78 protein-coding genes (1 of these 78 running past the window's edge) are annotated in these 115343 nt (G+C 63.2%); 46 read left to right on the forward strand and 32 right to left on the reverse strand.

Annotated features, from left to right (window positions below):
- Positions 1–162: 162 nt before the first annotated feature.
- Entirely contained in the window at positions 163–1554 is a 1392-nt protein-coding gene (locus FS767_RS09745) for an aspartate aminotransferase family protein (RefSeq protein ID WP_058606009.1), read from the forward strand.
- Positions 1555–1593: 39 nt separating this feature from the next.
- On the opposite strand, the gene FS767_RS09750 is transcribed toward FS767_RS09745, so the two are convergent.
- Both FS767_RS09750 and FS767_RS09755 read right to left on the reverse strand, forming a co-directional pair.
- Positions 1594–2562, reverse strand: coding sequence for a siderophore-interacting protein (locus tag FS767_RS09750; protein ID WP_144965041.1), 969 nt, complete (start codon positions 2560–2562; stop codon positions 1594–1596).
- A 65-nt stretch (positions 2563–2627) separates the two neighbouring features.
- On the reverse strand, positions 2628–3749 hold the full coding sequence (locus FS767_RS09755; RefSeq protein WP_144965043.1) for a cupin-like domain-containing protein: 1122 nt from the start codon (positions 3747–3749) through the stop codon (positions 2628–2630).
- Between the two features lie 187 nt (positions 3750–3936).
- Between FS767_RS09755 and FS767_RS09760 the strand changes: the two genes are divergently transcribed.
- From FS767_RS09760 to FS767_RS09770, 3 genes are read left to right on the forward strand one after another with little or no spacing between them, the layout of a single operon-like run.
- Complete coding sequence (locus tag FS767_RS09760) at positions 3937–13587, forward strand: non-ribosomal peptide synthetase (RefSeq protein ID WP_144965045.1); 9651 nt, start codon at positions 3937–3939, stop codon at positions 13585–13587.
- Entirely contained in the window at positions 13587–31274 is a 17688-nt protein-coding gene (locus FS767_RS09765) for a non-ribosomal peptide synthase/polyketide synthase (protein ID WP_144965047.1), read from the forward strand. The genes FS767_RS09760 and FS767_RS09765 overlap by 1 nt, the downstream gene beginning before the upstream one ends.
- A gap of 36 nt (positions 31275–31310) precedes the next feature.
- Positions 31311–32273 (forward strand): alpha/beta hydrolase, encoded by a 963-nt coding sequence (locus tag FS767_RS09770; protein ID WP_144965049.1) that lies wholly within the window; start codon positions 31311–31313, stop codon positions 32271–32273.
- Positions 32274–32829: 556 nt separating this feature from the next.
- Here FS767_RS09770 and FS767_RS09775 read toward each other — a convergent pair.
- The 5 genes from FS767_RS09775 to FS767_RS09795 all read right to left on the reverse strand — a co-directional run bounded on the left by FS767_RS09775 (position 32830) and on the right by FS767_RS09795 (position 40657).
- On the reverse strand, positions 32830–35280 hold the full coding sequence (locus tag FS767_RS09775) for a TonB-dependent receptor (RefSeq protein WP_256674251.1): 2451 nt from the start codon (positions 35278–35280) through the stop codon (positions 32830–32832).
- Positions 35281–35390: 110 nt separating this feature from the next.
- On the reverse strand, positions 35391–37040 hold the full coding sequence (locus FS767_RS09780; protein WP_144965051.1) for a cyclic peptide export ABC transporter: 1650 nt from the start codon (positions 37038–37040) through the stop codon (positions 35391–35393).
- A gap of 27 nt (positions 37041–37067) precedes the next feature.
- Positions 37068–37970 (reverse strand): formylglycine-generating enzyme family protein, encoded by a 903-nt coding sequence (locus tag FS767_RS09785; RefSeq protein ID WP_144965053.1) that lies wholly within the window; start codon positions 37968–37970, stop codon positions 37068–37070.
- Positions 37971–38007: 37 nt separating this feature from the next.
- The gene (locus FS767_RS09790; RefSeq protein ID WP_144965055.1) at positions 38008–39294 is read right to left on the reverse strand and encodes an aminotransferase class V-fold PLP-dependent enzyme; all 1287 of its coding nucleotides are present in this window, start codon (positions 39292–39294) and stop codon (positions 38008–38010) included.
- A 16-nt stretch (positions 39295–39310) separates the two neighbouring features.
- On the reverse strand, positions 39311–40657 hold the full coding sequence (locus FS767_RS09795; protein WP_144965057.1) for a dipeptidase: 1347 nt from the start codon (positions 40655–40657) through the stop codon (positions 39311–39313).
- Between the two features lie 211 nt (positions 40658–40868).
- On the opposite strand from FS767_RS09795, the gene FS767_RS09800 reads away from it, so the two are divergent.
- On the forward strand, positions 40869–42497 hold the full coding sequence (locus FS767_RS09800) for a PvdJ/PvdD/PvdP-like protein (RefSeq protein WP_144965059.1): 1629 nt from the start codon (positions 40869–40871) through the stop codon (positions 42495–42497).
- 253 nt (positions 42498–42750) lie between these two features.
- Here the strand turns inward: FS767_RS09800 and FS767_RS09805 are convergent, their stop codons facing one another.
- From FS767_RS09805 to FS767_RS09815, 3 genes are read right to left on the reverse strand one after another with little or no spacing between them, the layout of a single operon-like run.
- A complete protein-coding gene (locus tag FS767_RS09805; RefSeq protein WP_144965061.1) occupies positions 42751–44166 on the reverse strand; it encodes an efflux transporter outer membrane subunit in 1416 nt (471 codons plus the stop codon).
- A gap of 3 nt (positions 44167–44169) precedes the next feature.
- Entirely contained in the window at positions 44170–46134 is a 1965-nt protein-coding gene (locus tag FS767_RS09810) for a MacB family efflux pump subunit (protein WP_144965063.1), read from the reverse strand.
- Positions 46135–47301: an efflux RND transporter periplasmic adaptor subunit gene (locus FS767_RS09815; protein ID WP_144965065.1), complete on the reverse strand. Its 1167-nt coding sequence runs from the start codon at positions 47299–47301 to the stop codon at positions 46135–46137. It lies immediately after the preceding gene.
- Positions 47302–47512: 211 nt separating this feature from the next.
- Between FS767_RS09815 and FS767_RS09820 the strand changes: the two genes are divergently transcribed.
- The 3 genes from FS767_RS09820 (at position 47513) to FS767_RS09830 (ending at position 50010) form a co-directional block, all read left to right on the forward strand.
- A complete protein-coding gene (locus FS767_RS09820) occupies positions 47513–47989 on the forward strand; it encodes a sigma-70 family RNA polymerase sigma factor (protein ID WP_144965067.1) in 477 nt (158 codons plus the stop codon).
- 153 nt (positions 47990–48142) lie between these two features.
- Entirely contained in the window at positions 48143–48616 is a 474-nt protein-coding gene (locus tag FS767_RS09825) for a histidine kinase (RefSeq protein ID WP_144965069.1), read from the forward strand.
- 74 nt (positions 48617–48690) lie between these two features.
- Positions 48691–50010 carry an MFS transporter gene (locus FS767_RS09830; RefSeq protein ID WP_144965070.1) on the forward strand — a complete coding sequence of 440 codons (1320 nt, stop codon included), beginning with the start codon at positions 48691–48693 and terminating at the stop codon, positions 50008–50010.
- A 99-nt stretch (positions 50011–50109) separates the two neighbouring features.
- Here FS767_RS09830 and FS767_RS09835 read toward each other — a convergent pair whose 3' ends face one another.
- Entirely contained in the window at positions 50110–51774 is a 1665-nt protein-coding gene (locus tag FS767_RS09835) for an electron transfer flavoprotein-ubiquinone oxidoreductase (RefSeq protein WP_144965072.1), read from the reverse strand.
- A gap of 585 nt (positions 51775–52359) precedes the next feature.
- On the opposite strand from FS767_RS09835, the gene FS767_RS09840 reads away from it, so the two are divergent.
- From FS767_RS09840 to FS767_RS09880, 9 genes are all read left to right on the forward strand, one after another.
- Entirely contained in the window at positions 52360–53109 is a 750-nt protein-coding gene (locus tag FS767_RS09840; protein ID WP_023533596.1) for an electron transfer flavoprotein subunit beta/FixA family protein, read from the forward strand.
- A complete protein-coding gene (locus tag FS767_RS09845; RefSeq protein ID WP_058602655.1) occupies positions 53110–54039 on the forward strand; it encodes an electron transfer flavoprotein subunit alpha/FixB family protein in 930 nt (309 codons plus the stop codon).
- Between the two features lie 74 nt (positions 54040–54113).
- Positions 54114–54935 carry an ABC transporter substrate-binding protein gene (locus tag FS767_RS09850; protein ID WP_058602656.1) on the forward strand — a complete coding sequence of 274 codons (822 nt, stop codon included), beginning with the start codon at positions 54114–54116 and terminating at the stop codon, positions 54933–54935.
- 9 nt (positions 54936–54944) lie between these two features.
- A complete protein-coding gene (locus FS767_RS09855) occupies positions 54945–55298 on the forward strand; it encodes a DUF4398 domain-containing protein (protein WP_144965074.1) in 354 nt (117 codons plus the stop codon).
- Positions 55298–56107 (forward strand): OmpA family protein, encoded by an 810-nt coding sequence (locus tag FS767_RS09860; RefSeq protein ID WP_100852658.1) that lies wholly within the window; start codon positions 55298–55300, stop codon positions 56105–56107. The genes FS767_RS09855 and FS767_RS09860 overlap by 1 nt, the downstream gene beginning before the upstream one ends.
- A 293-nt stretch (positions 56108–56400) precedes the next feature.
- Positions 56401–57843 (forward strand): PLP-dependent aminotransferase family protein, encoded by a 1443-nt coding sequence (locus FS767_RS09865; RefSeq protein WP_058602659.1) that lies wholly within the window; start codon positions 56401–56403, stop codon positions 57841–57843.
- A 64-nt stretch (positions 57844–57907) separates the two neighbouring features.
- On the forward strand, positions 57908–58372 hold the full coding sequence (locus FS767_RS09870) for a hypothetical protein (protein WP_144965076.1): 465 nt from the start codon (positions 57908–57910) through the stop codon (positions 58370–58372).
- 126 nt (positions 58373–58498) lie between these two features.
- Positions 58499–58753 carry a YkgJ family cysteine cluster protein gene (locus FS767_RS09875; RefSeq protein ID WP_144965203.1) on the forward strand — a complete coding sequence of 85 codons (255 nt, stop codon included), beginning with the start codon at positions 58499–58501 and terminating at the stop codon, positions 58751–58753.
- Between the two features lie 33 nt (positions 58754–58786).
- Positions 58787–59392 (forward strand): START domain-containing protein, encoded by a 606-nt coding sequence (locus tag FS767_RS09880; RefSeq protein ID WP_058602662.1) that lies wholly within the window; start codon positions 58787–58789, stop codon positions 59390–59392.
- A gap of 108 nt (positions 59393–59500) precedes the next feature.
- On the opposite strand, the gene gltA is transcribed toward FS767_RS09880, so the two are convergent.
- Positions 59501–60790, reverse strand: a complete 1290-nt coding sequence (gltA, locus tag FS767_RS09885; RefSeq protein ID WP_023533602.1) for a citrate synthase — start codon at positions 60788–60790, stop codon at positions 59501–59503.
- A 352-nt stretch (positions 60791–61142) separates the two neighbouring features.
- On the opposite strand from gltA, the gene sdhC reads away from it, so the two are divergent.
- The 11 genes from sdhC to FS767_RS09940 all read left to right on the forward strand — a co-directional run bounded on the left by sdhC (position 61143) and on the right by FS767_RS09940 (position 75179).
- Positions 61143–61529: a succinate dehydrogenase, cytochrome b556 subunit gene (gene sdhC / locus FS767_RS09890; protein WP_088523617.1), complete on the forward strand. Its 387-nt coding sequence runs from the start codon at positions 61143–61145 to the stop codon at positions 61527–61529.
- Complete coding sequence (sdhD, locus tag FS767_RS09895) at positions 61523–61891, forward strand: succinate dehydrogenase, hydrophobic membrane anchor protein (protein WP_023533603.1); 369 nt, start codon at positions 61523–61525, stop codon at positions 61889–61891. The genes sdhC and sdhD overlap by 7 nt, the downstream gene beginning before the upstream one ends.
- A 3-nt stretch (positions 61892–61894) precedes the next feature.
- The gene (sdhA, locus tag FS767_RS09900; protein WP_058602663.1) at positions 61895–63667 is read left to right on the forward strand and encodes a succinate dehydrogenase flavoprotein subunit; all 1773 of its coding nucleotides are present in this window, start codon (positions 61895–61897) and stop codon (positions 63665–63667) included.
- An 11-nt stretch (positions 63668–63678) separates the two neighbouring features.
- On the forward strand, positions 63679–64383 hold the full coding sequence (locus tag FS767_RS09905; RefSeq protein ID WP_023533615.1) for a succinate dehydrogenase iron-sulfur subunit: 705 nt from the start codon (positions 63679–63681) through the stop codon (positions 64381–64383).
- Between the two features lie 239 nt (positions 64384–64622).
- Positions 64623–67454 carry a 2-oxoglutarate dehydrogenase E1 component gene (locus FS767_RS09910; RefSeq protein ID WP_144965078.1) on the forward strand — a complete coding sequence of 944 codons (2832 nt, stop codon included), beginning with the start codon at positions 64623–64625 and terminating at the stop codon, positions 67452–67454.
- Positions 67455–67496: 42 nt separating this feature from the next.
- A complete protein-coding gene (odhB, locus tag FS767_RS09915; protein ID WP_144965080.1) occupies positions 67497–68717 on the forward strand; it encodes a 2-oxoglutarate dehydrogenase complex dihydrolipoyllysine-residue succinyltransferase in 1221 nt (406 codons plus the stop codon).
- Positions 68718–68811: 94 nt separating this feature from the next.
- Positions 68812–70248, forward strand: coding sequence for a dihydrolipoyl dehydrogenase (lpdA, locus tag FS767_RS09920; protein WP_144965082.1), 1437 nt, complete (start codon positions 68812–68814; stop codon positions 70246–70248).
- Positions 70249–70420: 172 nt separating this feature from the next.
- Entirely contained in the window at positions 70421–71587 is a 1167-nt protein-coding gene (gene sucC, locus FS767_RS09925; protein WP_023533614.1) for an ADP-forming succinate--CoA ligase subunit beta, read from the forward strand.
- Entirely contained in the window at positions 71587–72471 is an 885-nt protein-coding gene (gene sucD / locus FS767_RS09930; RefSeq protein ID WP_004376004.1) for a succinate--CoA ligase subunit alpha, read from the forward strand. The genes sucC and sucD overlap by 1 nt, the downstream gene beginning before the upstream one ends.
- 408 nt (positions 72472–72879) lie before the next feature.
- Positions 72880–74193: a branched-chain amino acid transport system II carrier protein gene (gene brnQ / locus FS767_RS09935; protein ID WP_144965084.1), complete on the forward strand. Its 1314-nt coding sequence runs from the start codon at positions 72880–72882 to the stop codon at positions 74191–74193.
- A gap of 236 nt (positions 74194–74429) precedes the next feature.
- Positions 74430–75179: a DUF599 domain-containing protein gene (locus tag FS767_RS09940; RefSeq protein ID WP_144965086.1), complete on the forward strand. Its 750-nt coding sequence runs from the start codon at positions 74430–74432 to the stop codon at positions 75177–75179.
- A 67-nt stretch (positions 75180–75246) separates the two neighbouring features.
- On the opposite strand, the gene FS767_RS09945 is transcribed toward FS767_RS09940, so the two are convergent.
- Positions 75247–75522: a hypothetical protein gene (locus tag FS767_RS09945; protein ID WP_023533594.1), complete on the reverse strand. Its 276-nt coding sequence runs from the start codon at positions 75520–75522 to the stop codon at positions 75247–75249.
- Positions 75523–75954: 432 nt separating this feature from the next.
- Between FS767_RS09945 and htpG the strand changes: the two genes are divergently transcribed.
- The 3 genes from htpG to FS767_RS09960 all read left to right on the forward strand — a co-directional run bounded on the left by htpG (position 75955) and on the right by FS767_RS09960 (position 79763).
- Complete coding sequence (gene htpG, locus FS767_RS09950) at positions 75955–77859, forward strand: molecular chaperone HtpG (RefSeq protein WP_058602670.1); 1905 nt, start codon at positions 75955–75957, stop codon at positions 77857–77859.
- Between the two features lie 65 nt (positions 77860–77924).
- Entirely contained in the window at positions 77925–78650 is a 726-nt protein-coding gene (locus tag FS767_RS09955; protein WP_144965088.1) for a dienelactone hydrolase family protein, read from the forward strand.
- 108 nt (positions 78651–78758) lie between these two features.
- Positions 78759–79763, forward strand: coding sequence for an amidohydrolase family protein (locus FS767_RS09960; RefSeq protein ID WP_144965090.1), 1005 nt, complete (start codon positions 78759–78761; stop codon positions 79761–79763).
- Positions 79764–79857: 94 nt separating this feature from the next.
- Here FS767_RS09960 and fabB read toward each other — a convergent pair whose 3' ends face one another.
- The 5 genes from fabB to FS767_RS09985 form a co-directional block, all read right to left on the reverse strand.
- A complete protein-coding gene (fabB, locus tag FS767_RS09965; protein WP_058639738.1) occupies positions 79858–81078 on the reverse strand; it encodes a beta-ketoacyl-ACP synthase I in 1221 nt (406 codons plus the stop codon).
- 11 nt (positions 81079–81089) lie between these two features.
- Positions 81090–81605: a 3-hydroxyacyl-[acyl-carrier-protein] dehydratase FabA gene (fabA, locus tag FS767_RS09970; RefSeq protein WP_144965092.1), complete on the reverse strand. Its 516-nt coding sequence runs from the start codon at positions 81603–81605 to the stop codon at positions 81090–81092.
- A 207-nt stretch (positions 81606–81812) separates the two neighbouring features.
- On the reverse strand, positions 81813–83744 hold the full coding sequence (locus FS767_RS09975; RefSeq protein ID WP_144965094.1) for an ATP-binding protein: 1932 nt from the start codon (positions 83742–83744) through the stop codon (positions 81813–81815).
- Positions 83741–84631: an ABC transporter substrate-binding protein gene (locus FS767_RS09980; protein ID WP_144965096.1), complete on the reverse strand. Its 891-nt coding sequence runs from the start codon at positions 84629–84631 to the stop codon at positions 83741–83743. The genes FS767_RS09975 and FS767_RS09980 overlap by 4 nt, the downstream gene beginning before the upstream one ends.
- Positions 84631–86745, reverse strand: coding sequence for a TonB-dependent siderophore receptor (locus tag FS767_RS09985; RefSeq protein ID WP_144965098.1), 2115 nt, complete (start codon positions 86743–86745; stop codon positions 84631–84633). The genes FS767_RS09980 and FS767_RS09985 overlap by 1 nt, the downstream gene beginning before the upstream one ends.
- A 201-nt stretch (positions 86746–86946) precedes the next feature.
- Between FS767_RS09985 and FS767_RS09990 the strand changes: the two genes are divergently transcribed.
- The 14 genes from FS767_RS09990 (at position 86947) to FS767_RS10055 (ending at position 100953) form a co-directional block, all read left to right on the forward strand.
- Positions 86947–87972 (forward strand): NAD(P)H-dependent glycerol-3-phosphate dehydrogenase, encoded by a 1026-nt coding sequence (locus FS767_RS09990; protein WP_058602677.1) that lies wholly within the window; start codon positions 86947–86949, stop codon positions 87970–87972.
- Positions 87973–88008: 36 nt separating this feature from the next.
- Positions 88009–88356: a DUF4389 domain-containing protein gene (locus tag FS767_RS09995; RefSeq protein WP_144965100.1), complete on the forward strand. Its 348-nt coding sequence runs from the start codon at positions 88009–88011 to the stop codon at positions 88354–88356.
- Positions 88353–88811, forward strand: coding sequence for a phosphohistidine phosphatase SixA (gene sixA, locus FS767_RS10000; protein ID WP_144965102.1), 459 nt, complete (start codon positions 88353–88355; stop codon positions 88809–88811). Before FS767_RS09995 ends, sixA begins: the two co-directional genes overlap by 4 nt.
- Positions 88812–88943: 132 nt before the next feature.
- Entirely contained in the window at positions 88944–89318 is a 375-nt protein-coding gene (locus FS767_RS10005; RefSeq protein WP_144965205.1) for a hypothetical protein, read from the forward strand.
- Positions 89319–89409: 91 nt separating this feature from the next.
- On the forward strand, positions 89410–90198 hold the full coding sequence (locus tag FS767_RS10010) for an alpha/beta fold hydrolase (protein ID WP_144965104.1): 789 nt from the start codon (positions 89410–89412) through the stop codon (positions 90196–90198).
- A complete protein-coding gene (locus FS767_RS10015) occupies positions 90195–91049 on the forward strand; it encodes an alpha/beta hydrolase (RefSeq protein ID WP_144965106.1) in 855 nt (284 codons plus the stop codon). Before FS767_RS10010 ends, FS767_RS10015 begins: the two co-directional genes overlap by 4 nt.
- Before the next feature lie 109 nt (positions 91050–91158).
- Entirely contained in the window at positions 91159–91953 is a 795-nt protein-coding gene (locus FS767_RS10020) for a DUF4892 domain-containing protein (protein ID WP_144965108.1), read from the forward strand.
- Between the two features lie 11 nt (positions 91954–91964).
- Positions 91965–93014: an AI-2E family transporter gene (locus FS767_RS10025; RefSeq protein WP_144965110.1), complete on the forward strand. Its 1050-nt coding sequence runs from the start codon at positions 91965–91967 to the stop codon at positions 93012–93014.
- Positions 93015–93148: 134 nt separating this feature from the next.
- Positions 93149–93238, forward strand: a complete 90-nt coding sequence (kdpF, locus tag FS767_RS10030; RefSeq protein ID WP_058639621.1) for a K(+)-transporting ATPase subunit F — start codon at positions 93149–93151, stop codon at positions 93236–93238.
- A gap of 10 nt (positions 93239–93248) precedes the next feature.
- Positions 93249–94943 carry a potassium-transporting ATPase subunit KdpA gene (gene kdpA / locus FS767_RS10035; protein ID WP_144965112.1) on the forward strand — a complete coding sequence of 565 codons (1695 nt, stop codon included), beginning with the start codon at positions 93249–93251 and terminating at the stop codon, positions 94941–94943.
- 9 nt (positions 94944–94952) lie between these two features.
- Positions 94953–97007 carry a potassium-transporting ATPase subunit KdpB gene (kdpB, locus tag FS767_RS10040; protein ID WP_144965114.1) on the forward strand — a complete coding sequence of 685 codons (2055 nt, stop codon included), beginning with the start codon at positions 94953–94955 and terminating at the stop codon, positions 97005–97007.
- Positions 97008–97017: 10 nt separating this feature from the next.
- Positions 97018–97584, forward strand: coding sequence for a potassium-transporting ATPase subunit KdpC (gene kdpC, locus FS767_RS10045; RefSeq protein ID WP_144965116.1), 567 nt, complete (start codon positions 97018–97020; stop codon positions 97582–97584).
- Positions 97585–97606: 22 nt separating this feature from the next.
- Positions 97607–100261, forward strand: a complete 2655-nt coding sequence (locus FS767_RS10050) for a sensor histidine kinase KdpD (RefSeq protein ID WP_144965118.1) — start codon at positions 97607–97609, stop codon at positions 100259–100261.
- Positions 100258–100953, forward strand: coding sequence for a response regulator (locus FS767_RS10055; protein WP_144965120.1), 696 nt, complete (start codon positions 100258–100260; stop codon positions 100951–100953). The genes FS767_RS10050 and FS767_RS10055 overlap by 4 nt, the downstream gene beginning before the upstream one ends.
- A 10-nt stretch (positions 100954–100963) precedes the next feature.
- On the opposite strand, the gene FS767_RS10060 is transcribed toward FS767_RS10055, so the two are convergent.
- The 5 genes from FS767_RS10060 to FS767_RS10080 form a co-directional block, all read right to left on the reverse strand.
- Positions 100964–101869, reverse strand: a complete 906-nt coding sequence (locus FS767_RS10060) for a LysR family transcriptional regulator (RefSeq protein ID WP_144965122.1) — start codon at positions 101867–101869, stop codon at positions 100964–100966.
- Positions 101870–102272: 403 nt separating this feature from the next.
- Positions 102273–102929: a hypothetical protein gene (locus tag FS767_RS10065; RefSeq protein ID WP_144965124.1), complete on the reverse strand. Its 657-nt coding sequence runs from the start codon at positions 102927–102929 to the stop codon at positions 102273–102275.
- Between the two features lie 5 nt (positions 102930–102934).
- A complete protein-coding gene (locus tag FS767_RS10070; RefSeq protein ID WP_144965126.1) occupies positions 102935–104032 on the reverse strand; it encodes a hypothetical protein in 1098 nt (365 codons plus the stop codon).
- Between the two features lie 5 nt (positions 104033–104037).
- Positions 104038–105186: a hypothetical protein gene (locus tag FS767_RS10075; RefSeq protein WP_144965128.1), complete on the reverse strand. Its 1149-nt coding sequence runs from the start codon at positions 105184–105186 to the stop codon at positions 104038–104040.
- On the reverse strand, positions 105183–107330 hold the full coding sequence (locus FS767_RS10080) for a hypothetical protein (RefSeq protein ID WP_144965130.1): 2148 nt from the start codon (positions 107328–107330) through the stop codon (positions 105183–105185). The genes FS767_RS10075 and FS767_RS10080 overlap by 4 nt, the downstream gene beginning before the upstream one ends.
- Here FS767_RS10080 and FS767_RS23045 point away from each other — a divergent pair.
- Complete coding sequence (locus FS767_RS23045; protein WP_218571729.1) at positions 107313–107477, forward strand: hypothetical protein; 165 nt, start codon at positions 107313–107315, stop codon at positions 107475–107477. The two genes, FS767_RS10080 and FS767_RS23045, sit on opposite strands and share 18 nt — an antisense overlap.
- On the opposite strand, the gene FS767_RS10085 is transcribed toward FS767_RS23045, so the two are convergent.
- The 9 genes from FS767_RS10085 to FS767_RS10125 form a co-directional block, all read right to left on the reverse strand.
- Entirely contained in the window at positions 107467–108174 is a 708-nt protein-coding gene (locus FS767_RS10085; RefSeq protein ID WP_144965132.1) for a hypothetical protein, read from the reverse strand. The genes FS767_RS23045 and FS767_RS10085 overlap by 11 nt on opposite strands.
- A 14-nt stretch (positions 108175–108188) precedes the next feature.
- Positions 108189–110690, reverse strand: coding sequence for a type VI secretion system Vgr family protein (locus tag FS767_RS10090; RefSeq protein WP_144965134.1), 2502 nt, complete (start codon positions 110688–110690; stop codon positions 108189–108191).
- Between the two features lie 93 nt (positions 110691–110783).
- Complete coding sequence (locus tag FS767_RS10095) at positions 110784–111299, reverse strand: Hcp family type VI secretion system effector (protein WP_144965136.1); 516 nt, start codon at positions 111297–111299, stop codon at positions 110784–110786.
- A gap of 312 nt (positions 111300–111611) precedes the next feature.
- On the reverse strand, positions 111612–112043 hold the full coding sequence (locus FS767_RS10100; protein ID WP_144965139.1) for a carbon storage regulator: 432 nt from the start codon (positions 112041–112043) through the stop codon (positions 111612–111614).
- A 44-nt stretch (positions 112044–112087) separates the two neighbouring features.
- A complete protein-coding gene (csrA, locus tag FS767_RS10105) occupies positions 112088–112285 on the reverse strand; it encodes a carbon storage regulator CsrA (protein WP_144965141.1) in 198 nt (65 codons plus the stop codon).
- Positions 112286–112399: 114 nt separating this feature from the next.
- A complete protein-coding gene (locus tag FS767_RS10110; RefSeq protein WP_144965143.1) occupies positions 112400–112657 on the reverse strand; it encodes a PAAR domain-containing protein in 258 nt (85 codons plus the stop codon).
- Positions 112658–112701: 44 nt separating this feature from the next.
- Entirely contained in the window at positions 112702–113622 is a 921-nt protein-coding gene (locus FS767_RS23335; RefSeq protein ID WP_144965145.1) for a PoNe immunity protein domain-containing protein, read from the reverse strand.
- Positions 113619–114671 carry a PoNe immunity protein domain-containing protein gene (locus FS767_RS10120; protein WP_256674253.1) on the reverse strand — a complete coding sequence of 351 codons (1053 nt, stop codon included), beginning with the start codon at positions 114669–114671 and terminating at the stop codon, positions 113619–113621. Before FS767_RS10120 ends, FS767_RS23335 begins: the two co-directional genes overlap by 4 nt.
- 5 nt (positions 114672–114676) lie before the next feature.
- Positions 114677–115343, reverse strand: the end of a protein-coding gene (locus FS767_RS10125; RefSeq protein WP_144965147.1) for a hypothetical protein. 971 nt of this gene lie beyond the right edge of the window; 667 of the gene's 1638 nt are visible here — the last part of the coding sequence; the start codon falls outside the window, past its right edge; it ends in the stop codon at positions 114677–114679.

Below are 115343 nucleotides of genomic sequence, written 5' to 3' on the forward strand. Positions count from 1 at the left end.
AGAGCAAGAGCAAGAGCAAGAGCAAGAGCAAGAGCAAGAGCAAGAGCAAGAGCAAGAGCAAGAGCAAGAGCAAGAGCCAAAGCAAGAGCCCCCTAAATCCTGCCCCCGGCCAAGCGTCTCTCAAGCGACTACCGCCCATTCGCTTGCTTGCGAGGATTCACCATGTCCACCGCTACCAGCCTTGCTCAGGTCCCACCGGCCACCACCCCGCACCCCCTATACGAATTCACCGATTCGCCGCTGCTGCACCGCCAGCAGCAACAGGAATCCAATGCCCGCAGCTACCCCCGCCGTATCCCGCTGGCCCTCAAGCGCGCCCGTGGCATTTATGTCGAGGACGTCGAAGGCCGCCAGTTCATCGATTGCCTGGCCGGTGCCGGTACGCTGGCGCTGGGCCACAACCACCCCGTGGTAGTCGAAGCCATCCAGCGCGTGCTGGCCGATGAACTCCCCCTGCACACCCTGGACCTGACCACCCCAGTCAAGGACCGCTTCGTCCAGGACCTGTTCGCCGTGCTGCCCGAAGCACTGCGCCGTGAAGCCAAGGTGCAGTTCTGTGGCCCGACCGGTACCGATGCGGTGGAGGCCGCGCTCAAGCTGGTGCGCAGCGCCACCGGCCGCAGCACGGTCCTGACCTTCCAGGGCGCCTACCACGGCATGAGCCAGGGGGCACTGAGCCTGATGGGTAGCCTGGGTCCCAAGCAGCCCCTGGGCGCATTGTTGGGCAGCGGCGTGCAGTTCATGCCATACCCCTACGACTACCGCTGCCCGTTCGGCCTGGGCGGCGAGGCGGGGGTGAAGGCCAACCTGCACTACCTGGAAAACCTGTTGCTCGACCCCGAAAGCGGGGTGCCGCTGCCAGCCGCGGTGATTCTGGAAGTGGTGCAGGGCGAAGGCGGCGTGATACCCGCCGACATCGAGTGGCTCAAGGGCGTACGGCGCATCACCGAGCAGGCGGGTGTTGCGCTGATCGTCGATGAAATCCAGAGCGGCTTCGCCCGGACCGGACGCATGTTCGCCTTCGAACACGCCGGTATCGTGCCAGACGTCGTGACCCTGTCCAAGGCCATCGGTGGCAGCCTGCCCCTGGCCGTGGTGGTCTACCGCGACTGGCTCGACACCTGGAAGCCAGGCGCCCATGCCGGCACCTTCCGCGGCAACCAGATGGCCATGGCCGCAGGGTCTGCCGTGCTCGAATACCTGGTCGAGCACCGCCTGGCCGACCATGCCGAGGCCATGGGTCAGCGCCTGCGCGGGCATTTGCAGCGCCTGCAGGCAGATTATCCGCAGTTGGGGGATATCCGTGGTCGGGGGTTGATGCTGGGCGTGGAATTGGTCGATCCGCAAGGCATGGCAGACGCCCAGGGGCACCCGCCGGCCAACCGCGAACTGGCCCCGCGCGTCCAGCGCGAGTGCCTCAAGCGAGGCCTGATCCTGGAACTTGGTGGCCGCCACGGGGCAGTGGTACGCTTCCTGCCGCCCTTGATCATCAGCGACGAGCAGGTCGACGAGGTCGCGCAACGCTTCGCCGCTGCCGTGGCCGCGGCGGTCTGAGTCCAGGCGGGGGCCGTGTGCCCCCGGCTATACCCCCTTTCAGTCCAGGGTTCTGCCTGCGCGCCAGTAGCCCATCAGGGTCAGCCATTGACGTGGCAACCCGCGCTCCTTGATCAAATGGCGACGGATGGCCATGACCGTGGCCGACTCGCCCGCCACCCAGGCGTGGAACACGCTGCAGGCGGTACTGGCCTGTTCCCACAGAATGCGCGTGTCGATATCGATATCCTCCAGCCTGGCCTTGGGCACTGCGTGCCCCTGGGGCAGTCGGGCCAGTTCACGCACGGCATGCAGCATGGCCTGGCCCTGCTCGCAGTTCAAAAGATCCCGTGGCAGCCAGTGCAGCTCAACGCCGCTGCCGTGACGCACATCCAGGCAGTCGGCCTGCAAGGGCACTTCGATGAACGCCTGCACCGCCAGGTCCGGTTGCGTCACGGCCAGGGCTTCGAGGATGCCGGCAATCGCTGGCAGCGCCGTTTCATCCCCGACCAGCAACACGTTGCGTACCCCTTGCGGCGGCTTCCACTCGTACCCACCAGGGTCTCCCGCATGGGCCAGGTTCGGTGCCAGCATCTGCAGGCGATCACCCGGCCGCGCTTGGGTAGCCCAGGCCGAGGCAGGGCCGTTGACACCGTGCAGGACGAAATCCACGTCCACCTCCAATGCCTCTGGGCGCAGCGCGCGCAAAGTGTAGGTACGCATCGGTGGGCGCTGTTCGGCAGCAAGCGCGCTGTGGGCGGCCTTCCAGTGCTGGTCGGCAGGCAGTTGCGCAAGGGAGCCATCGGGCGCCGGGAAGAACAGCTTCACCCGCTGGTCCGGTGCCAGGGTGGTCATCTGCGCCACGTCGGGGCCGGTGAACACCAGCCGGGTGAGCGAGGGGGTAAGGGTCAGGCGGCGGCTGAGCACCAGGTCGAACAGGCGGTAGGGCTGGGCCTGGCGCGTGGCGCCGCCAATCAGACGGCGCAGGCCTTGCTGGAGGGATTGGGTCATGCGGGCTGGGCTAGGCATGGGGCGTTCTCGTGCAGACGTCTTTGCTGAGAAACGAGCCGACGCCCAGGCAAATTAACCGCGCCTCACCAACCGCGACCGGAGTTCACCCAGAAGTTGACCGACAGCGAGGTGGACACCGACTCCACCTGGTGGAACCAACCCTCGGGCAAGAACAGCAGGTCGCCGGCTTGCAGCACCACACGCAGGAACGGCACATTGCGGGCGGCCGGGAACCGCTGGTAGTCGGCGGCATCTGGGTTGAAGTCGCAGCCGTCCAGGCCACCCTTGGGGCTGGTCGACCAGGTGCCCAGCGCCGGACGGTGATGCGGGGCGGCAAGGATGAACGACTTCTGCCCCCAGACCTGGGCGAACAGGTTGTCGGTGTCATCCCGGTGCAAGGGTGTGAGCGTGCCCTTGGGCCCAATCCAGATGCGCGGCGCGATGTAGCGCGAGCGCTCGAAGTAGTCGGGGAAGCGGATCAGCGCCAGGAGCTTTTCCGGGACGATGTTGTTGCCCATGTAGGCGGGGGTTTCACCCGGTTTGGCCGGCGTGTCCAGCGAGGCAATGAAGTCGGCCATGGAGGTGGAGCGAAAGTCGCGGTCGGTGGAGAAGGTTTTCTTCACGTAGTCGCCGTGGCGGGTGATGCCTTGCAGCTCGGCAAAGTGCGCGATGGACGCCTCGCGCCCCATGCTGAACAGCGGCCAGTCGTGCAGGGCATCGCTCACCACCACCGGCATGCCCAGCGGCAGGTACTCCCGGGCAAAACGCTCGGCTGACAGCTGCGCCCGCGGCAGGCGGGGTACCTCACGCAGCACAGGCTGCGCTGCCGATACCCGTTCGCTGATGCGAGCAGGCGTGGGGTAGCGTTGATTCATGGCCACCTTGCTGGCCGAAGTGCCTTGCCGCGCGCTGTTGATGATCTGCGGCAGCAGCGTGGCCAGGCCCATGTTGCCGGTGATCTTCAGCCGCGCACTGGCGAACAGTTCCTCGACATTGGCCGTGCCGCCCATGATCCCGAGAAAGTCGCGTTCGGCTACCTCGATGGTGACGTCCGGCGCGGCGTGGCGGCCAGCGCCGGTGCGGCTCTGCTCGCGCACCTCCGACCAGAATGCCCGGTCATGGGCGAAGACGAACTGGTAGACGCCCTCGATGCCCACGCCATGGGCGTTGGCGAACAGCCTGCTGAGAATGCTCTGAAGGTCCACGGTCAACCCCTGTCGATCTGTCGTTGTGCAGGGTTAACGAGCGATGCGAGCACCGATTTAACCGGTGCCTCGCCGGCATGCCTGCCGCCAGCCCCGTGACCGGCGCGGCTAATTTTCGCGCGTCTTCCTACGTCCCGTAGGGATAGCCGAGCCAACGCTCGATACCCAACTGTATGGAAGGTCGCAGATGAATGCCGATAAGTCCCTCAAGCTTGCCCGCCGTTTCATAGAGCTGCCAGTGGACAAGCGTCATCTGTTTCTGGATGGCCTGCGCGCCGAAGGCATCGACTTTTCCCAATTCCCCATCGCCGCCGACGTGCAGGTCCCGGACCGCGATGCACTGTCGTATGCTCAGCAGCGCATGTGGTTCCTCTGGCAGCTGGACCCGCGCAGCGGTGCCTACAACCTGCCCAGCGCCGTGCGCTTGAGCGGGCCTTTGAACGTGGCGGCGCTGGAGCAGGCCTTTGCTTGCCTGGTAGAGCGCCACCAGAGCCTGCGCACGGTGTTTGCCGAAGGCGCAGACGGCCAGGTCCGGCAGGTGGCTGCCAAACACCCGGTGCACGTTGCCAAGCACAGCCTGGTTGAATTGGACGCCGATGCCCAGGCGCGCCGTGTGCGCGAGCTGGCCGAACAAGAGGCGCTGCAACCCTTCGATCTGGCCGTGGGCCCCTTGATGCGCGTGAGCTTGCTGACGCTTGCGGCGCAGGAGCATGTGCTGCTGTTGACCCTGCACCACATCGTGTCCGATGGCTGGTCGATGAACGTGCTCATCGACGAGTTCGTCCAGGCCTACCAGGCTTTTGCCGCAGGCGTTGAACCCGCGCTGCCGGCCTTGCCTGTCCAGTACATGGACTACGCCCTGTGGCAACGCAAGTGGCTGGAGGCCGGTGAGCAGGCGCGGCAGTTGGACTACTGGCACGAGCAGTTGGGCGATGAGCAGCCGTTGCTGGAGCTTGCCACCGATTTTCCACGCCCGGCGGTGGCCAGCCAGCGCGGCCAGCGTCACGAGCTGGTCATCGATCCCGCCCTGGCGGAACAACTGCGGGCCCTGGCGCGCCAGCACAACGTGACCTTGTTCATGGTTTTGCTGGCAGCATTCAATGTGCTGTTGTACCGCCATACCGGCCAGACCGATCTGCGCATCGGCGTGCCCGTGGCCAACCGCAATCGGGCCGAGGTCGAAGGCTTGATCGGTCTGTTCGTCAACACCCAGGTGCTGCGCACCACCCTGCAAGGCCAGCAGTCGGTCGCCAGCCTGCTGGGCGCCGTGAAACAGACCGCCGCCGGTGCCCAGGCGCACCAGGACCTGCCCTTCGAGCAGTTGGTCGAGGCCCTGGACCTTGACCGCAGCCTGAGCCATAACCCGCTGTTCCAGGTGATGTACAACCACTTGCCGAACGTTGCCGATATCGAGGTGATGACGGTGGGCGAGGGGTTGGAGCTGCGCCCTCTGGAGGCGAGCAGCCGCCCCACGCCCTTCGACCTGACCCTCACCACCTTCGAGCGCGGTGGCCACCTGCATGCCTCGCTGACCTACGCCAGCGAGCTGTTCGAGCCGGCCACCATCGCGCGTATGGCCGGGCACTGGCTGCAGCTGCTGCAAGCGATGAGCGAGGATGCCGACCAGCCACTGGACCAACTGCCTTTGCTCGACTCCCATCAGACGGCGCTTTTGCACCAGCAGGCCACGGGCCCGCAGGCACCGGCAGCGCCGTCGGCATTGGAGATGTTCGAGGCCCAGGTGCAGCGCGTTCCCGATGCGCTGGCGCTGACATTCGCTGGGCAACGCCTGAGCTACGCCGAGTTGGATGCCCGCGCCAACGCGCTGGCCCTGCAACTGGTCGAGCTGGGCGTCGGTGCTCAGGTGTGCGTCGGCCTGGCCGCCGGGCGCTCGTTGGAAATGGTGATCGGCCTGCTGGCCGTGTGGAAAGCCGGGGCGGCCTATGTACCGTTGGACCCGGCATTCCCCGCCCAGCGGCTGGCCTACATGATCGAGGACAGCCGGGTCGGCGTGCTCCTGACCCAGCAGGCGCTGCAAGCCAGCCTGCCGCAGCTCGCCGGGGTGACGACCCTGTTGCTCGACCCCGCTCGCCCTGAAGTCAGTGCGCGGGGCCCACAGCGGCCAATCGACGCGGCCGAGCTGGCCTACGTCATCTACACCTCCGGTTCCACCGGCACCGCCAAGGGTGTGGCCGTCAGCCACGCCGCCCTGGGCAACTACCTGCAAGGTATTTTCCAGACCCTGCCGCTGCAGGGCGCCAGCAGCATGGCGGTGGTCTCCACCCTGGCGGCGGACCTGGGGCATACCGTGCTGTTCGGCGCATTGTGCTCCGGGCGCTCGCTGCACATCATCGAGCAGGACGTGGCCCTCGACCCGCAGCGCTTCGGCGCCTACATGCAGGGCCATGGCATCGACGTGCTGAAAATCGTGCCATCGCACCTGGAGGCGCTGCTGGGCGCTGACCAACCGCAACAGGTGCTGCCTGCCCGCTGCCTGGTGCTCGGTGGCGAGGCCTGTTCGCCTGCACTGATCGAACGCCTGCGCGCCCTGGGCCGCTGCGACATCATCAACCACTACGGCCCGACCGAAATCACCGTCGGCGTGCTGACCCAGAACCTCAGCGCGGCAGACAGCCCCATCGTGCTGGGCCGGCCATTGCCCAACACCAGCACCCAGGTGCTCGATGCCGGCCTGCAACGCCAGGCGCCGGGCAGCCACGGCGAGTTGTACATCGGTGGCGCCGGCCTTGCCCGTGGATACCAGAACCGCCCGGGCATGACCGCCGAACGCTTCGTGCCCGATCCCTTCGGCGCACCGGGTGCGCGCCTGTATCGCACAGGCGACCGGGTGCGTCGTCTGCCCTCGGGCGAGCTGGCGTTCCTTGGTCGTGTCGACCGCCAGGTCAAGCTGCGCGGCTACCGCATCGACCTGGATGAAGTGCTGATGGCCCTGCGTGCGGCGCCCCAGGTGCGCGACGCGGCCGTGCTGCTGGTGGGCGAAGCGGCCCATGCGCAACTGGTGGCCTATGTGGTCTATGCGGGCACTGACGCGCAGGCGCAACTGGAGGCCTGGCTGCAAGCGCGTCTGCCTGACTACATGCTGCCCAGCACCTACCAAGCCCTGGCCGTCATGCCCCTGACCGCCAACGGCAAGCTCGATACCCGCGCGCTGCCTCAGCCCACCCAGACGCGTGCCGCCGCTGCCCACGTGCCGCCTGTGACCGAGCGAGAACACGCCCTGGCGGGCATCTGGGAACAGGTGCTCAAGGTGCCGGCAGTAGGGCTTGGCGACAACTTCTTCAGCCTGGGGGGCCACTCGTTGCTGGCCGTGCAGATCGTCTCGCGGGTGCGCCGCCAACTGGGGCTCGACCTGCCGCTGCGGGCCATGTTCGACACGGCCAACCTGGGTGAGCTGGCCCAGGCGCTGGAGCACTGCGAGCGTTACCGCGAACAGACGGCCATTGCGGCACTGCCGCGCAGCGAGCGCCTGCCGGCGTCATTCGCCCAGCAGCGTCAATGGCTGTACTGGACCCTGCAGCCCCAGAGCACCGCCTACCACACCCCGCTGGCCGTGCGGCTGCAGGGCCAGCTTGATCGCCAGGCCTTGCAGCGGGCGATGGACACCTTGCTGGCACGGCACGAAGCCTTGCGCACCACGTTCCTCCAGGAGGATGGCCAGCTTTATCAGCAGGTGCAGCCGGCCGGGGCGGTGGACCTGCAATGGACGGCCTTGCCCAATGCCAGCCAACCCCAGCTGGAGCTTGCGGTGCGCGCTGAAATCACGCGCCTGTTCGACCTGCACCAGGGGCCCCTGATGCGGGTCAAGGTGATCGAGCGCGCAATGGATGAATGGGTGCTGGTGCTGACGCTGCACCACATCACCTCCGACGGCTGGTCCATGAGCCTGTTGGTGCACGAGTTCGTCGAGCTCTACAGCGCCTTCAATGCCGGCCATACGTGCGCCCTGCAACCGCTGGCGGTGCAGTACGCCGACTACGCCCACTGGCAGCGCCAGTGGCTGGCCCAAGGCGAGATGCAGCGCCAGCAGGCTTATTGGGTCGAACGCCTTGGGGGTGAACCGGTGGTGCTGTCGCTGCCGACCGATCACCCGCGCACGGCGCAGCTCAGCGACCGTGGCGGGCGCCTTGACCTGCGCCTGCCGCAGGACCTGGAGCGTCAGGTACGCGAGCTGGCCCAGGCCCAAGGCGTCACCTTGTTCCAGCTGTTCCTGGGTAGCTTCGCCTTGCTGTTGCAACGTTACAGCGGCCAGCAGGACTTGCGCATCGGGGTGCCGGTGAACAACCGCAACAGCCAGGAGCTGGAGGCGGTGGTCGGCTTTTTCGTCAACACCCTGGTCATGCGCTTGTGCCCGCAACCTGAGCAGTCGGCAGGCCATTGGCTGCAGACGGTCAAGGAGGTGACGTTGTCGGCCCAGGCCAACCAGGACCTGCCGTTCGACCGCCTGGTGGAAGTGCTCAACCCCCAGCGCGCGCTGAATCACAACCCGCTTTTCCAAGTGATGTACAACCACCTGAGCACGGTCGGCGCCACTGCCACTGGCACCAGCCTGCCGGGTTTGCAGGCCCGCGAACTGCAGCTTGACGGCGGCGGCGCGCAGTTCGAGTTGTCCCTTGAGACCCTGGAAACGCCGCAGGGCATCTCCCTGGCCCTGGTGTACGCCGCCGACCTGTTCGAAGCCGCCACCATCGAGCGTATGGCCGGCCACTGGCAAACCCTGCTGCGCGGCATGGTTGCCTGCCCTGCACAGGCCATAGGCGAGCTGCCGATGCTCGCTGCCAGTGAACAGCACGGCCTGCGCACCTGGAACCAGACCGCGCAGCGTTATCCCGACGAATACTGTGTCCACCGCCTGATCGAACAGCAGGCCCAGCGCAGCCCTGAGGCCACCGCCGTGGTATTCGGCGCACGTCAACTCACTTATCGCCAGCTCAACAACGCCGCCAATGGCCTAGCCCTGCAGTTGATCGAGCGTGGCGTCGGCCCGGACGTGCTGGTAGGCATCGCCGCCGAGCGTTCGCTGGAGCTGGTCATCGGCCTGCTGGCCATCCTCAAGGCCGGGGGTGCCTACCTGCCGCTGGACCCGGACTACCCAGAGGAGCGCCTGGCCTACATGATCGAGGACAGCCGCATGGCCTTGCTGCTGCATGCGCCAGGCCTGCGCCTGCCGGTGCCTGAAGGGCTGGCGACACTCGAACTGCCGGCCCCGCAGGCAGACCCGGCCCACGTACCGAACCCGCATGTCGACCTGGCGCCGGAGCACCTGGCCTACGTGATCTACACCTCCGGCTCCACCGGCAAGCCCAAGGGCGCCGGTAACCGCCATGTGGCCCTGGCCAACCGCCTGTACTGGATGCAGCAGGCCTATGAGCTGACCGCTGCTGACCGGGTGCTGCAAAAGACCCCATTCAGCTTCGACGTGTCGGTGTGGGAGTTCTTCTGGCCATTGATGACCGGCGCCCAACTGGTGGTGGCCGAGCCTGGTGCGCACCGCGACCCGGCGCAGCTGGTGGCGCTGATCGAGCAGCACGGCATCAGCACGCTGCACTTCGTGCCGTCGATGCTGCAGGTGTTTCTGCAATCGCCGGACCTGGACGGGTGCCACAGCCTGCGACGCATCCTGTGCAGCGGCGAGGCGCTGGCGCTCGATGCCCAGGCCCAGGTGCTTGCACGCCTGCCCAAGGCCGGCCTGTACAACCTGTACGGCCCAACCGAAGCCGCCATCGACGTCACCCACTGGACCTGCGTGGAGGAGGGCAGCGACAGCGTGCCCATCGGGCGCCCCATCGCCAACCTGCACACCTACGTGCTGGACTCGGCCCTGCAACCGGTGGTGCCGGGGGTGGCCGGTGAGCTGTACCTGGGTGGCGTAGGCCTGGCCCGTGGGTATCACCGCCGCCCGGCGCTGACCGCCGAGCGCTTCGTGGCAAGCCCTTTGGGTAATGGCGAGCGCTTGTACCGCACGGGTGACCTGGTGCGTTACCGCGCCAACGGCGTGCTGGAGTACCTCGGCCGCCTGGACCACCAGGTGAAGATCCGTGGCCAGCGCATCGAGCTGGGAGAAATCGAGGCGCGCCTGCTGGAGGTGGCCGGCGCGAGTGAAACCGTGGCCGTGGCCCGCCAGGATGCCCAGGGCCAGCACCTGGTCGGCTACGTGGCCGACGCGTGCGCGCCTGCTGATCTTGCCGCATGGCAAGCCCAGCTCAAGGCCCGGCTGGCCGAGACCTTGCCGGCCTACATGGTGCCTTCGCACCTGGTGTGGCTGCCGGCAATGCCCTTGAGCCCCAACGGCAAGCTGGACCGCAAGGCCTTGCCTGCGCCTGATCTGGATCAAGCCCGGCAGGCCTTCCAGGCACCGAGCACTGAGCTCGAGTGCACCGTTGCAGCCATCTGGCGCCAGGTGTTGCACCTGGACCAGGTAGGCATGGCCGATCACTTCTTCGACCTGGGCGGGCATTCGCTGCTCGCCACCCAGGTGATTTCGCGTGTTGCCCAGGTACTGGACCTGGAGGTGCCACTGGCGCTGCTGTTCGAACACAGCACCCTGCATGCCTTCACCCAGGCCGTGAGCGCCCTGCAAGGCCACCGCGTCGCGCCGATTGCCCCGGTGGACCGCAACCAGCCACTGCAGCTGTCGTTCGCCCAGGAGCGGCAGTGGTTCCTCTGGCAGCTGGAACCGCACAGCAGCGCCTATCACATCCCCATGGCCCTGCGCTTGCGAGGCGAGTTGGACCTGCAGGCGCTGGAAGACAGCTTTAACCTGCTGGTGCAGCGCCACGAAAGCCTGCGCACCACCTTCATCCAGGAGCAGGCCCAGGTTCGTCCGGTCATCCACGCCCACTGGCGTTTGCCTGTGCCGGTGCACTCCGTTGCGGGCCAAGAAGAGGAGGGCGCAGCGATTCAGGCCTTCCTCCAAGCCCAGACTGCCCAGCCCTTCGACTTGATCAATGGGCCGTTGCTGCGCATCGGTGTGCTGCAACTGGGGGCGCAGGACCATGTGCTGACCCTGGTCCAGCACCACATCGTTTCCGATGGCTGGTCGATGCAGGTGATGGTCGATGAATGGATGCAGAGCTATGCCAGCCTGACCAGCGGCGCGCAGCCCAACCTTGCGCCGCTGCCCGTCCAGTACCTGGATTACGCCCACTGGCAGCGCGACTGGCTGGCAGCCGGTGAACGCGAGCGTCAGCTGATGTACTGGCGTGAGCAGTTGGGCGATGAGCCGGTGGTACTGGAGCTGCCCACCGATCGCCCGCGTCCTGCGGTGCAGAGCTACCGCGGTGCCCGCCTGGGGCTGACCTTGGACACGCAGCTGGCCACGGGCCTGCAACAGCTGGCGCAACAGCACAACGTCACGCTGTTCATGCTGCTGCTGGCCTCGTTCCAGGCGCTGCTGCAGCGCTACAGCGGCCAGGACGACATCCGTGTCGGCGTGCCCGTCGCCAACCGCCACCGCCTGGAGACCGAGCGGCTGATCGGCTTCTTCGTCAATACCCAGGTCCTGCGTGCGCGCTTCGATGGGCAACTGACCGTAGAGGCGCTGTTGGAACAAGTGCGCCAGGCTGCGCTGGGCGCCCAGCAGCATCAGGACCTGCCGTTCGAGCAACTGGTCGAAGCCCTGCAGCCTGCACGCAGCCTGAGCCACAACCCGCTGTTCCAGGTGATGTTCACCCACCGCAACCTGCTCGACCAGCAGCTGGGTGATGGCTTCAAGGTACCGCAGCTCGATGTCCAGACCCTGAGCGGTGAACATCACAGTGCCCAGTTCGACCTGGCCCTGGACACCTTCGAGACACCCGACGGCCTGGGCGCGACCTGGACCTTCGCCACCGACCTGTTCGAAACCAGCACCCTCGAGCGCATGGCCAGCCATTGGCAAACCCTGCTGCGCGGCATGCTTGCCAGCCCCCAGGCGCGAGTGGCCGAGCTGCCCCTCATGGACGCAGGGCAGCTGGACACTGCGCGCACCTGGAACCAGACCGCGCAGCGTTACCCCGACGAATACTGTGTCCACCGCCTGATCGAGCAGCAGGCCCAGCGCAGCCCCGAGGCGAGCGCCGTGGTGTTCGGCCCACGTCAACTCACTTATCGCCAACTCAACAACGCCGCCAATGGCCTGGCCCTGCAGCTGATCGAGCGTGGCGTCGGCCCGGATGTGCTGGTAGGCATCGCCGCCGAGCGTTCGCTGGAGCTGGTCATCGGCCTGCTGGCCATCCTCAAGGCCGGGGGTGCCTACCTGCCGCTGGACCCGGACTACCCAGAGGAGCGCCTGGCCTACATGATCGAGGACAGCCGCATAGCCTTGCTGCTGCATGCGCCAGGCCTGCGCCTGCCGGTGCCTGAAGGGCTGGCGACACTCGAACTGCTGGCCCCGCAGGCAGACCCGGCCGACGTACCGAACCCGCACGTCGACCTGGCGCCGGAGCACCTGGCCTACGTGATCTACACCTCCGGTTCCACCGGCAAGCCCAAGGGCGCCGGTAACCGCCATGTGGCCCTGGCCAACCGCCTGTACTGGATGCAACAGGCCTATGAACTGACCGCCGCTGACCGGGTGTTGCAGAAGACCCCATTCAGCTTCGACGTGTCGGTGTGGGAGTTCTTCTGGCCGTTGATGACCGGCGCCCAACTGGTGGTGGCCGAGCCCGGCGCGCACCGCGACCCGGCGCAGCTGGTGGCGCTGATCGAGCAGCACGGCATCAGCACGCTGCACTTCGTGCCGTCGATGCTGCAGGTGTTTCTGCAATCGCCGGACCTGGACGGGTGCCACAGCCTGCGACGCATCCTGTGCAGTGGCGAGGCGCTGGCGCTCGATGCCCAGACCCAGGTGTTCGCACGCCTGCCCAAGGCCGGCCTGTACAACCTGTACGGCCCGACCGAAGCCGCCATCGACGTTACCCACTGGACCTGCGTGGAGGAGGGCAGCGACAGCGTGCCCATCGGGCGCCCCATCGCCAACCTGCACACCTACGTGCTGGACGCGGCCCTGCAACCGGTGGTGCCGGGGGTGGCCGGTGAGCTGTACCTGGGTGGCGTGGGCCTGGCCCGTGGGTATCACCGCCGCCCGGCGCTGACCGCCGAGCGCTTCGTGGCAAGCCCTTTGGGTAATGGCGAGCGCTTGTACCGCACAGGTGACCTGGTGCGTTACCGCGCCGACGGCGTGCTGGAGTACCTCGGCCGCCTGGACCACCAGGTGAAGATCCGTGGCCAGCGCATCGAGCTGGGTGAAATCGAGGCGCGCTTGCTGGAGGTGGCCGAAGTCCGGGAAGCGGTCGTGCTGGCTCAGCCTGGCGCCGCCGGCGCGCAACTGGTCGGCTACGTGCTGGTCGACGGTGCTGACTTGGAGCCCACTCGCCAGGCGCTGCTGCGCGAGCGCCTCAAGGCTCACCTCAAGGCCAACCTGCCCGGCTACATGGTCCCCGGCCAATGGCTGCTGCTGGAGCAGTGGCCGCTCAGCCCCAACGGCAAGCTGGACCGCAAGGCCTTGCCACTGCCCCAGGCAGCGCCACCACAACAGGGCTACGAAGCCCCGCAACGCCCGGTCGAGTGCCAACTGGCAGCGATCTGGCAGGACCTGCTCCAGCTCGACAAGGTCGGCTTGAACGACCACTTCTTCGACCTGGGCGGTCACTCCCTTCTCGTCGTGAGCCTGGTCTCACGCATTCAACTCGAGCTTGGTATGAAGGCAACTGCGCAATTGATTTTCCAATACCCCACCCTGGGCGAGCTGGCCCGCCAACTGGAGCACGAAGGCGGGGCGGTGGATGCCGCCACCCTCGACCAGCTCGAAAGCCTGCTCGACGAAATGGAGGCGGTGTAATGGATCACGCCAGCGCCCTGCGCATTGCCCAGCGTTTCATCGCCTTGCCCGTGGACAAGCGCCGCCAGTACCTGGCCAAGATGGCCGAACAAAAGGTCTCGCCCGGCAACCTGCCAATTCCTGTCATCCGCGAGCAGTTAAACAGCCTGCCGCTGTCCTTCGCCCAGGAGCGCCAGTGGTTCCTTTGGCAACTGGAGCCAGGCAGCAGCGCATCGCATATCCCTACCGCCTTGCGCCTGCGCGGTCACCTCGACACCCAGGCCTTGCAGCAGGCGTTCGATGCCCTGGTGGCACGCCACGAGACCCTGCGCACCACCTTCGTGATGAAGGACGAGCGGCCCCGCCAGCACGTGCATGGCTCACTGCCGATCGCGATCGAGCCGTTGCAGCTGCCGGCCACCCTGGCACCCGAGCATCAACACGCCCAAGTGCAGGCGTTGATCGAGCAGCAGATCGCCAGGCCCTTCGACCTCGAGCACGGCCCGCTGGTACGGCTGGGGCTGCTGAGGGTGGCTGACGATGAGCATGTGCTGGTGATGGTGCAGCACCACATCGTCTCCGATGGCTGGTCGATGCAGGTCATGGTCGATGAGCTGATGCAGCTGTACCTGGGCTTGGTCCACGGGCGGGCGGTCCAGCTGCCTGCGCTGCCCATTCAGTACGCCGACTATGCCATCTGGCAGCGTCGCTGGATGGAAGCCGGCGGCAGCGAGCAGCAACTGGCCTACTGGCGTGAGCAACTGGGCGCGCATCAACCGGTGCTCGAGTTGCCCACCGACCGTCCGCGCGCGGCCCAGCCAAGCCTGCGCGGCGCGCGTTTCGACTTGCCCATCGACAAGGCGCTGAGCGAAGCCTTGCAAGCCCTCGCGCAGCAGCAACAGGTCACGCTGTTCATGCTGTTGCTGGCGTCGTTCCAGGTGCTGCTGCACCGCTACACCGGCCAGACCGATATTCGCGTCGGGGTGCCCAACGCCAACCGCAACCGGGTCGAGACCGATCGCCTGCTGGGTTTCTTCGTCAACACCCAGGTGCTGCGCGCCGATGTGCAGGGGGCCTTGGCCTTCCCGGCGTTGCTGCAACAGGTCAAGCAGACGGTACTCGGTGCTCAGGCGCATCAGGACTTGCCGTTCGAGCAACTGGTCGAAGCCTTGCAGCCAGACCGCAGCCTGAGCCACAACCCGTTGTTCCAGGTGATGTACAACCATCAGCGCCAGGGCCGCGACCCACGTGCCCAGCAGGTGCCTGGCCTGGACATCGAAGGGCTGTTCTGGGAAAGCCACAGCGCTTCGTTCGACCTCACGCTGGACACCGTCGAGGGTGAAGACGGCCTGTGGGCGTCGCTGACCTATGCGTGCGACCTGTTCGATGCCGCCACCATCGAGCGCCTGGGGGGCCATTGGCTGACCCTGCTGCGCGGCCTCGTCGCCGATCCGTCGCGCTGCGTTGCTGCACTGCCGATGCTGGCCGTCGATGAGCATGAGCACCTGCACGCCGTGCGAAACGCCCCTGACCTGCGCCACGCCGACGGCCCGCTGGTGCACGAGCGCATTGCCCAGTGGGCTGCGCAAACCCCGCAGGCCACCGCCTTGCTGTTTGGCGAGCAGCGCATGAGCTTTGCCCAGCTCGATCAGCAGGCCAACCGCCTGGCCCATGCCCTGGTCACAGCAGGGGTGGGGCCGGAAGTGCTGGTCGGTATCGCCCTGGAGCGTGGCCTTGAGATGGTCGTGAGCCTGTTGGCGGTACTCAAGGCCGGCGGTGCCTATACGCCGCTCGACCCGCAATACCCCCGCGAGCGCCTGGCTTACCTGATGCAGGACAGCGGCATGGCCCTGCTGCTCAGCGACAGCGCGCTCCTGCAGCGCCTGCCGGTACCGGATGGCTTGGCAACCCTGGCCCTGGACCACATGGACCTGGCCGCGCAACCCTGCCACGCGCCGGCGAACGCCGCCCAGGCCGATAACCTGGCCTACGTCATCTACACCTCGGGCTCCACGGGCCTGCCCAAAGGGGTGGCAGTGGCCCATGGCCCCATCGCCATGCATTGCCGAGCCATTGGCGAGCGCTATGAAATGACGCCGGCCGACTGCGAACTGCACTTCATGTCGTTCGCCTTCGACGGTGCCCACGAGCGCTGGCTCACGCCCCTGACCCACGGGGCTTCGCTGCTCATCCGCGACCCGCAGCTGTGGACGCCGGAGCAAACCTATGCCGCCATGCATGCACATGGGGTGACGGTCGCTGCGTTCCCACCGGTCTACCTTCAGCAACTGGCCGAGCACGCCGAGCGCGATGGCAACCCACCGCCGATGCGGGTGTACTGCTTCGGCGGCGATGCGGTGTCCGAGGCCAGCTACGCCATGGCCCGGCGCGCACTGCGCCCGACCTATATCATCAATGGCTACGGCCCTACCGAAACCGTGGTCACCCCCCTGATCTGGAAAGCTGGCGAACAGGACAGCTGCGGTGCGGCCTATGCGCCCATTGGCGATCGCGTCGGCGAACGGCGCGCGTATGTGCTCGATGCCGACCTGAACCTGTTGCCCCTGGCCATCCCGGGGGAGTTGTACCTGGGCGGGCAGGGCTTGGCCCGTGGCTACCTCAAGCGCCCGGCGCTCACTGCCGAAAGGTTCGTACCGGACCCGTTCGGCAACGGTGCCCGGCTGTACCGCAGCGGTGATCGGGTGAGCCTGCGCAGCAGCGGCATCATCGACTACCTCGGGCGCATCGACCGCCAGGTCAAGGTGCGGGGTTTTCGTATCGAGCTGGGCGAGGTGGAAGCGCGCCTGCTGGCGGTGCCGGGCGTGCGCGAAGCGGTGGTGGTGGCCCAGGCCGGCCCGAGCGGCCAGCAACTGGTCGGCTACGTGGTGAGCGATGACGCGCCGCAATTGGCGTCCGATCATCAGGCCCAGGCTGAGCGCCGCGAATCGATCAAGCGCTGTTTGAAGGTGGACCTGCCCGACTACATGGTGCCCACGCACGTGCAGTTGCTCGAACGCATGCCCTTGACCCCCAACGGCAAGATCGACCGCCAGGCCCTGCCCGCAGTCGACCTTACCCAGCTGCAAGGCCAGCATGTGGCTGCCAGCAGCCCGCTCGAGCAGGCGCTGGTGCAGATCTGGCAGGCGGTGCTGAAGGTGCCTCAGGTGGGGGTGACCGACAATTTCTTCGAACTGGGCGGCGATTCGATCATCTCGATCCAGATGGTCAGCCGGGCCCGTCAGGCCGGCATCGTGCTCAGCCCCAAAGACCTGTTCCTGCACCAGACCGTGCAGGCCCTGGCCGGTGTGGCCCGTTTTGGCGAGGTCGCCCGCATCGATCAGGGCCCGGTCAGTGGCAGCTTGCCGCTGCTGGCCATCCAGCGCTGGTTCTTCGCCCAGGGCATTGCCGATGCGCACCACTGGAACCAGTCCGTGCTGCTGGCACCGACGCAGGCGTTGCAGCCACGTGCGCTGGAGGCGGCGTTGCAGGCGCTGGTGCTGCACCATGACGCCTTGCGCCTGCGCTTCGATGCCCAAGCCGGGCTCGCCTGGCACCGGGCACCGGCCCAGCAACAGAGCGCCGAGGAGCAGGCGCCTTTGCTGTGGCACGCCACGGTCGAGCGCGGCCAGGCCCTGACTGCGTTGTGCGAGCAGGCCCAGCGCAGCCTCGACCTGCACCAAGGGCCGCTGCTGCGAGCTGTGCTGGCGGAGTTGGACGATGGCAGTCAGCGGCTGTTGCTGGTGGTTCATCACCTGGTCGTGGACGGTGTGTCCTGGCGCATTCTGTTCGACGATCTGCAGCAGGCCTACTCGCAGTGCCTGGCAGGCCAGGCGCTGTCGCTGCCGGCCAAGACCACGGCCTACAAGCACTGGGCAGAACGCCTGCAGGCACTGGCGCAAACCCCGGCCCTGGCCGAGCAGCTGCCGTACTGGCAGGCGCAGGTCGCAGGCGCCGCCGACCACCTGCCAGGCGCGCGTCCTCACGCCAGCCTGGAAAAACGCCATGCCTGTACGGTACACACGCGCCTGGACGACACGCTGACCCGGCAATTGCTGCAACATGCCCCGGCGGCCTACCGCACCCAGGTCAACGACCTGCTGCTGACCGCGCTGACCCGGGTGATCTGCCGCTGGACCGGGCAGGCCTCGGCGCTGATCCAGCTCGAAGGGCACGGCCGCGAAGCGCTGTTCGACGAGGTCGACCTGACCCGCACGGTGGGCTGGTTCACCAGCGCCTTCCCGGTACGCCTGGACGATGCCGCTGACCTGACCGACGCGATCAAGACCGTCAAGCAGCAGTTGCGCGCGATCCCCGACAAGGGTATCGGCTACGGCGCGTTGCGCTACATGGGCAGCGCCCAGTCACAGGCAGCCCTCAACGGCCTGGCCGAGCCGCGCATCACCTTCAACTACCTGGGCCAGTTCGACGGCAGCTTTGCCAGCGACCAGGGTGCCCTGTTCGTGCCAGCCAGCGAGGACGCCGGCGCCGAACAGGGCGCCGAGGCCCCGCTCGGCAATTGGCTGAGCATCAACGGCCAGGTGTACGCAGGCCAGTTGCGCCTGGGCTGGACCTTCAGCGAAGCGATGTTCGAGCGCAGCGACATCGAGCGGTTGGCGCAGGATTACGCACGCGAGCTGAACCAGCTGGTCGCCCACTGCCTGTTGCCGGGCAGTGCCGGGGTGACGCCTTCGGACTTCCCGCTGGCCATGCTCGACCAGCCACAGCTGGACGCCCTTGGCCTGCCCTGGGCGGACGTCCAGGACCTGTACCCGCTCTCGCCCATGCAGCAGGGCATGCTGTTCCACAGCTTGCTTGAGCAACAAGGGGGGGACTACATCAACCAGCTGTCGGTCAGCGTCGAGGGGCTGGCGCCCGAGCGTTTCCGTGAGGCATGGCAGGCGGTGGTCCAGCGCCATGACATATTGCGCAGCGGGTTCCTCTGGCAAGGCGGGCTGGCCCAGCCGCTGCAGTGGGTGCGCAAGCAGGTGCAGCTGCCGTGCCGTGAAATCGACCTGCGTGGCCATGAAGATCTTGACGCTGCATTGACGCGCCTGGCTGATGCCGAACGCGAGCAAGGCTTCGACCTGGCCCAGGCGCCACTGCTGCGCTTGACGCTGGCCCGCACGGGGGATGATCGCTATCAGCTGATCTATACCAGCCATCACATTTTGCTCGACGGCTGGAGCAATTCGCAGCTGCTCGGCGAGGTGCTGCAGCACTACGCAGGCCAGGCGCTGCAGAGCCTGAACGGGCGCTACAGTGACTACATCGGCTGGTTGCAACGCCAGAACAAACAGGCCAGCGAGGCCTTCTGGCGCGCACAGTTCGCCACCCTTGAGGAGCCGACCTGGCTGAGCCGTGCGCTCAAGTGCGCCGCCACCGGCCAGACCGGGCAAGGCGAATTCAAATGGCGCCTGGACGCTGCGATGACCGAACAGTTGCACGGCTTTGCCCGTCAGCAGAAAGTCACCCTCAACACGCTCGTGCAGGCCGCCTGGCTGTTGCTGTTGCAGCGCTACACCGGCCACGACAGCGTGGCATTCGGGGCCACGGTCGCGGGCCGGCCTACGCAATTGCAGGGCATCGAGCAGCAGATCGGCCTGTTCATCAATACCCTGCCGGTAGTCGCGCGGCCCGAGCCGCAGCTGGCGCTGGCCGGTTGGTTACAGACCGTACAAGGCATCAACCTGGCACTTCGGGACCACGAACACAGTGCGCTGAGTGATGTGCAGCGCTGGGCCGGGCAGGGCGGCGATGGATTGTTCGATACCCTGCTGGTATTCGAAAACTACCCTGTGTCCGAGGCGCTGCAGCAAGGCGGCGTCAGTGACCTGCACTTTGGTGACGTGCACAGCCATGAGCAGAACAACTACCCGCTGACCCTGAGCGTCAGCACCGGGGCCGACCTGTTGTTGCATTACAGCTATGACGCGGCGCAGTTCAGTGCCGAACGCATGGCCCAGGTTGCAGGCCACCTGGCCCATCTGCTGGCGCAGATGGCGGACGGCTCGCCCCAGCGCTGCCTGGGTGAGCTGAAGCTGTTCGAAGAGGGGCGCCAGCGCGCCCCGGTGCAGGACTGGGGCATGGCCGCCGGTCAATACCCAAGCCTGGCGCCTGCCCATGTGCTGTTCGAACGGCAGGCCCGGCGTGTTCCGAACCACATTGCGCTGATCACTGAAACCACCGAGCTGACCTACGCCCAGCTCAACGCGGCGGCCAACCGCCTGGCCCACCGCCTGATCGCCCAGGGCGTGGGCCCGGACGTGCTGGTCGGCATCGCCGTCGAGCGCGACGCGCCGATGGTCATCGCCCTGCTGGCCGTGCTCAAGGCAGGCGGCGGCTACGTGCCGCTCGATCCGAAATTCCCCCGCGAGCGCTTGCAGCAGATGGTCGAGGACAGCCGCATCGCGCTGCTGTTGACCCAGTCGCACTTGCGCCAAGCGCTGGCGCTGGACACGCAGGTGCAGTGCCTGCTGCTGGATACGCCTGAGGACGGCAGCGGCGCCGACAGCGACCCGCTCAACCGCGTGCACGGCGACAACCTGGCCTATGTGATCTTCACCTCCGGCTCGACCGGCCGGCCGAAGGGCGTAGCCATCAGCCATGGTGCCTTGACCCGCCACGCCTTAGTGGCCCAGTGGTATTCCGATATCCACGCATCCGACTGCGTACTGCAATTTGCCACGTTCAACTTCGACGCCTTCGTCGAGCAGCTTTACGCCCCGCTGGTCTGTGGTGCCACCGTGATGCTGCGGGGCAACGAAATCTGGGACAGCGAGACGTTCTACCAGCGGGTGCTGGCCCACGGCATCAGCGTGGCCGACCTGCCGACCGCGTACTGGAACCTGCTGGCCACCCAGTTTGCCGGCGTGGGGCCACGCGACTACGGGCAGCTGCGCCAGATTCATGCGGGCGGCGAAGCCATGCCGCCTGAAGGCATGGACGCCTGGCACAAGGCCGGGCTGGGCCATGTGCGCCTGCTCAACACCTACGGCCCGACCGAAACCACGGTCACTTCCACGACACTCGACTGCACCCCGTACGTGCTGGGCGAACAACCCGTGCCTCATACCTTGCCGATCGGCACGGCTTTGCCAGGGCGGGACATCTACCTGCTGGACGACGCCGGGCAGCCGGTGCCGACCGGTGTCGTGGGTGAGCTGGTGATCGGCGGCCAGTTGCTGGCGCGCGGCTATTTCGGCCGCAGTGCGCTGACCGCCGAGCGCTTCCTGCCCGACCCGTTCGGCGGCAACGGCGGGCGCTTGTACCGCACGGGCGACCTGGCGCGCTACCGTGCCGATGGCGTGATCGAATACGTCGGCCGGGTGGACCATCAGGTGAAGATCCGAGGCTTCCGTATCGAGCTGGGCGAGATCGAGACTTGCCTGCTGGCGCGGGCCGGTGTCAGCGAGGCGCTGGTCATGGCGCAGCCTGGCCCGAACGGGCCGCAACTGGTCGCTTACCTGGTTGCAGATGCAAACGTGCAGACGCTGCGCGAAGCGCTCAAGGCGAGCCTGCCGGACTACATGGTCCCCGCCCATCTCATGCTGCTCGACCACATGCCGCTGAGCCCGAGCGGCAAGATCGACCGCAAGGCGCTGCCGCTGCCCGAGGCCTCCAGTAACCAGGCATTTATCGCCCCCCAGCGCCCGCTCGAACAGCAACTGGCGCGTATCTGGCAAGACGTGCTGAAGCTTGAGCGGGTGGGGGTGGACGACAACTTCTTCGAGCTGGGCGGTGACTCGATCATCTCCATCCAGGTGGTCAGCCGAGCCCGTCAGCAGGGGCTGCACTTCACGCCCAAGGAGCTGTTCCAGCACCAGACCCTGCGCGCCCTGGCCAAGGTCGTGCGCACTGGCGACAGCGCCGTGCAGATCGACCAGGGTGCCGTCCTCGGCGGCATGCCCCTGCTGCCGGTGCAGCACAGCTTCTTCAGCGAGGCCATTGCCCAGCGTCACCACTGGAACCAGTCGGTGCTGCTGGTGCCGCGCACCGCGCTTGAGGGCGTTGCACTGGAGCAGGCATTGCAGGCCCTTGTGCAGCATCACGATGCGCTGCGCCTTACCTTCAGCGAGGGTGAGCAAGGCTGGCAGGCCGAACATGGCGAGCCCGTGACGGCGCTGCTGTGGCAACGCGAGGTGACCGATGCCCAGGCACTCACCGCCCTGTGCGACGATGCCCAGCGCAGCCTGGACCTGGCCCAGGGCCCGCTGCTGCGGGCCGTGCTGGCCACCCTGGCCGACGGCAGCCAGCGCTTGCTGCTGGTGATCCATCACCTGGTGGTCGATGGCGTGTCGTGGCGCATCCTCTTCGAGGACCTGCAGCAGGCCTACGCGCAATGCCTGGCCGGGCAGCCCGCCAAGCTGCCGAGCAAGACCACGGCCTACCAGGCCTGGGCGCATAAGCTTGAGGCGCATGCCCACGACCCGGCGCTGCTGGGCCAGAAGGACTACTGGCTGGCGCAACTGCGTGGTCAACGCACAGACCTGCCGGGCGCCAAGGCCGATGCGGGCATGCAGGGGCACCACGCCCAGACTGTGCAGACCCGCCTGGACACCCAGCAAACCCGTCGCCTGTTGCAGCAGGCGCCTGCGGCGTACCGCACCCAGGTCAACGACTTGCTGCTGACCGCCTTGGCCCGAGTGATCTGCCAGTGGACGGGCGAACAGGCCGCGCTGATCCAGTTGGAAGGCCATGGCCGCGAGGAGCTGTTCGACGACGTCGACCTCACCCGTACCGTGGGCTGGTTCACCAGCCTGTTCCCGGTGAAGTTGCCCGTGTCGACCGACCTTGGCGATACGCTTCGCCAGGTCAAGGAACACCTGCGTGGCATCCCTGACAAGGGTATCGGCTATGGTGTGCTGCGCTACCTGGGGGACGCTGCCACACGCGAGGCCCTGGCGGCCCTGGCGACGCCGCGTATCACCTTCAACTACCTGGGCCAGTTCGACGGCAGTTTTGCCGACGACGATGACGCCTTGTTCATCCCGGCTACCGAAAAGCGCGGCCGTGAGCAGAGCCCGGACGCCCCATTGGACAATTGGCTGGTGCTCAACGGCCGCGTGTACGACGGTTGCCTGAGCCTGGACTGGACGTTCAGCGCCGAGCAGTTCGAAGTGCAGGCCATCGAGGCCTTGGCCGATGCCTACGGCGCACAATTGCAGGCGCTGATCGAACACTGCCTGGCGCCTGACGCGGGCGGCGTGACGCCCTCCGACTTCCCCCTGGCCGGTCTGGACCAGGCGCAGCTGGACCAGCTTGCGGTGCCTGCGGCCAACCTTGCGGACATCTACCCGCTGTCTCCGATGCAGCAGGGCATGTTGTTCCACAGCCTCTACGAACAGGGAAGTGGCGATTACCTGAACCAGATGCGTCTGGACATCGGCGGGCTCGACCCGCAGCGTTTGCGCAGCGCCTGGCAGGCCACCCTCGACGCCCACGCCATCCTGCGCACCGGGTTCAACTGGCAGTTCGAGCAAGCCGTGCAGGTGGTCTTGAGCCGGGTCGAGCTGCCGTTCCGCCTGCTGGACCTGCGCGACGACCCCTCTGCGCAAGCAACCCTTGATGCCCTGGCGCAAAGCGAACTGCAACGAGGCTTCGAGCTTCACACCGCGCCGTTGCTCAGGCTGGTACTTGCACAGACCGACGTGCAGGACTATCACCTGATCTACACCAGCCACCATATCCTGATGGACGGCTGGAGCACCTCGCAGCTGCTGGGCGAAGTGCTCCAGCGCTATGCCGGCCATCCGGTGGCCCATGGGCCTACGCAGTACCGCGACTACATCGGCTGGTTGCTGCGTCAGGACCGTCAGGCCAGCGAGGCGTTCTGGCGCGATCAACTGACCTGCCTGCCGGCACCGACCCTGCTGGCACAAGCCTTGAAGCCGGCAACGCGCAGCTCAGGTCAACACGATCACTTCCACCGGCTGGACGAACATCACACCCAGCGTCTGAACGCCTTTGCGCGGCGCCACAAGGTCACCCTCAACACCGTCATCCAGGCGGCCTGGCTGTTGCTGCTGCAACGCTACACCGGGCACGACGGCGTCGTGTTCGGGGCCACCGTGGCCGGGCGCCCGGCGGCGATCAGCGGCGTGGAGCAGCAGATCGGCCTGTTCATCAACACCTTGCCGGTAGTGGCCAGCCCCCAGGTAGATCAGCCGCTGCAGGCGTGGCTGCATGCGCTTGTGCAACTGAACCTGGCGCTGCGCGAGCAGGAGCACACCCCGCTCTTCGATATCCAGCGCTGGGCCGGGCAGGGCGGTGAAGCGCTGTTCGACAACATCCTTGTGTTCGAGAACTATCCGGTTTCCGAGGCGCTGCAAGCAGCGCCCGTGGACCTGCGCTTTGGCCGCATCGACAACCATGAGCAGAGCAACTACCCGCTGACCGTCAGCGTAAACGCCGGGTCCACCGTGCTGCTGCACTTCACCTATGCGGGCGAGGCATTCGATGCGCCGGGTATCGCGGGCATCAGTGACAACCTGGCCCACTTGCTCCTGCAGATGGTCGAGGGGCCCGACGGGCTTTGCCTGGGCGATCTGACCCTGCTGGACGACGGGCGCCAGCACGCCCCGGTGCAGGATTGGGGCATAGCCGCCGGTGAGTACCCAAGCCTGGCCCCTGCCCATGAGCTGTTCGCGCAGCAGGCCCGGCGTGTTCCGAACCACATTGCGCTGATCACTGAAACCACCGAGCTGACCTACGCCCAGCTCAACGCGGCGGCCAACCGCCTGGCCCACCGCCTGATTGCCCAAGGCGTGGGCCCGGACGTGCTGGTCGGCATCGCCGTCGAGCGCGATGCGCCGATGGTCATCGCCTTGCTGGCCGTGCTCAAGGCAGGCGGCGGCTATGTACCGCTCGACCCAAAATTCCCCCGCGAGCGCTTGCAGCAGATGGTCGAGGACAGCCGCATCGCGCTGCTGTTGACCCAGTCGCACTTGCGCCAAGCGCTGGCGCTGGACACGCAGGTGCAGTGCCTGCTGCTGGATACGCCTGAGGACAGCAGCGGCGCCGACAGCGACCCGCTCAACCGCGTGCACGCCGACAACCTGGCCTACGTGATCTTCACCTCCGGCTCGACCGGCCGGCCGAAGGGCGTAGCCATCAGCCATGGTGCCTTGACCCGCCACGCCTTCGTGGCCCAGTGGTATTCCGATATCCACGCATCCGACTGCGTGCTGCAATTTGCCACGTTCAACTTCGATGCCTTCGTCGAGCAGCTTTACGCCCCGCTGGTCTGCGGTGCCACCGTGATGCTGCGGGGCAACGAAATCTGGGACAGCGAGACGTTCTACCAGCGGGTGCTGGCCCACGGCATCAGCGTGGCCGACCTGCCAACCGCGTACTGGAACCTGCTGGCCACCCAGTTTGCCAGCGTAGGGCCACGCGACTACGGGCAACTGCGCCAGATTCATGCGGGCGGCGAAGCCATGCCGCCTGAAGGCATGGCCGCCTGGCACAAGGCCGGGCTGGGCCATGTGCGCCTGCTCAACACCTACGGCCCGACCGAAACCACGGTCACCTCCACCACGCTCGACTGCACCCCGTACGTGCTGGGCGAACAACCCGTGCCCCACACCTTGCCGATCGGCACGGCCTTGCCAGGGCGGGACATCTACCTGTTGGACGATGCCGGGCAGCCGGTGCCGACCGGTGTCGTGGGTGAGCTGGTGATCGGTGGCCAGTTGCTGGCGCGCGGCTATTTCGGCCGCAGTGCGCTGACCGCCGAGCGCTTCCTGCCCGACCCGTTCGGCGGCAACGGCGGGCGCTTGTACCGCACGGGCGACCTGGCGCGCTACCGTACCGATGGCGTGATCGAATACGTCGGCCGGGTGGACCATCAGGTGAAGATCCGTGGCTTCCGTATCGAGCTGGGCGAGATCGAGACCTGCCTGCTGGCGCAGGCCGGTGTCAGCGAGGCGCTGGTCATGGCGCAGCCTGGCCCCAATGGGCCGCAACTGGTGGGCTACGTGGTCACGCAGGTGGCTGCGGTCACGCTGCGCGATGCCCTGAAAGCGAGCCTGCCGGACTACATGGTGCCGGCGCACCTGGTGGTGCTCGACAGCCTGCCATTGAGCCCAAGCGGCAAGATCGACCGCAAGGCGCTGCCGCTACCCGAGGCCGCTAGCAGCCATGCCTTCGCCGCCCCGCAGACAGCGCTCGAACAGCAGTTGGCCGCAGTCTGGCAAGACGTGCTGAAGCTTGAGCGGGTCGGGGTGGACGATAACTTCTTCGAGCTGGGCGGTGACTCGATCATCTCCATCCAGGTGGTCAGCCGAGCGCGGCAACTGGGGCTGCACCTGACCCCGAAAGCGTTGTTCCAGCACCAGACCCTCCGGGCCTTGGCCCAGGTCGTTGGCACGGCAGACGCAGCCTTGCAGATCGACCAGGGTGCGGTCACCGGCAGCACGCCGTTGCTCCCTGTGCAGCACAGCTTCTTCAGTGAGGCCATTGCCCAGCGTCACCACTGGAACCAGTCGGTGTTGCTGGTGCCGAGCGCGCCGCTTCAAGGGGCTGCGCTGGAGCAGGCGTTGCAGGCGTTGGTGCAGCACCACGATGCCCTGCGCCTGCGCTTCAGTGAAGGCGAGCAGGGTTGGCAGGCCTGCCACGGCGACAGTGCCCAGGCGCTGCTGTGGCAACGCGAGGTGACCGATGCCCAGGCGCTCACCGCCCTGTGCGACGATGCCCAGCGTAGCCTGGACCTGGCCCAGGGCCCGCTGCTGCGCGCGGTGTTGGCCACCCTGGCCGATGGCAGTCAGCGCTTGCTGCTGGCGATCCATCACCTGGTGGTCGATGGCGTGTCGTGGCGCATTCTGTTCGAGGACCTGCAACAGGCTTACCAGCAGTGCCTGACCGGGCAGCCGCTCAGCCTGCCGGCCAAGACCAGCGCCTACAAGGCCTGGGCCGAACGCCTGCAAGCCCACGCCCGAAGCGAAACCCTATGCCAGCAACTGGCCTACTGGCAGGCTCAACTGCAGGGCTTTGCCCAGACGTTGCCTGGCGAAGATGCCCAAGGCAGCCAGCAGGTGGGCGACGCCCACACCGTGCAGGTTGAACTGGATCCAGCGCTGACCCGACAACTGCTTCAGCAGGCCCCGGCCGCTTACCGCACCCAAGTCAATGACCTGCTGTTGACCGCCCTGGCGCGGGTGATCTGCCAATGGACGGGCGAGCAGGCGGCATTGATCGAGTTGGAAGGCCACGGCCGCGAGATGCTGTTCGATGACGTCGACCTCACTCGTACCGTGGGCTGGTTCACCAGTCTGTTCCCAGTGAAATTGCCGGTGGCGGGGCCAGTGGGGGACACCATCAAGCAGGTCAAGGAGCACCTGCGTGCCATCCCGGACAAGGGCCTTGGCTTTGGAGTGCTGCGTTATCTGGGCGATGCGGCCACCCGCCAGGCATTGGCCACCCTGGCGCAGCCACGCATCACCTTCAACTACCTGGGCCAGTTCGACGGCAGCGCCGCACGTGAGGACGACGCGCTGTTCGCCCCGGCTGCGCAGAGCGGTGGGCGCCAGGTCAGTGATCAGGCGCCGCTGGGCAATGCCTTGACCATCAACGGGCAAGTGTTCGAGGGCGCCCTGAAGCTGGACTTCACCTTCAGCCGCCAGCGGTTCGCCGCGGGCACCATCGAGGAACTGGCCCATGCCTATGTGGGCGAGCTACGTGCGGTCGTTGAACACTGCCTGGCCTTGGAACACCCCTGCCTGACCCCGTCCGACTTCCCGCTCGCAGGGCTTAACCAGACGCAGCTGGACCGCTTGCCGGTGCCGGCCGGGGCTGTCGAAGACCTGTACCCGTTGTCGCCGATGCAGCAGGGCATCCTGTTCCATACCCTCGAAGCCGCCCAACAGGGGCTGTACGTCAGCCAAACCAGTGTGCAGGTACAAGGGCTGGACAACGCGCGCTTCATTGCGGCCTGGCAGCACATGGTCGATCGCCATGAAATCCTGCGCACTGGGTTCTGGACCGAAAGCCACCTCAGCGAGCCGTTGCAATGGGTGGCCAAGCGCGCCGAACTGCGTGTGCGCGAGCTCGATTGGCGGGATCGCCCGGTCAGCGTCGCCGACCTGCAACGCCTGGCCGAGCAGGACTACGCCCGCGGCTTCGACCTGCTGCACCCGCCCTTGATGGGCCTGACCCTGGTGCGCCTGGACGAGCAGCGCCAGCAACTGATCTGGAGCAGCCACCACATCCTCATGGACGGCTGGAGCCACTCACGCCTGCTGGGCGAGGTGTTCGCCGTGTACGGTGTGCAAGCACTGCCCGGCAAGCGCGGCAGCTACCGCGACTACATTGGCTGGCTGGCCGCCCAGCCCCAGGCGCAGATGGAGCTCTTCTGGAAAGACAAGCTGGCCGGGCTGGAAGGGCCCACCCTGCTGGCCACCGGGTTGCATCCAGCGCCCGTCGCCGAGGCCGACGGCTACGACGCCCTGTACCTGAACTGGGACGCCGCGCAAACCCGGCAACTGCGTGACCAGGCCCAGCGCCTGCGGGTCACGCCCAACACGCTGATCCAGGCGGCGTGGTTGCTGCTGCTGCAACGCTACACCGGGCAATCGCGCGTGTGCTTCGGCGCAACCGTTGCCGGTCGTCCGGCAAACCTGCCGGGTGCTGGAGACATGCTGGGCCTGTTCATCAACACGCTGCCGATCATCCAGGCACCTGCGCCCGAACAGCCGGTGGGCCAGTGGTTGCAGGCCCTGCAGGACTACAACGTGCAGGTGCGTGACTACGAGCACGTCTCTCTGGCCGATGTGCAGCGTTGGTCCGGGCAAAGCGGGCAGGCGCTGTTCGACAGCATCGTGGTGTTCGAGAACTATCCCCTGGACGAGCGCCTGCAAGACGCCGGTGAAGACGGCTTGCACTTCGGCGCCAGCGAAGGTCGCGACGTGACCAACTATGCCATGGACCTTGCCGTGCACCTGGATGACACCTTGAGCATCGAGTTCCTTTACTGGCGCAGCCGCTTCAGCCCCGCCGCCTGCCAGGGCATCCGGCGCAGCTTCGGGCGCTTGCTTCAAGCGCTGCTGGACGACCCACTGGCCGCCATCGGCAGCCTGCCCATGCTCGATGCCGACGCTGAACGCCAGCAAGCCCAGGCCAACCGGCTGGTCGCCAACCCGACCCGCACGCCGCTGCTGCAGCGCATTGCCGGGCATGTGCAGGCCCGTGGTCAGCAGGTGGCGGTCAGCTGCGCCGGGCGGTCCCTGACGTATGCCGAACTTGAGGCGCGCGCCAACCGCCTGGCCGTGGCCCTGATCGAGGCCGGTGCTGCCCCGGAGGTGCGTGTCGGGGTGGCGCTGGAGCGCTCGGTGGACATGATCGTGGCCTTCTATGCGGTGCTCAAGACCGGCGCTGCCTATGTGCCTGTCGATATCGACTACCCACGCGAGCGGGTGCAGTGGATCATCGAGGACTCGGCCATGCGACTGCTCATCAGCCAGGCTAGCGTCAGTGAACGTTTGCCAAGCGCCGAAGGGGTCGACACCCTGCTGCTCGAATCGCTTGCGCCGGTGCAGGCGCAGGTCGCCTTGCCGGCGGTCGCGATCGACGAGGACAACCTGGCGTACCTGATCTACACCTCCGGCTCGCTTGGCAAGCCCAAAGGCGTTGCGGTTGCCCGCGGGCCGCTGGCCATGCACTGCCAGGCCATCATCGAGCGCTATGGGATGAGTGAGGCGACCCGCGAATTGCTGTTCATGTCGTTCGCCTTCGATGGCGCCCAGGAGCGCTGGCTGTCCACCCTGGCGGCCGGTGGTCAGCTGGTGGTGCGCGACAACCGTCTGTGGACGCCCGAGGAAACCTGGCAGGTGCTGCATGAGCAGGCCATCACCATCGCCTGTTTCCCGCCTGCGTACCTGCAACAGTTGGCCGAATACGGCCAGGCCTTCGACAACCCGCCACCGGTGCAGATCTACTGCTTTGGCGGCGACGCCGTGGCCGATGCCAATTTCGAGTTGGTCAAGCGCACCCTGCGCCCAAGGCTGCTGACCAATGGCTACGGCCCTACCGAAACCGTGGTCACGCCGTTGCTGTGGGTGGTCGATACCGACCGGCGCTGCGAGGCGGCCTATGCGCCGATTGGCACACGGGTGGGCGAGCGTACCCTGCACATTCTCGATGCCGGCCTGAACCCATTGCCCGATGGCGTACCGGGTGAGTTGTACATTGGCGGGGAGGGGCTTGCGCGGGGCTACCATGCGCGGCCAGGCCTGACCGCCGAGCGTTTCGTCGCCGACCCCAGTGGCCGTGGCGCGCGCCTGTACCGCACCGGCGACCTGGTGCGCCGCCGCGCAGACGGGGTGATCGACTTCCTTGGCCGGCTGGATCATCAGGTGAAGATCCGGGGCTTTCGCATCGAGCTGGGCGAAATCGAGGCCCGTTTGCGCAGCCAACCCCAGGTGCGCGATGCGGTCGTCGTGGCCCGTGACACCGAAGGCGGCAAGCAACTGATCGGCTACGTGGCCACCAGCAGCCCGGCGCTGCAAGGCGAGGCGCTGCGCATGGCGTTGCAACAGGGCTTGCCCGACTACATGGTGCCCAGCCAGATCCTGGTGCTGGAACACCTGCCGCTGAGCCCCAACGGCAAGGTCGACCGCAAGGCGCTGCCAGACCCGTCCTTCAAGGGCCGCGAGTACGTGGCACCGCGCAACGCCCTCGAAGCGGGCCTTGTCGCGATCTGGCAAGAGGTGCTGGAGCTGGAGCAGGTCGGGGTGACGGACAACTTCTTCGAGCTGGGCGGCGATTCCTTGCGCACCCTGAAGGTGTTGTCCAAGGTGCGCAATCAACCGGCGCTGGGCGTTGAGCTGAAGCTGCGTGACATGATGAGCAAACCCACCATCGCCGAGTTGTCCGGTTATGTGGATGACGCCGTGGCAGTGCCATCACCGCTGCTGCCGCTCAACGGCCCGGTCGCGCATTGCGAGCCCCTGTTCTGCCTGCACGCAGGGTTCGGCACCGTGTTCGACTACGAGCCCTTGGCGCGGCGACTGGACGGAGTGCGCCAGGTCATCGGCGTGCAGTGCCGCATGCTGCTGGACAAGCACTGGCAGGACAGCTCGCTGGAAGCCATGGCCCAGGACTACGCAGGGTTCATCCGCGAACAGCAACCACAAGGGCCGTACCACTTGCTGGGCTGGTCGCTGGGCGGGCCGCTGGCGCTGCTGGTCGCCCGTGTGCTGGAAGGGCAGGGCCACTGCGTGCACTTCGTTGGGCTGGTGGACAGCTTCGTGCCCGGTGACCACGGCCCGGAGGACGACCTGACCGAAGAGCTGCGCAACTTCCTGTCGATCATCCTGGACCAGCCGCCCGAAAGCCTGCCGACGTTCGACCTGACTCTCGACGGCTCCCACCAGGCCCTAGAAGCCCTGGTAGCGCAGGTGCAGGCCCACGTGCAGGGCCACGGTGATTCACCGCGCTTCGCTGCCGAGGAACTGGTGCATGCCTTTACGGTGGCGCTGCGCCTCAAGGCACTGTCGCGACGCCTGGCGCCGCTGCCCGCCATCGAGTGCCCGGCCAGCTTCTGGTGGGCACAGGAGGGGTACGGCGCACCGGCCCACGCCTATCAACGGCGGTTCAGCCATGACGAGGCAACGCTCATCCAGGCGTCGCACTTCGACATCCTCAAGCAGCCCCAGGTGTTGCGCGAGGTGTGCCAGTGCCTGGATGCGACCACCGAAACCCAAGGGCGCGCATGACGCGCCCTGTCACTGACTTTCAAGTAAGGATTGAACATGGCATTGCACCCTGACCTGGCCGCGTTTCTGGAACTGGTCGAATTCGGCAGGCTGACCGGCAAGAGCCAGCCCATGCACGCGATGGAGGTGGCCCAGGCCCGCGCCGAATTCGCCGCCAGCTCGCAAGTGCTCGACCCCAGCCCGCCCGGTGACCTGAGTGTCAGCGAACTGAGCATCCCCACCCGCGACGGCGCCCAGCTGCCTGCACGGCTCTACCGCAACGGGCAGCCGGCAGCTGCACCGCAACCGGTGATCCTCTACCTGCACGGCGGCGGCTATGTGGTCGGCAGCCTCGATTCACACGATTCGGTGTGCCGGCGCCTGGCGAGCATGGGCGACTTCGCAGTGCTCGCCCCGGATTACCGACTGGCGCCGGAGCACCGTTTCCCCGTTCCAGTGAACGATGCGCTCGATGCCGCCAACTGGCTGGCCGAGCATGCCCTTGCGCTTGGGCTGGACAACCGCCGGGTGGTGTTTGCCGGCGACAGCGTCGGCGCAAGCCTTGCGACCGTCCTGGCCATCACCGCGGTCAAGGCCCCTGAAACGTTGGCGATCAAGCCGCTGGCGCAGCTGCTGTTCTACCCGGTCACCGACTTGTCGTGCCTGCGCGAATCCCACCGCCAGCATGCCGAAGGCTATTTGCTGGAGACCAAGACGCTGGAGTGGTTCTACCAGCACTACGCACCGCTGCCCGAACAACGCCTGGACTGGCGCGCTTCACCGCTGCTGGCCCAAGTGGAAACGCCTCTGGCGCCGGCTTATCTGTGGGTGGCGGAATATGACCCGTTGCATGACGAAGGCCTGGCCTATCGCGACCGGTTGCAGGCGAGCGGGACGCCGGTGACGTTTGTACGGGCACAGGGGCTTAGCCATGACTTTTTGCGGATGTCGGGGTTGGTGGGGCAGGTGGGGGGGATTTATCGGGATGTGGGGGGGTGGCTGAACGCGGTTGGGGGGTGAGGTGAGCGTTGTGTTTTTTCGTCGATTTGGCCATCAACAGCAGATTGATCTGCCGTTACCACAGCGCTGGTACCTGACGATTTCTCAGCTGACTTTGCATTTGGATGACGTACACGTTTCGGGCTGCGCAGCTCTTGTGCAACAGCGGCGGGCAGGCGATGAGCGTAATAACCCTGGCGTGCCGTTACCAGAAGAGAGCGTACACACATCCAGCCCTATCTATTGCGACCAACTTGGATAGTAGGTGTGTGCTTTATCTGATCGTTTAATAGGCTCTGTGAGAAAAGCCTTGATACTCGGTAATGCTGCGTTGAAAACAGCCTGGATCGCCAGTCCGGTCGGAATGCTCATTTACAGCTCGTAAAGTCGAGCGAGACGACCGTTCCTCGGGTGTTTTCGCCTTGCCTGACCTTCGTCTCAAGACTTTTCACACGGAGCCTAGGTAGGCGTTGCGGATGGCTACAGGATGGGTAGCGTTCGAGCGCGGCCGCCTTGCAGCACATTGCAGGCAAGCCGGCTCAGTTGCCGAGCCGGCTTGACGTTACGGGCAGGGGGTTTAGAAGCTATACCGGGTCGTGAACATCACGTTGCGCGGCTCACCGTAATAACCGGTGGAGAACGTGGGGTCCAATGCGCTGAAGTACTTTTTGTCGAACACATTGTTCACGTTGACGGTAGCGCTCAGCTCCTTGGTGATGTCGTAGCGCGCCATCAGGTCGAACACGGCGTACTGCTGCTGGGTCGCCTTGCCCTGGCTGGTGGTCAGGCTCAAGCCGCTCTGCCAGTTCATGCCGCCACCCACGGTCAGCTGGTTGAGCTCGCCGGGCAGGCGGTAGGTGGTCCAGAGCTTGACCAGGTTGGCCGGCGCCTCGGTCATGATGCGCTCGCGGTCCGAGTCCTTGGTCAGGCTGTGGCTGTAGCTGGCGCTGACGTTCCAGTCGGGCATGACTTCGCCGTAGATTTCCATGTCGATGCCGCGGGTCTTGGCGCCGGACACCGCGCGGTACGCCGACTCACGAACGGTACCTTCGACAGTCTCGCCGGTGGCCACGCCCAGGTTGTCCTGCTTGATTTCATAGAGGGCGACGGCGGTGTTGACCCGCCCTTCCAGAAACTCACTCTTCAGGCCAATCTCGTAGTTGTCACCTTCGCGCGATTCCAGGGTCTTGCCTGCTTGATCGCGGATCGACTGCGGCTTGTAGATCTTGGTGTAGCTTGCGTAAAGCGAGTGGATGTCGGTGAGGTCGTACACCACCCCTGCATAGGGGGTGACGAAACCGCTTTCGCGGGTCGAGGCGCGGCTGTTCAGGCCCGGGTAGGACGGGTTGGCCACGGTTTTTTTCTTGTAGCTGTAGTCGCCCACCCGTGCGCCCAGGATCAGCGACAGGTCATCGGTGGGTTTGAAGCGCGCCACCATGTACGCGGCGTTCTGGCGCACGGTGGTGTCGTCGTTCATCAGCTTGCCCACTGAAAGGGGGCGCTCGGTGTCGTTGTCCCAGGTGTAGATATTGGCCGGGCGGCCTTCCAGGTCGTCGTCTGCCGGGTCGCTGTAGTCGTGAAATTCCGAACCGCTCAGGCCGATCACCAGCTCATGCTCGCGGCCCAATAGCTGGAAGGGGCCCTGGACCAGGGCGTCGATACCCAGTTGGCGCTGCGAGCCTGAGCCGTCGCCGCCGTACAGGTAGGCACCTTCGCCGGTTTGCTTATCGGGGAAGTCGCCACTGAGCGAGGCCAGGGAATAGTCACGCGAGCTGTACATGTTGTTGACCGCCACCTTGAGCTTCCAGTCGTTGACCAAGCTTTGCTCAAGGTTGGCGAAGGTGGTGAGCGTGTTCTGCTTGCGGTAGCTCCAGCGCGAACCTGCGTTGATCGAACGGGAGAAGTCGGTCTGCTCGCCATTGCTGTAGAACAGCGGGAAGCTGGCGAATGATACGCCACGCGGGTTGTTCTTCTGGTAGTCCACGCCCACGCTCAACAGGGTGCTGTCGGTGAGGTCGGCTTCGAGGATGCCGTAGTAGGTCTGTTTTTCCTGCTGGTAGTGGTCGATGTAGCTGTTGCCTTGCTTGTACGCCACGACCGTGCGACCGCGCAGGCGGGCATCGTCGGTCAGGGGGCCAGACACGTCCACCTCGGTGCGGTAAGTGTCCCAGGAACCAGCCCCGGCGGTGATCGAGCCCTGGAAGGTGGAGGTCGGGCGCTTGCGGACCAGGTTGATGCTGCCTGATGGGTCACCGGCACCTGTCATCAGGCCAGTGGCGCCGCGCACGATTTCGACGCGGTCGTAGATCGAAGTGTCGATCAGGCTCTGCGGGCTGGCACTGGTCTGCACGATCAGGGTGGTGGGGATGCCATCGAACTGGTAACTGTCGAGCGAATAGCCGCGCGAATAGATGTTCACCCGTTCACTGTCGATGTTCTGCACCGACAGGCCCGGCGCCTGCTTGAGCACGTCGCTCAGGGTAGTCAGCTGTTGGTCCTGCAGGCGTTGACGGGTCATCACGCTGACCGACTGAGGCGTTTCGCGCAGGGACATGGGCAGCTTGGTGGACGCACTGCTGCTGTTGACGGTGTACGAGCGGCTGGCTTCGCTTGAACCGTCCAGGGTGCTTTGCACGGTGGTGGCGTCCAGCTGCAACGAGCTGGTGTCGTTGCCACGACGGTGAATGGTCACACTGTTGCCCTGGATGTCGTACGCAAGCCCCGTGCCTGCCAGCAAGGTGGCCAGGGCCTGCTGCGCGGTGAGGTGGCCTTTGACGGCTCGACCTTTGAGCCCTTGCACATCATCCGGGCTGAACAACACCTGCTGGTCGGCCTGCCGGCCGAACGCCTGCAGCGAAGCAGAGAGCGGCATGGCGGCAATGTCCACATCCACTTCCTGGGCCATCACCTGGGCCGACAACGGCAGGCACAGCGCCATGCTCAGGCTTGAGCCGAGCAGCGTCGTCTGGAAGACACGGTGAAGCCTGAAGGCCTGGGTGAGCGGGTTGAGCGTGCTAAGGGCTGGCATTACATCCTCTCTGATGGAGTTTGAAATGATAATGATTTGTATTAGTTGCTCAGTGAGACGCATCAGCGTAGGAAAACCGGAAAGAAAAGTTTCAGTCCGGTTACAACGGATCAGGCGGGGTGGAGTGCTGGCGCGATCTTGCCGCGGTGCAGGCGCACCAAGTGGTCGGCGATATCGAAGTAGCGATCGTCGTGGGAGATCACGATGATGGTCTTGCCCAGCCGCTTCAGGTCTGGCAGCAGCTCGGTGTAGAAGATCCGCCGGAACGTCGGGTCCTGGTCGGCGGCCCATTCATCGAACACCAGGACGGGCCGCTCCTCCAGCCAGGCGCTGACCAGCGCCAGGCGCTTGCGTTGGCCGGTAGACAGGTCGGTGGTGCTGAACACCCCGTCGCGGATGCTCACCTTATGGTCGATCTCCAAGCGCCTGAGATAACGCCCTGCGTCATCGGGCAGCGGTTGGTCGCCCTGGATCACGTCGTCGAACAGGTAGTAGTCGGCGAAGATGGTGGTGAACAGCTGGCGATAGTCATCGCGGGTCTGGGCCGTCACGGGCTGGCCGTTGAGCACGATGCTTCCGGCCTGCGGGGCGTACAGGCCCAGCAGCAGCTTGATCAGGGTGGTCTTGCCGCAGCCGTTTTCACCGACGATGAACACGATGTCGCCTTGCTCGACCTGCAAATTCACCGGCCCGAATTGGAAGGGCTCGGCGCCCTCCACGGCAGGGAAGGTGTAGCGAACGTCCCTGAGTTCGAGCGAGTTCATGGCCAGGGCTGGCTTGCGTGCGTCGTCCAGCAGCAGGTGTGGTTCGGGCGAGGAGAACTGCGTGGACAGCGCAGCAATGCGGCGAAAGGCGATCTGGGCCTTGCCGATGATCGGCAGGGTGCTGATCAGGTGCTCCAGCGGGCCCTTCATGTACAGCAGCACCAGCACGAAACCGCTGGTAACGCTCTTGTCCGCCGAGGGCCAGTACGATTGCAGGGCCAGCGCCACCGCAATGACCACGAAGAACAACATCGAGCCCAGGGTCTTGGCGATCACGAAGGTGTTGATCGAGCGGACCTGGGTGGCGCAAATCCGGTTGGCCGTATCGCGGATGCCGTGGCTGAACATCCGTTGACGGCGTGGACGATGAATACGCAATTCCTTGGCGCCTTCGGCGATGGCGCTGTAGTGCTTCTGCAAGTCGTCCTCGGCTTCACGGGCGGCTTCAAAGCCACGCATGCCCCTGGCTTGTGCGATGAACTGCAACACGGTGCCCACGCCGATGGCCACCAGGATCACCAGGAACATCTGCCACGACAGGTGTGCCAGGTAGCCCAGGCACCCCAGCGTCACGGTGAGCGAGATGGCCAGCGGGGCGAAGACGTAGGCGAAGTCGCTGATGGTGTCCACATCATGGGTCAGTACCGGGATCAGCCGGTGGCTGCGGTAACGCTCGATCTGGTCGATGGGTGCGGCCAGCACCTTTTCACCCAGCTGACGACGCAAGGTCGCGATGACGTGCTGGCCTACGTAGTTGGTGCCCATGTCGGACAGAATCGAGCTGAGCAGCGCCAGCAGGCACAGGCCGGCGAAGCCCAGCACCACGCCCTGGGTCAGGCCGGCGTCGCTGTGCAAACTGCTGTTGATGGTGGCCAGCAGAGCGGTGACGCTCAGGCCACCGATCATGCCCAGGACGATGCAAGCCGTGACCAGGGGCCAGAACGGCTTGAGCAGGGCGAACAGTTCCCTGACGGCGCCACGAGGTGGATGGGTCATGTGTTTCTCCTCAATCGCGTGGGGCTGTCAGAGGTCGCGGACGACTCGGAAACCAAGGAAGTCGCCGCGCACCTCGGGGGAGCGGTTGTTGCGGTTGCCCGAGCGCGAGAACACCGGGGCCTCGCCCCAGTCGTTGCCGCGCATGACGCGTTTCTCGCAGTTGCCGGTCTTCCAGGCGCTGCCATCGGCAGGCGCACCCTCGTAGTCAGGGTTCAGGCAATCGGCCGTCCACTCGTAGACGTTGCCATGCATGTCGTACACGCCAAAGGCGTTGGCCGGGTAGCTGCCCACGGGCGCGGTGTAGGAGTAGCCATCGGCGGGGCCGTAGGTGTTGGCGTGCTGGCTGATGCTGTAGGCCTTCTCGTCGTTGTTGTCGAAGGGGAACGGGAAGGGGCCGGTGGAGCCGGCCCGGGCGGCGTATTCGCGCTGCGCCTCGCTGATCAGACGGTAGGTGTGCCCGGTCTTTTTCGTCAGCCATTGGGCGTACGCATCGGCGTCGAACCAGCTGATGCACACCGCCGGCTGGCGAGGGCCCTGCTTGTAGGTGGGTTTGCTGGCCTTGCAGAAGCGGCCAGGACGGGTGTCGCCATCGGCGATTTTGACCCCGGTTTCCCGGATGTACGCATCCAGCTCGCCGGCGGTGACCGGGAAGCGGCCCACCGCGAACGGCTTGGCGAAGGTCACGGTGTGCTGCGGGCCTTCGTCGTATTCGCGGCCCACTTCATCCTCCGGGGTACCCATCAGGTAGCTGCCGGCGGGCAGTACCACCATTTCCGGGCAATGTGGGCAGTCCTTGAAAACGCTACCGGGTTTGCTCGCTTCGCCTGCGTGGACAACGGGGCAGGCCAGCAGGCCGAGCACTACGGCAGCGCCTAGCTTGTACAGGCTGCTGGACAATGGTTTGGGTGAAGCGCAAGGCAGGTTGGGCATGGTGATAAGTCCGTGATCGGTGGTCTGCATGAAGGGTTCAGCGGCGCAAGCGTGGCGTGAGTACGGCGATCAGCCGGTCGATTTCGGCTTCGGTGTTGAGCAGGCCCGGTGCAGTGCGCACCACCGGTCCCACGTCGCGCGACACCGCATCGACGACGATGCGCTGGCTGTTGAGGTAGGCGGCGACCTCGTCGGCATCCTGGTCGGCCACCCGAAAGAAGGTGAAGCCAGCCGATTGGCGGGTGCTGCGCGGCGTGACCAGCTGCACGCCCGGCAACGTTTCGAGCCGCTGCCTGAGGTAGTCGTTGAGGCCGTGGATGCGCGCCTGGATGGCGGCCTTGCCGTGCTGCAGGTGCAAGTCGAAGGCTGTGCCCAGCGCCCACCGATGTTCGAAGGCGTGATAGCCGCCTGGGGTGAAGGTGGTGGCGAAATCCTCGTCCTCGGAAAAGGTCGCGATAAGCGGGTTCAGGTTATCGAGTGCGGGGGTGGCAGCGCAGATGATCCCGGTGCCGCGTGGGCCGAACATCCACTTGTGCGTGCCGGCAATGAAGTAGTCGCAGTTCAGGTCGGCAAAGCGCATGTCCTCAACACCAAAGCCATGTACGCCGTCGATGACGTACAGGATGCGCTCATGCTCGGCGCGGTCGCGGTTGGCCTCGCGGACCAGTTCGCCGATGGCGCCGACCGGCAGCTTCACGCCACTGCCCGAGTGCACCCAGGTCATGCCCAGCACGCGGGTCTTGGGGTTGATGGCCGCCTTGATAGTGCTCAGCACCTGGTCGGTGGACAGGTTCCACGGCTCGTCGAACAGCCGCAGGCGGCGTACCGGGGTGCCGTCGCGGGCGGTGCGAAAGTCCAGGGTGTGGCGCGCTGCGGAGTGCTCGTGCACCGTCGTCAGGATCTCTTGCCCGGGTGCTAGCTTCAGCCCACCGTAGATCAGGCCCAACCCCTCGGTGGTGCTGCCGGTCAGGGCAATTTGCCGCGGGGCGACTTCCAGGTAGCGGGCCGCCGCTTCGCGCACCTGCGCTTCGTGCTTCCATTCCGACTGGCTGTCCCAGTCCACCAGCCGTGCCGGGTGCCGGTCCAATTGCGCGCGCAAGGCCTCGATGGCCTCGCGCACCGGTCTTGGGTGCGACGTGATCAGGAAGTTGGCGAAGTGGGCGTAGGCCGGGTCGAGGTTGAACAGGCTGCGAAAGCCCGCCCAGGCGTCAGCGCCTGTGGCGGGTGTGGGCGCGGCCTGGGCGGCGGGTATCAAGTGGCCTGCCAGTGGCAGGCTGGCAGCGAGCAGGCTGGCCTGCTTCAGAAAGGCGCGACGGTCGTTCATCAAAGGGCTCGCATCATCATCGGGAGGGGGTGGCGCCAGGGGCTGCTGCCGCTTGTACCTGCTGCCAGACACGCAGGAAATTGCCGCCCCACAGCTTGCTGATGTCAGCTTCGGAGTAACCCCGTGTAATCAGTTCGGCCGTAACGTTGCGGGCCTCGCTGGCGTCCTGCCAGCCGTCGATGCCGCCGCCTTCGTTGAAGTCCGAACTCAGGCCGACATGGTCGATGCCGACCTTGCGCACCGCATAGTCGATGGCGTCGCCGTAGTCCTTGAGCGTGGCTGGCGGTTCTTCGTCGAGAATGGCGTACAACGCATTGGCGTACTGGCCCACTTTCTGTTCAGGCCAGCCCGCGATGACGGGGTCGCCCGGCATGAGGGCGTAGTTCAGGTCGGCCAGGGGCGGCAGGGAATAGTCGCTGCGCAGCGCGTTGAGCCGCTGCTGGGTTTTGCTGCTCAAGGGCTTGAGGTAGGTGGAGAAGGCGACGATCTGGATGACGCCGCCGCTGTCCTTGATCAGTTGCATTTCCTTGTCCGACAGGTTGCGGCGAATGTCGACCATCGCCCGGGGCGCTGAATGCGACGCCACCACCGGTGCCCGGCTGAGCGCAACGACCTGGGCCAGTGCCTGGCTGGACATCTGCGACACGTCGATGACCACCCCCAGGTCGTTCAGGCGCTGTACCGCCTGTTTGCCTATGGGTGACAGGCCTTCGAGTGCATCGACGGTGTCATTGAAGAAGGGCAGCGGGCGCGAGGAGTCAGCCCAACTGTTGTTGCCCACATAGCTGAAGCCGAACAGGCGCATGCCCCGCGCGGCCCAACGGTCCAGCTGGTCCAGGTCGTCGCCCAGTGCGTAGGCATTGAGCATGCTGAGCAACACCGCAAACTTGCCTTCGCCGTGCAACCTGCGCATGTCCTGCGGGGTATAGGCAATGCCCACCCGTTCGGGAAAGTCGCGGACCATGCCCATGATGGCGTTGTAGCGCACCTCTTGCGTATGGCGGGCGGCCTCGACGAAGCCGGGGGTAGGGCGGTGTGGGCCATTGTCGCCGGTCCAGGATTCGGGCCAGGCGAAAATGGTCAGGGCAGCGGCAGACAGGCGCCCGCGCGCCGCTTTGTTCAGGTCGAAGCGACCCGCACCGTCCTGGTCGGCTTCGCTGCCTTCGGTGCCGAAGGTCAGCGGCAGCGTGATGTGGCTGTCGAACGAAAGCAGGCGCTCCTGCAGGTCATTGGCCTGGCGCATGACGTCCCTGGGGTAGCCTGCCGGCGTGTCGAGATAGTCCCAGGCCGCCCACCCGGCACCGGCGGCCACGGCCGCGGCCAGGCTGATATACAGGGCTTTCTTCCAGCGTGGTGTCGTCATCTTGGTCTCAGTAGGTTCACCGTCGAGGGATGGGCTTGGATGCCGCCGCTACCTGGAGGGAACGAGCTGCGATGGCAGAAATTTAAGCCCCCGCCGCCTGGCTGAAGGCAGGTGTCAGCGCGCACTGCAGCGCTAAATTTCGCCCGCCGGGCCACGTCCTAGCCTTGGATGGGCCGTGCTCCATGGCCGAAGTGAAAGCACAGGTAGGGCAATGACGATTTCTCGACGCGGGTTCATCGCCGGTGTGGCATTGACGGGTATGGCAGTGCCAGGCGCGCGGTACCTGCAGCGGCGGCGAGCCAGTGAAGAGCAATACCCTGAGACACCTGGCGAGGCGGTGGTGGAACTCGCCGATACGCCTGTCAGGCAACTGGGCGACACCTTGCGCGGTATCTGGCACTGGACACCTCAAGGCCGCGAGGCCGGGCTTGCCGGCGTGCCGCCAGGGGAGCTTGAGCTGTTCCTGGATGTGGCTTCGAGCGGGCGGGGTTTGCGCGGCTACCTCGACACCCCTGAACGTTTGCGCAGCACCCTGGAGCCACGCTATCGGGTGGTGGCTGACTTATTGCTCGATCAGCCAGGGACGCTACGCTGGCGCCTGTTGGCCACGGACGCCAACCCGCTTGGGGCACGCTACGAGTGCCAGGTTGTGCTGGACGAGGTCTGGGGGGCGTACGGTAACGCAGGGCCTGCGACCTTGAGCGGGCACGTGGCGGCACTGGAGCGGCCCTTGGCGCTGCCTGTGCAGGACAACCGTTTCCTGGCACTGAAAAAAACCTTTCCCGAAGCGCGGGAGCGCACGCCGTTGCCGGCGCCGTTGCTGGCCAAGTTGATCGCGCCGGAACACCGGCTGTTTCACCAGCTGTGGCATGCGTCGCGGGACAAGTGGCACAAGCTCGATGACGAAAAGCGCGATGCGCTGCGAGGGCTGGGCTGGCAGCCAGGGCCAAGGGCGCGCGAGCGGGATGCCCGGGGCCGGCACAAGGACCGCAACGGCTCCGGCGAAGACTTTCTGTTCATGCACCGGCACATGCTGGGCAACGCCAGGGCCATCGAGCCTTTACCGTCGTGGGCGCGCTTTCCCTTGCCCCAGCCAGCACTCGAGCGCGACCGCGCAGGGTTCGCGGCGTATTTCGACAACCATGACGGCAATGCCTTGCCGCCTACATGGTTGGCCGATGATGACGAGGAGTACACCCAGTGGGTGCGCGACATCAAGAGCCCGGACACCTTCTACGGCAACTTCCAGGTTTGGGAGTCGCGCTATGGTGATCCGCACTACCTCAGTACGCTGACCTTGGGGCAGCTTGGCTCGGAGCTGGAGTTGGGCCTGCATGACTGGCTGCACATGCGCTGGGCCTCGGTGCCGCGCGATCCGGCCAACGGCATGCCGGTGCCGATGGCGCGCACGCCCGACGACTATGCCCAGCGCTGGTATGGCGCCGAGAACGATTTTCTCGGCGACCCTTTTTCATCCCATGTGAACCCGGTGTTCTGGCGCTTTCATGGCTGGATCGACGACCGCATCGAGGACTGGTTCCAGGCCCATGAACGGCTTCATCCTGGTGAGGTGCGGCGCCTGGAGGTCAACGGCGTGCCCTGGTTCGCGCCGGGGCGCTGGGTAGAGGTCGCCGACCCCTGGCTGGGGCCGGATACCCATGGGTGCTCTACAGTGCCCGGTTTGCGCCCAGGGCGGAGCGTGGAGATGGACCCGGAGACCATGAAGCTGGCCCTGCGTATCATCTATGCCGAAGACGAGCGTTTCGCCGCGTTACGGCCCAAGGTGCCGCAGCGGCCGTGGTATGCCCGGCATCTGAAGGTGATGCGGGCGTCGCGGTAAGGGCCTGGGGAATTTCATGCAGCGATGGGACGCAAGGCGGCCCCGACAATATGCGCTGCGAAGCTGAGTTCTTGGGCTGCTGCGCAGCTCAACGCGGCCGGTCTGGCGCCCCGGCGAGGCCGGTCCAGGACTATACCGGAGCAACTGCCTTGCATCGCATCTAAAGGCTAGCCCGTGTGGGAACGGCCTTGCGCCGCGATAGGCCGCGCAGCGGCCTCGGCTATCCTGGCGTTTTTCGAGCTCCGCGTTGCGCCTACGGTGCATCACCCCCCACCTCCCACCCACCACCCAGCGCCTTGTAAAGCGCCACGCTCGCTTGCAGGCGGGCCAGGCGTAGCGTTGCCTGCTGGTCCTGGGCCGTATACAGCGTGCGCTGGGTTTCCAGTACGGTCAGCACGGTCTCGGCGCCTGCCCCGTAGCGCTGTTCGGCCAGGTCAAAGGCCAGTTGGGCTTGTCGCACTTCTTCGTCCTGCCAGTGACGCTGGCGGTCGACACCGTCAAGGGCATTGAGCGCCTTCTCCACATCGCTCAGGCCAGCGAGGATGCTACTGCGATACTGCTCCAGCAATTCGGCCTGCTCGGCCTCGGCCAGGTCGCGGGAAGCCCGCAGCCTGCCGTTGTCGAAAATCGGCGCAAGCAGGCCGGAAGTCAGGGTGTAGTAAGGGCTTGTCAGCGTCTGGGCGAAGGTGCGGGCGCCGCTGCCAAGGGTGGCGCCGAGGATCACCTTGGGCAGCATGGCCGCTCGGGCCACCTGCACGTTGGCATTGGCCGCTGCCAGGCGGGCCTCGGCGGCGGCGATATCGGGGCGACGGGTCAGCAGGTCGCTGGGCAGGCCGCTATCGACCGTCGGCCAAGCCACGTTGGCGAACGGCTGACGGCTGGTTGGCAGTTGCTGCACCGGGTCGCCGAGCAATGTCGCGAGGCTGATTCGGGCGTCTTGCACCCGTTGCGCCAAGAGGGGGATCTGACGCGCCTGGGCCGCGACCAGGCTGCGCTGCTGGGCAAGCTCCAGGCGTGTTGCCGAGCCTGCGCGCTGACGCGCCTGGACCAGGCGCAAGATGCCCCGTGCATTGTCCAGGTTCAGTTGGGCGATGCGCAGTTGCTCGGCCAGGGCCAGGCCCTGCAGATACGTGTTGGCAATGTCGCTGAGCAGGGTCAGCTGCACCGTCTGCCGGTCGAAGCGGCTGGCTTGCAATGCGTGCAGGGCATTGTCGCGGCTAGCCCGCAGGCCGCCCCAGAAATCGATTTCATAGCTGGCACTGAGCTGGGTATCGAACGCGGTGCTGGTGCGCTGGCTGCTGGTGGCATCGAGGTCGTCATAACCCTCGCCCTTGAGCAGCCGCTGGCGGCTGGCATCCACGCCCAGTTCGACCGCTGGCAGCAAGGGTGCATTGGCGATGGCAGCACGGGCTCTGGCCTGGCGGATGCGCGCGGTGGCGGCCGCCAGGTCGTGACTGTTATGCAGGGCGCGTTGCACCAGGCTGTCCAGTTCGGGGCTGTTGAAGGACTGCCACCACTGACGCGCCGGTCCATCGGCCTCACTGAAAGCGCGTGTCGGGCCCTGCCAAGCCCCTGGCAGCTGGACCTCTGCCTGGGGCAGAGTGGGCGGGCTGCACCCGGCGAGCGCCAGGCAGAGGGTCAACAGGCTGATGCGGCTTGGCAAGGGCATGGCTTATTCGCTGGTAAGGGCTTTGACCGGGTCGAGTCGGGCGGCCTTGCGTGCGGGCATGAAGCCGAACACGATGCCGGTGATCACAGCGCAGGTAAAAGCGCCAAGCATGGCAGGCAGCGCGAAGGCCACCGCGATATCGGCCAGCATCAAGCCGGCGCCGACGACCAAAGCCAGGACGATGCCGCTGAGCCCGCCCACCATCGACAGCATGACCGCCTCGCTGAGGAACTGGCGCATGATGTCGCGCTGGCGCGCTCCGGTGGCCATGCGGATACCAATTTCGCGGGTACGCTCGCGCACGGTCATCAGCATGATGTTCATCACCCCAATGCCGCCTACCAGCAGCGAGATGGCCGCAATGGCGCCGAGCATCAACGACAGGCTGCTCTGGGTGCGTGCCTCGGCCTGGATCAAGGCCGCATCGTTGGTCAGTTCGAAATCGTGGCGGCCTTGGTGGCGCTGGCGCAACAGGTGATCGATGGCCGCCTCGGTCCCGTTGACCTGCGTCGAATCGCGCGCCGCGATGGTGATGTAGTCGGGGTCGCGATGACCGAACAGGCGGATGGCGGCGGCCGAGTACGGCACCACGATACGCCCGTCGCTGTCCTGGTCGCCGGAGCTGGCGCCTTTTCCCGCCAATATGCCGATCACCTGGAATGGCACGTTGCCGATCAGCAGGTATTGGCCGATCGGGTTGGCATGATCGCCCAACATCTTCTCCCGCACTTTCTGGCCGATCACGGCGACTGCCGCCGCGCCGGCTTCGTCGGCCTGGCTGAAGAATGAGCCCTCGACCACGGGCCAGTTGAAGATGTCCTCGAACCAGGTGTTGTTGCCGCCCACGTAGAAGATCTGGCTGGTGTTGTTTTGGCGCACCATGAGCTTTTCCCCGATAACGGGCATGACGTGCTTGACCTGCGGCAATTGGCCGATGGCGGCGACATCGTCCAGGGTGACGGTACCTGCCGGCTCGCCGAGTGTCGCCGGCTTGCCGTTGAGATAAAGGATGTTGGAGCCGAACGCGGCCATCTGCGCCATCACCTGGCGCTTGCTGCCTTCCCCCACGGCCAGCATGACCACCACCGAGGCTACTCCGATGACGATGCCTAGCAAGGTGAGCGCGGTGCGAAAGCGATTGATCCACATGATGCGCCAAGCTGCCTGGAGTGCTTCGACCAGCTCGCCTTTCCAGGCGCCGCGCAGCTGCGCCCCCTGGCCCAGGCGCTGACGCAGGTCATCGGCCTGCAGGCCGGGGGGGCGGGCTGCGCCGTCGCGCTGGTCGGCCGAGTCGCTGATCATGAGGCCGTCGCGAATTTCGATGACCCGGTGCGCGCGGGCCGCGACATCTCGGTCGTGGGTGATCAGGATGATCACATGGCCTTGGTTGGCCAACTCGTCCAGCAGTGCCATGACTTCCTTGCCGCTGTGGCTGTCCAGGGCACCGGTGGGCTCGTCGGCGAGGATGATGTGGCCACCGTTCATCAAGGCGCGGGCAATCGACACCCGCTGCTGCTGACCACCCGAGAGTTGATGCGGGCGGTTGGCAGTGCGGCTTGCCAAGCCTAACCGGTCCAACAGGGCCGCGGCGCGCACCTGGCGCTCCTGGGCCGGGATGCCTGCGTAAATGGCGGGCATTTCGACGTTTTCCAGCGCAGAGCCGGAAGGGATCAGGTGGTAACCCTGAAACACGAATCCGAATGCCTCGCGGCGCAGCCACGCCAGTTCATCGTTGCCCAGCTCGGCCACGTCCATCCCCGCGAAGTGATAGCTGCCGCGGGTGGGACGGTCCAGGCAACCGAGGATGTTCATCAGGGTCGACTTTCCGGAGCCCGAAGCGCCAACGATGGCAACGAATTCACCGGGATGAATACGCAAGCTGATACCCCGCAGCACGTCCACCCTGGGGCTGCCGAAGCCGCCGTAAGCCTTGCAGATGTCGCGAAGTTCGATCAAGGGTGTGGTCATCTAGCCTCCACTGCCTTGGCCGATCAGTAACCGCTCACCTTCGCCCAGGCCATCGAGCACCTGCACACGCAGGCGATCGCTAAGCCCTGTTCGTACCTGACGCGGTTGCACCTGGCCATCGGGGGCGAGCACCTGGGCGGTGTGCATGCCATCGCGTTCGTCCAGCGCGGCCAGGGGTACGGTCAGTACACCGCTGGCCTGCCCGACGACGAAGAACACTTGCGTGGTCATTTCGGCCATCAGCGCACCGTCAGGGTTCTCCACATCCAGCAAGACGGTGTACTGCACCACCTGAGTACCGGTGGCGCCATTGGTCGCGCTCGCCGGGCTACCGCCACCGCTGCTGGTTTGCTCCAGCGGCTTGGGTGGAATCGGCAGGATCTGCCTGACGCGGCTGCTCCAGCGGCGCTTGCCGCCTGCCAGTGTCGTGAAATAGGCCGTCATGCCGGGCTTGACCTTACCGATGTCGGCCTCCGATACCTGCGCCCATACCGTCATCGGCGAGAGCTTGGCGATGCGCAGAATCAACGGGGTTTGCTGTTGAGCATTGAGGGTCTGGCCTTCACGGGCATCCACCGCGACCACGGTGCCGTCCATCGGGGCGTAGATACGGGTATAGCCCAATTCGGCTTCGTCACTGCGCAGGCTCGCTTGGGCCTGACGGATCTGCGCCTGATACATGTCGATACGCGCCTGGGTGACGCTGAGCTGCGCATTGGCCGCCTGCACATCCTCTTCGCGGGTAGCGCCGGCGTCGGCCAGGCTGCGCTGGCGGGCGAGCTGCTGCTTGGCCAGTTTGAACTGGGCGCGCTGCTCGGCGAGCTGCGCCTTGAGGTTGTCGATGGAAAAGCGCCCGGCATCCACGCGCGCCTGCTGTGTTGACGGGTCAATCTCCACCAGCAGTTGTCCCTTGCGCACGGTATCGCCGGCTTCGACGTGAAGCGTGCGAATCTGCCCGGAGGCTTGTGCGCCAACATCCACATAGCGCCTGGGTTGCAGCGTGCCCAGCGCGGTGACGCTGCTTTCGATGTCTGCACGCGTCACGGTGACGGTATTGGCCGGTACCGCGCCCAGGGGCAGGGTGCTCCAGGCCAGAAGACTGCCCAGGCTCAGCAGGGCGAAGCCGCCCAGAAGCAGGCGGTGGCGAGTAGCGGGTGCACGTCTCATGGGGACTTCCAGCCGAAGTGGGCCTGAGCGCAAGCAATGCCTGTGCGCAGGCAGGTCCCCGTTAAACGAAGGTCATGGTGTTGAATTTAGCCCTGGCAGGCGACCGACGTCGGTTGCTGCGGTTAATGATAATTTGTAAGATTCCAATTTGATATCACCTGCGACCATCTGGGCTGCGCGGGGCAGTCATCGGGCGATTCAGGGTGCCGCCGTGGAACACTATTATCGCGAGTTGGTCAATTTCCTGAGCGCACGCCTTGGCAGCCGCCAGGCTGCCGAGGATGTGGCCCATGACGCCTACGTTCGGGTACTGGAGCGTGTCGATGCGCAAGTGATCGAGCACCCTCGCGCGTTTCTTTATCGCACCGCGCTCAACCTGGTGGTGGATCGACATCGGCGCCACTTGATTCGCCAGACCGAACCGCTGGAAGTGCTCGACGAGGGCGTTCAGTGGCAGCACACGGTCTGGTCCCAGGACATGCACCACGCCCAGCGGCTGGACCTGCTCCAGCGCGCCTTGGACGAATTGCCCAAGCCATGCCGTGACAGCTTTCTGCTGCGCAAGCTCGAAGGCTTGTCCCACCCGCAGATCGCCGAGCGGCTGGGCCTGTCGCGTAGCCTGGTGGAAAAGCACATCGTCAATGCCATGAAACACTGCCGGCAACGCATGCGCCAGTGGGAGTCCTGACGGCACGCCGCGCAAACTGCACATTCTGTTGGGCCGGCCCTTGCTTTCCGAGGGTTTCCCGGCTTGTATCTAGGGGTATCGATGCCGGACCTGGCATGGGCTTGACGGGCTCGATCAGGTCTTGGGCGCTCCTACCACTGTCCAGGTCCGACCATGGCCAACAAGTCCTTGCGTATCCTGATTGCCGATGCCCACCCGTACCAACGCCTGCAACTGGAGCGTATGCTCAATGGCCTGGGGTATTACCGTATTGCCCCTGTCGACAGTTTCGAGGAGCTGCAGCGCCTGGTACTCGGTGCCCTGCAGCCCTTCCACCTGCTGCTGGGCAACATCGAATTGGCCAGCCACGCAGGCGTAGACCTGGTACGGTTTTGCCGGGTCAGCACGCAGATCCAGCATGCCCTGCTTTACCATTGCGCCCAGCTGAAGGTGCCTGCGGTGCCCCAGGCCGAGCGCCAGGCGGTCAGCCTGAGCCTGCCCCACGTACCTGACGATGACGCCCTGGCGTCGTTCATGTCCATCATCGACGCACCCGTGGTGGTGGGCACCTTACCTATGCCAGATGGGCTACGCAGGGCGGGCCCCAGAGCGCCGGGCAACTTGGCCCAGACGGTCTTTCATCGCTGAGCCGGGCAGGGTAGGGGGCAATCGGGTCGCTATTTGCTATCCTCCGGCCTTTGAACATTGCTGCGAAACCTGCCATGACTGCCACCGATACCGCTCGTCCACCCCGGTTCACCCGCCGTGACCACCGGACGCTGGGCCTGGCTGCGCTGGGCGGCGCACTGGAAATCTACGATTTCATCATCTTCGTCTTTTTTGCCCTGACCCTCAGCCAGCTATTCTTCCCGCCCGAAATGCCTCAATGGCTACGGCTGCTGCAAAGTTTCGGCATCTTCGTCACCGGTTACCTGGCCCGGCCGTTGGGTGGCATCCTGATGGCGCATTTCGCGGATCACCTGGGCCGCAAGCGCGTTTTCAGCCTCAGCATTCTGATGATGGCGCTGCCTTGCCTGCTCATCGGCGTCATGCCGACGTATGCCGACATCGGCTACGCGGCGCCGTTGTTGTTGCTGGCTCTGCGCATTCTGCAGGGGGCTGCAGTCGGCGGTGAAGTGCCCAGTGCCTGGACCTTCGTTGCCGAACATGCACCGCCCGGGCGACGCGGCTATGCCTTGGGTTTTCTGCAGGCTGGGCTCACGTTCGGCTATCTGCTGGGCGCCCTGACGGCAACCTTGCTGGCCCACGTGTTCTCGCCCGAGGAAATACTCAGCTACGCCTGGCGTTATCCGTTCCTGCTGGGGGGCGTGTTCGGGGTCATCGGCGTGTGGTTGCGCCGCTGGCTGAGTGAAACACCGGTCTTTGTGGCCTTGCGCAGCCAGCAGGCCCCGGTGAAGTTTCCCTTGCGACAGGTGCTTGGCGAACATAAACGTGCCTTGGCGCCAGCGGCGTTGCTGACCTGCGTGCTGACCTCGGCAGTGGTGGTGCTGGTGGTGATCACCCCGACGGTCATGCAGCAGCGCTTTGGCATGAGTGCCGGGGATACCTTTGCCCTGAGCAGCGTGGGCATCGTGTTTCTGAATCTGGGCTGTGTGCTTGCGGGGTTGCTGGTCGATCGCGTGGGCGCGTGGCGGGCGCTGCTGCTGTACAGCGTGCTGCTACCCCTGGGGATCGGCGTGCTCTATGCCAGCCTGATCGGGCACTGGGGCATGACATGGGTGGCCTATGCCCTGGCGGGCTTGTCGTGCGGCGTGGTGGGCGTGGTGCCCTCGGTCATGGTCGGGCTGTTCCCCGCGCAGATTCGCGTATCGGGCATTTCGTTCACCTACAATGTGGCCTATGCGCTGTGGGCCAGTATCACGCCCTTGGCGCTTATCGCACTGATGCCATGGAGCCCTTGGGTATGTGTGGGTTTCTGTCTGGTGATGGGCGGGGTAGGGGTAATGACGGCGGTGTACTTCGGGCGCCGAGAGCCCCTGGCGGCGGGTGAACCTGGGCTTGAGCTCTCGCGCACGGCCTGAAACGTGTGACCCTGCCGTTTCCGAGCACGCCCTGGCCGATATAAAAAGCCCCCGGTTCGAGAGAACCGGGGGCTTCTTGTATCGGCCAGGGCGAGGTGACTACATGTTCGGGTAGTTGGGTCCGCCTGCGCCTTCGGGCGTAACCCAGGTGATGTTCTGGGCCGGGTCCTTGATGTCGCACGTCTTGCAGTGCACGCAGTTCTGCGCGTTGATCTGGAAACGCTTGCTGCCATCTTCCTGAGTGACTACTTCGTAGACGCCTGCCGGGCAATAACGCTGGGCAGGTTCGTCATACAGCGGCAGGTTGCTGGCGATCGGAATGGTCGGGTCGGCCAGCTTCAGGTGGCAGGGCTGCTCTTCTTCATGGTTGGTGCTGGACAGGAACACCGAGCTGAGCTTGTCGAAGCTGAGCTTGCCGTCGGGCTTGGGGTACTCGACCTTTTGCGAGTCTGCGGCCAGCTTCAGGCAGGCATAGTCAGGCTTGGTGTCGCGCAGCGTGAAGGGCAGCTTGCCGGCGAACCAGTTCTGGTCGATGTAGTTGAACGCAGCACCCAGCAACGGGCCGAACTTGTGCATGGCCGGGCCGAAGTTGCGGCTGGCGAACAGTTCTTCATGCAGCCAGCTGGCCTTGAAGGCGCTGACATAGCCGTCTAGCTGGTCACCGCCCTCACTGCCGGCGATCAGGGCGTCAGCGACGGCCTCTGCAGCGAGCATGCCCGACTTCATGGCCGTATGGCTGCCCTTGATCTTGGCCACGTTCATGGTACCCAGGTCGCAACCGATCAGGGCGCCGCCCTTGAACACCATCTTGGGCAGCGAGTTGATGCCGCCCTTGGCCAGCGCGCGCGCACCGTAGCTGATGCGTTTGCCGCCTTCGAGGTACTGGCTGATCACCGGGTGGTGCTTCAGGCGCTGGAACTCGTCGAAGGGCGACAGGTAGGGGTTGGCATAGGACAGGTCGACGATCAGCCCGACGACCACCTGGTTGTTCTCCAGATGGTAGAGGAATGAGCCACCGGTGTTGTCCTTGGCCATGACGTCCAGCGGCCAGCCGGCGGTGTGCACCACCAGGCCTTGCTGGTGTTTGGCTGGGTCGATTTCCCACAGTTCCTTGAGCCCGATACCGTAGTGCTGCACGTCCGAATCGCTGTCTAGTTTGAAGCGCTTGATCAGTTGCTTGCCGATGTGGCCACGGCAGCCTTCGGCGAACAAGGTGTATTTGGCGCGCAATTCCATGCCTGGCGTGTACAAGCCTTCCTTGGGCTGGCCTTCGCGATCGACCCCCAGGTCGCCCGTGACGATGCCGCGTACGACGCCGTCTTCGTCGAATAGCGCTTCCTGGGCTGCGAAGCCTGGGTAGATCTCGACACCCAGGTTCTCGGCCTGCTGGGCCAGCCAGCGGCACAGGTTGCCCAGCGAGATGATGTAGTTGCCCTGGTTGTGCATGGTCTTGGGCACGAACAGGTCAGGCACCTTGGTGGCGCTGCCGGCATCCTTGAGCACGTAGATGTCGTCACGCTTGACCTCGGTGTTCAGCGGCGCGCCCAGCGCCTTCCAGTCCGGGAACAGCTCGTTCAGCGCGCGTGGCTCGAACACGGCGCCGGAGAGAATATGGGCACCGACTTCGGAGCCTTTTTCCACCACGCAGACGCTGATTTCGCTACCGGCTTCGGCGGCCTTCTGCTTCAGGCGGCAGGCGGCGGACAGGCCCGCCGGGCCGGCGCCGACGATGACCACGTCGAATTCCATGTATTCGCGTTCCACAGGTTCTCTCCTACTCATCAAGGCTCATAGCTGTTGCTTTGTCTTATGGGTGCGCGGGCATTCGCAGCGGTGGCCGGGCCACCAGGTTGTAGCTGGGCAAATGACGAACTACACCGTTTTGTCTTGGACGCGCATTATATCTACACCACTTGACCGGTCCAATACAAACGTTTGTTTGAATTTGCCGCAGCCCAGTAAAATCAAAGGGAGGCGGCTGGAAGGTGACCGATTTGCCGTATTGACCGGATGGGGTGATACGGTCAAGATACGAGCGGTTTCACGTTCGCCGTAGGCTTGCAGCCGGGCGCAGGTACACCTCTAAAGACCAGGTGTGGAGCAGGGTTTTCAAGCGTTCAAGCGGTTTGTAGTGAAGTCTACACGCCACGACAGCAAATGACCCGCGTGCATTTTTGCCCCAGGCATGTGCACATCAGTGATGGGTCGGCGAACGCCGGGACGCACTTGGTTGCGTTCACCATGAAAACTTCGTCTGCGGCTTGTTTCCAGAGGTGCCCTTGTACCCACGCGTATCGCAGGGCCTAGTCCCAGGCGACTATCTATTCACCGGAGAGTAACGAGGAATCCATGAAGGTTCTTGTAGCTGTCAAACGAGTGGTCGACTACAACGTCAAGGTTCGCGTCAAGGCGGACAACTCCGGCGTCGACCTTGCTAACGTCAAGATGTCCATGAACCCCTTCTGCGAAATTGCCGTGGAAGAGGCCGTTCGCCTGAAAGAAAAAGGCGTTGCGACCGAGATCGTCGTCGTATCCGTCGGCCCGACTACCGCCCAGGAGCAGTTGCGTACCGCCCTGGCGCTGGGTGCCGACCGCGCCATCCTGGTCGAAGCAGCCGACGAACTGAACTCCCTGGCAGTGGCCAAGGCGCTCAAGGCCGTGGTCGACAAGGAGCAGCCGCAGCTGGTCATCCTCGGCAAGCAGGCCATCGACAGTGACAACAACCAGACTGGCCAGATGCTCGCCGCACTGACCGGTTACGCCCAGGGCACTTTCGCGTCCAAGGTCGAAGTCGCTGGCGACAAGCTCAACGTCACCCGTGAAATCGACGGCGGCCTGCAAACCGTCGCGCTCAACCTGCCGGCCATCGTCACCACCGACCTGCGCCTGAACGAGCCGCGCTACGCGTCGTTGCCCAACATCATGAAGGCCAAGAAGAAGCCGCTCGAGACCCTGACGCCGGATGCGCTGGGCGTTTCCCTGGCCTCTACCAACAAGACCCTGAAAGTCGAAGCACCCGCTGCCCGTGGCGCTGGCATCAAGGTCAAATCGGTGGCCGAACTGGTCGAGAAGCTGAAGAACGAAGCGAAGGTAATCTAAATGACTATCCTGGTTGTCGCTGAATACGAGAACGGTGCCGTAGCGCCGTCCACCCTCAATACCGTTGCTGCTGCCGCCAAGATTGGTGGTGATGTGCACGTACTGGTCGCCGGTCACAACGTAGGTGCCATTGGCGAATCCGCCGCCAAGATCGCCGGCGTGGCCAAGGTTCTGGTCGCCGATAATGCCGCTTACGCCCATGCGCTGCCCGAGAACGTTGCGCCGTTGATCGTCGAGCTTGCCCAGGGCTACAGCCACGTGCTGGCCCCGGCCACCACCAATGGCAAGAACACCCTGCCGCGCGTTGCAGCGCTGCTGGACGTCGATCAGATCTCCGAAATCATCTCGGTCGAATCTGCCGACACCTTCAAGCGCCCGATCTACGCGGGTAACGCCATCGCTACCGTGCAGTCGAGCGCCAGCGTGAAGGTCATCACCGTGCGCACGACCGGCTTTGATGCCGTGGCTGCCGAGGGTGGCGCCGCCGCTGTCGAGGCGGTGGGTGCTGCCCACGATGCTGGCATCTCGGCGTTCGTTTCCGAAGAGCTGGCCAAGTCCGATCGTCCTGAGCTGACCGCTGCCAAAATCGTCGTTTCTGGCGGGCGCGGCATGGGTAACGGCGATAACTTCAGCCACCTGTACAGCTTGGCCGACAAACTGGGTGCCGCTGTTGGCGCTTCCCGTGCAGCGGTCGATGCGGGCTTCGTGCCCAACGACATGCAGGTCGGCCAGACCGGCAAGATCGTCGCTCCGCAGTTGTACATCGCCGTCGGTATCTCGGGCGCCATCCAGCACCTGGCCGGTATGAAGGACTCCAAGGTGATCGTGGCGATCAACAAGGACGAAGAGGCACCGATCTTCCAGGTGGCCGACTACGGCCTGGTTGCCGACCTGTTCGAAGCCGTGCCGGAGCTGGAAAAGCTGGTCTGATCCGCTGGCTTCACTTATAAAGAACCCGGCCCTCTTGTTGAGGGCCGGGTTTTTTTATGGTCGAGGAGTGTGGGATGAGGTTGGGTGCAACGGGCAGGGCGCTGGCCTGCATGACAGTTCTGGTATCGCCACTGGCGATGGCGGCAGGCAAGTGCGAACGCCTGGTGGCCACCGGCAGCCCCGACGCGCCGCCCTATTCGTGGCAGGATCCTAAAGACCCTAAGCACCTGATTGGCGCCAACGTCGACTTGCTGCGCCAAGTCGCGGGGGAGCTGGGTATCAAGGTGGAGGTGCTCAATGCCGGCCGGCGCGACCAGGCCCTTGAGGAGGTGCGCAGCGGGCGCATGGATCTGCTGCTCGATGCGCCGTTGCAAGTTGAGCAATTGACATCGCTGGACTATATCCACCCGCCGTTGCAACTCAATGAGTACCTGGTATGGACGCGGCACGATGCCGAGTTGACCTTCGATGGCCCAGCCGACCTTGCGCGGTATCGGGGGAGTCTTTCGGAGCGCGCGCGGTTGACCCCCGCGTTCACCGCGTTTGCCAAAGACCAGTTGAAACCGGTGATGGCGCAGAATCTGACCCAGGCCTTTCAGAAGTTGGTGCTCGGCCAAGTGGACTACGTGCTAGCCGGTCGTTACTCGGGCATGGCCATGGTCCAGAGCCTGGGCATGAACGATGCCCTGATTGCCCGCGGCTTACCCGTTGATCGACCCGGGCTATACGTGGCGCTGTCCCATGACTCGGCGTGCAACGACAGTTGGCTGCGTGGGCATTTGGCGAAAAAACTGACAGAATTGCCCATCTCCGGTACGTCCGATGCTGTGCTGCAGACCAATCTCGAGCGCTGGAAGGCGCAATTGCAGGTGCAGGGCGACGCCCCCAAACACTAGGAAGATCGCGTGAAAACCCAACCTTTGATCCTTGCCATGGCCATGCTTGCCCTGGCTGGCTGTGCCAACGACCCTGCCCCGGATGAGCAGATGCGCCTCTCCGAGCAGGCCCTGGAACAAGCAAGAGCGGTTGGTGCTACCGACCAGGTCGAAGCGTTCAAGCTGGCCGAAGACAAACTGGGACGTGCTCGTACAAACATGCTCACACAGGATTTTCGCGACGCTCGCATGCGCGCCGAACAGGCTGAGCTCGATGCTCGGCTGGCCGAGGCACAAGTGCTGAACCAAAAGAGCGACGAGCAGTTGCAACTGCTGCAATCGAGGATCAAGCGGCTGCGCAAACAATTGGAGGTGCAGCCATGATGGCGCGTGGTTCTTTCACGGTACTGACGTTGCTGGCCCTTGCAGCAGGCCTGACCGGTTGCGCCAGCCAGCGCAGCACGGCCGCGCTGGATCAAGCCGCTGCCAGCTTCCAGAAGGTCAAGGATGACTCGGATGTGCTGCGCAGCGCGCCGCGTGATGTGATTCGCGCCGGCGAGTCGCTGTCGCGCGCCGAGCGTTTGTCCAGCTACATGGGTACCGGTGCCGATGTGCGCCATTACGCCTACCTCAGTCAACGCTACAGCGAAATTGCCAGTGAGCACGCCAAGCTTGCGCTGAATCAGGAGCGCCAGGCCAAGCTCGACTTGGAACGCCAACGGCTGCAACTGGCGCTGCGCGAGGCCAAGCTGGCCAGCGTGCAGCAACAGGGCAAATGGGTCGAGTCGCAGATCGTCGCACTGGCGTCGGAGCAGCCCGACCGTGGCTTGGTCATGACGCTGGGTGACGTACTGTTCGATACCGGCAGCGCCGACCTCAAGAACTCGGCCAGCCGGACGGTGCTAAAGCTTGTGCAGTTCCTCCAGCTCAACCCCCGCCGCATAGTGCGCATCGAAGGTTATACCGACAGCACTGGCACGCCTGAAGAAAATCTCAAGCTGTCCCGCGACCGGGCGCAGGCCGTGGCCGATATGCTGGCCGACCTGGGCATCGATGAAAAACGGATGCAAGTCGAGGGCTATGGCGACCAATACCCGGTTGAGGTCAACGCCTCGGAGCGGGGCAGGGCGCAGAATCGGCGGGTCGAGATCGTGTTCTCCGACGACAAGGGCAAGCTCGCGCCAGCACGCTGACGGCTGGGTGTCAGGCCCGGGCAATGGGTCATGCTGGCCGTCGAAATGGGCAGTGCATGGCCGCCGTTGCCCCTGCGCGTGAATGACTTGTGGGCGCTTGCCACCTGCCGGATAGGCCCATGACCAGCATGCCCGCACACCGTTAACGTGCGGGTGCTGCAAATCGCTTCCAAGCACGTGTACCGTTGACTATTCTGTCATCTGTCCCAGTACACTTTGCAACTGTTCCGGTATCCTGAACCGCAGTGAGCGACACAAGAATAATGAGCCTGTCCGCGCGTCGAGATCCAGCCATGACCAACCTGCTGTTATACCAGCGTATCGCCCAGCAACTGGCCGAAGACATCCGGCGCGGTGTCTACCAGCCCGGCGAACGGGTGCCTTCGGTGCGCAAGATGAGTGCGCAGCTCAATGTCAGCCATGCCACCGTCCTTCAAGCGTATGCCAACCTGGAGGACCAGGGGCTGATTCGCGCGCGTCCCCAGTCTGGTTACTATGTGCATCAGACCCCGGCGCTAACGGCACCCACGCCGGACATCGCGCGCGTGGAGCGCCCCGGTCTGGTGACCCGGGCCAGCATCATCCAGCAGGTGCTGACCGAGGCGCGCCGCGATGGCGTATTCGCCTTCGGCGCGGCCGTGCCACATGTCGACTATCTGCCCGTGCGAGCCTTGCACCAGCAACTGGCCAAGGTGACACGCTTTCACAGCCCGCGCGCCTTCAGCTACATGTTCAGCCCAGGCTTCGAGCCCCTGCGTCGGCAGATCGCCATTCGCATGCGCGACGCCGGCGTGCTGGTCGACCCACAGGAGGTGATCGTCACCCATGGCTGTGTCGATGCCTTGCAGATGTCGCTGCGTGTGCTCACCAAGCCCGGCGACCTGATCGCGGCCGAGTCGCCGACCTACTACGGTCTTCTGCAATTGGCGGACTTGCTCGGATTGAAAGTGATCGAGATCCCCAGCGACCCCTCGACCGGCATCAGTCTCGAAGCCTTGCAACTGGCCGCCAACCAATGGTCCATCAAGGCGTTGGTGTTGACCGCGCGGTTGAGCAACCCGCTAGGAGGGACCGTTCCTGAAGAGCGGCAAAAGCAGTTGCTGCGCCTGGCATCGGACTACGACATCCAGATCGTCGAAGATGACATCTATGGCGAGTTGATGTTCGAGCAGGGCAAGACCAAGGCCTTGAAGGCGTTCGATCGTCTGGACAGGGTCATCTACTGCTCAAGCTTCTCCAAGACGCTGTCGCCTGGCGTGCGGGTGGGCTGGATGATTGCAGGCCGCTACCAGGACGAGATCCAGCGCTTGCAGACCTTCACCACCCATTCGGCGTGCAGCGTGACCCAGATGGCGGTAGCGGCTTACCTGGAAAACGGTGGTTATGATCGCCATCTTCGCTTCATTCGCCAGGAGTACCGCAAGAACCTCAGTGCTTATCAGTTGGCGGTGCAGCAGCACTTCCCGGAGGGCACTCAGATGACGCGCCCAACGGGCGGCTTCATTCTCTGGGTGAGCTTGCCTGGCCGGGTCAATACCCAGGAGCTGCACGTGCGGGCACTGGAGCAGGGTATCAGCATTGCGCCGGGGCTGATTTTCAGTAACACCGAACAGTTCAACCACTGTATCCGCCTGAACTGCGGGATTCCATGGAACAAGGAGGCCGAGCGCGCAGTCATCACCTTGGGACTACTGGCACAACAATTGTGCAGGGAGCCTGCAACCCCACTTTTGTGAGGCTTGCCAGGCGGCTGCGGAACAGGGAGCATACGCATTTTCCATGGGGTTCTGTCCATTTGCCATGAACGCACTGCGCCGGTATCTGATGGTCTTGTGTCTGCTGCCTGCGGTTCTGCCGGGCAGCCCAGCCCAGGCTGCCCAGCCAGCAAGCCAGGCACAGTCCGCTACGGGTAAAGCGCAAGTCAAGCCCAAGGCACAGCAAAGTGCTCGCAAGGCAGTCAGCAAGCGCGCTAAATCGACGCACAAAAAGGTCAGTAAGCAAGTGGCCAAGCCATTGCCTAAAACCAACCTCGACCTGAGCTTGCCGACCGAGCTGGTCGATAACTTGCAGCCGAACGTGGGTGAGCCATCGCCCATCAAGAAGCGCAAACCCTTGCTGCCGCCGTTGTTCGTTGAAAAGTCCGAAGCCGACAGTCCGTTTCAACTAAACGGCCGCTTGATCAGCAACGAAATGCAATTGCAGCTTCGCAACGACAGTCGCCGGGATGTCGAAGGCGCCGCCATCGATTTCGAGTACCGTCAGTGAGCGGGGACTGACCGGCCAGTCAGTGGATTTTCATCCGGGTGGCAATTTCAAACGTCCGTTTGAGCGGTTACTATCCGTGTGTGCCGCCCTATCCCGTTCTCTGGAGTCCTGATTCACTTGAATGCCATGAAATGCCGCGAAGGCTGCGGCGCCTGTTGCATCGCGCCATCCATTACCTCAGCCATGCCACTGATGCCCGAGGGCAAACCGGCAGGGGTGAGGTGTCTGCACCTTACCCCTGCGAACCTGTGCGACCTGTTCGGCAAGCCCGAGCGACCGGCGGTCTGTGGCGGTTTCAAGGCCGATCCCGAGGTGTGCGGCGCTGACGATGAAGAGGCGATCAGGATTCTGGGCTGGTGGGAGCGGGTAACGGCGGCGTGACAGGCTGGATCTTCGACAACAAGGATAAACATGATGAGATCGTTCAAGCGTATTGCGCTGCTGTGTGGCGTCAGTGTTCTGTTTGCACCTGTTGCCTTGGCTGAAAACTGGCAGGTGGCCAAGGACGAGGAGGGCATCAAGGTCTCCCTCAGTGAAGTGCCGGGCTCCAAGTACAAGGCTTACCGAGGCGTGACCGTCATCAAGGCGCCGCTGGCCAAGGTTCAGGCGTTGCAGGAGGATGTGGCCGGGGCTTGTGCCTGGATTCACGAGTGCAAGTTGCAGAAACTGCTCAAGCATGAGGGTGACCAGAGCTGGACCTACACCCAGTTCAATACACCCTGGCCTGTGACCCCACGCGACTCCGTGCTGCGTGTAACAACGGTCAAGAGTGCCGATGGCAGCCTTACGCGCAACCTCGTCGAAGAGCCTGCCTACGTGCCCGAGGAGAAGGGCTTCGTGCGGGTGGCGAAGGTGGACGGTTTCTGGAAGCTGGTGCCCAAGGGTGACAGCACGGAGGTCACGTACCAGGTGCATACCGAGCCAGGCGGCAGTGTGCCGGCGATGGTTGCCAACAAGTTCGTGGTGGAAGCGCCGTTCAATACGCTCAAGGCGCTTCGGGCGCGCGCTGAGAAAAACTGACGTTTTTCTGCTGCATGGGTGAAGGCCGCCTGTCACAAGAGGCGGTCAGCACTGGACCTACGAAAAAGGCTGCCCGAGGGCAGCCTTTTGGCATTGGGCGTGGAACGCTTACTTGCGGTCGGTCAGTGCCACGATGTCGCGCTTCGCCTCGCCGGTGTACAGCTGGCGCGGACGGCCGATCTTGTACGGGCTGGAGAGCATTTCCTTCCAGTGCGAAATCCAGCCTACGGTGCGCGCCAGGGCAAAGATCACGGTGAACATGCTGGTCGGAATGCCGATGGCCTTCAGGATGATGCCTGAGTAGAAGTCGACGTTCGGGTACAGCGAGCGCTCGATGAAGTAAGGATCGGTCAGGGCGATCTCTTCCAGGCGCATGGCCAGTTCGAGCTGCGGGTCGTTCTTGATGCCCAGCTCGCGCAGGACTTCGTCGCAGGTCTGCTTCATCACGGTGGCGCGCGGGTCGCGGTTCTTGTAGACGCGATGACCGAAGCCCATGAGCTTGAACGGATCGTTCTTGTCCTTGGCCTTGGCGATGAAGGTGTCGATGTTGGACACATCGCCAATCTCATCGAGCATGGTCAGTACCGCTTCGTTGGCACCGCCGTGGGCCGGGCCCCAGAGTGCCGCGATGCCGGCAGCGATGCAGGCGAACGGGTTGGCACCCGACGAACCTGCCAGGCGTACGGTGGAGGTGGAGGCATTCTGCTCGTGGTCGGCGTGGAGGATGAAAATCCGGTCCATTGCCTTGGCCAGCACCGGGCTGATCGGTTTGATCTCGCACGGGGTGTTGAACATCATGTGCAGGAAGTTTTCCGCATACGACAGGTCGTTGCGCGGGTACATCATGGGCTGGCCCATGGAGTACTTGTACACCATCGCGGCCAGGGTCGGCATCTTGGCGACCAGGCGCACCGCGGAAATTTCGCGGTGTTGCGGGTTATTGATGTCCAGGGAGTCGTGGTAGAAGGCCGACAGGGCGCCGACCACGCCGCACATCACCGCCATCGGGTGAGCGTCGCGGCGGAAGCCGTTGAAGAACGTCTTGAGCTGTTCGTGAACCATGGTGTGGTTCTTGACGGTGCTGACGAACTGGGCTTTCTGCTCGGCATTGGGCAGTTCGCCGTTGAGCAGCAGGTAGCAGGTCTCGAGGTAGTCGGACTGTTCGGCCAGTTGCTCGATGGGATAGCCGCGATGCAGCAGGATACCCTTGTCGCCGTCGATGTAGGTGATCTTCGACTCGCACGAGGCCGTTGCCATGAAACCAGGGTCGAAGGTGAAGTGACCAGTGGCCCCCAACCCGCGGACGTCGATTACATCAGGACCAACCGTGCCGGTTAAAATGGGCAGCTCGACGGGGGCAGTGCCCTCGATGACCAACTGCGCTTTTTTGTCAGCCATGTGGCCTCCTATTAATGCTTGAAATCATCAGACAGACCCCCCACGCAGGGCCCGCACCACTATAGAGGGATAAATTCAGATGTCAATTTGCCTAAAGGCTTGTTGAATCAGCTCTTCAAGCCTGATTTTTCCCGAAATTCTCGCCCATTTACGCCTTTTCCTCATTAAAGGCAATGCGCTATTCGGGCTACCCCCTCACGTTGTCATGAGCAGCCTAACTGTCTATACTCGGCACCCGACCGCCAGGGGCTTGCAAGCCCGACCTGCTGGGGGTCGCCGTTCCCTGGGTGGTGGGTACCTGACCAGTACACTTACCAACAACTTTGCCCTGATTCGCTAGGGGCTCTTCAGTGTGAAAAAAGCCGTGAAAAGCCAACGACCTGTAAACCTAGACCTAAGGACCATCAAGCTTCCTGTCACCGCGTACACGTCCATCCTGCACCGTATCTCCGGCGTCATTCTGTTCATCGGCCTTGCCATCATGCTGTATGCACTGGGCAAGTCGCTGGGTTCGGAGGAAGGCTTCGGTGAAGTGAAGGCGTGTCTGACCAGCCCGCTGGCCAAGTTCGTGACCTGGGGCCTGTTGTCCGCCCTGCTTTATCACCTCGTGGCAGGTGTTCGTCACCTGATCATGGACATGGGTGTCGGCGAGACGCTGGAAGGCGGCAAGCTGGGCTCGAAAATCGTGATCGTCATCTCCGTGGTGCTGATCGTTCTGGTGGGAGTTTGGGTATGGTAACCAACGTCACGAACCTGTCGCGTTCGGGCCTCTATGACTGGATGGCGCAGCGCGTCTCGGCGGTCGTTCTCGCGGCTTACTTCATCTTCCTGATCGGCTACGTGGTCGCCCACCCAGGCATCGACTATGCCCAGTGGCATGCCCTGTTCTCCAACAACGCGATGCGGATCTTCAGTCTGCTGGCCCTCGTTGCCCTCGGCGCTCACGCCTGGGTCGGCATGTGGACCATTGCTACCGACTACCTGACGCCTATGTCGTTCGGCAAGTCGGCAACTGCGATTCGTTTCCTGTTCCAGGCGGTATGCGGCGTTGCGATGTTCGCTTACTTCGTCTGGGGTGTGCAGATTCTCTGGGGTATCTGATCCATGGCTAGCATTCCAACCATTTCCTTCGACGCCATCATCATCGGTGGCGGCGGCGCCGGCATGCGCGCAGCGCTGCAGCTGGCCCAGGGCGGTCACAAGACTGCCGTGGTCACCAAGGTCTTCCCGACCCGTTCGCACACCGTCTCCGCCCAGGGCGGCATCACCTGCGCCATCGCTTCGGCCGACCCGAACGACGACTGGCGCTGGCACATGTACGATACCGTCAAGGGCTCGGACTACATCGGTGACCAGGACGCTATCGAATACATGTGCCAGGAAGGCCCGGCTGCGGTCTTCGAGCTGGACCACATGGGCCTGCCGTTCTCGCGTACCGAAACCGGCCGTATCTACCAGCGTCCGTTCGGCGGCCAGTCCAAGGACTTCGGTAAAGGTGGCCAGGCTGCCCGTACCTGTGCCGCTTCCGACCGTACCGGTCACGCGCTGCTGCACACCCTGTACCAGGGCAACCTGAAAGCCGGTACCACCTTCCTCAACGAGTACTATGCCGTTGACCTGGTGAAGAACCAGGAAGGCGCCTTCGTCGGCGTGATCGCGATCTGCATCGAAACCGGCGAAACCATGTACATCAAGTCCAAGGCCACCGTTCTGGCCACTGGCGGTGCTGGCCGTATCTACGCCTCCACCACCAACGCCCTGATCAATACCGGTGACGGCATCGGCATGGCACTGCGCGCCGGTGTTCCGGTGCAGGACATCGAGATGTGGCAGTTCCACCCGACCGGTATCGCCGGCGCCGGCGTACTGGTCACCGAGGGCTGCCGCGGTGAGGGTGGTTACCTGATCAACGCCCACGGCGAGCGCTTCATGGAGCGCTACGCACCGAACGCCAAAGACCTGGCCGGCCGCGACGTGGTTGCCCGTTCCATGGTCAAGGAAATTATCGCCGGCAACGGCGTGGGCCCGAACAAGGACCACGTACTGCTGAAGCTGGACCACCTGGGCGAGGAAGTGCTGCACAGCCGTCTGCCAGGCATCTGCGAACTGTCCAAGACCTTTGCCCACGTTGACCCTGTCGTTGCGCCAGTGCCGGTCGTTCCGACCTGCCACTACATGATGGGTGGTGTTGCCACCAACATTCATGGCCAGGCCATCACCATGGACGAAGAAGGCAATGATCACATCATTCCTGGCCTGTTCGCCGTAGGTGAAGTGGCGTGCGTATCGGTTCACGGTGCAAACCGCCTGGGCGGCAACTCGCTGCTCGACCTGGTGGTATTCGGCCGTGCTGCCGGCCTGCACCTGGAAAAGGCGCTGAGCGACGGCATCGAGCACCTCGACGCCAGCGACACCGACATCGACGTTGCCCTGAACCGCCTGAACAAGCTCAACGAGCGCTCCACCGGCGAAGACGTAGCCAGCCTCAAGCGCGAATTGCAGAGCTGCATGCAGAACTACTTCGGTGTGTTCCGTACCGGCGAGTACATGCTCAAGGGTATCGAGCAACTGGCTGGCCTGCGTGAACGTATTGCCAACGTCAAGATCAACGACAAGTCCCAGGCCTTCAACACCGCGCGTATCGAAGCGCTGGAGCTGCAGAACCTGCTGGAAGTTGCCGAAGCTACCGCCATCGCGGCCGAAGCCCGTAAAGAGTCGCGCGGCGCTCACGCCCGTGAAGACTTCGAAGACCGTGACGACGAGAACTGGCTGTGCCACACCCTGTACTACCCGGGTGTCAAGCGCGTTGCCAAGCGTGGCGTCAACTTTGCGCCGAAGACCGTGCCGGCCTTCGAACCAAAAATCCGGACCTACTAAGGGTGGCTGCTATGTTGAAAGTCGAAGTTTATCGCTACAACCCCGACACCGACGCGGCCCCCAAGATGGAGTCGTTCGACGTCGATACCGGCGGCAAGGACCTGATGGTTCTGGATGTATTGGCGCTGATCAAGGAAAAGGACGAGGGCTTCTCGTACCGTCGCTCCTGCCGTGAAGGCGTGTGCGGTTCCGATGGCATGAACATGAACGGCAAGAACGGCCTGGCCTGCATCACCCCGCTGTCGGGCGTGGTCAAGGGCAACAAGCTGGTACTGCGTCCGTTGCCTGGCCTGCCGGTCATTCGTGACCTGGTCGTGGACATGAGCATCTTCTACAAGCAGTACGAGAAGGTGAAGCCGTTCCTGCAGAACGATACGCCACCTCCGGCCATCGAACGTCTGCAGTCGCCGGAAGACCGTGACAAGCTGGACGGCTTGTACGAGTGCATCCTGTGCGCGTGCTGCTCCACGTCCTGCCCGTCATTCTGGTGGAACCCGGACAAGTTCCTGGGCCCCGCCGCGCTGTTGCAGGCCTACCGTTTCCTGGCCGACAGCCGTGACACCAAAACCCAGGAGCGCCTGGCGTCCCTGGATGACCCGTTCAGCGTATTCCGCTGCCGCGGGATCATGAACTGCGTCAACGTTTGCCCTAAAGGTCTCAATCCGACCAAGGCAATCGGCCACGTACGTAACATGCTGCTGCAAAGCGGCACCTGATACACGTTGTACCTGCAGTACGCCGACGTGCGGGTGTAACGCCCGCACCGAGGTAAAACCCGAACGGGGCTCACAAAGCCCCTGTTCATTACCTATGAAGATGAGACCAGCAGGGGCTTTCCGGGCTGGTACCCGGAAAATCAGCAGGATCCAGGTGGCGTGGTTCAGTCGCTGTTTTCGGACCGTTCCAGGTTTTCATGGCTCTCGCCGATCAGTCCCCTAATCGAGGGTGACCAAGCATGCAAGAAAGCGTGATGCAGCGCATGTGGGAAAGCGCCCACCTTTCAGGTGGTAACGCTGCATATGTGGAAGAGCTCTACGAACTCTACCTGCACGACCCTAACGCTGTGCCAGAAGAGTGGCGCACCTACTTCCAGAAGTTGCCCGCCGACGGCAGCACCGCTACCGACGTATCGCACTCCACGATCCGCGATCATTTCGTACTGCTGGCAAAGAACCAGCGCCGCGCCCAGCCGGTATCTGCCGGGAGCGTGAGCAGTGAACACGAGAAGAAGCAGGTTGAAGTGCTGCGACTGATCCAGGCCTATCGTATGCGCGGCCATCAGGCTGCCAAGCTCGACCCCTTGGGGTTGTGGCAGCGCCCTGCGCCCGTAGACCTGTCGATCAATCACTACGGCTTGACCAATGCCGATCTTGATACGACCTTCCGTGCCGGCGACCTGTTCATCGGCAAAGAGGAGGCGAGCCTACGCGACATCCTCGATGCGCTCCAGAAGACATATTGTCGCACCATTGGCGCCGAGTTCACCCACATCGTCGATTCCGAGCAGCGCAGCTGGTTCCAGCAGCGCCTGGAAAGCGTGCGTGGCCGTCCTGAATTCTCCGCCGACGTGCAGTCCCACCTGCTCGAGCGCGTCACTGCAGGCGAAGGCCTGGAGAAATACCTGGGGACCAAGTACCCGGGCACCAAGCGTTTCGGCCTGGAAGGTGGCGAAAGCCTGATCCCGATGCTGGACGAAATGATCCAGCGCTCCGGCTCCTACGGCACCAAAGAAGTCGTCATCGGCATGGCCCACCGTGGTCGCCTGAACGTGCTGGTCAATACCTTCGGCAAGAACCCGCGCGAGCTGTTCGACGAGTTCGAAGGTAAGAAGATGAACGAGCTGGGCTCCGGTGACGTGAAGTATCACCAGGGCTTCTCTTCGAACGTGATGACCCCAGGCGGCGAAGTCCACCTGGCCATGGCGTTCAACCCGTCCCACCTTGAAATCGTGTCGCCTGTGGTCGAAGGCTCGGTGCGCGCCCGTCAGGATCGCCGCAACGACAGCGTTGGCGACAAGGTGCTGCCTATCTCCATTCACGGCGACGCGGCCTTCGCAGGCCAGGGCGTGGTGATGGAAACCTTCCAGATGTCGCAGACCCGCGGTTTCAAGACCGGCGGTACCGTGCACATCGTGATCAACAATCAGGTTGGCTTCACCATCAGCAACCCGCTCGATGCGCGCTCGACCGAGTATGCCACCGACGTGGCCAAGATGATTCAGGCGCCGATCCTGCACGTCAATGGCGACGATCCGGAAGCCGTGTTGTTCGTCACCCAGCTGGCCGTCGACTACCGCATGCAGTTCAAGCGTGACGTGGTCATCGACCTGGTTTGCTACCGTCGCCGCGGTCACAACGAGGCCGACGAGCCCAACGGCACCCAGCCGCTGATGTACCAGCAGATCACCAAGCAGCGCACCACCCGCGAGCTGTACGCCGAAGCCCTCATCCAGGCAGGCCGCATCGACGCCGAGCGCGCCCAGTCCAAGATCGACGACTACCGCAGTGCGCTGGACAACGGCCTGCATGTGGTCAAGAGCCTGGTCAAGGAGCCGAACCGCGAGTTGTTCGTGGACTGGCGCCCCTACCTGGGTCACGCCTGGACGGCTCGCCACGACACCCGCTTCGACCTCAAGACCCTGCAGGAGCTGTCGGCAAAACTGCTGGAGCTGCCTGAAGGTTTCGTGGTCCAGCGTCAGGTCGCCAAGATCTACGAAGATCGCCAGAAGATGCAAGCCGGTGGCCTGCCGATCAACTGGGGCTACGCCGAGACCATGGCCTACGCCACGCTGCAGTTCGAAGGGCACCCGATCCGCATGACCGGCCAGGACATCGGACGCGGCACCTTCTCCCACCGTCACGCGGTGCTGCACAACCAGAAGGATGCCAGCACCTACGTACCGCTGAAGAACCTGTACCCGGGCCAGCCACGCTTCGAACTGTACGACTCCTTCCTGTCCGAGGAAGCGGTACTGGCATTCGAGTACGGCTACTCCACCACCACGCCGAACGCGTTGGTGATCTGGGAAGCCCAGTTCGGCGACTTCGCCAACGGTGCGCAAGTGGTGATCGACCAGTTCATCACCAGTGGCGAGCACAAGTGGGGCCGTCTGTGCGGCTTGACCATGCTGTTGCCGCACGGCTATGAAGGCCAAGGCCCAGAGCACTCCTCGGCGCGCCTGGAGCGTTACCTGCAGATGTGTGCAGAGCAGAACATCCAGGTCTGCGTGCCGACCACGCCGGCGCAGATCTACCACCTGTTGCGTCGTCAGGTCATTCGCCCGCTGCGCAAGCCGCTGATCGTGCTCACGCCCAAGTCGCTGCTGCGTCACAAGCTCGCCGTCTCGACGCTGGAAGACCTGGCGGAAGGTTCGTTCCAGACCGTCATTCCGGAAATCGACACCCTCGATCCGGCCAAGGTCGAGCGCCTGGTGCTGTGTGGTGGCAAGGTCTACTACGACCTGCTGGAAAAACGTCGTGCCGAAGGCCGCGAAGACCTTGCGATCGTGCGTATCGAGCAGTTGTATCCGTTCCCGGAAGACGATCTGGTCGAAATCCTGGCGCCGTACACCAACCTCAAGCACGCGGTCTGGTGTCAGGAAGAGCCGATGAACCAGGGCGCCTGGTACAGCAGCCAGCACCACATGCGTCGTATCCTGGGCCGCCACAACAAGGCGCTGAACCTGGAATACGCCGGTCGCGAGGCTTCTGCCGCGCCAGCCTGTGGTTACGCTTCCAAGCACGCCGAGCAGCAGGAACGACTGCTGCAAGACGCGTTCACTGTTTAACGCCTTCGCGCATCTGAAACCGAATTTAAGGAAACACTGATAATGGCTATCGAGATCAAAGCCCCAACCTTCCCGGAATCGGTTGCCGACGGCACCGTTGCCACCTGGCACAAGCAGCCAGGCGACGCCGTCAAGCGGGACGAGCTGATCGTCGACATCGAGACCGACAAGGTCGTACTGGAAGTGCTGGCCACTGCCGACGGCGTGTTGGGTGACATCGTCAAGGGCGAGGGCGATACCGTCCTGTCCGACGAAGTGCTGGGTTCGATCGTGGAGGGCGGCGCTGCTGCCGCTGCACCTGCTGCTGCGCCTGCCCAGGCCGCCGCACCGGCCGCCGCCGCTGCCGACGCCAGTGAAGACGACCCGGTCGCTGCCCCTGCTGCCCGCAAGCTGGCAGAAGAAAATGGCATCGACCTGGCCAGCGTGTCGGGTACCGGTAAAGGCGGTCGCGTGACCAAGGAAGATGTGGTCGCTGCCGTTGCCAATAAAAAGTCGGCGCCTGCCCCGGCGGCCAAGCCTGCCGCTGCAGCACCGGCACCAGTCGTGACCGCCGCTGGCGATCGTACCGAGAAGCGTGTGCCGATGACCCGTCTGCGCGCCAAGATCGCCGAGCGCCTGGTCGAAGCCCAGTCCAACATGGCCATGCTGACCACCTTCAACGAAGTCGACATGACCGAAGTCATGGCCCTGCGTTCGAAGTACAAGGACCTGTTCGAGAAGACCCACAACGGTGTGCGCCTGGGCTTCATGTCGTTCTTCGTCAAGGCTGCGACCGAAGCGCTCAAGCGCTTCCCGGCTGTCAACGCCTCGATCGACGGCAACGACATCGTCTATCATGGTTACGCGGACGTCGGTGTAGCGGTCTCCAGCGACCGTGGCCTGGTGGTCCCGGTACTGCGCAACGCCGAGTCCATGAGCCTGGCCGAAATCGAGAACGGCATCGCCACCTTCGGCAAGAAAGCCCGTGACGGCAAGCTGGCCATCGAAGAAATGACCGGTGGCACCTTCACCATCACCAACGGTGGTACCTTCGGTTCGATGATGTCGACGCCGATCGTCAACCCACCACAAGCCGCGATCCTGGGCATGCACAACATCATCCAGCGCCCGATGGCCATCAATGGCCAAGTGGTGATTCGCCCGATGATGTACCTGGCGCTGTCCTACGATCACCGCCTGATCGACGGCAAGGAAGCGGTGACCTTCCTGGTGACCATCAAGAACCTGCTGGAAGATCCGTCCCGCCTGCTGCTGGACATCTAATCGCGCAGCTGTAAGCTGCGAGCGACAGGCTTCAGATCGAAGCCTGTCTGTCTTGCGGCTTGCAGCGGCCGCTTGAGCTAACAAGGAATCTTTTATGACCCAGAAATTCGACGTGGTAGTGATTGGTGCCGGTCCTGGCGGCTATGTAGCTGCTATCAAGGCCGCCCAACTTGGTCTGAAGACTGCCTGCATCGAGAAGTACACCGACGCCGAGGGCAAGCTGGCCCTGGGCGGCACTTGCCTTAACGTAGGCTGCATTCCTTCCAAGGCGCTGCTGGACAGCTCCTGGAAATACAAGGAAGCCAAAGAGAGCTTCAACGTCCACGGTATCTTCACTGGCGAAGTGAAGATGGACGTACCGGCGATGGTTGGCCGCAAGGCAGGCATCGTCAAGAACCTGACCGGCGGTGTCGCCACCCTGTTCAAGGCCAACGGCGTGACCTCCATCCAGGGCCACGGCAAGCTGCTGGCGGGCAAGAAGGTCGAAGTGACCAAGGCTGACGGCACCAGCGAAGTCATCGAAGCGGATAACGTCATCCTGGCTTCCGGCTCGCGCCCGATCGACATTCCGCCGGCCCCGGTCGACCAGAATGTGATCGTCGACTCCACCGGCGCCCTGGAATTCCAAGCCGTGCCCAAGCGCCTTGGCGTGATCGGTGCTGGCGTGATCGGCCTGGAACTGGGTTCGGTATGGGCGCGCCTGGGCGCAGAAGTGACCGTGCTCGAAGCCCTGGACACCTTCCTGATGGCTGCCGACACCGCTGTCTCCAAGGAAGCCCAGAAGGTCCTGACCAAGCAAGGCCTGGACATCAAGCTGGGTGCGCGCGTCACCGGTTCCAAGGTCAACGGCGACGAAGTCGAAGTGACCTACACCAACGCCGAAGGCGAGCAGAAGATCACCTTCGACAAGCTGATCGTTGCCGTGGGCCGTCGTCCAGTGACCACCGATCTGCTGGCTGCCGACAGCGGTGTGAACATCGACGAGCGTGGCTACATCTACGTCGATGACCAGTGCGCGACCAGCGTGCCGGGCGTCTACGCCATTGGTGACGTGGTGCGTGGCCTGATGCTGGCGCACAAGGCCTCGGAAGAGGGCATCATGGTCGTCGAGCGCATCAAGGGTCACAAGGCCCAGATGAACTACGACCTGATCCCATCGGTCATCTACACCCACCCGGAAATCGCGTGGGTCGGCAAGACCGAACAGTCCTTGAAGGCCGAGGGTGTAGAGGTTAACGTGGGCACCTTCCCGTTCGCGGCCAGCGGCCGTGCGATGGCGGCCAACGATACCGGTGGTTTCGTCAAGGTCATCGCCGATGCCAAGACCGACCGCGTACTGGGTGTGCACGTGATTGGCCCATCGGCTGCCGAACTGGTACAGCAGGGCGCAATCGCAATGGAATTCGGCACCAGTGCCGAGGACCTGGGCATGATGGTCTTCAGCCATCCAACCCTGTCCGAAGCGTTGCACGAAGCAGCGCTGGCGGTGAATGGCGGTGCCATTCACGTCGCCAACCGTAAGAAGCGTTAATCATAAGAAACCACGGCGGGCTGCCCGTCGTGAGTCTTGCGTGCATGACTCACCGCGGAAAGTCCGCCGGACCGGATCACATGGGATAACCCGGGGTCAACGGTCACAGGTGGTGCGGCGCCAGTGATGGCGCAGCGCCGAAGCGCAGTACCTAACGAAGACGGTAAAAAGCATGAATCTTCACGAGTATCAGGGTAAGCAGCTGTTCGCTGAGTACGGCCTGCCAGTTTCCAAGGGTTTCGCGGTCGACACCCCTGAAGAAGCGGCAGAAGCCTGCGACAAGATCGGCGGGAACGAGTGGGTCGTCAAAGCCCAGGTTCACGCTGGTGGTCGCGGCAAAGCGGGCGGCGTCAAGCTGGTTCGCAGCAAGGAAGACGCCAAGGCGTTCGCTGCACAGTGGTTGGGCAAGAATCTGGTCACCTACCAGACCGATGCCAACGGTCAGCCCGTCTCCAAGATTCTGGTCGAATCCTGCACCGACATCGCCAAAGAGCTGTACCTGGGCGCTGTGGTCGATCGTTCGAGCCGCCGCATCGTGTTCATGGCCTCCACCGAAGGTGGCGTGGACATCGAGAAAGTCGCTCACGACACACCTGAAAAAATCCTCAAGGCCACTATCGATCCACTGGTCGGCGCTCAGCCTTTCCAAGGTCGCGAGCTGGCGTTCCAGCTGGGTCTGGAAGGCAAGCAAGTGCAACAGTTCGCCAAGATCTTCGTGGGCCTGGCCAAGCTGTTCAAGGATCACGATCTGGCCCTGCTGGAAGTGAACCCGCTGGTGATCAAGGCCGACGGCGACTTGCACTGCCTCGATGCCAAGATCAACATCGATGCCAACGCCATGTACCGTCAGCCCAAGCTGAAAACCTTCCACGACCCGTCCCAGGACGATGCCCGTGAAGCCCACGCTGCCAAGTTCGAACTGAACTACGTTGCCCTGGAAGGCAACATCGGCTGCATGGTCAACGGTGCTGGCCTGGCCATGGGTACCATGGACATCGTCAACCTGCATGGCGGCAAGCCAGCCAACTTCCTCGACGTGGGCGGCGGTGCTACCAAGGAACGCGTTACCGAAGCGTTCAAGATCATTCTGTCCGACAGCAATGTCGCGGCCGTTCTGGTCAACATCTTCGGCGGCATCGTTCGCTGCGACATGATTGCCGAAGGCATCATCGGTGCTGTGAAGGAAGTCGGCGTGAAGGTGCCGGTCGTCGTTCGCCTTGAAGGCAACAACGCCGAACTGGGCGCTAAAGTACTGGCAGAAAGCGGTTTGAACATCATTGCTGCAACCAGCCTGACCGACGCTGCTCAACAAGTTGTCAAAGCTGCGGAGGGCAAGTAATGAGCGTCCTGATCAATAAAGACACCAAAGTCATCTGCCAGGGCTTCACCGGCTCGCAGGGTACTTTCCACTCCGAACAAGCCATCGCCTACGGCACCAAGATGGTCGGCGGCGTCACTCCAGGCAAGGGTGGCACCACCCACCTGGGCCTGCCGGTGTTCAACACCGTCAAGGAAGCCGTTGAGGCGACCGGCGCCGATGCTTCGGTCATCTACGTACCAGCGCCGTTCTGCAAGGACTCGATCCTGGAAGCAGCGTTTGGCGGCATCAAGCTGATCGTGTGCATTACCGAAGGCATTCCGACCCTGGACATGCTGGACGCCAAGGTCAAGTGCGACGAGCTGGGCGTGACCCTGATCGGCCCTAACTGCCCAGGCGTCATCACGCCGGGCGAGTGCAAGATCGGCATCATGCCTGGTCACATTCACTTGCCAGGCAAGGTCGGTATCGTGTCGCGCTCCGGCACCCTGACCTACGAAGCTGTCAAGCAGACCACCGACGCCGGCTTCGGCCAGTCGACCTGTGTCGGCATCGGCGGTGACCCGATCCCGGGCTCCAACTTCATCGACATCCTGAAGCTGTTCCAGGAAGACCCGAAGACCGAAGCGATCGTCATGATCGGTGAGATCGGCGGTTCGGCTGAAGAAGAAGCCGCAGCCTACATCAAGGCCAACGTCACCAAGCCTGTCGTTTCCTACATCGCCGGTGTTACCGCACCTGCGGGCAAGCGCATGGGCCACGCTGGCGCCATCATTTCGGGCGGCAAGGGCACTGCAGACGAGAAGTTCGCAGCCCTGCAGGACGCAGGTGTCAAAACCGTGCGTTCGCTGGCTGACATCGGCAAGGCCTTGGCCGAGCTGACCGGTTGGGAAGTGAAGAAGTAATACTGCTGCACCCCCCACGCGCACAAAGGCCACCTTAGGGTGGCCTTTGTCGTATATGGACGCCGATTAATCTGGCGAAGATTTGCTCGTCAGGATGGGGGACCAAAGGGATTAGGTTTTTTCGATAGCTGTGATAGGAATTTTCGTACATACACCCTGTTCAGCCAGCGGATAATACCGATTGTTCCGTTCACGCAGACGACAATGACGTACGCACATCGGACAACACGCACTGTGCCAGTGCGTTTAAAGGGTAAAACGGTTAATCTACGCGACTATTTTGTGCCCGTGCCCCAAAAGGGAACGACACGCTAAACGGGTCTGGCCTACCAAGCCGGGCAGCATTTCCCTCACCCATGGGGAAATCCCCTCACGAATCCCGATTTCAGCAGTGTGGTACTACCTTAAATGAAAGTTCTCAAAGGCCAGGATATCCTGGCGCTTGGCTTTATGACGTTCGCGCTTTTCGTAGGCGCTGGCAATATCATCTTTCCGCCCATCGTCGGCCTGCAATCCGGCCCGCACGTGTGGATGGCTGCGCTAGGCTTTTTGGTCACGGCGGTAGGGCTGCCTGTGATCACCGTGGTCGCCCTGGCCAAGGTCGGCGGCGGCATGGATGCGCTGAGCAGCCCGATCGGCAAGTTCTTTGGTGGCCTGCTGGCCGCCGTTTGCTACCTATCGGTCGGCCCCTTGTTTGCAACACCGCGTACCGCGACGGTATCGTTCGAAGTGGGTGTAGCGCCGTTGACGGGTGAAAGCCCGCTGGCGCTGTTCATCTACAGCCTGGTCTACTTCATCGTGGTGTTGGCGGTGTCGATGTACCCTGGCAAGCTGCTGGATACCGTGGGTCGGTTCCTGGCACCGCTCAAGATCATCGCGCTGGCCGTGCTTGGCATCGCGGCCTTCGCCTTGCCAGCGGGCACCATTGGCGAGGCGCAGCCTGCCTATGCTGCTGCCGCGTTCTCCAAGGGCTTCTCCGACGGCTACCTGACCATGGATACGCTCGGGGCGCTGGTATTTGGCATCGTCATCGTCAACGCCATCCGCTCGCGCGGCGTGGAGTCGCCCAAGTTGATCACGCGCTATGCCATCATTGCCGGGTTGATTGCAGGTGTTGGTCTGGCGCTGGTGTATATCAGCCTGTTCCGCCTGGGCGCCGGTAGCCACGAAATCGCGGCAGGGGCGAGCAACGGGGCGGCCGTGCTGCACGCCTATGTGCAGCATACCTTCGGCTCGTTGGGCAGCGGCTTCCTGGCCGTGTTGATCGCACTGGCGTGCCTGGTGACTGCCGTGGGCTTGACCTGCGCCTGTGCCGAGTACTTCAGCCAGATCCTGCCGTTGTCCTACCGCGCGCTGGTCGTGATCCTGGCAGGCTTCTCGCTGCTGGTGTCCAACCTCGGGCTGACCAAGCTGATCATGTTCTCGATCCCTGTGCTCACCGCCATCTACCCGCCGTGCATCGTCGTGGTGGGGCTGAGCTTCGTGAACGAGCTGTGGAACTCGCCAACGCGCATCCTCGGCCCGGTGATGCTGGTCTCGTTGCTGTTCGGCATGGTAGATGCCGTCAAAGGCAGCAGCATCGCCCACGTGCTCCCGGACTTCATGGCTCACTTGCCCTTGAGTGATCAGGGCCTGGCTTGGCTGGTGCCGTCGGTGGTGACCTTGGTGGGTGCAGTGGTATGCGATCGCATGCTCGGCAAGCCCCGCCAGGCCATGGCATGAGTTGCTAAGCCCAGGGTCCGGCATCGGCCACAAGCCACGGGATGCTGGACCCACCGCTTGGCACTGCAAGCCCCGCATTCGCAAGGATGCGGGGCTTTTGTTCGTATGCACCTTGGCAAACGGCGCAAGCGAGCCGCCTTGGAAATTATTCGCCGGAGTTCGCGTGCCTTTTGCGGCTTGCCAGCGTCGAAAGACGGTCTTTATGCTTTCGGCACATGGCACCTACGGATCTCTGCATGAACTTCATCCTGAGCAATCTCAATAACCTTATAGCGGCATGCTGGTTCGTGCTGTGCTGGGGCGGCTATACGCGCTATGCCATCTGGAAGGGGCGGGACACCGCATGCCTGGCCAGCGTGTTGCATTTGTACCGTGAAGACTGGATGCGCAGGATGCTTCTGCGTGACAACCGCATTGCCGATGCCAGTGTCATCGGCAACCTGGAACGCAACGCCTCCTTTTTCGCCTCCAGCACCCTGATCATTCTGGCGGGTATTTTGACTGTGCTGGGGGCTTCCGACCGCGCACTATCGTTGCTGGCTGATCTGCCGCTGGTGCAGCAGGCATCCCAGGGCATGTCGGAGATCAAGTTGCTGTGCCTGGCCACGGTGTTCGTGTATGCCTTCTTCACGTTCAGCTGGTGCATGCGTCAATACAACTTCGCTGCCGTACTGGTGGGCTCGGCGCCCATGATCGGCGAGCGTCAGGTAAGCGAACTAGAGCGCAAGGCCTTCGCCTTGAGGGCGGCCAGGGTGCTGTCATTGGCGGCCAACCAATTCAACTTCGGGCTGCGCGCTTATTACTTCGGCATGGCCATGTTGAGCTGGTTTATCAACCCCTGGTTGTTCATGGCGGTAAGTGTAGGGGTTGTGCTGATCCTTTATCGCCGCGAGTTCCATTCAGACGTGCTTGACGTCATGGTGTTCACCCCCACCGAAAGTTCGACAGGCGAGTTGCATGCCTCACAGTCCACGTTGCCTAACTGAAACGATTAGTCCACGAATGACAGGCATAAAAAAACCCGACAGTGTCGGGTTTTTTTGTTCGGTTCGATTACTGCTTGGCAGGATCGGCCGGAGTAGTGGTGGTTGCTGGCGTGGCTGGTGCAGCCTCTTCGGCAGCCTTGCGATTGGCTTCGGCCTGGTCTTGGGCAGCTTCGGCGTTTTCCTTGGCAGCGTCGTTCATCTTGTCCTGTGCGTCACCCATCTTCTCCTGGGCTTCTTCACGGTGTTCTTGTGCGTCCTGGGCTTTGTCTTCGCTCGCTTTATCGCAAGCAGCCAGGCCCATGGCAGCAGCCAGCATCAGAGCAAAAGCAAATGGTTTACGCATGAGGGTGTCTCTCCTTGGTGGAATAAGTTGACTTGATGCTTCGAGTCGGGCCCTGCTGGATTAGTTCCACGGTCATTACGCAGATATTAAATATCTTGAAACTGAACTTCCGGCCATGGCGAGTGTTTCGCACTAAGGCGGGTTATCGGCCGCGGGCAACTGCAACTCAGCCGGTATGGCAGTGCACGGCAGGTCCGTACATGCACGTCCCTTCGTTGCGTCAGTATCGGCACCCGTCTGAATGTGGAAACGATACACCGCCTGCGGCAAGCAGGCGGCAAAGCAGCTCGCCACGACCCGCTCGGATTTGAAGATCGAATCGGGCAAGCCCTTGAAATCAATTCGGCAGCCCCCATCTGCATGACATCCGCCGCCAACGCAGCCACCCATGCCGCTTGGCGACCACTGTCATCTGATCGGAGTTTGAAGAACATGAGCGTGGAGACTCAAAAAGAAACGCTGGGCTTCCAGACCGAGGTAAAGCAACTGCTGCACCTCATGATCCATTCCTTGTACTCGAACAAGGAGATCTTCCTGCGCGAACTGATCTCCAACGCCTCCGACGCCTCCGATAAACTGCGTTTCGAGGCGCTGGCAAAGCCTGAACTGCTCGAAGGCGATGCGGACCTGAAGATTCGCCTGAGTTTCGACAAGGAGGCCGGTACGGTCACCCTCGAGGACAACGGCATCGGCATGAGCCGCGACGACGTCATCGCTCACCTGGGTACCATTGCCAAATCCGGCACTGCCGACTTCATGAAGAACCTCACCGGCGATCAGAAGAAAGACTCGCACCTGATCGGTCAGTTTGGCGTGGGCTTCTACTCGGCATTCATCGTGGCTGACCAGGTCGATGTCTACAGCCGTCGTGCGGGCCAGCCCGCCAGCGAAGGGGTGCACTGGTCGTCAAAGGGCGAGGGCGAGTTTGAAGTTGCGACCATCGACAAGCCTGAGCGCGGTACCCGCATTGTTCTGCACCTGAAAAAGGACGAGCTGGAATTCGCCGATGGCTGGCGCCTGCGCAACGTGGTCAAGAAGTACTCCGATCACATTGCCCTGCCAATTCAGTTGCCCAAGGAACAGACAGCAGCCGAAGGCGAAGAGCAGCCAGCCCAAGAGTGGGAAACCGTCAACCGTGCAAGCGCCCTGTGGACCCGTCCGCGTACCGAGATCAAGGACGAGGAATATCAGGAGTTCTACAAGCACATCGGCCATGACTTCGAAAACCCGTTGGCCTGGAGCCATAACAAGGTCGAAGGCAAGCTTGAATACAACTCGCTGCTGTACGTGCCTGCCCGCGCCCCGTTCGACCTGTACCAGCGCGAAGCGCCGCGTGGCTTGAAGCTGTACGTTCAGCGCGTGTTCATTATGGATCAGGCCGAGTCGTTCCTGCCGCTTTACCTGCGCTTCATCAAGGGTGTCGTGGACTCCAACGACTTGTCGCTGAACGTGTCGCGGGAGATCTTGCAGAAAGACCCGATCATCGATTCGATGAAGACCGCGTTGACCAAGCGCGTGCTGGACATGCTTGAAAAACTATCCAAGAACGAGCCAGAGCAGTACAAGAGCTTCTGGAAGAACTTCGGTCAGGTGTTGAAAGAGGGCCCGGCCGAAGACTTTGCCAACAAGGAAAAGATCGCTGGCCTGTTGCGCTTCGCGTCTACCCACGACGAAAGCGGCGAGCAGAGCGTGTCGCTGGCCGACTACCTGGCCCGCGCCAAGGAAGGCCAGGACAAGATCTACTACCTCACCGGCGAGTCCTACGCGCAGGTCAAGAACAGCCCGCACCTCGAAGTCTTCCGCAAGAAAGGCATCGAAGTGTTGCTGCTGACCGATCGCATCGACGAGTGGCTGATGAGCTACCTGAACGAATTCGACGGCAAGGCGTTCGTGGATGTGGCCCGTGGCGATCTGGACCTGGGCAAGCTGGATACCGAAGAAGACAAGAAAGCCCAGGAAGAAGTCGCCAAGGATAAGGAAGGCCTGGTAGAGCGCCTGAAAAGCGCATTGGGCGAAAACGTCGCCGAGGTCCGCGTCTCCCATCGCCTGACGGATTCGCCAGCCATTCTGGCCATCGGCGAGCAGGACCTGGGGCTGCAGATGCGCCAGATCCTGGAAGCCAGCGGCCAGAAAGTGCCCGATTCCAAACCCATCTTCGAGTTCAACCCGACCCACCCGCTGATCGAGAAGCTCGATCACGAACAGAGTGAGGACCGCTTCGCCGAGCTGTCGCACATTCTGTTCGACCAGGCCGCGCTGGCAGCCGGTGACAGTCTGAAAGACCCCGCAGCCTACGTGCGGCGCCTGAACAAGCTGTTGGTCGAGTTGTCTGCTTGAATTGACGTATGGCTAAAGCCCGCTTCGGCGGGCTTTTTTCATGGTGCAGCCTTAAGGAGTACAGCATGAGCAAAGTAGTCGTCGAATCACTGGTCCACCACCTGTCCGGCAAGACCTTCGAGAGCCGTTTGGCCTATGAGCCCGGCGCCCTGGGTCGGCCTGGCCTGGTGATGGCGCCCAACTGGATGGGCGTGACAGAAGGGGCCGAGCGCATTGCCAAGGAAGTGGCAGCGCAAGGTTATGTGGTGCTGCTCGTCGATCTCTATGGTCAGACCGTTCGCCCGGCGAATGCCGATGAGGCGGGCACTGCAATGATGCCGCTCAAAAACGACCGCGGCGAGTTGCGCAGGCGCATGGAAGGCGCCCTTGCGCAGTTGCTGGGCCAGTCCAAGGCGCCACTTAGCCCCGGCAAGGTGGCGACCTTCGGGTTCTGCTTCGGGGGATGCTGTGCGCTCGAACTGGCGCGTGCGGGGGCTGATCTGCGTGCAGCGATCTCCTTCCACGGCACACTGGACACGCCTGACCCTGAGGATGCCAAACGCATCAAGGGCTCGGTCCTGGTGCTACATGGCGCATCCGACCCCTTGGTGCCCCAAGAGCAGCTCCCGGCGTTCGAAGACGAAATGAACGCCGCCAAAGTCGATTGGCAACTGGTGAGCTATGGCGGTGCGGTGCATTCGTTCACTGACCCGGATGCCAACGTGCCTGGCAAGACGCAGTACGACCGGCGCACCTCCGAGCGGGCCTTCCGCGCAATGCACAACCTGCTGGCCGAGGTATTCCAGCGCTAGCGCGCACGTGACCGGAGCGAGTGCCAGCGCTGCGTAGATGGCAGGGCTGGCGAACCGCACGCTGCGCTTGCAGGTCTAGTAGGTTTGCCCATTACAAGGAAGCCAACCATGATCGCCAGAGCACTGGCCTGCGTAGCGTTGACCGCCTGGCTTGGCCCAGGTGCGGAGGCCCGTGAATACCGCTACAGCGATGCGCACCTGCATTACGTGGATTTCTTCCAGGAATCCGAAGGTATGCCGGCGCTGCTCAGGGCCATGGACGCTGCAGGCATCGATCAGTCGATGATCTCCGGCATACCCGTTGCCAAGAAATGGCATGAAGACGAGCCCAAGCGCCCCCGCTATTACGCCGGCGACGATGCCGACGCCTATTGGTACAGTGCCACCGATACTTTCGTGGCAGCGGCGCTGCAGCAGTTGTCGGGCGAACAGCGCAAGCGATTTCACCCCTTCCTGACCGGCTTCAATCCAGTCGACAAGAATGCCGTCAGCCATATCGAGCGCATGCTCGACCTTTATCCAGGCCTCTGGCAGGGTATCGGCGAGGTATTCACCCGTCACGATGACCTGACGGCGTTGACCAGCGGTGAAACCCCGCGTGCCAACAACGAAGCCATGACGCGGGTCTATCACCTGGCCGCCGAGCGCGACCTGCCGGTGCTGTTACATTCCAATATCACCTCCAAGCGCGAGCGTAACCCTTTGTACTTGGCCGAGATCGAAGAGCCCCTGCGCAATCATCCGCATACGCGCTTCATCTGGGCACACGCTGGCAGCAGCATGGAAATTCACCGGCACCAGACACGGATGGATTTTCTGCTGCCCGTGCTGACGCGATTGCTCGAAGATTACCCGAACCTGTACGTGGACCTGTCGTGGAGTGTGCTCAAGCCCTACCTGCTCGATGAGCAAGGCGTCCCACGCGAAGCCTGGCTGGCGCTGGTAAAGCGATATCCGACGCGGTTCATGCTGGGCTCGGATGTGGTCGGCCGCTTCGATAGCCTGGGGGAGGAGATGGACAGTTTCAGGCCATTTCTGGATGCCTTGCCCGAGGACGTGGCCAGGCGCGTGGCCAAGGACAACTTCCTGGCTGTACTGCCCAAGGGGAAATGACACAGGTCGCGTCGTGCCCAACGGGATCTTTTTTACAACGTAAATGAAAACGCCCCGAACCAGTCGGGGCGTTTTCTATTGGCGCGTCAGCGAATCACTTGCCTTCCCAGCGCTTGAGCACCAGGGTGGCATTGGTGCCGCCGAAACCGAAGCTGTTGCTCATGACCGTATCGATCTTGGCATTTTCTTCGGTCTTGCGCAGGATCGGCAAGTCAGCGACCGCCGGGTCCAGTTCGTCGATGTTGGCCGAGCCGGCGATGAAGTTGTTCTCCATCATCAGCAGGCAGTAGATCGCCTCGTGTACACCGGCAGCCCCCAGGGAGTGACCGGACAAGCTCTTGGTCGAGCTGATCTTCGGTGCATTTTCGCCGAACACTTCACGAACGCCCTTCATTTCGGCAACGTCGCCCACTGGGGTAGAGGTGCCGTGGGTGTTCAGGTAGTCGATCGGCGTATCGACGGTCGACAGCGCCTGCTGCATGCAGCGGATGGCGCCTTCGCCGCTTGGCGCGACCATGTCATAGCCGTCGGAAGTGGCGCCATAGCCGACGATCTCGGCGTAAATCTTGGCGCCACGGGCCAGGGCATGTTCCAGCTCTTCGACCACCACCATGCCACCGCCTCCGGCGATGACGAAGCCATCTCGGTCTGCGTCATAGGCACGCGAGGCCAGTTCCGGGGTTTCGTTGCGCTTGGTCGACAGGGCGCCCATGGCATCGAACAGGAACGACTGGCTCCAGTGCTCTTCTTCACCGCCGCCTGCAAACACGATGTCCTGCTTGCCCCACTGGATCTGCTCCAGTGCAGTACCAATGCAGTGGGCCGATGTAGCGCATGCAGAAGAGATCGAGTAGTTGATGCCCTTGATCTTGAACGGCGTCGCCAGGCACGCCGAAACGGTGCTGCCCATGGTGCGGGTAACCCGGTAGGGGCCTACACGCTTGACGCCTTTTTCGCGCAGGGTATCCAGCGCTTCCATCTGGTTCAGGGTCGATGCACCACCGGAGCCGGCAACCAGGCCGGTACGTGGGCTGGAGACTTGCTCTTCGGTCAGGCCCGAGTCCTTGATGGCGTCCTGCATCGCCAGATAGGCGTAAGCAGCCGCATGCCCGACGAAACGGAAGACCTTGCGGTCGATCAGTTCCTCGAGATTGAGGTCGATGGAGCCGGAAACCTGGCTACGCAGCCCCATTTCCTTGTATTCCGGGTTGTAACGGATACCCGGACGGCTGTTGCGCAGGTTTTCGGTGACGGTAGCTTTGTCATTGCCCAGGCACGACACGATGCCCAGACCAGTGATAACGACGCGGCGCATGCGAATAACCCTTAGAAGTTGTCAGTGGAGGTGAACACGCCGACCCGCAGGCCTTCGGCGGTGTAGATCTCGCGGCCATCGACACTGACCGAACCATCGGCGATGGCCATGTTCAGCTTGCCTTTGAGCACGCGCTTGATGTGAATGTTGTAGGTGACTTTCTTGGCGGTGGGCAGCACCTGGCCGAAGAACTTCACTTCACCGGAACCCAGTGCACGACCGCGGCCCGGCAGGCCTTGCCAGCCCAGGAAAAAGCCGACCAGCTGCCACATGGCATCGAGGCCCAGGCACCCTGGCATCACGGGGTCGCCTTCGAAATGGCAGGCAAAAAACCAAAGATCAGGATTGATGTCCAGCTCGGCGACCAATTCACCTTTGCCGTACTTACCGCCTTCTTCACTGATGTGGGTGATGCGATCGACCATCAGCATGTTCGGCGCGGGCAGTTGCGCATTACCTGGGCCGAACAGCTCACCGCGACTGCAGCGCAGCAGGTCTTCCCGAGTAAAGGCGTGTTGTTTGGTCATGCGAGCTCCTCAATAACCCCCTGCGGCAGGGGATGAATCTTCCCGGCCGGCCCGTCACGCATCGCGAGCGGGGCGGCAGCCTACAGGTAGACTATTGCGTTGTAGTGAAAGTCACAGCGCACCTGTCGAAAGAAGTACAGGTGTGCACTGAAACGTCTATTTTCAGGTCCGAAAGGAGTCCTGTCCAGTGTTTAAGACTGCCGCACTTTAGCATTTATCGCCAGTCGCGGTTGCCTGTCCTGGCAGCCAGCGCGCCAGCACCTGCTGCAATTCACTGCGGCGCAGGGGTTTGCTCAGGTAGTCATCCATCCCTGCGGCAAGACACCGTTCGCGGTCACCCTGCAACGCATTGGCGGTCAGGGCGATGATCGGTACGTGCGCGCCGTTTGTCAGCAGGCGCAATTGGCGCGTGGCCTCGTAACCGTCCATGTAGGGCAGGCCACAGTCCATGAAAACGGCGGCGAAATGCTGCTGCCTGACCTGCTCCACGGCCTGCTGGCCGTCATCGGCCGTGCTCACCTCAACGCCCAAGCTGCGCAACATGGCCTCGGTGACGCTCTGGTTGACGGCATTGTCTTCGACCAGCAATACCCTGGTGGGTTCGGTCCAGGCAAGCTGGCCGGGCGGCGCAACGCGGCGGGCCTGGCGCGTCAATGCTGGCAATGCCAGGGGCATCTCCAGCGTAAAGGTCGAGCCATGGCCTTCGAGGCTCTGGCCATGCAGGTGCCCACCCATGCGTTCGGCCAGGGTGCGCGCGATGGACAGGCCCAAGCCGGTGCCGCCGTAGCGACGGGAAATCGAGCTGTCGGCCTGCTGGAACGCGACGAACATCATCTCCAGGCGATCGTTGTCGATGCCAATGCCCGTGTCCTGCACGCTGCATGTCAGCCAGATTCGCTGCTCATCCATCACCTGCCAACGGGCCTCGACCCGCACCTGCCCCTGTTCGGTGAACTTCAGGGCATTACCGATCAGGTTCAGGAGAATCTGCCGGATCCGGGTAGGGTCGCCGTTCACCTGCAACTGGGCAGTGTTCTCGGCCAGGCTCAAGTCCAGCGCCAGCCCTTGTTGCTGCGCTGCATGCTGGAATGACTGGACGCAGTGGGTGATGAGCTCGCCGAGGTTGAAATCGATGTGCTCGAGCTGCAAGGCCGCCCGTTCAATCCGCGAGAAATCGAGGATGTCATTGATGACCCGCAACAGATGCCCCGTCGACTCGCTCGCCACTGCGGTGTAGTCGGCCTGCTCGCTGCTCATCGAGGTGGTTTCGAGCAATTGCAGCATGCCCAGTACACCGTTGAGCGGTGTGCGCAGCTCGTGGCTCATCATGGCCAGGAAATCGGACTTGGCGCGGTTGGCCTGCTCGGCTTCCTCGCGTGCCTGGATCAGCTCGGCAATGGCTTTCTTCTGCTCGGTACTGGCCTGCTCCAGCGCGCGGGCCAGATTATTGATGTGCCGGGCCAGATGCCCCAGCTCGCTGTCGTCCACCACTGGAACGGGCGTATCGTAGTGGCCCTGCTGGATGGCCTTGACGGCATGGCCCATGTCGCTGATGGGTTTGGCCAGGCTCAGGGCCAGGCGGCGAGCCAGCAAGAACGTGAACAGCAGTGCGAACAACGCCAGCACGGCGGCCTTGATCACGATCTCCTGCTGACGCTGGCTGAACGCATCGTCCGACATGCCGACGATGACCCGGCCCAGGTAGTCATCGCCGATGGCCGGGGCAGCCGCCAGGCCTTCCTGAAGGAAATCGCTTTCGAGTCGAATCTGCTGCAGACGTATCGGCGCCTGAAACACCTCCACCTGCTGGGCGCGGTTGGTGCTTTCGTCAGACTGCTCGACGTACACCAAAATATGGTTGCGGCTGTCCTGCACCTCCAGAAAACGCACGTGGGGAATGCTCAGGGTGGCGCGCATCAGGCCTTCGAGCACTTCGTTGTTGCCTGAGATGACCCCGTATTCGGACGCGGGCGCAAGCTGGTTGGCAATCAATTGGCCGGTGTGGTTGAGCTCCTGACGCAAATCCTGGATGCGCACGAACGTGAAGAAGCTGATCAAAAGCAGCGTCAGCAACAACGCCGGGCCTAGGCTGATGATCTGTGTGCGCGTATGAATGTCCCAGTTCAGGCCCTTGGTCATGGGGTGCGCTCTCCAGCAGCCAGGGCTTGGGCGGCGGCATCGGGATCAATGGGCTCCAGGCCCAGCGCCCGTGCCACCTGCTGATTGCCGCTGACCCCGAAATGAGCTGGGTAGAGGCTGCGGGGCCAGCGCGCAGGCGGTTGCCCGAGCAAACTGTCGAGCACGCTCAGCCAATCTTGCTGGTCGCTGTAGGTGCTGGCCAGCGCGCCGGCACGGACGAATCCGGCATTGGGGCCAATCAAGGCCATTTGGCGGCCGTAACTGCTGAGCAACAGGTTTTTCGCTGTCTTGGAATTGTACAGGTCCGGATCATCGAGCCCGAGCAGCACGTCACTGCTGCCCAGAAGGTGTTGCAAGGGGCGGCTGTCACGCGGGTCGGGCCAAGCCTGTGCCACGATCTCCAGGCCAAGCGGTTGCGCGGCACGGCGCAGCTCATCCAGCAGAAACCCACTGTGTTCACCGTACAGCACCCCGATGCGCCTGGCTTGCGGCAACAGGTAGCGGGTCAGGCGCAGTTGCCGATCCAGCGGCGGGTCGCTCCACAGCAAGGTGAGAAACCCGGGGCGTGACTTTCCCAGGCGCTGTTCCACCTGCACCCGGCTGACCCTCATGGCCAGTGCCGGTGGCCCGGCGGTTTGCGACAGGCGCCATTGCAATGCCTCATCGTCCAGCAACACCAGGCGCAGGTCCAGGTTAAGCCGGCCCGGCGCAGGCAGCTCGCTGGCAGCCTGGAAATGCACGTGGTCATTGGGGCGTCGACTTTCCAGGGCAGCGATGAAGCTGCGGATGCCCGGCTGGTCCTGGGCGCCGACCAGCAGGATTTCGCTAGCGGACAACTGCCCCAATGGCCACAGCCATAGCACCAACAGGCGCAGCAACCGAACCATCAGAACTCCAGCTCCGCGCTCAGGCTAAGCCGATGCCGGCTGTCGTAGCGGTTCTGCACGGCGGTGGTGGGCTCATCATCCAGGCGTTGCTGCCACAGGGCTGCCAGTTCCAGGTTGCTCCCGTACACATGCCAACGCTTGGCCACGCGCAGGTCCAGGCGTTCGTAGCGGTACTGATTGAGGGCATCGTCTCCGTAGTAGAAAGCACCACTGGACCAGCCGTGGCCCCAGTCCCTCATCCAGCCAGCAGAGCCGCTGTTGCTGGCGCTGAGGTTGCGGTCGGCAGGATTGCTGGCCCAGGCGTCGACATGGGCGAAGGTCAAGCGCAGCCGGTCGCGCAGGGTAGGGCGCCAATCGAATTGGGCCTCGCTGCCGCTGAAGCGCGCGCGGTTCGCATTGCTGGCGATGTACTGGTTGTTCTTGAGCGGCTCGCTGATCATGCCGGTGATCTCATCAAAGAACACCTTAAGGTCCATGCTCAGGTCCAGGTCGCTGAAGTAGCCGTTGTAGCCCAGCTCACGCGAGCGCATGTGCTCCTGCTCCAGGTCGCCAGGGCCGCGGGTCTTGACGAAGTATTCGCCATGCTGCTGGCCGAAGGCGTAGGGCATCAGGTTCTTGACGGTGTAGCTCCAGTTGACGTTGTTTTCGAACATGTCAGGCGAACGTACCGCCTCGGAATAGACGGCGCGCAGGCCATGGCGCGGGGTGATCAGGTAATTGACCGCCAACCGTGGCGTAAGCGAGCTGCCAGAGAGCCGCGAATCCTCGAACATGGCGCCGCCCTGCACGATCCAGTGCTCGTCGGCTCGCCACTCCAGTTGCCCGAAAAGCCGCCAGGTCTGATCGTCCACGCTGCCATTGAAATAAGTCTGCGAGTCGGCACGATCATAGCGATAGTTCATACCGCTGAGCAGGCGCAGGCTGTCTGTGAGGCTGTAGGTGTCCTGGATTTCCAGGTCATAGCGGGTTTCACGCGTGCTCTGGTCGACATCGCCGCACACCACGTCACTGCCGCCCTGGTTGTTCCACTGCTCCTTGATCGCATCGACCAGGGCCTGCTCCTGAGGGTTGCTGCTGAGGGGCGGGTTGTTCGCGCCACGGGCTACCCGCTCGGCGTAGTTGGGGTTCATTTGCCAGAGACGGGTGAGTTCGGGGCTGAAGGACAACGCCGCGTCGCAGGCCCGCCACACTTGCTGGCGGTCGAAGTGCTGCGCCGAGCCCTGGACGTACAGGCTGTGTTCAGCGGCAAAGTCGATGTTCCAGCGCACCGAGCCTGCATAGTCCATGGCCTTGACGTCGGCATCCTTGCCGCGCTGGGTCACGAACGGGAACACTGGCTGGTAGGTATAGGGCCGCTGGTTGGTGCCTTCCTTGGCGGCCAGTTGCCAGTCCAGTGTCTGGTCCTGCGCCAGGGTATGGCTGGCGCTCAGGTTCAAGCGTGTGGCGCGGCGGCTGTCACGGTAGTGCTGGCCGAACTGGTCATGGTCGAAGCCGTCATCCTGCTGGCCCGACAGCGACAGACGCATATCGCCGTTGTCCCAGCCAAAGCCCTGGCTGGCATAGAAGTCGTCGATGCCGTTTTGCCCGCGCGTGACTTTCAGGCGCGTGCCGTGGCTGTCGGCAGGATTGCGGGTGAGGATGTTCACCACGGCCATCAGGGCATTGGCGCCATAGCTGACCGTGTTCGGCCCTCTGAATACCTCGATTCGGTCGATATCTTCCAGCGCCAGCGGGATATCGCTCCAGTCCACCGTCGCCAGCCCGGCCCGATACACCGAGCGGCCGTCGATCAGCACCTGCATGCGGCGCGCTTCGTTGACATTGCTGCCGTGGTAATTGACGGTCGGTTGATTGCCGGCCAAATAGCCCACCATCATCCCTGGCACGAGCCTGAGCAGCTCGGGGATATCACGCGCGCCGCTGGCCCGGATCAAGGCGCCGTCGAGCACGGTCATGCTCCCTGGCACCGCAGCCGGGGATTGTTTGAGGCGTGTTGCAGTCAAAACCTGTGGCAGGTCGCTGTTGTCGATGAACAAGTCATCTGCCAGCGCAGGTGTACCGAGCAGGGCGGTCAACAGCAATAGCCGCGGGTAGGGAGGCGAGCCAGGGAGCACGGAGCGGCCTTGTATCGTGGGTAAACCGGCATGGTAAATGAACTTTGCCGTTTTGCCAGTGATCTGCGGCGGTATTGATGCTGGCCGATCGGTGGGTATGCACCTGGCCTGGGCGAGCAATGCCCGACTGGCCTTGGCGCGGGGCAGGTGACCCGTATAATGCGCCGGTCGCCATTTATTTTAGGTGTTAACGGATTGGATATGACTGATCAGCAACCTGTTGCAGTTCTGGGCGGCGGCAGCTTCGGCACGGCCGTGGCAAACCTGCTGGCACAGAACGGTGTGCCAGTGCGCCAATGGATGCGCGACCCGGCACAGGCCCAGGCGATGCGCGAGCATCGCGAGAACCCGCGCTACCTCAAGGGCATTGGGCTGCACGAAGGGGTAGAGCCAGTCAATGACCTGCTGGCCACGCTCCAGGCCTGCGACCTGATTTTCGTGGCCTTGCCCTCCAGTGCCTTGCGCAGCGTATTGGCGCCCCATGCCGACCTGCTGCGTGGCAAAGGACTGGTCAGCCTCACCAAAGGGATCGAGGCCCAGACGTTCAAGCTGATGAGCCAGATCGTCGAGGAGATCGCCCCACAGGCGCGCATAGGTGTGCTCTCCGGGCCCAACCTTGCCCGGGAAATTGCCGAGCACGCCCTGACTGCCACTGTGGTGGCCAGCGAAGACGAGCGCCTGTGCCAACAGGTGCAGGCTGTGCTGCATGGCAGGACCTTCCGCGTGTATGCCAGCAGCGACCGTTTTGGCGTGGAACTCGGTGGCGCCCTGAAGAACGTCTACGCCATCATCGCTGGCATGGCCGTGGCGCTGGGCATGGGCGAGAACACCAAGAGCATGTTGATCACCCGCGCACTGGCCGAGATGACCCGCTTTGCGGTCAGCCAGGGCGCCAACCCCATGACCTTCCTGGGCCTGGCCGGCGTGGGCGACCTGATCGTCACCTGCTCCTCACCCAAGAGTCGTAACTACCAGGTGGGCTACGCGCTCGGCCAGGGGCTGAGCCTGGATGAGGCGGTGAGTCGGCTGGGGGAAGTGGCAGAGGGCGTCAACACCCTCAAGGTACTCAAGGCCAAGGCCCAGCAGGCGCAGGTGTACATGCCCCTGGTCGCCGGCCTGCATGCCATCCTGTTCGAAGGCCGCACGTTGAACCAGGTGATCGAGCACCTGATGAGCGCCGAGCCGAAGACCGATGTCGATTTCATTTCCACCAGCGGCTTCAACTGAACCCTGATAACCCTGGCAAACGGCAAGGAGCGACACATGAACGATACCCCTGAGCATGCCCAGCGCGAGTCCCTGATCCTGCGCGTGGTCTGGATGCTGGTTTTCCTGGTGGTCTGGCAATTGGCCGAGTTGCTGCTGGCCGGCCTGGTAGTAGTCCAGTTGATCTATCGACTGATCTACGGTGCGCCCAGCGCCAGCGTGATGGACGTTGGCGATAGCCTGAGCCAGTACCTGGCTCAGATCGGACGTTTCGGCACCTTCCATACCGATCAGAAGCCCTGGCCGTTTGCCGATTGGCCAGCACCAAGCCCGGCGGACGGCGAGGCGCCCCACGTGGCGCGCGCGCCTTCGCCTGCTGAACCTGACCAAGAGCCCAAGCTGTGAACCTGTGGGTGTTGCGCCATGGTGAAGCTGAGCCGCGAGCCACCCGCGATGCCGAGCGGCGCTTGACCGCGCACGGTCGCGAGCAGGTTCTGCACAGCGCTGCACACCTGGCAGGCAAGCCACTGCAGGCGATCATTGCCAGCCCTTATGTTCGGGCGCAGCAGACCGCTGCGTTGGTCCATGAGGCACTGGGGTTTAGCGAGCCGGTACGCACGGTGCCGTGGCTGACGCCCGAGAGCGATGTGCAACTCACGATCGGCCAGATTGAACGCCTTGGTCTGGATCACGTGCTGCTGGTCAGCCACCAGCCGTTGGTCGGCCACCTGGTCGGGTTGCTCGAGCACGGTCACCTGCAGCGGCCGGCCGCCATGGGCACGGCCAGCCTGGCGGAGCTAGAGGGGGATTGGCCCTTGGCGGGATTGATGACGCTGCGCGCCTTGCACATGTCCTGCTGATTGCCTGCGGTGGCTTCGTCATACAGGTTTGCAATGGAGGCAACTGGCATTTTTGTCAGTTGTTTCAATCGATTGCGACTTGCTAGCTTAGTCACGAAGAACATGCATAAGGTTGGGTCGATGACGGGCGAAATGTGGAAATTGTTGTGCTCGCTGAACCTGCAAACCACCACGGAGAAGGTCGAGCAAGGCATCGCCCTGGACCACGCCCAGCACAGCTTGCTGCGGGAGGTCGCCGACGCCAAGTTCTATCACCTGATGCGCAAGATCGAGGCGAACACGGCGCTTGAGGAAGGCCGACGTCAGCAAGCCGAGCAGGAACTGCTTGCCTTGCAGCTAGCCTGCACCCGCGTGGCCCACCTGATACAAACCAGCTGCCTGGCGCTGCGCAGATTGAATCTTGACGCTGAAGACCAGCGTCTGGCGCGCGAGGCGCTGGAAAGCCATCAAGCCTTCATCAAGGCGTGTCTGCGCCGCTCGCTGGGTAGCTTTGATCGATCGGCATGACCTGATCGCCCTTGCCGATGACCTTTCCGAACGTTGCCTGGGGCTTGGTGGACAACCACAATGGGCCACTCTCTGCGCCCGGAAGCCCACCATGCCGCAACCGATATTCTTTGCCCATGCCAATGGGTTTCCGTCGGCAACCTACGGCAAGTTGTTCGCCGCCCTGGCGCCGGACTACTCTGTGCAGAGCTTGCCCCAGCACGGCCATGATCCGCGCTTTCCGGTAGACGCCAACTGGCAGAGCCTGGTGGACGAGCTGTTGTACCACCTTGAGCAGCAGCCAGGCCCCGTATGGGGCGTGGGACATTCGCTAGGGGGTGTTCTGCATTTGCATGCCGCCCTGCGGCGACCCGAGCTCTACCGGGGCGTGGTCATGCTCGACTCGCCCGTGCTGACCCGCGCAGACCAGTGGCTGCTGCGTGCTGCCAAGCACCTGGGCTTGATCGACCGCATTACCCCGGCCGGCCGGACGCTAGGTCGGCGCGCCGAATTCGAAGATCGGCTCAGTGCCCGCTCGTATTTCGCCAGCCGATCACTGTTCCGCCACTTCGACCCCGACTGCCTCGATGCCTACGTCGAGCATGGCCTGCACGAGCATCAGCACGCGCTGTGCCTGCGCTTCGATCCTGCTACCGAAATCAGCATCTATCGCAACGTACCCCACCTGAGCCCTGCGCCTGTACAGCAGTTGCACCTGCCGCTGGCCATGGTCCGTGGTCAGGCCAGTACCGTGGTGCGTCGTCATCATGCCTTGGCGGTGCGGGGCATGCCGAGGGGGGAATACCACAGCGTTCCGGGTGGCCACATGTTCCCGCTGGAGCACCCGGAAGATACCGCAAGCCTGATCAAGGGCCTGTTCGATCGGTGGAGTCAGGCATGAATATCCAGGTCGAAGACATACGCTTGAACCTTGGCCATATCGAGCTGGCCGGCCACGTGTTCGGCCCCGAGGACGGCCTGCCGGTGATCGCATTGCACGGCTGGCTGGACAACGCCAACAGCTTCGCGCGCTTGGCGCCCCGCCTTCGGGGCCTGCGCATCGTGGCCTTGGACATGGCCGGTCATGGCCATTCGCAACATCGCCCGCCGGGTGCCGGCTACGCGCTGGCCGACTACGCCTACGACATCGTGCGCGCAGCCGAGCAACTTGGCTGGGAGCGCTTCGCCCTGCTGGGGCATTCGCTTGGCGCTATCATCAGCGTGCAACTGGCCGCCGCACTGCCCGAGCGTGTCAGCCACCTGGCGCTCATCGATGGCCTCATCCCGCCTACCGGCGAGGAGCAGGATGCTGCCGAGCGGCTGGGGATGGCGCTGCGCGCACAGATGCGCCTCGACACCAAGCGCAAGTCGGTGTACAGCACCCAGGACCAAGGGGTGGAGGCACGCATGAAGGGCATGGTCGCGGTGAGCCGCGAAGCGGCCGAGCTGCTGGCCCAGCGTGGGCTGATGCCCGTGGCTGGGGGCTACAGCTGGCGCAGCGACAGTCGCCTGACCTTGCCCTCGCCGGTGCGCCTGACGCAAGCCCAGGCGATGGCCTACGTGCGGCACGTCAAGTGCCCCGGCTGCCTGGTGGTGGCAGCGCAGGGCATGCTGGCGCGTCGCGAGGGGTTGCTTGAGCAGCTACCCTTTGAACAGGTGACCTTGCCCGGTGGCCATCACCTGCACCTGAACGATGAGCAGGGCGCAACGCTTGTAGCAGACTGTTTCAATCGCTTCTTTGGCTTTGCTTGACTTGCACCGGACAAGTGTCGAGGCTTGGCGGGTTGATCAGGGAGACAACCATGCAATTGCCAGACATGTACATGCTTCACCTTGACGCCGAGCGCCGCGTGGGGCGCCTATGAATGCGCCTGCCGCCTTGCGTGGCCTCTTGGCCATCAGCGCTCTGCTCGCCAGCACCACGCTCTGGGCCGGCAGCCTGCCAGTGCCAGTGGACGCCAAGGTTGTCGATCAGCGCCCGGCTGTGCAGCAGGAGCGCATCTATCCATTGGGGCCACTGCGCAAGATCAGCGGCCGCCTGCGGGTGGAGGATAAAGTAGAGAGCCGTGGCCAGGTCAGTTCCACCACCTATGAGCTGCCGGTTGAGCGCTCCGCGCGGGAGGCTTTCACGCGCGCGCGCGAGGCCTTGCAGCAAGACGGCGGGTACCCGTTGTTCTGGTGCCAGGGCCGCGACTGTGGCGAGGCTAGCCTGTGGGCCAACGATGTCTTTGCCAATGCTCGGCTCAATGGTGGCGATGAGCGCCAGGCGTTCATCCTGCTGCGCCGCTCTGCCGAGCAGGCCGATACGTTGGTCGCACTCTACAGCGTGACCCGTGGTAACCGTCGGGCCTACCTGCATGTGGAGGAGTTCGTCGCCGCCAGCCCGTTGGGTGAACTGCTGCCTACTGCTGCAACCGTGCTGCGTGAAATGCGTGACACTGGCAAGCTCGATTATCCTGATCTGAGCGAGCCGCAGCCGGCCTGGGCAACCCTGCTTGCACGCAGCCTCAACCTGGACAGCACCTTGCGCGCCTCCCTGAGCGGCGCCCAGGCCGAGGCCTGGCGTGAAGCGCTGATAAAGGCCGGTGTACGCAGCGCTCGCCTGGAGCTCGGCGATTCGCCCACCGATGGCCTGCACCTCGAACTGATCCGTTGACGAGCAAGACCATGGTTGACAATGATCGCCTGCTGATCCAGATCCTTTTGCTGGCATTGCTTGGCGCCGGCCTGTGGGTCATGGCACCCTTCATCTCGGCGCTGCTGTGGGGCGCCATCCTCGCATTCGCCAGCTGGCCCTTGATGCGGTTCCTGACCCGCGTGCTGGGTGGGCGCGAAACCCTTGCCGCCGGATTGTTGACCAGCGCCTGGATCCTCATCGTGGCGCTGCCTTTGGTCTGGCTGGGCTTCAACCTGGCCGACCACATTCGTGATGCGACCTTGTTCGTGCGTGATGTGCAGGTCGATGGCCTGCCGAATGCGCCTGTGTGGCTGGTCGACATCCCGTTGGTAGGGGAACGCATGGCCAGCTGGTGGTCGTCGCTGGACCAGCAGGGCGCCGCGCTGCTGGCGTCGGTCAAACCTTACTTGGGGCAAGTAGGCAACTGGCTCCTGGCCCGCAGCGCGCAGATCGGCAGTGGCGTGCTGGAACTCACCCTGAGCCTGGTCTTCGTGTTCTTCTTCTACCGCGACGGGCCGCGGCTCTCGGCGTTCGTGCTTCGGCTGTTGCACCGGCTGACCGGCGAGCGCGCCGAGTATTACCTGAACCTGGTAGCCGGCACGGTACAACGGGTGGTCAATGGCGTGATCGGTACGGCGGCGGCGCAAGCCCTGCTCGCATTGATCGGCTTTCTCATCGCAGGCGTGCCGGGTGCCATCGTGCTTGGTTTGATCACCTTCATGCTCAGCCTGATCCCCATGGGCCCGCCGCTGGCCTGGCTGCCGGTGACCGGCTGGCTGATCTGGAAGGGTGACTACGGCATGGCGATCTTCATGGGTATCTGGGGCACCTTCGTGATCAGTGGCGTGGACAACGTGCTCAAGCCCTACCTGATCAGCCGTGGCGGCGACTTACCGCTGGTGATCGTGTTGCTCGGCGTGTTCGGCGGCCTGATTGCCTTCGGCTTCATCGGCCTGTTCATCGGCCCGACGTTATTGGCCATCGGCTACAGCCTGCTGCTGGACTGGAGTCGCAACGTGCAGCCTACCCCGACTGCCTAGGCCTGCCGCCTGGTCGAGCATGTTTCTTTACGTGTTCTTTATGCCAGGCCTGCCCCCACGATCTCGAGCCTTTACGCTGGCCTGACCGAAAATCCCCATAAAGCGGCCGCAGCCGCATCAACGGGGATTGATTCATGAACTTGCTCGAAGGGTTGTCACTGCTGATCGCAGTGGCCATGGCGGTGTACCTGCTGACGGCGCTACTACGCGCCGATCGCAGCTAAGGGGGCGCCAATGCACGCCTACGATATCGCCTTGCTGCTGGCCTTCTTCGCTATTGTCCTGCTACCGGCCCCTTGGCTGGGAAGGTTCTACTTTAATGTCATGGAAGGCCGGCGCACCTGGCTTACGCCATTACTGGGACCGATCGAAAATGCCTGTTATCGGGTGGCCGGGGTCTGCCCATCGCAGCAGCAGGGCTGGCGCCACTATGCCCTGGCGCTTCTGATCTTCAATTTGGTTGGGTTCCTACTGCTGTTCGGCGCACTGTTGGCCCAAGGCCTTCTGCCATTGAATCCGCAGCGCTTACCCGGCCTTGAGTGGTCGCTGGCCTTCAACACCGCAGTCAGCTTCGTGACCAACACCAACTGGCAGGCCTACAGCGGCGAGGCCTCCATAAGCTACCTGAACCAGATGCTCGGCCTGACCGTGCAGAACTTCGTCAGTGCGGCCACGGGCCTGGCCGTGCTGGTAGCCTTGTGCCGTGGTATCGCCCGTCGCAGCAGTGCGGCCTTGGGCAATTTCTGGGTGGACATGACCCGGGCCACGCTTTATGGGCTGTTACCCCTGTCCCTGGTACTGGCGCTGCTGTTGGTGTGGCAGGGCGTGCCCCAGACCTTCAGCGACTATGCCCATGCCCTGACATTGCAGGGGACTGAGCAGCTGATCCCGCTCGGCCCGGCAGCCAGCCAGATTGCGATCAAGCAGCTGGGTACCAACGGCGGAGGCTTCTTCGGCGTCAACTCGGCGCATCCGTTTGAAAACCCGACAGCGTGGAGCAACCTGTTCGAGGTGTCGGCGATCATCCTGATTCCCGTGGCCCTGGTGTTCATGTTCGGCCATTACGTGAAAGACCTGCGCCAGAGCCGCGCCATTGTGGCCTGCATGCTTGCATTGTTTCTGGTCGGCGGCGCATCGGCTTTGTGGTCCGAACACCAGCCCAACCCGGCGCTGCACGTCAGCGAGGTGGAGCAGGCAGCCCCTCTGGAAGGCAAGGAAAGCCGCTTCGGTACCACGGGCTCGGTGTTGTGGACGGTCACTACCACGGCAGCCTCCAACGGCTCGGTCAATGCCATGCACGACAGCCTCAACCCACTGACCGGCATGGTAGCCATGGTCAACATGATGGTCGGCGAAGTCATCTTCGGCGGCGTCGGGGCAGGCCTGTACGGCATGTTGCTGTTCGTGCTGATCGCAGTGTTCCTGTGCGGGCTGATGATCGGCCGCACGCCGGAGTACCTGGGCAAGAAGCTTCAAGCCCGCGAGGTACAGCTGTTGGTGGCGACGTTGCTGGTGATGCCGGTCGGCGTGCTGGTACTGGCCGCCGTCGCTGCCAGCCTGCAGGGGCCGGCCGCAGCGGTGAGCAACCCTGGCGCCCATGGCTTCAGCCAGTTGCTTTATGCCTATACCTCCGTGGCCGCCAATAACGGGTCGGCCTTCGCAGGCTTTGGCGCCAACACGGTGTTTCACAACCTCATGATCGGTCTGGCGATGCTGATCGGCCGTTTCGGTTACATCCTGCCTGTCCTGGCGCTGGCTGGGAGCCTGGCAGCCAAGCCACAGGCACCTCAAGGCCCGAACAGCTTTCCCACCCATGGGCCACTGTTCACCCTCCTGCTGCTGCTGACCATCCTGCTGGTAGGCGGGCTGACCTTCCTTCCGACCTTGGCCTTGGGGCCGATTGCCGACCATTTGAGCCAGGCCTATTGAGAGATGACCATGAACATGCCCATTCCAGAGATCAAGGCCCAACCAGACGCATCGGCCCAGACGCGGCTGGCCGCGCTGTGGCGGCCGGCGTTGCTGCAGGCGTTGCTCAAGCTCGATCCACGTCAGCTCAAACGCTCACCGGTCATGCTGGTGGTGGCCATTACGGCCTTACTGACCACCGTGCTGTGCCTGGCCCCGGCCAATGGCGTCACCCCAGGCGTTGCGGTGCAGATCACAGCCTGGCTGTGGTTCACCGTGCTGTTCGCCAACTTCGCCGAGGCCCTGGCCGAAGGCCGGGGTAAGGCTCGGGCCGACAGCCTCAAAGCCGGCAGCCAAGGGCTCTCGGCCAGGCGTCGCAATCCGGACGGCAGCTTCGACAACGTGCCGGCCGTATCCCTGCGCAAGGGTGATGTAGTCCGGGTGGAGGCTGGCGAGATGATCCCCGCCGACGCCGAGGTGATAGAAGGTATCGCTGCCGTCAACGAGGCAGCCATCACCGGGGAATCTGCGCCCGTCATTCGGGAGTCAGGTGGCGATCGTTCGGCGGTGACCGGCAATACCCGTCTGGTGTCGGACTGGCTGCTGATCCGCATCGCCAGCAACCCCGGTGACTCCACCCTGGACCGTATGATCGCCCTGGTCGAGGGCGCGCGCCGGCAGAAAACGCCCAACGAGATCGCCCTGGACATGCTGTTGATCGGCCTGACCCTGGTGTTTCTGATCGTGGTGGTGACCCTGCAACCCTTTGCTCACTTCGCTGGGGGCAGCTTGCCGCTGATTTTTCTGGCCGCGTTGCTCGTCACACTCATTCCCACCACCATCGGCGGCTTGCTCTCTGCCATCGGCATCGCCGGCATGGACCGCCTTGTGCGCCTCAACGTCATCGCACGTTCAGGGCGCGCCGTGGAAGCCGCAGGCGACGTACACACCTTGATGCTGGATAAGACCGGTACGATCACCTTCGGCAACCGTCGCTGCAGCGCACTGTACGCCGCGCCCGGTGTGACCGCCCGTGAGCTGGGGGAGGGGGCCTTGCTGGCTTCGCTGGCCGATGACACGGCAGAGGGCAAGTCGATCGTCGAGTACCTGCACCAGCTTCATGATTTCGTCGAACCGGCGGCCGGGCACTACCAACCGGTAGCCTTCACGGCCCAGACACGCCTGTCTGGTATCGACCTGGGGCCACGTCGTTATCGAAAAGGCGCCGTCGATGCGCTCCTTGCCTTCGTCGAGATGCAGCGCGCGGACATGCCGACAACCCTTGCTCGAGAGGTAGAGCGCATTGCCCAGTCAGGCGGTACGCCGTTGCTGGTGTGCCTCGACAAGCGTCTGCTGGGTGTGATTCACCTCAAGGATGTGGTCAAGCCTGGCATTGGCGAACGCTTTGCCGAACTGCGCAAGCTGGGTATCAGGACCGTCATGGTCACTGGCGACAACCCGCTCACGGCAGCCGCCATCGCGGCCGAAGCGGGCGTGGATGATGTGTTGGCAGAGGCAACACCGGAGAAAAAACTGGCGCGCATTCGCCAGGAGCAGCAAGACGGCCGTCTGGTGGCCATGTGCGGCGATGGTGCCAACGACGCGCCAGCCCTGGCCCAGGCGGATGTGGGTATGGCCATGAACGATGGCACCCAGGCTGCCCGGGAGGCGGCCAACATGGTCGATCTGGACAGCGACCCGACCAAACTGTTGGACGTGGTGCAGGTTGGCAAGGCGCTGCTCATCACCCGTGGGGCGTTGACGACCTTCTCCATCGCCAACGACGTGGCCAAGTATTTCGCCATCCTGCCAGCGTTGTTCGCGGTGATTTATCCGCAGCTGGGGGTGCTCAACGTCATGCAGCTGGCAAGCCCGCAGAGCGCGATCCTGTCGGCCATCGTGTTCAACGCACTGATTATCGTCGTGCTCATTCCGTTGGCCTTGCGTGGGGTGCAGGTACAGGCTGCCAGTGCTGCGCAGCTGCTCAGGCGCAACCTGCTGATCTACGGGCTGGGCGGCATCATCGTACCGTTCGCCGGCATCAAGGTCATCGACCTGTTGCTCAACGCCTTGCACCTGGTCTGAGGAGGCCATCATGACTGCATACCTACGCCCGGCTCTGAGCCTGGTTCTGTCGATGACCTTCCTGACAGGTGCGCTGTACCCCCTGGCAGTCACCGGTATTGCCCAGGTGGCGTTCCCCTACCAAGCCAATGGTAGCCTGGTGCAAGACGAGCAGGGTCGCGTGCGCGGCTCTGCCTTGATCGCCCAGCGCTTCGAGGGTGACGGTTGGTTTCATTCCCGTCCCTCGGCAGGTGATTTCGCGACCGTGGCCAGCAGCGCCAGCAACCTTGCCCCTGGCAACCCAGCCTTGATGCAGCGTGTTCAGGCACAGGCGGCTGCGCTGCACCAGCCAGGGCAGGGGCCGGTCCCAATGGCGCTGGTCACAACCTCGGGCAGTGGGCTGGACCCACACCTGCCGCCGCTGGCCGTGGCCTATCAGTTGCCACGGGTAGCCGCCGCCCGACATCTACCCATCGAACGCTTGCAGCGTCTGCTCGAAGCCGCCACGCTGCGCCCATTGGTGGGCCCTGCGGTGGTCAACGTCCTGGCCCTGAACCAGGCGCTGGAAAGGATGAGCCGTTCGGGCCAGGACTTGTGACCCTTGCTGTGAAGGAAACCCCATGAGTGACTCCGACCGCGCCGATGCGCTGCTGGCAGATTTCCCAAAGCCGGGGCGAGGGCGGCTGAAGGTTTTTCTTGGCGCCGCGCCCGGTGTCGGCAAGACCTTCGCCATGCTCACCCACGCCCATGCCCAGCAGCGCATGGGCCGCCAAGTGCTGGTAGGCGTGGTCGAAACCCACGGGCGTGCCGAAACCGAAGCCCTGTTGGCGGGCCTGCCCCAGCAACCGCTGTTGCGCACCCGTTACCGGGGCGTGACCCTGCACGCAATGGACCTCGATGGGGTGCTCAGTACCCCGGGCAGCCTTGTGCTGGTGGACGAACTGGCTCACAGCAACGCGCCGGGCAGCCGCCACGCCAAGCGCTGGCAGGATGTGCAGGAACTGCTAGCCGCTGGTATCGACGTCTACACCACAGTCAATGTCCAGCACCTGGAGAGCCTCAACGACAAAGTGCGCGACATCACCGGTGTTTTGGTGCGTGAAACGGTGCCGGACTGGGTGGTGCACGAAGCGTTCGACCTGTTGCTGGTGGACCTGCCGCCACGCGACCTGCTCGAACGGCTGCGCGAAGGCAAGGTGTACGTGCCTGAGCAAGCGCGGGCGGCCATCGACGCATTCTTTTCCCAGCGCAACCTCAGCGCGCTGCGGGAGCTGGCCATGCAGGCCGCTGCCGCCCAGGTCGATGCGGACGCCGCCCAGGGCTATCGCCAGGGCGGCACTGCAGCGCCAGCGCTGCGCGGGCGCTTGCTGGTCGGGGTCGATGGCGACGACCAGGCCGAGCGCTTGGTGCGTCATGCCAGCCGCGTGGCGCAGCGTCGGCACTTGCCCTGGAGCCTGGTCCACGTGGACAACGGGCGCCTGCTCGACGAGAACGGGCGCCAGCGAATACAAGCCGCCCAGCAACTGGCCGAGCGCCTGGGTGGGGAGGTGGTCGTGCTGCGCGCTGCGCAGGTGGCCCGTACGCTGATCGAGCATGCCCGAGAGCGGCGTGCCAGCCTGGTACTGGTAGGGCAGTCCCGTGAACGGTGGCGCCGCCGACTGTTCGGCGCAGGTGTCGCTGCACGGCTGCTGCGGGGCAGTCATGGTCTGGAGGTCAATGTGCTCAATCGCCAAGTCCAGCGCTCGGCACCCAAGCCCGCAGCCCGATATGTGTGGGCATGGCGACATTACCTGTTGGCGCTGGCCGCGACCGTCCTGGCGGCGGGCCTGGCCTGGGCGGTGACCAGCGTGCTGGCGTTGCCCAACATTTCCCTGGTGTTTCTGGCAGCGGTGCTGCTGGTGGCAGTGCGCACCAGCCTTGGGCCCGCCCTGGCTTGTGCGATGCTGTCCTTTCTGGCGTACGATTATCTGTTCATTGCGCCCAACTTTTCCCTGAGTATCCAGCGCGAAGAGGACGTGCTGACCCTGGTGTTTTTCCTGCTGATGGCCGCGCTCACGGGTAACCTTGCCGCGCGCCAGCGCAGTCAGTTGCAGGCCCTGCGTGAAACCCAGGCGCAAACCATCCAGTTGCTGGACCTGTCTCGCCGCCTGACCGGAGCCACGGACCGTCAGGCGGTGCTGGAGGCTGCCCACCAGCACCTCGATGGCCGGCATGGCTTGCAGGTCTGCATCCTGCAGCGCGACGAGCATGGCCAACTGTACGTAGCCAGCGGCGATCCCACTTCTTTTACCGATAACGAGCGCGCAGCGGCGCAGTGGGCCTGGCAGCACGACCAGGCGGCCGGATTTGGCAGCGATACACTGCCCGAAGGGCGTTGGTGGTGGTGGCCCTTGACCGTGGACAGCCAGCCTTTGGCCTTGATGGGCGTGGCTCAGTGCGCAGGCCAGGCGCTCAGTGGCCCCGAGCGGCGATTGCTGCGTGGCTTGGCGCAGCCAGTGGCCCAGGCCCTGGCCCGGGCACAGCTGTCCGAGCAGTTGGAGGCGGCGCGTCTGCACGGCGAGACCGAACAGCTGCGCAGTGCATTGCTGGCCTCCGTATCCCACGACTTGCGCACGCCGCTGACGTCCATGCGCGGCAGCATCGACAGCTTGCTGGCGTTGGGCGAGGCCATTGCCGAATCGGACCGGCGTGAGCTGCTCGAAGGCACCCGCGACGAAGCCGAGCGGTTGGACCGCTATATCCAGAACCTGCTGGACATGACCCGCTTGGGGCACGGCAGTCTCAAACTGGCCCGCGACTGGGTAGCGCCTGCCGACATCGTGGGCAGCGCGCTGCATCGACTGCGGGCCGTGCTGGCACCCCTGAACCTGGATACCCAGGTGCCGGCCAACTTGCCACTGCTGTTCGTGCATGCCGCGTTGATCGAGCAGGCCCTGGTCAACGTGCTTGAGAACGCCGCACGGTTTTCGCCTGCTCAGGGGCGCCTGTGTGTCGAGGTGACGGTGCACGACCAGCAGCTGCATATCGCCGTCACCGATGAAGGCCCTGGCATCGCCCTGGCGGACCGGGACAAGGTCTTCGACATGTTCTACACCGCTGCACGCGGTGATCGCGGTGGCCAGGGCACGGGCCTGGGCTTGGCGATCTGCCAGGGCATGGTCGGCGCCCATGGCGGTCAGGTCAGGGTTGGCGAGGGCATCGATGGTGTTGGCACCTGCATGACCTTATGCTTGCCGCTGCCTACCCAACCGGACACCGGAAGCGACGTGCCATGAGCCAGACCGCCACCTTGCTGGTCATTGATGACGAGCCTCAGATCCGCAAATTCCTGCGCATCAGCCTGGCTTCCCAGGGCTATAAAGTCCTTGAAGCGGAGAACGGCACCCAGGGGCTGGCGCAGGCTGCCTTGGGTAAGCCTGACCTGGTGGTCCTCGACCTTGGCCTGCCGGACATGGACGGGCAGCAGGTGCTGCGCGAACTGCGCCAGTGGAGCACGGTGCCGGTGATGGTCTTGTCAGTACGCGCCAGCGAAGTACAGAAGGTCGACGCCCTGGACGCCGGCGCCAATGACTATGTGACCAAGCCGTTTGGCATTCAGGAGTTTCTTGCACGCGTTCGTGCCCTGCTCAGGCAGGTGCCGCAGATGGGCAGCGCACCGGCCCGCATCAGCATCGGGCCGCTGACCGTCGATCTTTCCTTGCGACGCGTGACCCTGGAAGACGCCGATGTGACCTTGACCCGCAAGGAATATGCCCTGTTGGCGCAACTTGCGAGCCATCCCGGGCGCGTCATCACTCAGCAGCAACTGCTCAAGGACATCTGGGGGCCAACCCATGTGGGTGACACGCATTATTTGCGCATCGTGGTCGGGCACCTGCGGCAGAAGCTTGGCGACGACCCGATGGCGCCGCGCTTCATCGCCACCGAGGCAGGGGTAGGGTACCGATTGCTCGCGCCGGTGCAGTGAGCGGCCTGGCTCAGGCCCTGGGCGGGTCCTTTTCGAATAGCTTGCGGACACTGTCCAGGTAGTGCCTTGCGCCGAGGCCCAAGGGTCGAGGCTTGATCCAGATGATGTCCACCCACAGGCGCAGGCGACTGGCCATGTTGTCAAAGCGCACCTCAGCCAGCGCGCCCGACGCGATGAGCGGCTCGACCAGGGGCTGCGGCAGATAGGCCCAGCCAAGGCCTGAGTGCACCAGCTCCAGTGTGGCCAGGTAGCTATCGGTCAGCCAGATGCGCCGGGACAGCACCATGCGCGGGTCGGAGCCGGTGGGGTTGCCGGAGGCGACGATGATCTGCCGCTGTTCGGCGAAGGTTTCTTCGGGCAGGGGCAAGGCGCCCTGCATGCCGGCGGGGTGACGGGGGGAGGCGACTGCCACCAGTAGCTGACTGCCGGCTTCGAGAAACGACTCACGCTCATCGATACCTGGGCGTTCGAAGACCAGTGCCAGTTGCACGGTGCCGTCATGCAGCAAGCGGATGGCCTCGCGCTGGCTGGCCGAGCGCACCTCCACTTCCAGGCCAGGAAAGGCCTGCGCCAAGGCGTGTAGTGGTTGGCTCCAGGGCCCTGTTTGCAGTTCGGGTGCCATGGCGATGGTCAGGCGTTTTTCCAACCCTTGATGCAATTGCAGGGCCTGAGCATCGAGCAGGTTCAGCTGGCAGATCACCTGCCTGGCCTGCGGCTCCAACGCCAGCGCTGCGCTGGTGGGTAAGGCTTTGCGGGTGGTACGGTCGAACAGCGGCAGGTCTAGTTCTGCCTCCAGTTGCGCGATGGCCATGCTGATCGCGGATGGCACCCGGCCTAGCTTGCGCGCTGCAGCGGAAAAAGACCCGGCCTCCAGCACGGCCAGGAAGATCGTCAGGGAGTCACTGGTGAAGGCCATGCGGGTGCCTGCTGATGAGCCGATTGGGTGGGGCGAGGGTAATGCTGGGGCGGGGAGATTGCTACCGCCTACCGGGCCTTCGGTGCCCATCTATTAGATTCGTTCTGGAAATGGAGCTACAGTTTAAGCCCAAGATGCCGTTGCCGTTGCCGTTGCTTTTGCTTCTAAGCGCGCGGTAGTCCAGGCGCCGCAGATCGCGACTTCAGGAGGCCGAGCGCAGGGCTTGCGCAGGGAGGTGGCAGGCATGGATGCCTGTCAAGCGCTGGGCCCCAGGATGGGGCCTGCAGCGCGGTCCTCCCGGGAGCAAGCCCGGAGCGAGGGAACCCCGGAGCGTAGCGTAGGGGCCGGATGATAGGAGCAAGGGCAGGAAGCGCTTTTTTGGCAAGGGAAAAGATTCGCCTGATCATGCTGTTGCCTCATGGCGCTGCAACACTTCGAGCGTGTGGAAGTAGCGTGCGTTGCGAAATGCCATGACGGCGGTTCCCAGGCTAAGCAATGGCAGGAGAGAAACGGCGGCAAGGCTGGGTTTATCGAACAGGGCTGCCAAGCCCACCAGAAATAGCAAGGCCACCAGTACTGTTCCCACCCAGAACAGCTTGTTCTTCCTGATGCTGAAGGCTTGTCCGGACGTATTCTGCCGGGATTTGGTTCGGGCTATGAGATAGGCCAGCACGAACAGAGTGGTGGATAGCAGATTCATGGTGAGAAGCACTGCTGCTTCGGCAAATGATGCGCCCTCCACAAGGTAGGGAGAGCGGATCAGGGCCCACCCGCCACACGCACAAAGCGCATAGAACCAAGCGTCCTTGTACTTGGCGGGGCGTAGCTGGCAATGTTCGTTCAGCCAGTCGAATGCCTGCTTTTCGAGTTGGTTTGGTGCTTCATTGATGATCAGGGATATGGCGGGGCCGCGTTGTTCGAGCACTCTTTTGCCATCCAATTCGATCACATTAAAGTCGTGATCCATTCTGATCTTATCAAGGCGATGCCCTTCGCCCTGAAGCAACTTGAAGATCGTATCGTGCGCATTTTCGTCTGCCTGCTCGAACCGTATTTCCATCAGGCTCATTTCCTTGTTGATAGTGACTGAGGCGACTGGGGGAGTGGGTGCCCGTGGCGATTTACCAGGCGGTAGCCGAAGCTGACGGGGTGGTCGTAGGCTGGGCGATAGTAGGTGTCGGTGCGGGATTTGACTGGCCGGGTATCCAGCCCGCGCAGGTCGGGAGCGGGGCCGCAGAGATTCTGGACTTCGTCGCTCCATCCAGCGTTCTCGGAGCCACGGCGTGTGTACCTATCGAGCAACGGGCTGAAGCAGAGCCAGTGCCATACGCGAACCAGCGCAGACAGCTTGTGCCTGGGATGAGTGGCCGTTTGCTGTGGGGGGATCGTTCCCGGCTGCGGCTGGACTGCCTGAATACCTTGTTCCATATAGCGGCGCAGGAACTCAAGGCGCTGCAGATCATATAGCCCTTCAATTCCGCAATCGCAGGTGTAAGGCTCCATCAGATAAGAAGCGTGAGAGCTTCCTGATGTTCGCAGCTTGTTGATCTCTATCTCCGCATGTGGATGTGGTGCATAGAGCCGCAGAACGCCCATTGGGCCGTAGCGATTGTCCACTGCCGGCCTGACATGCCGCCAGGGAATATGTGCGATGTGACCTTGACCATCATCAATATGGACGAGTTGGGCCTGACGATTATAGCGGATTCTGCCAGCGGATCTTTTATTGGATTTTATGGCGTAGTACGTGAGTGGTGCCAGAATTAATAGGGCAAATAAATATAGAGGCGCAAATTCAACAGGAGATGCACCAGTGAATAACACCAATGCCAGGATGAATATCAGAGCGACATGGTGAATGCTGATTAACAAAAGGATTGCAGAACTGCTGCGCTTGGTTGGTATCTCGATAAAACGGTCATTAAATTTTTCTGGATCGCTGGTATCAATATTGAAATTTAAGTCCTTTGGCCACATGGCAATATCGAGCGCAGGGAGTTCATGCACTTCAGGCCGGCTTAATTCCTTTTGAAGCCCCGCATCGAACATGGACAGATCAGGATTTGGGTGCTGGCGCACCCACTCCAGTTCTTCACGCCAGAGTTGATCGATTCTGGCGTTCAGTTCGTCCCTGATCAGCGTTGCTTCCTGCTGTTCGCTCATTGCCATCAGGCCTGCTTGGCCGGCTCGAAGCGTAGCGGGTTGCCCCAGCGATCCACCAGCCGGTAGCTGGCACCGTCAGGGCGGTAGTAGACATCGGTGCGGGATTTGACCGGGCGGGTGTTCAGGCCGCGCAGATCGGGGTTGGGGCCGCAGAGGTTCTTGACCTCATCGTTCCATTCAAAGCCCTCAAGGCGACGGCGTGCACGACTATCCAGCCATGGGCCAAAACAAAAATAATGCCAGATACGGCCCAAGGGGTAGATAACGTACTTGCCGTCCCAGCCTGTGGCACAGATACGTTTGGGCGCGTCGCGTTGTTCAGGGTCTTCCACTAGTCCTTGCTCTATCGCTTGTGGGTGCGGCTGAATAGCCTGTAGGCCGTGTTCCATATAGCGCCGCATAAACTCCAGACGCTGTAGATTGCTGTGGATAGAGGAATGATCTTCATTGCTTAATGCGATATCGATACCATAGATATCTCGTAGATTGTCATCAAGTGTACCGGGCGCGCGAGAGGTGCGGAGATTGAATTCCTCTGCATCCGCTTGGGGACGAGGTACGCAGATACGCATCATGCTGGATGGCCAAAAGCCGGTTTGTACTAAGGGGACTGCGTTCCGCCAAGGAGTATGGGCAACATGTCCCTTACCATTGTCGATATGTACTAGTTGAGCCTGGCGGTTATAACGAGTACGGCCGAGTTTTTCTTTTCCAAATCGGAATGTTACGAAATAAATAATGGGGCCAATAACTACAAGTACGATAAGATAAAAAAGTAGCAGGGAAATGGGATCCTCGTTACCAACAATCAAGTGGGAGAGCAGTAATAACACCATGCCATTGTGAAATCCCCAAAAGATTTTTTCTCCGCCTGAGGCGCGGGTTTCCATTGGTGGTTCTATAAAGTGGTCATTGAGCTTTTCGGTGTTGCCAATGTTAATGTTGCAAAATACATCTGCCGGCCACATGGCGATATCCAATGGAGGAAGTTTGTTGACATTGCTTTTATGTGTTTCTTTTTTGATCAGCTCGCTGAATTCGGTAAGGTCAGGGTTGGGGTGCTGACGCACCCACTCCAGTTCCTCATGCCAGAGTTGGTCGATTCTGGCGTTCAGTTCCTCCCTGGTTTGTGGTAGTTCCTGTTGTTGATTCATGTCTTCTTCATTTCCAATACAAAGTCGGGCTCAGCAAAACCATTGGGCCAGTACTTGACCTCAATGTCACCACCCAATGTGTTCGTAGGGTAACTAATATACCCCACGCCTTCGCGAAGTTGAACTAACTCAGGGTCGTTTAGCGTCTTTTGTACCCCGGTAAGGCGGAGTTCATTATGTTGCGTAATTGTGTAAGCGCTAACTTGTGGTTGCCAACCAGGTAATGCCACGGTGACAGTACGGGCATCTGCTGGCAACTGGCTGCCATGGTTTGCCTGATTGATGGCACCCCATACTGGGACTGTCAAAGAGCCCATTGTGCGTAGTACCGCCACATCCGTTTCGATATGGGGTTCCATAAAGAAGCGATAAAACTCCTTGGTCTCTTCTTCAGGTGTAAAGGGGGTGAGAATTTCGTCGCTGAATATCCGATTTCGGTGCGTCCCTGTGCCCCAAATACTTCGGGCTATCCAGTCCGTTATTTTACGTTCTTCGGCGTTCTTCTCATTCCATACTCGGATTGTTTGGTATGAGAGTTCCAATGCGAGCAGCGTCCAACCTATCGGGCCAGACCCCAACCTGGCGACTCCAAGGGCCACACGAGCAGCGCCGGCAGCAACTCCCGTACCTGCAGCACGTGTTCCCATACTGGTCATGGCTGTTCTTGATAGCTGCGCCAGGGTTCCTGCATGTTGTTGCGTACTTAGCCGCCCCATCAGATGCAGACCGCCAGTCGTTGCAGCAGCAGCCTGAAGTACGCTGCCTGTGACGTGGGCGGTAGCCTGGCCGGCCGAGTTTGCATTTGCGGCAAGTAGCAATTCCTTGAAACTGGTCGTCGCTGCAGATGCTGCCAGCATGCCAATAGCCCAGTTGCCATAGCGCGTGGCCCTGTGCTGTGCCTGTGAGGCTGCTCCTGCATTTGCCCGGGTTCTGGCTGCGGCTTCCCGTCCCTGATGCCCCGCTTCTCCGACCACGGCCACGGAGCTGCCCGTAGCGAGTAGGCCAGATGCCAGGCTGAGAGAGTTGACTAGCACTGGGCCATCGGCATTGCCCAGCTTGTTGACCACCTCTTGTAAGTTGTACGTTCCCAGAAAAATGCCAAAAGCACCGAAGCCGAACTTGAGCCCATGCCAGTGGTTGGACGATTCCCGCAGCTCTTTGGCGTTACGATTGATCTCCGACAGATGGCTCTGCACCGGCTCGCTCTTGAAGAGAGATATCAACTCGTTGGCGTGTCGGGTCAGGGTACTGGGTCGAAAACCATTGACTGCCTTGCCGCCAGTGCGCTCCAGCAACCATTTGCCAGCCTTCTTGGGATCAGTCGGCTCATGCCCAACCAGCGTGCCTTCCAACAGCTGGAGCGCGCGGAAGTAAACGCTACGTGCGAACGCTTCTGGTGTGCGCAGGCGTTTGCGGGCAACCAGTTCGGCAATAACGTTGCTCAGGTAGCGGCTGGCATCGTCCGGCGGAACCCGCTCTGCCAGTTGCCGTATCCGGTCGGTTGCCAGGCTGGCTGCCACCAGGACTCCTTGTTGGGCCATGGCGACGCCAACATCAACGAAATCCGCGAAATCCGGAAACCCCTTGATGGCGCGAGCCATCAGGCCGGTGGGGCCGCCTTCGGGCAGCATGGCCTCCAGCACCTGGCGACCCTGCGGGTCGCAGGCGAGTACGGTCATCGAGTAGGCGACCGCCCGGCGCAGGCAAACAAAGCTTTCTACATCTGTTTCATCGTACAACCGCATGACCGCGCCGTGGCGAAGCTCCAGGGCTGTGTACATGGCATAGGCCGCTGCGGCGGCCTTGTCGATGGCGGCGATAAACTCCTGGCGCTTCTGTTCATAGGTGGCCATGAACTCGCGGCGTTCATCGTTGCGGGCGCTGGTCAGGCGCTTATCGCGTGCAGCAAGACCCGCCCGGTACGCCCGATCACGTGCTGCATTGGCCGCACCACCGGATGCCCCCCGAGTTGCACTGCCAATAGCGTCATTGTTGTAGGTATCCAACTCGACGCTTCGGGCTTTTTGCTGGCCGAGCTCATCGATCCACTTCGACACCATGACCTTGCGCGGCACCTGCTCGCGATCAGACCATTCCTGCAGATCCAGCACGCAGCTGCCGGTGAGGTGGCCGAACTCGCTCATGACGCCAACCGGGTCATGCAGCGCCACGGCCACGGGGGCCTGGCGCTGCGACTGGCCGGGCTGCTGGGAGCGGCGTTGACAGACGAGGTGAATCGTCTCGCCGCCGAGCATTTCCTGTGGCTGGTTTTCGCTCCATTCAAGCAGTGACAGACGCTGTTTTTTCGTCCTCGGCCAGGGCGGGTATGTCCTTCAGCGTTTCGGTGCCCAGCACATGGGGTTGCCGGGGGCCACCTTTGAGGCGGATCTCCGTGGTAGTGGCGGTGCGCAGCCCGCCTTCATTGCGTTCCAGCTTGCCCAGTACGGTAGCGGTGAGCTGTGTATCGCAGGTCAGCAGATAGGCGGTGTCGCCGATGTCACGCTCGGCGGTTGGCAGCGGCGCGGTGATGAAGCCGACAGCCGACGAGACCGTGGGCATGACGGTAATCGGGTTGCCCTGCTGATCGGTCGAGGTCGTGGTTTCGCCGGCATCTTCGGGCGGGACAACCTCGGCGAACTGCACCGCATCCGTCACCAGGTAATGCTTGTGCTTGAACGTGCCATTCTCGGTGTACAGCAGGTAAAGCTGGGTGCGCGGGCGCAGCTCGCGTACGCCCAGATGGTAGCCGTCGCCCAGTTCGGCATAACCGGAAAAATTCAGCGTCGGGAACTTGGCGCGGGGGAACTCATGGCGCAGCACGGCATAGCGCAACGGGTAGATCGCCAAACCCTGCTGCGGTGGCGGCAGGCGCAGCTGCACCGGATCAGTCCGCTTGTTCGGCGTGAGGGTATGGTCGAAGCGGTAGTTGGCGGTCTTGCTGTCAAGCCGCGAGCCCACCTGGCGGCAAGTGGTTTCTTCCGTGCTCATGCCGGGGTCTCCTGTCAATTAGCATCATTCGGTTCAAGGATTTCCAGGGAAAGCGATTCCATGCTCAGGCCACGCTGAACATCGACCATGCCCTGGCTGTCGGTAACGCCCTCGATCGTCGCGCCGTCGGCACGGGTAATGACGTAGGCGTAATTGGCAGCAGGCTTGCCGTCATGCAGCAGCACCTGGAACTTGTCGTCGAACTTCGCGTGCGGCCAGGTGTTCACCGTCCGGCTCAGTCCTCCCGGCCCCTCCTGCTGGTGATTCGCCGCCTTGACGATAAAGCTGCCGGGCATGCCCAGCTCGATGTTGCCGCCTTCCATTTTCAGGTAGGCGCCGCCGCACAGCAGGGTGATGTGCGTGCCGGCGTCGATCTGCACGTACTGCTGGGAAGCACTAAGCTCGATGCTCTGCTCGGCCTGCACCTTGATGCTGTTGTGCTGTGCCTGCACCAGCACCTCGCCCTGGTGGGCGATATGGCGCAGGTCGCCACTCTGGGCGAACAGGCCGATCTCGTCACCGGCATTGAGCACGATGTTCTTGCCGGCCGTGAGGTGCTGGTGCTGCTGGGCCACGCTGTCGATATGCTCGCTGGCGGCGATGGCCACGCTGCGCGAAGTGACTACGGCCACACCGGCCGGGGCACTGACGGCGATCAGCGGTTCGCCGCCCGTGCCGGTGCCATTGGGGTTGTCGTTGGCACCGTGGTCGAGTTCGCGCACGGCCGTAGTCAGGGTTTGCTGCGGCTCGGGGTCGTGGCCGATACCCTGGTTTTCGCCGGCCACCTGGCCGAGGTTGCGGGCCAGTTCCAGCGCGCTCACCAGCAGGGCGATGGCCTGGTCGCGGTCAAGCTGGCCGCCGCCTGCACCGGGCTGGGCCTCGGTCGAGAGCAGCAGGCCTCTGGCCGCGCGCAGGGCGGCGCTGGCATCGGTGCGCAGCTCGAAGCCCTCGCCACGGGGTTCGCCGCCCTTGGGTCGCGGGTGGGTGAGGTAGCCCAGGTGGAGGGCCGTGTCGGCATGGTCGCTCATCAGCGCGGCGCTGATCTCGCCATGGGTGTCGTCGATGCGCAGCTCGTTGGCACGGCCGGCCTGATGCTCCTTGCTGCGGATGGCGCTGAGGGTCTTGTGCACCGGCAGCTTGTAGGGAGTGGGATGGGTGGCCGGGTAGGCGCGGCCGGTGACGATGGGCTGGTCGCAGTCGCCGTCGAGGAAGTCGACGATGACCTCGTGGCCGATACGCGGGATGGCGATATGGCCCCAGGCCGGGCCGGCCCAGTTCTGGGCGACGCGCACCCAGCAGGAGCTGTGCTCATCCTCGACGGCCAGGCGATCCCAGGGGAACTGGATTTTGACCCTCCCGAACTCATCGCAGTAAATCTCTTCGTCGGCGGGGCCGACCACGGTGGCGATATGTGGGCCGTCGATACGTGGCTTGGGCGGCAGCGGGGCGCGCCAGTCGGTGTGGTCATGCAGCAGCTCGGCGCTGAAGTGGTAGCGGGTGCCCTGTTCGGCGTCGGCGGCGTCTTCCTGCTGGCTGGTGGCCTGCACGCCCTCGTGATGCAAGCGCAGGGTGCGCCAGCCGCGGTTCATGTCCTCGCGCGGGTGGCCGCTGAGGGTAAACGCGGGGCCGGGCAGCAGACGGGCATCGTCGCCTTCGACACGGGCCAGGCGGGCATCGCCGCGCAGGGCAAGCAGGCGGGTCTCGGTAAAGGGCTTGCCAGCCTCGTCCTGTTTGTAGCGGCCAGGGTACGCGTAACGCTCGTAGTCGCTGCGCTGGTGGTCGAGCTCAACGCCGTCGACGCTGTGCTGTTGGTTGTAGCGCGGGTGCTTGAAGGTGTAGTCACGCTGGGTCTGGCGGGCGGTGCGCACCTGCTCGGCATAGACGAAGCGGTGCAGCGCGGGCCTGGGCGCATCGCCACCGGCCTTGGGGTTGTAGGTGACGGGTTCGCCGTCGATGGCACCGTGGCTGTAGAGGCGGTCGCTGAAGACCAGGCGGTGGCCGTCGGCGCGGTGCTCGAAGGCGTAGTAAAACCCTTCCTCGGCGGCGAGGCGTTCAACGAAATCGAGGTCGGTCTCGCCGGCCTGGACGCAGTACTCGCGCGGCAGGTGCTCACGGGTGGAAACGAGTTCGACATCGGTGATGCCGTGCTGCTTGAGAACCTGCTCGATGATCTGGGGAACACTCAACGCCTGGAAAATGCGCCAGTCGGCGCACAGGCCGAGGCGGGCCAGGGCGGGCTCGACGGTGGCGCGGTAACGGGTGCGGCGGTGGCCGGTGTCGGCTTGTTCGAAGGTGCTGACCAGGCCATGGACATGGCGCACAACACTGCCCTGGGCAATGCTGAGGGTCAGGGGCTGGTCGAGCAGCTGGGCGAAATCGATGGCCGGGTCGAAGCTGGCCAGTTCGAGGTGCAGACGAAAGGGTGTGGAGAGGGCCTCGTCGAGGGAGAAGGCGGCCACCTCGAAATCGCCGGCAGGTGCGGTGACGGTAAAGCGCAGGTCGGATTGGCGCGGCATGACGTGCTCCTTGCGGGCCGGCATGGAGTGTCCGGCAGTCCGTAGGCAAAGAGAAACCGCTGCCGGCGCTGGCCGGCAGCGGCGGTTCGCTCATCAGGCGACAGGCTTGCGCCAGTCGTCCGAGGCCTCGGTGCCGGCCACGGCGTGAGTCCAGGTGATCTTGCGGTAGGCCATGCTGACCTCGATCAGCTGGGTGTAGCCGGACTTGCTGGTGTCCTGGGCGTGCGGCAGCACGGTATTGATGTCGACGATGGTGGCGTCTTCGAGCAGGGTGGTGAAGAAGTGTTCCTGCTTGCCCTCGACCGAAGTGCGGAACCACTGGGTTTCCACCTTGCTCAGGGTTTCGCCGGTAGCCAGGGCCTGGTACAGCAGCGGGATAGCCTTGTTCAGCGCGCAGGTGAAGACGAACGGCTTATGCACACGCTGGCCGGACGGTTGGCCGCTTTGCGGGTCGGTAGGGGTGGTGACGCGGTGCTTGATTTCCTGCACCAGGATCTGGTCTTCGTGGCCTTCCTGGTAGACGTTGCCGACCGAATCGGAAGTGAAGGCGCCCTGGGTGATGTTGCCCTGGGTTTTGCCGGTGATGGCGATGTAGGCGGGTGTGGACATGACGAATTCCTTATGTCGTCGAGAGGGCCGCAGTGGCCGTTGATGCCGTCCCATGCGGGGACGAGGACGACATTGCAGGGGGCATGCCAATACGTGTTTTGGCCCGGAAGCTTCTTTGAACCCTGCGTACTTACTGGGCTGCGTGGATATTCTGGTGCGGTGGTGGCGCGTGTGTGGCCGGGTAAATCGAGGTGGAATCCAGTTGCGGCGGGCCATTTTTGGCCTGGAATATATTAAGTGATTGAAAATAAAGGGTTTTAACTGTGCCATTTTTGGCTAGGCCGGGCCAAAAATGGCCCGGTCGAAATATGATCAGTGGCGTTTGAGCGAGAGCGTGCGCAGGGTTCGCTTGGCTGGGGCTGGGGCTGGGGCTGGCGGCGGTGCGGCCTCGCTGGCGCGTTTTACCTGGGGGCGGTGATGGACCTCATCTCTATCGACGCGAACATCCCGGGGTGCCTCAACGCCAAGGCGGATCTGGTGTAGGCCGGTTTGCAATATCGCTATCTGAATGCTGCCGCCAATCGTCACGGTTTCAGTATGCCGGCGGTCTACGATAACCGGGCTTTGCGGTTGGGCGCGGGTGCGGATATCACGGGCGTTCTCCTGCCAGTGAATCTCAAGGTCACCGGGCGCCTGGATGCCCAGGCGAACCTGATGCAGATCGAACTGCATGACCGTGACTTGAATAGCGTCGCCGATGATTACGACTTCGCCGCGCCGGCGGGTCAGGAACAGCCTGGTCAATTCTCCTTCCTGATCAGCGAAGGCTGATCAGGTAATGCGATTTACTACTGTGGATGGTTGCCGGAGTTGGGCTTGGGGAGACCGGCACGAATACGGTCGTAGATTTCCTGCCGATGAACATCGACCTCCTTGGGTGCCTGTATGCCGATGCGTAGCTGGTTGCCCTTTACCTCGATAATCGTTACTTGAATGTTGTCGCCGACCATCAGTGTCTGGCCCGGATGGCGTGAAAGTATCAGTATGCTGGTGTCTCCTTGCTCCGTGTTGATTTACGGCCGCCCGTAAGGACAAGCCATTTCCTTGATGATGCGTACTCACATCGGCGGTGCAGCGGCGGCCCCAGTCTATGGCCGGTTTCAGGCGGGCAGGCTGGCAATCAGCTTGGCACCGCAGGCGGTGGCGTGGCCATTCAGTGCCACGGGTTTGCCGTCGATAGTCCAGGTGGCATCGCCCTCGGCAATCGTGGTCGGGCCGCACTTGGGGCAACTGACCGCATCGCCGATCACCGCCAGCGGGATGCCCCCGGCCGAGCTGCGGTTGGGGGCGGCGATAACGGCACCGCCGTGGGTGGTCTTGTCGCCCAGCCGGACGGGGCGCTTGCCAGGGAAGTTCATCTTTCACTCCTTGCGCGCCCGGCGGACGCATCAGTGGGTAGGCGTCAGGTATTTTGCTGCTGCGTGGCGGGCGGGGCCGGCAGGTTGCGGGCAAAGTCCAGCAGATCGCGGGGGTAGAACGGCATATCGCGGTAGCTGCTGTCATCGATGTCCAGCAACCAGGTCACGGCGGCTGCTTCCCAGGCCCAATAGCCGTAGAAGGAGACATCCGCCTCGCCATGCTGGTCGATATAGGGCTCGCGGCGGCTGGCGTGATACCACTCGCCCAGGTATTTGGCCATCAGCGGCGGGCGCTTGTCGGGGGCGGCATCGAACACCTTGAACAGCTTGCGGTAGGGCAGATGGCGGGTGGCGGTATCCGGCGGGATGCCACGGCCCGTAACGAAGGGCGCGACCAGGCGTTCAAGCAGGCCGTCACGCACCCCCTTATCCTCATTGCCATAGTCGAGGAACTGCATCACCCGTGGCATTTGCGCAGCATTGCCAGTCAATAGGCCGAAGCTGGTTAGACGCAGGGCCATCGTCCAGTAATCTTCGGTACGCAATGCCGCATGCGGTGTCAAATGGTTACCCGATTCCGGCGAGTCGTGGTAGGCGGTATGGCATTGGGCATATTCTTCAGCCCACTCCATTGCGCAGGGCCAAATCTCGGCAAATAGCTCCACTGGAGCTCCGGCGGAGTATTGCAAACTAAGCCAGTCTAAGAGGTCGCATAGACGAAGGTTGGTGGAGTTCATCATTCCACCAGGTTTTGTTCCAATCGCAATAGTAGAGATTCTTGTGCAGACCAACTGGATGCGTTCAAGAATTTCATCAAACTGTGCTGTGTATGTGACGTAACGAAGATGTGGTTCTCGACGTTGCTCAAATTGATCAGCCGGTATTTTTGAGACAGCCCACTGCTCCCAGTTCGGCAGAGCTGGCGTATTAAGAGCGGCTGATGGCAGTGGGCTGGCTGTGGTCATTGGCCGGACGTTCCCTCGTCGCCCTGGTCATCGGCCCATTGCCAGAGGGTGAGGCCCTTACTGGTTTCACTGGGGATCTCAGGGAACAGATCGTCCTGGGCGAAGTGGCGGCGCGAGCCGTGTTGGGCCAGGGTGAACCAGTAGCCGGCGCGCGGGCAGGGCTGGCCGGCGTAGGTGGGCGGCGGTGCCGATGGCGTAGCGGGTGTAGCCGGCAGGTTGTGGGCAAAGTCCGCCAGGTCGCGGGGGTAGAACGGTATGTCGCGGTAGCTGCTGTCGTCAATCTGCAGCAGCCAGGTGACGGCGGCAGCTTCCCACGACCAGTAGCCATAAAAACTGAAGTCTGCTTCGCCATGCTGGTCGATATAGGGCTCGCGGCGGCTGGCGTGATACCACTCGTCCAGGTACTTGGCCATCAGCGCCGGGCGCTTGTCGGGGGCGGCATCGAATACCTTGAACAGCTTGCGGTAGGGAAGATGGCGGGTGGCGGTATCTGGGAGCGTACCGCGCCCAGGAACGAAAGGGGCGACCAGGCGTTCGAGTAGGCCGTCTTGTATGCCTAGTTCTGTATTTGCATAATCGATGATTGCCATGATTTTAGGCATGTGCTCAGCATTTCCCGTCAGCAAGCCAAAGCAGATTAATCTCAAGGCCACAATCCAATATTCATCATCATTTATTGAGATATGTGGAGTAATTATGTCCGCATTGTTAGATAGGTGATGAGCCTCATGGGTCTCGGCGTATTGCTCTGTCCAACTTAAAATGTGGGGCCATGACTCTCTAAATAAGCTAACTGAGCATCCCGATGAGTATTGCAGGCTTAGCCAGTTCAATGTGTCCCACAAGCGTTGACTTGCTGATTGGTCTATTCGCTTGATTTTTGCGTTCTTGTCGATGAGCTCGCACACAAATTTTATGCCATCAATAAGTTCGTCGAAGCGTTCAGTGTATGAGACATACCGCAAATGCGGCTCACGGCGCTTATCGAAATCTTTTGCTAAAATCTTGGTTATCATCCACTGTTGTAGGGGTAAATTTGATTCTTTCATAATGTTTAGTCATCCAAGAAATCTAACGGCAATTCAAATTCAGTGGCGATCTGATGTTTTACCGTTTTTACGCTGCATAGGCCAGCTGCAAGTGGCTTGCTATTCGCCGATTTTTTGCGTGCATTAGGATCATGGAGTATGAAGTTTGGCCCTACAACTGTAATTATACTTCGCTCGTATGGGCAAGGCATCAATGAAGGGTCAAATCCACTGCGACGCCATCTCTCTATTTGATTGAGTAAAGATCTGTGTGATGGAATAATCTTCGCCCTGTTGATATTCATTGATATCCACGTATGGCTCATCTGTCTTATGCCGCTAACTAATTTTCCTACAGAGTTTCGCACCTTGGGCTTGTCACTTGGCTCCGCAAGTTTTTCTAGGCCGTATTCCAAGGCTTGCCACACTTGCGTGGCACTTTCCAGTTTCTTGTGGAATGGCTCGTTGGTGCTTTTGGTGTCGCTGATCCGGTAGCGCTGCGACAGTTTATCGATGATCCAAACATGATCAATGCCCTGATGGCCTGGTTGGCGACCTTCATAGAGAATGCCTCCATTATTGATCTTTTCCCGCGACTTTCGTTTGACAAAGTCATAGTCGGCAATGTGCTCTCCTTGAACCCCGGATCTATGTCTGCTATAGCGCGAGCGCTGGCTTTGCCGCAGTTGCGGG

This window comes from Pseudomonas sp. DE0010 (assembly GCF_007680745.1).
Classification (GTDB): Bacteria; Pseudomonadota; Gammaproteobacteria; order Pseudomonadales; family Pseudomonadaceae; genus Aquipseudomonas; species Aquipseudomonas parafulva_B.

Excerpts from the sequence above, each read along its gene's own strand:
- FS767_RS10055 (WP_144965120.1), top strand. The coding sequence starts at position 100,258 with ATGAGCCAGACCGCCACCTTGCTGGTCATTGATGACGAGCCTCAGATC.
- FS767_RS10015 (WP_144965106.1), top strand. The coding sequence starts at position 90,195 with ATGAATATCCAGGTCGAAGACATACGCTTGAACCTTGGCCATATCGAG.
- FS767_RS09775 (WP_256674251.1), bottom strand. The coding sequence starts at position 35,280 with ATGCCAGCCCTTAGCACGCTCAACCCGCTCACCCAGGCCTTCAGGCTT.
- fabA (WP_144965092.1), bottom strand. The coding sequence starts at position 81,605 with ATGACCAAACAACACGCCTTTACTCGGGAAGACCTGCTGCGCTGCAGT.
- FS767_RS09905 (WP_023533615.1), top strand. The coding sequence starts at position 63,679 with ATGTTGAAAGTCGAAGTTTATCGCTACAACCCCGACACCGACGCGGCC.
- lpdA (WP_144965082.1), top strand. The coding sequence starts at position 68,812 with ATGACCCAGAAATTCGACGTGGTAGTGATTGGTGCCGGTCCTGGCGGC.
- FS767_RS23335 (WP_144965145.1), bottom strand. The coding sequence starts at position 113,622 with ATGACCACAGCCAGCCCACTGCCATCAGCCGCTCTTAATACGCCAGCT.
- FS767_RS10010 (WP_144965104.1), top strand. The coding sequence starts at position 89,410 with ATGCCGCAACCGATATTCTTTGCCCATGCCAATGGGTTTCCGTCGGCA.
- FS767_RS09790 (WP_144965055.1), bottom strand. The coding sequence starts at position 39,294 with ATGAACGACCGTCGCGCCTTTCTGAAGCAGGCCAGCCTGCTCGCTGCC.
- sdhA (WP_058602663.1), top strand. The coding sequence starts at position 61,895 with ATGGCTAGCATTCCAACCATTTCCTTCGACGCCATCATCATCGGTGGC.
- FS767_RS09960 (WP_144965090.1), top strand. The coding sequence starts at position 78,759 with ATGATCGCCAGAGCACTGGCCTGCGTAGCGTTGACCGCCTGGCTTGGC.
- FS767_RS09770 (WP_144965049.1), top strand. The coding sequence starts at position 31,311 with ATGGCATTGCACCCTGACCTGGCCGCGTTTCTGGAACTGGTCGAATTC.
- kdpA (WP_144965112.1), top strand. The coding sequence starts at position 93,249 with ATGCACGCCTACGATATCGCCTTGCTGCTGGCCTTCTTCGCTATTGTC.
- sdhD (WP_023533603.1), top strand. The coding sequence starts at position 61,523 with ATGGTAACCAACGTCACGAACCTGTCGCGTTCGGGCCTCTATGACTGG.
- FS767_RS09760 (WP_144965045.1), top strand. The coding sequence starts at position 3,937 with ATGAATGCCGATAAGTCCCTCAAGCTTGCCCGCCGTTTCATAGAGCTG.
- FS767_RS09860 (WP_100852658.1), top strand. The coding sequence starts at position 55,298 with ATGGCGCGTGGTTCTTTCACGGTACTGACGTTGCTGGCCCTTGCAGCA.
- sucD (WP_004376004.1), top strand. The coding sequence starts at position 71,587 with ATGAGCGTCCTGATCAATAAAGACACCAAAGTCATCTGCCAGGGCTTC.
- FS767_RS10005 (WP_144965205.1), top strand. The coding sequence starts at position 88,944 with ATGTGGAAATTGTTGTGCTCGCTGAACCTGCAAACCACCACGGAGAAG.
- htpG (WP_058602670.1), top strand. The coding sequence starts at position 75,955 with ATGAGCGTGGAGACTCAAAAAGAAACGCTGGGCTTCCAGACCGAGGTA.
- FS767_RS09815 (WP_144965065.1), bottom strand. The coding sequence starts at position 47,301 with ATGAGACGTGCACCCGCTACTCGCCACCGCCTGCTTCTGGGCGGCTTC.
- FS767_RS10020 (WP_144965108.1), top strand. The coding sequence starts at position 91,159 with ATGAATGCGCCTGCCGCCTTGCGTGGCCTCTTGGCCATCAGCGCTCTG.
- FS767_RS09945 (WP_023533594.1), bottom strand. The coding sequence starts at position 75,522 with ATGCGTAAACCATTTGCTTTTGCTCTGATGCTGGCTGCTGCCATGGGC.
- FS767_RS10120 (WP_256674253.1), bottom strand. The coding sequence starts at position 114,671 with ATGAAAGAATCAAATTTACCCCTACAACAGTGGATGATAACCAAGATT.
- FS767_RS10085 (WP_144965132.1), bottom strand. The coding sequence starts at position 108,174 with ATGAGCACGGAAGAAACCACTTGCCGCCAGGTGGGCTCGCGGCTTGAC.
- FS767_RS09750 (WP_144965041.1), bottom strand. The coding sequence starts at position 2,562 with ATGCCTAGCCCAGCCCGCATGACCCAATCCCTCCAGCAAGGCCTGCGC.
- FS767_RS09765 (WP_144965047.1), top strand. The coding sequence starts at position 13,587 with ATGGATCACGCCAGCGCCCTGCGCATTGCCCAGCGTTTCATCGCCTTG.
- FS767_RS09840 (WP_023533596.1), top strand. The coding sequence starts at position 52,360 with ATGAAGGTTCTTGTAGCTGTCAAACGAGTGGTCGACTACAACGTCAAG.
- FS767_RS10095 (WP_144965136.1), bottom strand. The coding sequence starts at position 111,299 with ATGTCCACACCCGCCTACATCGCCATCACCGGCAAAACCCAGGGCAAC.
- FS767_RS09870 (WP_144965076.1), top strand. The coding sequence starts at position 57,908 with ATGAACGCACTGCGCCGGTATCTGATGGTCTTGTGTCTGCTGCCTGCG.
- FS767_RS09995 (WP_144965100.1), top strand. The coding sequence starts at position 88,009 with ATGAACGATACCCCTGAGCATGCCCAGCGCGAGTCCCTGATCCTGCGC.
- gltA (WP_023533602.1), bottom strand. The coding sequence starts at position 60,790 with ATGGCTGACAAAAAAGCGCAGTTGGTCATCGAGGGCACTGCCCCCGTC.
- FS767_RS09780 (WP_144965051.1), bottom strand. The coding sequence starts at position 37,040 with ATGACCCATCCACCTCGTGGCGCCGTCAGGGAACTGTTCGCCCTGCTC.
- kdpB (WP_144965114.1), top strand. The coding sequence starts at position 94,953 with ATGAACATGCCCATTCCAGAGATCAAGGCCCAACCAGACGCATCGGCC.
- FS767_RS09810 (WP_144965063.1), bottom strand. The coding sequence starts at position 46,134 with ATGACCACACCCTTGATCGAACTTCGCGACATCTGCAAGGCTTACGGC.
- FS767_RS10110 (WP_144965143.1), bottom strand. The coding sequence starts at position 112,657 with ATGAACTTCCCTGGCAAGCGCCCCGTCCGGCTGGGCGACAAGACCACC.
- FS767_RS09785 (WP_144965053.1), bottom strand. The coding sequence starts at position 37,970 with ATGCCCAACCTGCCTTGCGCTTCACCCAAACCATTGTCCAGCAGCCTG.
- FS767_RS10065 (WP_144965124.1), bottom strand. The coding sequence starts at position 102,929 with ATGGAAATACGGTTCGAGCAGGCAGACGAAAATGCGCACGATACGATC.
- FS767_RS10070 (WP_144965126.1), bottom strand. The coding sequence starts at position 104,032 with ATGAGCGAACAGCAGGAAGCAACGCTGATCAGGGACGAACTGAACGCC.
- FS767_RS09830 (WP_144965070.1), top strand. The coding sequence starts at position 48,691 with ATGACTGCCACCGATACCGCTCGTCCACCCCGGTTCACCCGCCGTGAC.
- FS767_RS09875 (WP_144965203.1), top strand. The coding sequence starts at position 58,499 with ATGAAATGCCGCGAAGGCTGCGGCGCCTGTTGCATCGCGCCATCCATT.
- FS767_RS09845 (WP_058602655.1), top strand. The coding sequence starts at position 53,110 with ATGACTATCCTGGTTGTCGCTGAATACGAGAACGGTGCCGTAGCGCCG.
- FS767_RS10075 (WP_144965128.1), bottom strand. The coding sequence starts at position 105,186 with ATGAATCAACAACAGGAACTACCACAAACCAGGGAGGAACTGAACGCC.
- FS767_RS10025 (WP_144965110.1), top strand. The coding sequence starts at position 91,965 with ATGGTTGACAATGATCGCCTGCTGATCCAGATCCTTTTGCTGGCATTG.
- FS767_RS10090 (WP_144965134.1), bottom strand. The coding sequence starts at position 110,690 with ATGCCGCGCCAATCCGACCTGCGCTTTACCGTCACCGCACCTGCCGGC.
- FS767_RS09980 (WP_144965096.1), bottom strand. The coding sequence starts at position 84,631 with ATGGTTCGGTTGCTGCGCCTGTTGGTGCTATGGCTGTGGCCATTGGGG.
- FS767_RS09955 (WP_144965088.1), top strand. The coding sequence starts at position 77,925 with ATGAGCAAAGTAGTCGTCGAATCACTGGTCCACCACCTGTCCGGCAAG.
- odhB (WP_144965080.1), top strand. The coding sequence starts at position 67,497 with ATGGCTATCGAGATCAAAGCCCCAACCTTCCCGGAATCGGTTGCCGAC.
- FS767_RS09805 (WP_144965061.1), bottom strand. The coding sequence starts at position 44,166 with ATGCCCTTGCCAAGCCGCATCAGCCTGTTGACCCTCTGCCTGGCGCTC.
- FS767_RS09880 (WP_058602662.1), top strand. The coding sequence starts at position 58,787 with ATGAGATCGTTCAAGCGTATTGCGCTGCTGTGTGGCGTCAGTGTTCTG.
- FS767_RS09850 (WP_058602656.1), top strand. The coding sequence starts at position 54,114 with ATGAGGTTGGGTGCAACGGGCAGGGCGCTGGCCTGCATGACAGTTCTG.
- FS767_RS09940 (WP_144965086.1), top strand. The coding sequence starts at position 74,430 with ATGAACTTCATCCTGAGCAATCTCAATAACCTTATAGCGGCATGCTGG.
- FS767_RS10050 (WP_144965118.1), top strand. The coding sequence starts at position 97,607 with ATGAGTGACTCCGACCGCGCCGATGCGCTGCTGGCAGATTTCCCAAAG.
- FS767_RS10080 (WP_144965130.1), bottom strand. The coding sequence starts at position 107,330 with ATGAGCGAGTTCGGCCACCTCACCGGCAGCTGCGTGCTGGATCTGCAG.
- FS767_RS09865 (WP_058602659.1), top strand. The coding sequence starts at position 56,401 with ATGACCAACCTGCTGTTATACCAGCGTATCGCCCAGCAACTGGCCGAA.
- sucC (WP_023533614.1), top strand. The coding sequence starts at position 70,421 with ATGAATCTTCACGAGTATCAGGGTAAGCAGCTGTTCGCTGAGTACGGC.
- FS767_RS09745 (WP_058606009.1), top strand. The coding sequence starts at position 163 with ATGTCCACCGCTACCAGCCTTGCTCAGGTCCCACCGGCCACCACCCCG.
- FS767_RS09910 (WP_144965078.1), top strand. The coding sequence starts at position 64,623 with ATGCAAGAAAGCGTGATGCAGCGCATGTGGGAAAGCGCCCACCTTTCA.
- FS767_RS10060 (WP_144965122.1), bottom strand. The coding sequence starts at position 101,869 with ATGGCCTTCACCAGTGACTCCCTGACGATCTTCCTGGCCGTGCTGGAG.
- FS767_RS09825 (WP_144965069.1), top strand. The coding sequence starts at position 48,143 with ATGGCCAACAAGTCCTTGCGTATCCTGATTGCCGATGCCCACCCGTAC.
- brnQ (WP_144965084.1), top strand. The coding sequence starts at position 72,880 with ATGAAAGTTCTCAAAGGCCAGGATATCCTGGCGCTTGGCTTTATGACG.
- FS767_RS09800 (WP_144965059.1), top strand. The coding sequence starts at position 40,869 with ATGACGATTTCTCGACGCGGGTTCATCGCCGGTGTGGCATTGACGGGT.
- FS767_RS09975 (WP_144965094.1), bottom strand. The coding sequence starts at position 83,744 with ATGACCAAGGGCCTGAACTGGGACATTCATACGCGCACACAGATCATC.
- fabB (WP_058639738.1), bottom strand. The coding sequence starts at position 81,078 with ATGCGCCGCGTCGTTATCACTGGTCTGGGCATCGTGTCGTGCCTGGGC.
- kdpC (WP_144965116.1), top strand. The coding sequence starts at position 97,018 with ATGACTGCATACCTACGCCCGGCTCTGAGCCTGGTTCTGTCGATGACC.
- FS767_RS09990 (WP_058602677.1), top strand. The coding sequence starts at position 86,947 with ATGACTGATCAGCAACCTGTTGCAGTTCTGGGCGGCGGCAGCTTCGGC.
- kdpF (WP_058639621.1), top strand. The coding sequence starts at position 93,149 with ATGAACTTGCTCGAAGGGTTGTCACTGCTGATCGCAGTGGCCATGGCG.
- FS767_RS09795 (WP_144965057.1), bottom strand. The coding sequence starts at position 40,657 with ATGACGACACCACGCTGGAAGAAAGCCCTGTATATCAGCCTGGCCGCG.